The sequence below is a fragment of the Sphingomonas yabuuchiae genome, from assembly GCF_014199595.1.
Classification (GTDB): domain Bacteria; phylum Pseudomonadota; class Alphaproteobacteria; order Sphingomonadales; family Sphingomonadaceae; genus Sphingomonas; species Sphingomonas yabuuchiae.
The window spans coordinates 173015-265887 of record NZ_JACHNX010000004.1; the positions used below are offsets into that span (position 1 = coordinate 173015).

Sequence of the window (92873 nt, forward strand, 5' to 3'; positions counted from 1 at the left end):
TCGCGGTGTTCGGCGGCTATGGCCGGTCGTACGACCGCAACCAGTTCGACTTCCTGCAGCAGGAACTGGCCAATGGCCGTTTCCAGCGCCGCGAGTTCCTGTTCCAGGGTGCCGACACGATCAATCCGTGCACGCCCGGACCGAACTGCATCCCCTGGAACCCGATCTATCTGACCGACGCCGGTCGCCAGCAGCTGATCGGCAATGGCAGCCCGGGCGGGCGCGAGTTCCGCTTCATCAACAACGATCTGAAGGTCCCCTATTCGGACCAGTTCAGCCTGGGCGTTCGCGGGCGATTCAACCCGGTCGAACTGGAGGTCGGATATACCCGGATCGTCAGCAAGGACGGCTTCGTCTATCTGCTCGGCACGCGCCGTCCCGACGGGTCGTTCTTCGCGCCGTCGCCGACCACGGGCGCGCCGCAGGGACCGAACACCAGCTTCGCGCCCAGCGGTTACGGCGCGATCATCCTGGGCGACAATGGGCTCGAGACGCGCGCGGACTCGGCCTATGCCAAGCTGACCAAGGCCTATTCGGCGGCCTCGCCGTGGAGCATCGACGCCACATATACCTTCACCGCGGCGGTGGATAACCGGCCGAACAACGACCAGTCGTCCTACTTCCTGCTCGATTTCCCCAAGGCGTCGGATTACCCGATGCTGCGCTCGGGCGTGGTGCCGCGTCACCGCTTCGTGGTGGCGGGCAGTGTCGACACGCCGCTGGGCGTGACGATGTCGGCGAAGTTCCAGATCGAGAGCCCGACCTTCCAGCGCGCGCTGCTCGACACGGCGACGCCTTATCAGCGGACGCTGGTCGGATCGGAAGTGTTCGGACTGGGCGATCGCTGGGGCCGTCGCCAGCTCGACCTGGCGTTCACCAAATATGTGCCGTTGAAGTTCATCAGCGATGCGACGCGCATCCGCTTCCGCGTCGACATCATCAACGCGATGAACGACCGCAACTATGTCGACTATAACAACGACCCGAGCGACACGACGCGCACGCCCGGCTCGCCGAGCCTCTATCGCGAGGTGTCGACCTACAGCATCGGCGGCAATCCGCCGCGCACGGTGAAGCTGTCGGCCGGCTTCAACTTCTGATGCGTCCTCCACCGTCGCCCCGGCCAGCGTCGGGGTGACGGTATAATTTCGAGAATCATCGCATGACGTTCGATCGACGCGATATCCTGCGCGCCACCGCGCTGGGCGGGGCGGGGTGGCTGGCGGGGTGCACCGCCGGGCCGCTCGCGCCGAAGCGGGCGCCGCTGCTGGCCTTCCCCGGCGCGCTGCCCAGGGTCGGCACCACCCCGGCGAGCGCCAGCGATCCGCTGATGGACGATATCCAGCGTCGGACCGTCAGCTATTTCTGGAACACCACCGATCAGGCGACCGGGCTGGCTCCCGATCGCTGGCCGACCCCCAGTTTCGCCTCGATCGCGGCGGTCGGCTTCGCGCTGACCACCTATCCGATCGCGGCGACGCGCGGCTGGATTACCCGAGCCGCCGCCGCGCAGCGCACGCTGGCCACGCTGCGCTTCTTCGCGAACGCCCCGCAAGGGCCGGACAAGGAGGGGATGACCGGCTATAAGGGGTTCTTCTATCATTTCCTCGGCGTCACCAAGGGGCATCGCTTCGCCCGGACCGAGCTGTCGACGATCGACACCGCGCTGTTGCTGGGCGGCGTCCTCTTCGCCCAGACCTGGTTCGACGACGAGGCCGACCCGGCCGAGCGGGAAATCCGCGCGCTCGCCGACCAGCTGTACCGCGCGGTCGAATGGGACTGGATCACGCCGCGCCAGCCCTTCGTCTCGATGGGCTGGCATCCCGAGAGCGGGTTCATCGGATCCGACTGGAACATCTATAACGAAAGCCTGATCCTGTACGTCCTGGCGCTGGGCTCGCCGACCCATGCGCTGCCGGCCACGACCTGGGACGCATGGACGGCCAAGTTCGACCCGTCCTGGGACGAGAAATACGACAATCCGTTCACCGCCTTCCCGCCACTCTTCGGGCATCAGTACAGTCAGGTCTGGATCGACTTTCGCGGGCTGATGGATACCTATTCCAAGCGGCGCGGCTTCGATTATTTCGAGAATAGCCGCCGCGCGACCTATGCGCAGCGCCGCTATGCGATCAACAACCCGGCGGGCTGGCGCGGCTATGGCGAGAATGTCTGGGGGCTGACCGCGTGCGATGGGCCGGGGGATTTCGTGCGCGAGATCAACGGGCGCAAGCGTGAGTTCTTTTCCTATTCGGCGCGCGGCCCCGGCGACCGCGACGACGGCACGATCGCACCCACCGCCGCACTGGGCTCGGTGGCCTTCGCACCCGAGATCGTGTTGCCCGCAGCGCGGGCCATGTACTCGACCTATGGCACCGCCATCTATGACCGCTACGGCTTTCGCGACAGCTTCAACCCGACGCTGACGCTGACCGACGTCAAGCTGCAGCATGGCAAGGTGGTGCCCTATATCGGCTGGGTCGCGGACGATTTCCTCGGCATCGACCAGGGGCCGATCGCGTGCATGATCGAAAACTGGCGCAGCGGCCTGATCTGGAAGACGATGCAGAAGAACCCCTATATCCGCGCCGGGCTGGAACGTGCCGGGTTCAAGGGCGGCTGGCTGTCCCCGGCATAGCCGATGTCTTTTTAGCGACCCCGGGCCCCCGTGGAGGCATCGGCGTGCCTGGCGGGTCGGTCGGGTTGCTTTATCTCTGGCCTGGGTTGGGTTAGTCCGTTCCCCCATAGGGTGGCAGCAAGCGCATGACGGCTTTCTGATCAACAGCCGGGGGCGGACGACATATGGATTTTGGCAAGGACGAAGGCAGACCGCCCGAGCATGGCCCGATGATGACGGAGCGGGTGCGCGCCCATGACTGGGCCGCCTCGTCGGTCGGTGCCATGGCGGACTGGCCGCAGAGCCTGTGCACCGCTGTCGACATCATGCTCCATGCCGGTCAGGCGATGTGTCTGATCTGGGGGGCGGATCGGATCCAGATCTATAATGATGAATATACACGGATTTTGGGCGACCGCCATCCTGCCGCCCTGGGGCGGCCCGCCAGCGAGACATGGCCCGAGCGATGGGACGTCCTCCACCCGTTGATCGACCGCGCCCTTTCCGGCGAGCGTGTCGCCGTCCGCGATCAGCCGGTCACCATGACCCGACACGGCGTCGACGAGCAAAGCTGGTGGGATTTCGCCTATTCGCCGGTTCACGATGAAAGCGGGCGAATCGCGGGGCTGTTGAATATCTGTTCGGACGTCACCGAGCGGGTTCGCGCCTTGCGCGACCGAGATATGGCGTTCGAGAATCTGCGGGAACGCGAATCTTTCACCGGCAGCGTCCTTGCCAGCTCGACCGATTGCATCAAGGTCCTCGATCTGGAGGGCAGGCTGGCCTTCATGAGCGATGGCGGGCAGCGGGTGATGGAGGTCAGCGACTTCAACGCCATCGTCGGCTGTCCGTGGCCCGATTTCTGGACGGGTAACGGCAATCGGGATGCCAAGGCTGCCCTGGAGGCTGCGCGCGCGGGCCAGTCCTCCAGCTTCATCGGTCGCGCCAGCACCATGAAAGGCAACTGGAAATGGTGGCATGTTGCGGTCAGCCCCATTTTCGACGCCGATGGGCGTTGGGACCGTATCCTGTCGGTCTCGCGCGACATCACCGAATTGCGCGAGAGCGAGGAAGAGCGCGACCGCTTCGTCCGGCTGGTGGAGAACAGCACCGATTTCGTGGCGATGGCCCATCTCGACGGGCGCATATTCTACATGAACGACGCCGCCCGCGGCATCGTCGGGCTGGAGGACGTGGACTATACCACGCTCTCGATCGCCGATTTCTTCCTGCCTGACGCCCTCGAAATCGTGATGCACGAAGCGCTCCCGGCCGTGGCCGAGCGGGGAAGCTGGTCGGGCGACGTGCTCTTCCGGCATTTCGGAACCGGCGAGCTGATCCCGATGCTCTATTCGGTTTTCCCCATCACCGATGCGAGCGGCGAAATGGTCGGATACGGGACGGTCACCCGCGACATTCGCGAGCGTAAGCAGGCCGAAGAGGATATGCGGTACCTCAACGGCGAACTGGCCCATCGCCTGAAGAACGTGCTCACCGTCATCCAGTCGATCGCGCAGCAGACGTTACGCAATTCGCCCGATACCCAAACCGCCGGAAAGGCCCTGTCGGCGCGCCTCGTCGCGCTGGGCGGCGCGACGGACATCCTGACCGGCAAGTCGTGGCGCTCCGCCGACCTTCGCGAACTGGCGGAGCGCACGCTGGCCCCGCATGGCGGCATCGGCGAGCGGATCATCATCGACGGTCCGCCGATCGTCCTGCAACCGGAAGCCAGCATGGCCTTTGCCCTGGCGCTGCACGAGCTGGCGACGAACGCCGCCAAATATGGGGCCTTGTCGAACCATACGGGTATCGCCACGCTGCATTGGTCGGTGGAAGGCGTTGGCGGCGACGCGCGGCTGTCCGTGCAGTGGTCGGAGCGCGGCGGTCCGCCCGTCATTCCGCCACGATGCAAAGGCTTTGGTTCGGTCCTGATCGAACGATCGCTCCGTTCCTATTTCAGGGAATTGTCCGCGACGGATTACCGTCCAGAGGGATTGATGCTGAAGCTGAGGGGGCGCCTGGCGGACGCCGCCCTCTGAATCAAGTCGCAACCTGGGGCCGGTCGCGCGAATGCCGATCCGCCCCCCAGCGCGCGGGCCAGGGCGACGGTGGCGGTCAGGCGTTGGGTTTCCAGGGACAGCGCGCTTTGCTGGTCGCGAAGCAGGTTCTCCTGGGCGGTGGCGACGTCCAGATAGGTCGCAGCGCCCTTGATATAGCGGTCCAGCGCGATCGCACTGGTGCTGGCGGCGGATCGTACCGCCTGATCCTGCGCGGCCTGGGCCTCGTCGAGGTGATGCAGCGTGGCGAGGGCGTCCTCGACATCCTGAAATGCCCCCAGGGCCCGCGCCCGATAGTCGGCAGCGGCGGCGTCCCAGTCCGCTCGCGCGGCGGCGACATCGGCGCGACGCTTGCCGCCATCGAACAGGTTCAGGATCGCGCCCGGTCCGATCGCCCAGAAGATGTTGGGGGCCGCGACCAGTCCCGCCAGCGCCGTGCTCTGAAATCCCCCCGTGCCGCCCAGCGTGATCTGGGGAAAGAAGGCCGCCTCGGCGACGCCGATCCGCGCATTGGCCGCCGCCATGCGCCGCTCCGCCGCCGCGACATCGGGACGCTTGGCGAGCAGCGCCGAGGGAACGCCGACCGGAACGCTCGGCAGATGGAGCGGGATATCGCGACGCGGGATGGAGAAGATCGAGGCGGGCTGGCCGACCAGGCTGGCGATCGCATGTTCGGTCACGGCGCGATCCGCCTGCAACGCGGCATATTGGGCGCGCGCTTCGCCGAGCAGTGCACCGGCCCGGCCGACATCCATGCCCGTCGCGATGCCGCCGCGAAAGCGGTCGCGGGTCAGCGCATCGGCCCTGGCAAAGGCATCGATCGTCTGGCTGAGCAGCGCCAGTTGCTGGTCCTGCCCCCGCAAACGCACGAAGTCGGCCGCCAATTGCCCCTGAAGGGCGAGCTTGACCGCCGCCAGATCGTCGCGGCTGGCCTCGGCGAGCGCACGACCGGAGGCGACCGAGTTGCGCACACGCCCCCACAGATCGGCCTCATAGGATATGTCGCCCCCCAGCGTCGCGGCGGTATAGAAATCCGGCTGGGAGCCGCCACGCAGCGGACGCTCGTCCGACTGTCTGTTGCGCAAGAGGCTGGGCGTCAGTTCGACACGGGGAAACAGCCCCGAACGCGCGCCTGCGAGCGTGGCTCTCGCCATGTCATAGCGGGCCAGCGCCCCCGCCAGCGTCGGGTTGTCGCTGTCGATCCGCGCCTCCAGCCGGTCGAGCAGCGGATCGCCGAAGCCGGTCCACCAGTCGGCGGTCAGGGCGGCGGTCAGGGCGGTGGTCGCGGTATCGACCGGCTTCCATATCGCGTCCCCGGCGGTCGGCATCTCCTTATACGCGACGGGTGTGGGCAGGACCGGCGGGCGATAGGCCGGGGCCATCGAACACCCGCCCATCAGCGCGAGTGTCGCGCCTGCGACCCAGCGGCGGAGCGGTTTAGCCATGACGCGTCTGCCCCACCCTGACCAGCTCGCCCTGCGCCAGCGAGTCCGGCGGGTTGTCGACAATCTGTTCGCCGGGGGTGATGCCCGACAGGATCTGCACGGTCGGGCCATCGTCCTGCCCGATATGGACCTGATGCATCACGACATGGCCGCGCGGGTCGACCGTGGCGACCTGTGGCCCGCCGGCACCGAACAGGATCGCGCTGGACGGCACCTGCGCCGCGCCCGGCTGTCCGGGTAGGGCGAAACGGGCCTGGGCATAGCCGCCGGGCTTCAACAGCCCATCGGGATTGTCGGCGAACAGCTGGACACGGAAGGCGCCCGATTGCGGATCGACCGCGCTCGACAGGCCTGCGACCGTTGCGGTGAATGGGCGGCCCGGAAAGGCGGGGACGGTCAGCGTCGCGGTCATGCCAGGCCTGATCGTGGCCGACAGCGATTGCGGTACGCTGACATAGACGCGGATGCGGTGCGTGTCGGCGACGCCGAACATCGGCGCCTGCGTGGCGGCACCGGGACCGACGAGATCGCCGACCTCGGCATTGCGCGCGGTGACGACCCCGGCAAAGGGCGCGCGGACCACGGCATAGCGCTTCATCGCCTCCAGCCGCGACAGGGCGGCGCGCGCCTCGGCGACACCCGCAGCCTTGACCGCGAGATCGCCGTTCTTCTCGTCGACTTCCTGCCTGGACACCGACGAAGTGGTCAGCAGGTCGCTCCAGCGGGCGGCCGTACTGCGCGCCAGCTTCTCATGCGCGACGGCACTGGCCAGCGCGGCACGCGCCTGGCCGATCTGCTGGTCGAGTTCGGGGGTATCGATCACGCCCAGGGCCTGACCGGCCGCGACATGGGCGCCGATATCCTGCGACCAGCTGCGCACATAGCCGCCGACACGGGGCAACAGCCGTGCGGCTTCCCAGGCCTCCAGCGTGGCGGGCAGGTCGAGCGTGTCGGTCGCCGCGCCGCCCTTGACGGGGATCAGGTGGACGGTCGGAATGGCATTGGTCGTGGACCAGCTGGCCGCCGCCGCGACGTCATGGCTTCGGGCCAGGATTCCCACACCCACGGTGCCGATCGCCAGGACGGCGGCGGCAAGACCTGCGATCTTCAGGCCCTTGGGGCTGGGGGTGTCGGCCGACACAGCGAGGGCCGGGGCGGCGTCATGCATGGATGGCTTCTCCGATGGGCATCAGGGGGGAGGGCACGGTCGCCTTCCGGCGGCGGTGCGCGATGGCGAAGACGACGGGAACGAAGACCAGGGTGGCGAGCGTGGCGCACAGCAGGCCGCCGATGACGGCCCGGCCGAGCGGCGCATTCTGCTCGCCGCCTTCGCCCAGACCCAGCGCCATCGGGGCCATGCCGATCATCATCGACAAGGCGGTCATCAGCACCGGGCGGAAGCGGGTGGCGCCGGCCTCCATCGCCGCCTGGATCGCATCGCCGCAGTCCGCCAGCCGTTCACGGGCGAAGCTGACCACCAGCACGCTGTTCGCGGTCGCCACGCCCATACACATGATGGCGCCGGTCAGGGCGGGCACGCTGAGCGGCGTGTGCGTCGCGAACAGCATCCACACGATCCCGGCGAGCGCGGCGGGCAGGGCCGAGACGATCACCAGCGGATCGACCCAGCTCTGGAAGTTCACGACGATCAGCAGATAGATCAGGATGACCGCGCCCGCGAGGCCGAGGATCAGGCCGGTGAAGGCGGTGTTCATCGTCTCCACCTGTCCGCGCATGGCGACCGTGGCGCCCTTGGGCAGCTGGCCTTTGGTCTGGGCCAGGACCCGGTTGATGTCGGCGGCGACCGCGCCCAGATCGCGACCCTGCGGCGTCGCATAGACGTCGAACACCGGCTGCACCGCGTAATGCGAGACGAGTGCGGGGCTGGGTTCGCGGTGCAGCGTGCCCAGCGCCTGAAGCGTCTGGAAGCTGCCCGGCGCACTGCCGGTGATCGGCAGATTGTCGAGCTGTTCGATGGTGCTGGCGCGATATTGCGGCGACTGCACCACGATCGGATAGGACACACCGTTCTTCGGGTTGAGCCAGAAGGTCGGCGCGACCTGCGCGCTGCCCGCCAGATTGACCGACAGGCTGCGGGTCACGTCGTTTTCGGTGATCCCCAGGCGGCTGGCCTGCGCGCGGTCCACGTCGACCGCATATTCGGGATAGTTGGACGCCTGTTGCAGGCGGACATCGGCCAGCCCCGGCACCTTCGACAGCCGGGCGACGAGCATCCGGGCATAGGCTTCGTTGCCCTTGGTATCGGGCCCGGCGACCTGCACGTCGATCGGGGCGGGCGAGCCGAAGTTCAGGATCTGGCTGACGATGTCGGCGGGCAGGAAGGCGAAGGACGAGCCGGGGAAATCCCGGGGCAGCTGTTCGCGCAGCGCCTTGACGAAATCGGCGGTCGGGCGGTGGTCTTCCTTCAGCGTGACCAGGATGTCGCCGTCCTGCGGACCCACGCCCCCGGTATTGGAATAGGCGCGGTTGATGCCGCTGACCGGCAGGCCGATATTGTCGACGATGGTGTCGAGCTGGTCGGCGGGAATGACCTGGCGGATGCGGTTCTCGATATGGTCGAACAGCGCCGCCGTCTCCTCGATCCGGGTGCCGACGGGGGCGCGAACGTGGAGGCTGATCTGGCCCGCATCGACCGCGGGAAAGAAGTTGCGGCCCAGCATCGGCACCAGCGCGAACGACATCAGCACCACGATCATGAAGCCGATGACGAAGGGCCGCCGCCGGGCGAGCGCGAAGGCGAGCAGGCCGGTATAATAGCCTCGCACCGCCTCGAACCGGCGTTCGAAGCCGTGCTGGAACCGGCGCAGCGGGTTGCGGCTTTGCGGGCGTCCGGCCTGTGCGTCGTGGCTGACCATCACCTGGGCGGTGTGCGCCCCGCCATGATCGCGCAGCAGGTAGTTGCCTATGGTCGGCACCAGCGTGCGCGATAGGATGAACGAGGCGATCATCGCGAACACCACCGCCATCGCCATCGGCGCGAACAGGAAACCCGCCACGCCCGGCAGGAAGAACATCGGCACGAAGGCGATACAGATGCACAGCAGCGAGACGAAGGCGGGGCCGACGATCTGCCTGGCACCGTCCAGTATCGCGTCGCGCACCGACTTGCCTTGTTCGAGATGCCAGTTGATATTCTCGATCGTGACGGTCGCATCGTCGACCAGGATGCCGACTGCCAGCGCCAGCCCGCCCAGCGTCATGATGTTCAGCGTCTGCCCGGCCAGCGCCAGTCCGGCGATGGCGGCCAGGATGGCGAGCGGGATCGAGGCGGCGATGATGACGGTCGACCGCCACGAGCCGAGGAACAGCAGGATCATCAGGCTGGTCAGCGCGGCGGCGATCACGCCTTCGCGCATCACGCCCGATACCGCCGCCTTCACGAACACCGACTGGTCGGAGAGCGGTTTGACGCTCAATCCCGGCGGCAGCGTCGCCGCCAGCCTGGGCATCAGCGCCTTGACCTGATCGACGATGGCGATGGTCGAGGCCGACCCGCTCTTCAGCACGGTCATCAGGACCGAGCGCGCGCCATCGACGCGCACTTCATTCCGCTGCGGCGGCGAACCGTCGCGGACATGCGCCACGTCGCGCATCATGACGGTGGTCCCGTCGATCGTCTTGATCGGCAGGTCGTTGAGCGCGTCGATCGCTTCGGGACTGTTGTTCAGGCGGAGATTATATTCGTACTGGCCGATCCTGGCGGTCCCGGCGGGCACGATCTGGTTCTGCTGCGCCAGCGCGTTCGCAACGTCGGTCGCCGACAGCCGATGCGCCTGGAGCGCGGCGGGATCGAGGTCGATCTGGATCTGGCGTTCCTTGCCGCCATAGGGGGAGGGGATCGCCGCCCCCTGCACCGAGGCCAGTGCCGGGCGGATCATGTTCTGGCCCAGGTCATAGATTTTCTGCTCGGACAGCCCCTTGCCCGACAAAGCGAGTTGCAGGATCGGCACGGTCGAGGCGTTGTAGTTCAGGATCAGCGGCGGGGTGATGCCCGGCGGCATCTGCTTCAGCACGGTCTGCGAGGCGGAGGTCACCTGTGCGGTGGCGGTGCGGATGTCGACGCCGGGGCGGAAGAAGATCTTGACGATGCCGACGCCGGACAGCGACTGGCTCTCGATATGGTCGATGTCGCCGACCGTCGAGGACAGGGAGCGCTCGTAATAATAGATGACGCGCCCCGACATGTCGCGCGGCGGCAGGCCGCGATAGCTCCACACCGCCGCGATCACGGGAATGCGGATGTCGGGAAAGATGTCGGTCGGTGTCTCGACCGCCGCGATCCCGCCCCCCAGCACGATCAGGATCGCGAGGACGACGAAGGTATAGGGCTTGCTGAGGGCGAGCTTGACGAGCTGAAGCATGGGCGTCCCGGTGACCGTCAGGGATGGGCGGTGTCGGCGACGGCGCGGGGATCGAGGGGGTGGGGAACCCGCTGTCCGTCGTCGACGGGGGCTCCATCGCGCCAATCGCGGGCGCAGGCGACTTAAATGAATTTCACGCCGACGCCGGGGGCAGCGAGATGCGCACGCACAGGCCCGGCGCCGCATCGGACAGGCTGAGGCGGAAGCCGTGCAGGTGCAGGATCGCCACGACCAGGCTGAGGCCCAGGCCACTGCCGGGAATGTCCTGCATATCCTGCCCCCGGTGGAACCGGCGCAGCACCGCATCGCGTTCGCCGGTCGCAATGCCGGGGCCGTCGTCCCGAACCTCGATCGCGCGTCCTTGCGCGTCCTCGACCAGGGCGATCGCGACACGACCGCCGGGGCGACCGAACTTGATGCCATTGTCGAGCAGGTTGCTCAGCGCCTCGAACAACAGCTTGTCGTCGCCATCCACCGCCCATGGCCGGGTCGCGACCGACAGGGTGATGCCGCGATCCTCGGCCAGCGGTTCGTAGAGCTCGGCCACCTGTGCGACGAGGATGCCCAGATCGATCGTGCGGAACCCGGCACGGCGTCGCCCCGCCTCCAGCTCGGAAATGCGCAGCAAGGCGGCGAACCGCTCCAGCACCAGATCGAGATCGGCGGTCGCCTGTCGGATGCCCGCCGTCACCTCCACGGCATCATGCGGCCGGTGATGCAGCGCGTTTAGGGTGGCGCGGACGCGGGTGAGGGGGGTGCGCAGATCATGGGCGATGGCGTCGGTCGCGCCCTTGACCTGGGCGACGACGCGGCCGACCTCCTCGACCGTCGCATTCACCGTCGTCGCGAACTGGTCCAGCTCGTCATGCCGCCCCGCGATCGGCATGCGGACCGAGAAGTCGCCTGCCGCGATCTCCCGGCTGGCGCGTTGCAGGGCCCGGACCCGGCGGAGCGGCGCCCGGCTGAACCAGATGGCGGCGGTGGTGACGCATAACAGGGTCAGCAGGCCGCTGACGATCAATGTCTCCAGGATCGTCCGGCGCAGGTCGCGCAGCAGGCTGATGTCGCGCCCGACCAGCAGCGTTTCTCCCTCGCGGGTGTGTAGCGCGACCAATCGCAAGGGGCCGCGCGATCCGCCCTCGACATCGACGGGCAGGCCGGGGGGCAGGGGGCGCAGCAGGCGGATATTGCCGACGACCGGCGTGCCGTCGGCGGCGATCAGCGACAGATAGTTGAAACCGGCACGGTCGCGGCGCAGCTCGTATCGGATACGGTCGGGCAACTGGTCGGCCGGGACCTGCAACAGGCGCTGCGCGGCGGCATGAAGGATCCGATCGCTGCGCGCGGTCAGGTCGCGGGCGGTCGCGGCATAGACGACGCCCAGCATCGCGATCAGCCCGATGACGAACACCGCCCCCAGCATGGCCGAAAGCCGGAATGTGCTGATCCGGATGATATCGCGCCAGCGCAGCGGAGCGTCAGCCTTCGAAGAGATATCCCTCTCCCTTCACCGTCAGGATCGGGGACGGTCGGCCCGGCCGGTCGATCTTCTTGCGCAGCCGGGCGATATGGACGCTGATGAGATTGGCCCCCGGATCGAAATAATAGCCCCAGACGCGTTCGAAGATGATCCGCCGGGTCATGACCTCCCCGCGATTGCGCATCAGGAATTCGAGCAGGCGGAACTCCATGTGGAGCAGCCGGACCGGCTCGCCATCCACCTTGACCGTGCGGCGGACCAGGTCGCATTCGATCCCGCCCCCGCGCAGCACCACCGCCTCGGCCTGTTCGCGCCGCCGGAGCAGCACCTCGACCCGCATCGCCATTTCGGCGAAATCGAACGGCTTGGTCAGATAGTCGTCGCCGCCCGCGCGAAGCCCCGCAATCCGTTCGTCGACATCGCTCAGGGCGCTGAGCATCAGGACGGGAATGGTGACGTGCCGTTCGCGAAGCCGGGCGACCAGGGTCAGGCCGTCCAGTCCGGGCAGCATCCGGTCCAGCGTGATCGCGTCGAACGCTTCACGGGTGGCCAGGTCCAGCCCGCTATCGCCATCGGCGGCCCGGCTGGCGTCGTGCCCGTGCCGATCCAGTTCCGCCATGATCGCCGCAGCGGTGGCGTCGTCGTCTTCGATGACCAATATGGCTGCCATGGCGCATGGCATAACGCCACAGCCGTGGCGTGGCCAAGGCGCATCGGCGCAGGTGAAATTCATTTAAGTCGGCAGTCGCGACCTTCGGGACGACAGAGGCGCTCTCACGGACTCGGTTCAAAAGGGTTTCGCATGCGCCGCTCCCGCACATGGATGATCGTTATCCCGCTCGGCCTGATCGCCTCTCCTGCCATGGCCTTGCGGAACGAGAGGGACATGAGCAACGACTGTTTCGACGTGGCGGCCCCCATGGCCGAGGCGACACCCTGTTTTGAACCCGGCCGTCGCCCCCGCCCCCATCGCCTCCACCATGATCGAAACGTGATCGGCTCGGCTTCGAAAAGACGCGATACGGCAAGCGACGGCGTGCGGCGGAACCCGGCCGAATAGCCGTCGAGCGGGCACATGCCCCCGGCGGACGGCCGCCCGTCGAAAGCGAAATAGGCCAGTCGATAGAGGGGCTTACCGCCCCTTTTCATAAACCTGCCCTTTACGTTATGCCGATAGGGCGAACGGATGGATTGTCGGTTCCCCTGTCATGGAATGTCTCGACCACGGCGTCGCCCGTCCCGTTTTCCGGCATCCGGCCTTCTCGCCAGGATTGCCGCCGATCGGCGCGGAAATGTCATGCTGTTATGGGCGTTTTTCCTGATCCCGCTCGTGGCCCTCGTCGGATCGGCGATCGACCTCGGCACCGAATATGTGGCGCGCAAGCAGATGCAGATCGCATGCGATGCGGCGGTGCTGGCCGGTCGGCGCGCGATGACCAACGGGACCGTCGATGACGGCGTGCGGGCCGAGGCGGCCAAGTTCTTCAACTTCAATTTCCAGCAGGGCATGTTCGGATCGAAGCCGTTCACGCCCTCCATCTCCAGTGCCTCGACGGCGAAGACGACCGTCGTCATCAATGCCGCCACCACGATCCCGACGTCGCTGATGCGGATATTCGGCTTCGCCGAATTGCCGGTAAGCGTCAGTTGCAACGCCTCCCAGGATTTCGTGAACACCGACATCGTCTTCGTGCTGGATACGACCGGCTCGATGCGGGACAAGGCGACGTCCAGCGACTCCCAGACCAAGATCGAGGCGCTGCGTTCGGCCGTGCTGGCGCTGTACGATCAGCTTGCACCGGTGCAGAAGCAGTTGACGGCTTCCGGCATGCGTCTTCGCTACGGCGTCGTTCCCTATGCCAGTGCCGTGAATATCGGAAAGGCGATCCGCGCGGCCAATCCCAATTACATGTTGTCCGGCCCGTGGACCTATCAATCCCGGCAGGTCGTGACCGAGGCTATGGGCTCAACCGATTGCTCGAACCGGAATGGCAGTTACAGTTCCTGGACCGGTCGTTGCACCTATTTCCGGTATCTGCCTCGGATTTTCGACACTTCGCAATACGTGTCGGGAGCAACTGTCGATGTAGCGCAGCTCATCGGCACCGCCGATTACAGCGGCGATACGCCGGTCAAAACTACGCCCAAAAACGTCACTTGGGCAGGATGCGTCGAGGAGCGGCAGACGGTGCGTATGGGATCAAGCGCCGGGGCGATTCCGTCGGACGCCACGGATCTGAACATCGATCTGATACCGAACAGCGATGCGACGAAATGGAAACCCTATTGGCCGGAGGTCGAATATACCAGCTATCGGTTATCGGGAATCTACGAGAACGACCCTTATAAGCCGCAATTTGCCTGCCCGTCTCCAGCCGCTTCTATGCAGGGATGGACGCGGGATGACCTGAACAATTATCTCAACACTCTCGTCCCTGATGGTGGCACCTATCACGACAATGGGATGATGTGGGGGGTGCGCTGGGCCTCGTCCGGAGGCATTTTTGGCAGCAATAACCCCGAAAAGTACAACATGATGCCGGTCAAGAAGTACATCATCTTCATGACGGACGGGCTTTTTGAGACGGGCTATAGCAATCTATATTCGTCCTACGGCGTGGAATCGCTTGATGGTCGCGTCACGCCCGGTGGCAATTATTCCAACAAAGCCGATCAGCTCGCCCGCCACAAGCAGCGCTTCAACCTGCTGTGCTCGCAGGCCAAGTCCATGGGATATTCCATCTGGGTGATCGGCTTCGCCACGTCGCTTGACGCGTCGCTGACCAATTGTGCGAGCACGCCCAGCCAAGCGTCCACCTCGTCAGATCAGGCGGCGTTGATGACGCGTTTCGTCGAAATTGGCAAGAATATCGGCGCATTGAGGCTGACCCAATGAGGGCGGGATGTGGGGGTGCGCTGCGCCGTATCGGCCGCGATCGTCGGGGCGCCTCGGTCGTCGAGTTCGCCCTGATCTCATTGCCCGCCATCGTGATCATGTGTGGCCTGTTCGACCTGGGCTACCGCCAATATGTCGCCACGCAGGTGCAGGATGCGCTGGACCGCGCGGCCCGGCGGGTCACGATCGGGACCAGCACGACGTCCGCGCAGTTGACCGCGATGGTCTCCGACAGCGTCAAGGCGATTTCGCGAGACGCCGATGTCGTCGTCGTTCCCACCAGCTACGGCAAGTTCCAGCAGGTGGCCAAGCCCGAGCCGATCACCACCGACACGCCGCCGCTGGGGCAGTATAATGCCGGGGACTGTTTCCTCGACATCAATGGCAACGGCGTCTGGGACGCAGACGGCGCACGCGCGGGCACCGGTGGTTCGGACGATGTGGTGCTGTACACCGCGACGGTGACCTATCCCGAGATCGTGCCGATGAGCCGGTTGATCGGCTGGAGCGGGATGACCAGGCTGACTGCCACGACCATGTTGAAAAACCAGCCCTATGCCTCGCAAGCCGAGCCGGTGACCCTGTGCCGATAACCTGTCCTGCCAGGCGGCTCGTCCATGTGACCGGCAATCGGCGCGGCGTCGCGATGATCGAGTTTGCGCTTGCCGCGCCGGTTATCCTGTTCGTTGGCCTCGGCGGGATCGAGGTCGGCAATTACGTCATTGCGAACCTGCGGGTTTCGCAAATCGCGATGGCGGTCGCGGACAATGCCGGTCGGGTCCGCACCACGATCGACGAAGCCGATGTGACGGAGATCATGATCGGCGCGATGAAGATGGGGGAACCGCTCTCCCTGGCGTCCAAGGGGCGGATCATCCTGTCCGATCTCGAACAGCGGACATCGACCACCGGAACGGGCGGCAAGGGACCGGTGTCGGCCACCAACCCCAACGGATACCGTCAATGGTTCCGGTGGCAGCGTTGCGCCGGTGCGCTGGCGGCCCCGTCATCGATCGGCGGTCCGATGAACGATGCCGGGGCCCCGATCATCAATCTGGACGACAAGACGAATGACGATCATGGCGCGGTGGAAACCGCGTCGACCATCGACGGCGTCGGCAAGGCGGGGAGCCAGATCGCCGCGGCGGGCGGCACGGCCGTGATGGTGGCCGAGGTCGTCTATGATTACCAGCCCATCGCGCCGGTCAGCCTGATCACCACGGCGTTCGGCAAGCTGAGAATCAAGCGCGTCGTCGCCTTCAACGTCCGCGAGAGAACCAGCTATTCCCTGCGCAATGACGGCAATCTGACCGGAGCCAAACGCGCGGACTGCCAGATATACGGCGCGGCGGCTCCGACGGTGTAAGCGCCGCGTCGCAACCGCCCCAGGCGTCCGGTGGGATGAACCCGATCCGCCGGACGCCCAGGCCGAACCCCTAGGCGGCGTGTTTGCTGGATCCCGGCTCGCCTACGTCTTCCTCCGGCTTCATCAGACCGGGGCGGCCCAGCAGATAACCCTGCGCTTCGTTGCATCCCTCCGCGCGAAGGAATTCGAGCTGCGAACTGGTCTCCACACCCTCGGCGAGAATGGGAATCGCCAGGCTTTCCCCCAGCGCCAGCACCGCCCGGATGATCGCGGCCGATTGCGGTGCGATATCCAGTTCGGTCATGAACGAGCGGTCGAGCTTGATCTTGTCGAAGGGGAAGGAGCGCAGCGTCGATAGCGACGAATAGCCGGTGCCGAAATCGTCCATCGCGATCGACACCCCCAATGCCTTCAACTGGCGCAATACATGCGTCGTGCGCTCGGGGTCCGTGATCATCGCGGACTCGGTGATTTCCAGTTCCAGTCGGGTGGGTGCCAGGCCGGTCTCGATCAGTATCTGATGGACGAGCCGGGGCAGATCGACGTGACCGAGCTGGACGGGGGACAGGTTCACCGCGATTTTCCAGGGAAGGGGCCAGGCCGCCGCTTCCTGGCAGGCCCGTCGCAGGACCCATTCGCCGATCGGCAGGATCAGACCCGTCTGTTCGGCAATGGTGATGAACTCGAACGGCGAAACATTCGTGCCGTCGGGTTTCGTCCAGCGCAGCAGCGCCTCGTAACCGGTGATCTCGCCCGTCTCGACCGATGCCTGCACCTGCCAGTGGATGGCGAACTGGTCATGGTCCAGCGCGTCGCGCAGTTCGGTGGCGATACGACGACGGGCGCGGACCGTCTGGTCCATTTCCTCCTCGTAAAAGCAAAAGTCCGTCGCAATGCTCGATTTCGCCCGGTACATGGCGAGATCGGCATTGTTGATCAGCGCCGAAATCTCGTCGGCGTCCTGCGGCCACAGCGCGACACCCACACTCATGCCGCAGCTCAGCGTCGAGCGGTCATATTCGACGGGCATGGTGATCGCGGTCCGCAGGCGATCGATCAGGTCGATCGCATCCTCGTGACTGTCGATGCCGATCAAGGCGACGAATTCGTCGCCGCCCAGGCGGGCCAGGAACTCGCCGGGCCGCGCCAGCGCCTTCATCCGCATGCCGATCGTCGCCAGCAGATGGTCGCCCGCGGCATGGCCATGCGTGTCGTTGACTTCCTTAAAGCGGTCGAGATCGATCGACAGCAAGGCCAGCGGACGCCCCGGTCCGTCTGGGGCCGCTTGGCGATGCGACCATTCCAGAAAGGATGCGCGATTGGGCAAGCCGGTCAGCCCGTCATTGCGCGCCAAATGCGCGATGCGCCGCTCCTGCGCCAATCGCTGACGCACGTCGCGAAGGGCGTAGATCATGAAGGATTTCGTCTCGCTCGTATCGACGCGAAGGGCGATCTCGACGGGGATGGGGGAGCCGTCTGCGGCTTGCAGGGTCCGCTGCGCCAGGGAACCGGGCTCGACCGAGCCGATGTCCGAAACCCAGCGGTGCAGCGATTGGCCCAGGACATCGTCGTTGGTGCCCAGAAGCTCGGTGAAGGCACCGTTCGCGGCGACGATCACGCCGCCGCTTTCCACGATCATCGCATCGACGCTGCCCTCCATCACCTGGGCCAGGCGACGCTGCCAGGCGATATGGGCCGACGTATCGAGGACAGAGGTGGCAAAACCCGTGCCGAGAACCAACAGCCCGACCGCCGCGACCGCAAACGCCATGACCATCGTGGCGCTCTGGCTGTCCACCTGGCCCGGCTCCGGGGCGACGGGGATAACCGTCAGGGCCGCCATGCCCGTGAAATGGAGCAGGACAATGCTCGTCACCATGAGGGCGGTGGCAGGCCAGGGATTGCCCCGCTTGCCGCGCGACAAGGCGCGGCGGAACGCCATCGCCCCGAAGACAACGGAGAACAGGATCGACGCGGTCACATAGGCGGGCGACCATTCCACCAGCCCCCTGGCCGCGAAAGCCATCATGCCGGTATAGTGCATCGCGGTGACCGCCAGGCCGAACAGCAGGCCTCCCGCCGCCGAGGCAAATGACTGGCGACGGGCCGCGACGGCCAGTGCGATCGAACTGCCGAAGATGGCGATAACCAGCGAAAGGGCGGTGAGCAGCGGGTCATAGGCGACCGCCACACCCGGCTGGTATGCCATCATCGCGATGAAATGCGTGCACCAGATGGTCGCGCCGGTCGATACGCCGCCCATGAACACCCAGGCCAGAAGGGTGCCGGGATCGGCGGAGCGCAGCCGCTGGAGCAGTCTGATCGTGATCGCGGACCCCGTCAGGCAGAATATCGCCGCGAGCAATACCAGACGCAGATCATGGTCATAGGCGAGGCAGGTTAGAAAGCGCATCGGTCCTCCAGACCGGCGGCGATAGAAACATAAGTTAAATCAGTGGCTAAAATGGACAGTTAAGGGAAATGGTTAATTTCGCCCGATGGGCGGCGACCGGCACATTCCGAACCGACGGCAAGGGCGATTTCCGGTGGAATGTCATGATGAACGGGAGGGGCATGTCGAGCCCTCCCGTGCCCCTGATCGTTAACTTGAAATATGAAGCGAGGCCGCATCGACTTGGACGACCGCGCGCGACGACTCTGTCAGGTCCCGCTCCAAAGCCCATCCGGTGTCGGACCTCACACCTCCCGGATGTCGGGAAAGCTGTAGAGGGAGGGTTCGTCCTCTGCCGTTCCCGTTGCAAACACCGCCATGTCGTCGGGCTGTATCTCCAATTTCGCCCACCGGTCCCAACCGATATGGATGAAGTCCGGCTGGCCGAAGACCCGCACCGCGCGGGCATATTCGTCGCCGCGAAAGCCCACGAAGTGCAGGGCCATGCCGGTGGCTCAGGCGCCTTCGCGCCGCGCGCCGGTGATCATGCGCTGGGCGATCTCGCGAACCGCCGCGTCGTCCTTGTCCGGCCCGTCCGAAGGATCGCCCAGGTGATCGAGGCTGGCCTCGAGAAAATCGAGCAGGCCGGGATGCCGGGCCTCGACATATTCCATCGTCTTGAACAGCAGGTGCTCGGTCGCGATCTCGCGTCGGCGGGTCTGGGCGGCTGAATCCATTATCCTGTCCTTCTTCGGCGTTTCGGAGCGGGTTGAACGCACGACCTTCGCGATCGGGCAAACGCATCGATATCGGCCATGACTGCGCCGTCGTCCGCCTCCAACGGATCGCACGCATTCAGAAGATGGGACGGGGGCGACGAGAGGGTCAGAAGAGAATGGCGCCGCCCGTGACGAGACGCAGATGGGGCGCGGCCGCGTTGAGGCCCGTTGCCGCCAAGATGTCGAACTGAAGCACTTTGGTCGGCCGCCACGCCGCCGACAGGGCGGCCAGGGCCATCGTCTCATGCTGATCGGGTTCGTCGTCGCGCTCCAGCGACATTTCGGCCGTGGCCGTAACCGCGTCGGTGAATTTGTAGCGCAGGCCGGTGATCTCGTTATAGGCCAGATGGCGCCCATGGCCGGATTGGTTCGCCGCCGCATCGGCTTCCCCCGTCACGGCGATCGCCAGCTTTTCCGTCAGCTCATATTGGACCGGGATGATGATCCCCGTCGACCAGCTTCCCGCACCGATCGGATAGCGCCCCGTCGGCGCGGTGACGAAGGCCTGTACGCCCGCCGAGAAAGGCTTTCCCTTTTGCCCGGCCAAATGCTGGCGGATGGCGAAGGTCACATCGCCGGTGCCCGTCGCGGTGTCGACCAGCGCTGTCGCCTTGTCGCGCGTCCGGTCCCGGCCATAGCCGACCCAGTCGAGTTGAAGCTCGGTGTTCTTGCCGATACCCACGCGGGTCAGGATGTCGGCGGTGACGATACGGTCTTCGCGCTGATCGGGCTGGTCGTCCCGCTGCCAATCCAGCGCGGATATCTCGAAATGCACCCGTCCCGGCTCGGTCGTGCAACTCGATCCGCCGAGGTTCGGGCGGGTGGGGCAGAAACGGGGTTCGTCTTCGGCCAGGGCAGGAACCCCGATCGACATCATCGCGGCACCCAGCAGCCAACCCCAAGCCTTTACCATCGCCGCCCCCTGTAACTATCTGATCCATAAGCCTTGCATCGGTTTGTCGACGCGATGCAACGATAAAGCCGTCGCCGGTTTCAAGAGGAACGCGTCGGGCGTGACCGGGGAAAAACCGCCGATCGAACGAAGGCCGGTGAGTCGAACATCCGCGCCTTGCGTATTAGCTGCCGGATACCCGACGGTTCGCTGTCGGCCTTTGATCGCGTCCGCCGCTGCGGGAACCCATGGCGGGGGGATGGCGATCATCGTCAACCAGGATCGCACCGGCGGCGAAAGGAAGTGAAGGACCCCGATGATCTCCAAGGCCCGTATCGCATGGCTGCTCCGTCGTATCGCCCGGAAAATATGGTTTCGAGCGGCCCTTATCAGCTTGGCTAGCGTGGTGGTGGCCGCGTTCGCAGGCATTGTCGCACGAGCGCTGCCTTATCATTTTACCGGCGATATCGGTCAAAACGCCGTCGGTACGGTCCTGCAGATCATCGCCTCGTCGATGCTGGCCGTGACCACCTTTTCGCTGACGGCGATGGTCAGCGCCTATTCGTCCGCGACGCAGCTGGCGACGCCGCGCGCGACGCAATTGCTGATCTCGGATCGCATGTCGCAAAATGCGCTGTCGACATTCCTGGGCGCCTTCATCTTTTCCGTCGTCGGTATCATCGGCCTGCAAACGCGGCTTTATGGCGGGCAGGGGCGTGTGCTGCTCCTGATCTCCACGGTCCTGCTCGTGGCGCTGGTGGTCGTGACCCTCTTGCGCTGGATCGCCCATCTCGCCGCCTTCGGGAGGATGTCGGACGTGATCGACCGGGTCGAGGATGCGGCGCGATCCGCGATCGTGACGTTTGCGAAAGACCCCCATCAAGGCGGGCGACCGCCTGTCCCGATCCCCGCGAATGCGCGATCAGTGACCTCGCCGAGCATCGGCTATGTGACGCATGTCGATATCGGGCACCTCGCCGACCTGGCACGGGATCACGACATCATCGTGCATGTGGAAGCGATTCCCGGCACGCTGGTACACAAGGGGCGTCCGCTGCTTCGGGCGATCGGGGGGCACACCGAACTCGATGACGAATTGTCACGCGCCTTCGTGATCGAGCGGCATCGCGATTTCGATCATGATCCTCGACTGGGGCAGATCGCATTGGGCGAGATCGCCGGACGGGCGCTGGCACCCGCCACCAATGATCCGGGTACCGTCATCGAGGTGTTGAATGCGCTGCTCAGAACCCTGAGCGAACTTCCGGCGCAGGCGTCGCCATCGGACGAAGAGTTACCGCCGGTCCATGTGCCGCGTCCCTCTGTGGACGAACTGATCCGGGCCGGTTTCGCGCCGATCATACGCGAGGGCGCCGGGGAAGAGGAAGTGGCCATTCGCGCCTTCAAGGTGCTCCACGCCTTGGGGGAAACCCTGCCTCACGCCCTCCCGACCACGCAGGCGCTTGGGAACGAACTGAAGCAGAATGTCGAGCGCGTGATGCGCGACCAGGCCGCGCTGGCCAGAACGCTGGCCGTCTATCAGGACGATATGCGGGAGCGGTAGTTTCCGGTCGTCCGCCACGGGCGGCTGGCCGATCCGGCAATAGTATTCGTGATTAGTGCAATTGCGACGAGTGTCGAACCTGTCCTATCGCGTCGAGCAGCGGAGTAATTTTGAAAAACGGCCGATAATGCATGACGTCGCGGATGGTTCCTTAAAAACAACTATCCGTCGAAAATCTTAGCTGTTTGAATTTTCCATATATTTGAAGGCTGTATACCGGTTTTTAAGGGGCGCTTCCTATCAGGCCGCCTGTCGTGACTGCGGAAATGCCATATATGATCGCCATGGCGTCATCGGTGTTAAAGATCCGGAGTTGCGTCCTTTAGTCGGCTCATCGCCAAATGCCCGCGTATGGCAAGAGGCGAATATCATCGGAACATGATCTTATGCGCTTTTTTGATAACCTTACAATGGTAAGAAAGCTTGCCCTGTGTTTGGGAATTATTCTGGCGCTAAGCTTGACGACGAATTTCGTCATATACACCAAAAAGAATCAGGTTCGCGAAACGACGAATATCAATGAGCATACGTACAAGGTCATCATGGCCTCCAACAAGCTCGTCGAGGCGATGATCAATCAGGAAACGGGGCTTCGCGGCTATCTATTGACGGCCAACCGGGATTTTCTGGCGCCCTATGACCAGGGCGCGTTGGATTTCGACCGCGCCATGAAGGATGCCCGTCAATTGACCGGCGACAATCCGGGGCAGCAGCTTCGCCTGACCGATGTCGGTGCGCTGGCCAAGCGCTGGCGTGATGAGGTGGCGCGGCCCAATATCGCATTGATGGCCGTGCCCGCGACACAGGCGGAAGCGCGCGTCAGCGCGGCGAAGGGACTGGGCAAGGCGCTGATGGACCGGCTGCGTGCACAGACGGGGGCCGTGATCGCCACAGAAAACCGTTTGCTGGCCGAAAGGCAGGCGTCGCAAGAGGCGGCCTTCGTCATGATTTCCCGCGCCATCTTCGGGGGAATGCTGATCAGCCTGCTGCTGGCCGTCGCCATCCTCATCCTGCTGGTCCGGCAGATCGCCCGGCCGGTGAACGCCGTCACCGATGGCCTGACGGCATTGGCGAGCGGGAACATGGCCGTGACGTCGATCGATGCCGATGCCGACCGACGCGACGAGGTCGGGCAACTGGCGGCCGCGCTCGGCAATCTGCGCGGGCGCTTGCTCGCGGCGGACGAGGCCAAGAACGCGCAGGCCCGCCTCATCGTCGACAGCGTGGGGGCGGCCCTGTCCAAATTGGCGGAGGGCGATCTGCTGTCCCGGCTGGATAGCGATCTCGACGGCCCCTTCGCCGCGATCAAGCGCGACTTCAATCGGGCGGCGGACGCGCTTCAAGCCGCCATGGCCCAGGTTTCCGCCTCGACCGGGGGCATCATCGACGGCACCTCGGACATCCGGCAGGCCTCGGACGACCTGTCGCAACGGACCGAGCAGCAGGCGGCCAGCCTGGAAGAAACCGCCGCCGCGATGGCCGAGATCACGACCACCGTACGCAAGACGGCCGAGCAGGCAGGGCTGGCTCGCCAGATGGTCGGCCAGGCCAAGGACGAGGTCCAGCATTCCGGCCGGATCATGGAGGATGCGGTGGCGGCGATGAACGGGATCGAGCGCGCCTCGACCGAAATCTCCGACATCATCTCGGTCATCGACGGCATCGCGTTCCAGACCAATTTGCTGGCGCTCAACGCCGGGGTCGAGGCGGCGCGGGCGGGCGACGCCGGAAAGGGCTTTGCCGTCGTCGCCTCGGAAGTTCGCGCGCTGGCGCAAAGGTCGGCCGATGCGGCCAAGGACGTGAAGGCGCGCATCTCGGTGTCCGCCGAACAGGTCGATGCGGGTGTCGGGCTGGTCAACGAAACGGGTCAGGCGCTGGCGCGCATCGTGACGCGCATCACGGAGATCAACCATCTGGTCAACGACATTGCCGTCTCTGCGGAAAACCAGAGCAGCGGGCTTCAACAGGTCAACATCGCGGTCGGCCAGATGGACATGGTGACGCAGCAAAATGCCGCCATGGTCGAACAGGCGACGGCAGCGGTCCGCAGCCTGGCGGGGGAGGCCGACGAACTCTCCCGGCAAATGGCGCGCTTCTCGATCGCCCATCACGGAGGACGAACCGCGACGAACATCGCCAGCCTGGACGACCACCGTTGTCGGCGCGCCGCCATCGGATAGGACGTTCCTCCGGCGGGCAAGAGACGGACGGCCAGCGGATTCCTGCACTTGAGCGCGCCTCGACCGGACGGCGATCTCCACCCGGCCCGCCCGTTCCCCGCAGCGAGGGCGATCCCATCGCTGCGGGGGGCTGGCAACGGCACTGCCCGAAATGCAGGATTGATTTCTGAAGTGCTCGATCGCTGAACATGCCGAATGTCCTCGCGCCTAGAAATTGCGAGGGCATGGAGCGAGAGCCCGTTCCTGCAATCCGAGCGGCAGCTTTTGTCGAAACTCGACGTTGGTCGCCGTAAGCATGACCGCACAACCCTGGTCGGCACCGGCCGTCCCGATTGTGAACGGCCCGCAAGACGGCCAAGCCATTCTCCGTTAGAATCAAATATCGGGAACTGGAAAGGGTTTTCAGAACCCAATGCTGCTGAGGACGAAGCCTTCAGCTTAACTATAGCGGCGTGAAAAGAGCGGCACGGGCCATCACAGGCCCGCAGCGGCTATGCGCCGCGAGAACCGCTGGAGAGGCTGCTCATGAACATCGTTCGGTCTTTGCTCCACGCCGCGGCGGTGGTGACGGCAGCGTCGCATCCAACCCGAGCCTCTGCATCCGTCGGCTCGGACGCGTTGACTGCGGACAGGGTTCCGGTGACGCCGGGGTAAACCGCCGCCGCGGTAGAGCACTGACGCAGCCTTTCGGCAGATGCACGACAAGTACGCAAGCGATTGCATTAAGGGAGACCTATTGATAACGGATATCAGTATCAAATAGCACCCCGTAGGGGGTAACCTCAGGGAGCACCTCATGATCCGCTGGCTCGCCGGCGTGGCATCGCCATGTCTGCTTGTTTCCTCGCCCGTGCTGGCCAGCGCGGTCGAACCCGAACAGGAGCGAAGGGACATCGTCGTCACCGGCGAACGATCGGCCTACACCGATGACGAGACCGATGCGGCGACGCGCACCGCCACGCCGGTCAGGGACATACCGCAATCGATCCAGATCGTGACGCGCAGCGTGATCGAGGATCAGAACAGCATCCGCCTCACCGACGTATTGAGCAACGTCTCCAGCGTGCAGCCGACCACCACGGCGGGCAACCGCGGTGAGATCTTCCAGGTGCGGGGCTTTGCGACGCCGCGATACGCGATCGACGGCGTTCTGCTCAACCGCGTGTCGGATCGGTCGGAAGTGTTTCTCGATCTCGCCAATGTGCAGTCGGTCGAGGTCCTGAAAGGCCCCGCCTCGGTCATGTACGGCCAAGGCGATCCCGGCGGCGTCATCAACATCTCGACCCGGCGACCGACCGATCGCCCTACCGCCGAAATGGAGATCCAGGGCGGCAGCTTCGACTTCGCACGGGTATCGGCGACGGCGAGCGGGCCGGTTGCCGACACGCTGGCGGTGCGGTTCACCGGCGCGGCGCAGACGCTGGAAGGATTTCGCGGGGCCGAAACGGTGGACTCGACCCGCCAGTTCGTCGCGGCCTCCGCTCGTTGGTCGCCAGCCACGGCGACCGTCATCAACCTCGACCTCGACCATGCCAGCCAGCGCGGGCCGTTCGAGCGTGGCCTGGTCGTGGGTGCGGACAATCGCATCACGTTGCCGAGAGACCGGTTCTTGGCCGAACCCTGGTCGCGCACGGCGGCGCATCGTTCGCGCGCGTCGCTCGACATTGCGCATGACGCGGCCGAGTGGCTGACGCTACGGCTCAATGCGCGTTACGTCGAGGCGACCGTCGACGACGATTACGCGATCGACAATCGCGCGCTCGCCAGCAACGGGCGCACGCTGACCCGGCGCGCGACGGTGCGTACCGAGCAACTGGATACCACCGATATCCGCGGCGAGGCACTGGCGCGCTTCGCCACCGCCGGCATCGGCCACACGGTGCTGGCCGGGGTCAACTATAGCCGCGCTACGCTCGACTTCGTCAATGACCGGACGAATATCGCTGCGATCGACATCCTCGCGCCTCTCTATACGGCCACGCCGCCCCGCGTATCGCCCAATGCCAGCTTCTTGCGCCGCTCCGATCTCTACGGTGCCTATGTGCAGGATCAGGTGACCGTGACGAACTGGCTCAAGCTGCTCGGCAGCGTCCGCCACGACGAGGTTCGCGATCGCCAAACCGACCGGCGCGCATCGGCGCGCGCCGATCGCGACAGCGGCGCGACGACGTTCCGCACCGGCATCGTGCTTCAGCCTGTCGCCGCAGTGTCGCTGTTCGGCGGGTTCGGGCAGAGCTTCCAGCCGCAGACCGGTCAGCGGGTGGACGGCAGCTACCTCGATCCCGAACGGGGTCGGCAATGGGAGGCCGGGGTCAAGTTCGATCCCGCCCGCGACCGGCTAACCGCCACCGTCAGTGTCTTCGACATTCGCAAGCGCAATGTCGCGACCGCCGACCCCGGCAATCCCGGCTTTTCCATCCAGACCGGTGAGCAGCATGTCCGGGGGGGCGAACTCGACATTGCAGGCCATTTAACGCGGCGGTGGCAGGTGATCGCCAACGCCAGCCACCTCGACGCGACGATCAGCAAGGATGAGACCTTCGCGGTGGGCAATCGACTCACCAACGTTCCACGCTGGTCGGCGCGGCTATGGAGCAGCTACGTCCTTGGCGGAGCCGTCGAAGGACTGACGATGGCGGGTGGCGTGACGCGCGTCGGACGGCGCAGCGGTGATCTCGACAACAGCTTCTTCGTCGACGGCTACACGACGTTCGACGCGACGGTCAGCTATACGATCCCGCGCACCGGGCTGGAACTGTCGGTCACCGGCCGCAACCTGACCGACCGTTACTTCATCGAGTCCGCGGTGCAACGCCTCGAAAACTATCCCGGCGCGCCGCGAACAGTGATCGGCTCCGTGCGCGCTCGCTTCTGACGCCCCGCGCACGAGCGTGTCTAGGCGGTCGGATATGGGACTGGACGCAGCCTTCCGAAAAATCTCTACGGTGTCGGTCGCTCGGCTTCGTCATCGTCGTGCTCGCACCGTCATGTGGTGACCGGGCCATGCAAGGCGGCGGGCATATTTGGAGCCTGATGACATCCGCTGACGCGTATCCGGCATCGCCGATATAGTTGCGCCACTCATCGGGGGAGAAGCTATCGAGGAGCGATCCGTCGCGGCGCCATGTTGTCTCATGGGATCGTTCTGCGGCGTTTCGCATCAGCTGCTCCAGCTTAGCGAAGGCCTGTCCGACCGGGCTCAGGTCGGGCGATTATGGCGGCAGGAGGCAGTGCTCGACATAGTTGCTGAAGCCCTGGGCGTTGATCCGTTGGTCGAGCACGCAGGGCGGGTCGATCCGGTCGCAACGCAGCTCGCCGACGCCCAGCCCGCCATACACCTTCTTCCAGCGATAGAAGGTCCGCTCCGATACGCCGATAGGGCGGATGACCTCCGCCACCGGCGTGCCCGTCTCCGCCTGCTTCAGCGCAAAGGCGATCTGCTCTTCCGTGTACCTCGACTTCTTCATGTCCCAGCGCCTTGCCCGCAGGCTTCAAAGGGCCGGAAAACTTTCATTCAGCGTGGATGAAAAACAGGGAAGACGTCAGGTCATCGAGGTAAATGCTGTCGACTCGCAATAGCATGTTCTGTATGGGCATCGCTGTGATGGGGCAGGAGATCGATCAGGCTGCGGCGATTATGGTTGAGCGGACTGCGAAGAACGATCGGGGCGTCTCATGCCGTTCTCAGCCCACCCTTCGGAGGTGTGCAGCGCCATACGCCGAAGCAGATGGATTTCCGTCCTTGAAGCTGGATGTGCTGATCGCAGATCGTGACATCAGCGCGGTTCGTGCCGCACCGATGATCCATATGCGGCGCCAATGATGGACCGAACCGGGCGTATTCTGGCGCTGTTCACCGGTCAGCGTCGTCGACTGATCGCTGAGGCGGTGCGGCTGACCGGCGATACGGCATCGGCGGAAGATATCGTGCAGGAGGCCTGGATTCGCTTGTCGCAGGGAGCCGCAGGAACGAGCATCGACGCCCCGGTCGGCTATGTCAGTCGGGTTGTACGTAACCTGGCGTTGGACGAATATCGACAAAGGCGGCGGCGCGAGCAAGTGACAACGCCGGCCCACGACGACGACCCCGATATGCCGGACGGCGAGGCCGTGGGTGTCGAGCGGGTGCTGATAGCGCGGCAGGAACTGGCGCTGGTGACGGCCGCATTGGCGCAGATGCCATCCCGCATGCGTCGCGCGGTCGAGCTTCATCGGGTATCCGGCGCTCCGCTGCGGGAGATTGCCGCCGAGTTGGGCGTGTCGGTCACCACCGCCCATGGTCTGGTGACACAAGGTGTGGAGCGGTGCCGCAAATGCCTGGAGCCGAAGCGGCATTGACCGACGAACCGAAAAAGGGGTCGCGCCGTTCGTCATGTCTCCATGAGCGCCGAGGTGGGGACGGGATGATCGCGGACGAGCATTGTCGGCGCGAGGCGTTGGACTGGATGATTCTGTTGCAGGATCGTCCCGACGATGCCGACGTGCGCGCACGCTTCTGGCGGTGGCGGCAGGCGGCGACGTGCGACGCGGCCTGGCGCGATCTGGATCATGTCGCCGATGTGCTTCGTCAGGCATATGAGGCCGCCCCCGCGTCATCCCCCGATGCGGCGTGCCGGTGGAGAAGGACACTAACGGTCGCGATGGCGGCCTGCGTGGCGGTGATCTTCGCGGGGCAGGTCATGCTGCCGATCGTGCAGGCCGATCTCTCGACGGGGACCGGCGAGGTACGGAGCATCCGTCTGGCCGATGGCAGTCGCATGACGCTGGCCCCCGACAGTGCGATCGTGCTCGATGGCGCGCGGCAGGTCAGGGTTTTGCGTGGCACCGGCTTTTTCCAAGTCCGGCACGATGCCGCCCATCCGTTCCAGGTTCAGGTGGGCGATGCAGTGGTGACCGACCTGGGCACTGCCTTCGAGGTTCGACGCGATGACGATGGCGCGCGCATTGCGGTGCGGGAAGGACGAGTGCGGGCGTCTTGCGAGCATGGTTCGATCGACCCGATCGACATGCAACCGGGCGACGTCGCGGATCTGGACTGCACGACCGACCGTGTCTGGAAATCGTCCGCTTCACCATCTGCAATAGCGAGTTGGACCCAAGGCCAACTCGTCGTGGCGAAGCGCCCCTTGGGCGAGGTGGTGGCGGCGCTGCGTCCGTGGCATTGCGGGTTGCTCCTGGCGCGGGGGAGCGGCATGGCGCGCCGTGTCACGGGCGTTTACGACCTCCGTCGGCCCGACCGGGCTTTGGCGGCCATCCGCCGGGCGCATGGCGCGACGGTAAGACAGATCACGCCCTGGATCACCATCGTCACCGCCGATTGAGCGGCCTTTCCCCCATTCGAGAAAAAAGCCGAAAAATCCTGTGGAACATTCGTCTACTCACTGAATGAGAATGATGCGCAATAGCGATTATCATGTTCTTACCAATGGGGGACGACGTGACGAACGGGTATCCGAAATTTCGGGGGCACAAAAATCGGTTCAAACGCATGGGGTTGGCGATATCGCTGGCGGCTTCGTCACTGGCGGCGCTGATGGCGCCGCTAGCGGCACAGGCCCAGCAGGCAAGTGTCAGCGTCAGCATCGCGGCGCAGCCGCTGGGCGACGCGCTGGTGCAATTCGCGCAGCAGGCCCATCTCCAACTGGGCGTCGACGCGACGCTGTTGGCGGGAAAGCGCTCACCCGGGGTGACGGGGCGGATGGACCGGGCGCGGGCACTCGACCGGTTGCTGGCGGGGAGCGGCCTCGACTGGCGCATTGCGGACGGCGTACTGACGGTACAGCAGGCGCCCGTGCACGCGGCAGGCGGAGCACGGCAGGAACCGCTTGTCACCGACGCCTTGCAGGTGGAAGGCGATGCCGCCCCGCGCAACGTGGCCGAAACACGCGCCCAGCGCGGCCATGACACGGTCTTCGACGCTGATTATTCCAGCGGATACAAGGACCGTGCGGAGATCGAACGCTACAAGGGCGTCACGACGTCGGACCTGTTGACCGGCATGGTCAACGTCCTGAGCGGCGATGCGCGCAACAGCGGTGCGCTTGATCCCAGCATTCGCGGCATTCAGGGACCGGGGCGCGTGCCCGTGGTGATCGACGGCACCGAACAGGCGCTGACCGTCTGGCGCGGATATAATGGCGCCAGCAACCGGGCCTATGTCGACCCCAATCTGATCTCGGGCCTCCAGGTGCTGCGCGGGCCGACCGACAAGGGCAATATCCGCAGTTCGACCGGCGGCACGGTCGTCATCAACACGCTGGACGCCGACGACGTGCTGCAGCCCGGGCGCATCTTCGGCCTCGACCTGAAGCTGGAGGGTGGCAACAACTCGACCGATCCGCGCCTGCCAACGCTGCTGACGGGGCGCGACTATCGCACCGTGCCCGGCTTTCCCCGGACGTCGCCCAGCTTCGCGCTGAACGATCCCTATCTGCGGGTCGTGCCGCGGACCGGATCGGATAATCATTTCCTGTCGTTCGGCGACCGCGCCGTGCGCGTGGCCGGCGCGGTGCGGATCGAGGGGCTGGACCTCTTCGCGGCCTATGCCTTTCGCGAGCGGGGCAATTATTTCTCCGGCACGACCGGGGCGGACTATTACGAGCAGTCGAGCCTGCCGTCCCGGAACCTCAACCGTATCCGCCGGATGGCGCTGGGCTTCGTGCCCGGCAATGAAGTGCCCAACACCTCCAGTGATCTGGAATCGGTGCTGCTGAAAGCCACCTGGCACATCGCCGACGACCAGTATCTGCTGGTCAGTCTGCGCGACAGCGTCACCCGCTATGGCGAGATCATGCCGTCGCGCATCCCGATCGACACGGGCAATGTCCAATGGCCGCTCAGCAAGGTCCATGCCCGCGCCTATAATGCCGAATATAAGTGGCAGCCGGACAGCCGCTGGATCGACCTGAAGGCCAATCTCTGGGCCACCGACACAAGGAGCGATACCTATAATTCCGGCGGGATGCCCAATTTCGCGACTTTCGCCGATCCGATCATCATCGACAATGCTCGCGCCAATGCGATGAACGATCGCTATGGCTTCAACGCCAGCAACACCCTGCGTCTCGGCACGAAGCTCGACCTGACGCTGAGCGGCAACTGGCAGCATGAAAAGCTGGCGTCGCAGGACATCTACGACCCCGCGAAGTTCCAGGGCTGGCGGCAATTCCCGCGCGCCGGGCGGCGTGAGGAGTTCCTGATCCGGCTGGACGGCGAGTGGCGGCCCGCCAGCTTCCTGAAGCTGAACGCCGGCCTGAGCTATGCCGGATATTGGGCGGTGGATGATTTCACCCGCAGCCAGATCGCCAAGGGCAATACGAACCTGAAGACGACCCTTTACAAAGGCTATACGTCCTCATTCCAGGTCAGGGGCATTGGGGAGGCGTTCTTCAGGCGATTCTACACGCAGAGCTTGTTCGCAGACTTGCCCACTGCGGACGTCGAGGAATTTATCGCAATGGATTTGTCGGACTATCTGGCAAATCCTTACTCGATCTCGTTCGATCAAGCTGGCCCGGCCTGGGTCCCTGATGCCCAGGGGCGTTACCGGCGGGCGGACAATCCCTGCGTGAACGGGACGATCAATACGATTCCGGGCAATACCGGCTCCTGCGTCCTGCAGAGTATCACGGATACCGTACCCGTGACCGCGCCGCGTCGCCCCGCCCATCACTGGGCCCCGAGCCTGTCGGCCACCGTCTATGCCGACGAACATACTCGCGCCTATGCCCGCTATATCGAGACGTGGCGCTTCCCAAGCATGTTCGAAAGCACGCTGGGTTTTTCGGCGTCGTTCAACCCAGCGGCGCCATTGCGGCCCGAACATGCCAAGCTCTACGATGTCGGGCTGGTCCGCGATTTGCGCAGTCTGTTGCGGCTGAACCGGGAGGACCAGCGTGCCGACGTCAAGCTGACCTTTTATCGCAGCCACATCACCGATGTGGTCGAGCGGTCCACCCAACTGCAATTCAGCAATATCCAGGAACAGACGATCGCCGGGATCGAGGCGGAGGCGCGGATCGATACCGGCGGATTCTATACCCAGCTTGGTGCGGCCTTCATGACGACAAACCGGGTCTGTGACGAAAGCGCCGCCGCGCTGGCCGACCGCAAGAACGGCAGCATTCCCGAATGCGTCAAATATGGCTTCCCGGACGGCTTCCTGCTGACCCAGGCCACGCCCGAAGAGACGGTCAACTGGACGATCGGCGGGCGCTTCTTCGACAAGCGGCTCGAGATTGGCGGACGGCTGACCTATTACAGCCGCTACGACAATCCGCTGTTCCAGAAGATCGCAGACCTTCCGCGCGAGCAGCAGCTCGACGTCTATTCGCTCAACGTGCCGTTCAGTTGGGGCGAGATCATCACGGCCGACGCCTATGTCCGATACCGGCTGAACGACCGCTTTTCGGCTGAGCTGGTCGGGACCAACCTCAACGATCGTTATTATGCGGACCCGCTGACCCGTTCGATGATGCCCGCCCCGGGGCGCACCGTCCGGCTGAGCCTGACAGGCCGCTTCTGACGATCCCGCTATTCGACCCCGCCGCGCATGTCCTTCCTGAAAACCGGACAGTCACGGCGGGGCCGGATCGATGCGCCCGACGCGATCGGGCGCACAACCGCAGGAGTAATATCATGACCTCCACTATAATGAAGACCATTGTCCTCGCCGGCCTCGCCACGGTCCTGACCGCCGGTACGGCGCAGGCCCAGTTCGCCGGTGGTTCCAGCGACACCGGCAAGGTGACCGTGGGCGAGAGTGACGTGCAGGGCGGCCCCCATGTGGCGGGGCGTGCCGGGATCGGTGTGCCGGGGACCAACGGACGCCGCGTCGATTTCCAAGGGCTCAGCCTTTACGCCGCGCCCGACCTGAATGGGGTGCGCCATCTGAACATGGCGACCAGCGATACCGCTGATCACAGCAGCTATGGTGACTTCCGCTTCGCCCGCGTCGGCTCTGCCGATCTGTGGTTCGGCGAATGGTCGCAGACGGGCAACGCCACGGCGGGCGATCACACCGTCTATTATGTCGGAAACACCAGCGGCACGACGGTTCCGACCAGCGGCACCGCGACCTATTCGGTCAAGGGCATCAGCGACTATGCCAACAAGGGCGTATTGACCGGCACACTGACCGCCAATTTTGCGTCCGGATCGACGGGGACGCTGCGTGGCAGCCTGTCCAACGCCTCGACCGGGGCGGGCGTCAATATCGGCACGGCGCGGATCAACGGGGCCGCATTCGCGGGCGGTAATGCCGTCGCCACCCAGTCGGGTGCCACCGTCGCGTCGGGCGGCGCGGTGAGCGGTCGCTTCTTCGGCGCCAGTGCCGCAGCGCTGGCCGGGACCGTCAAGTTCGACGGTGCGCGTCGGCACGACACCGCCTTCGGCGGCACGAAGAACTGACGCGAAGGGCTGGGGCTCCCGTCTCTCCCTTGCGGGAGCCCCGGCTTCTTGCCGATCCGATGCGCCACGCCGTCTCCACCTGTCTCCTGACGCTAGCCATGCTGTGGGTGGCCGCGCCCGCTTCCGGCCAGAGTGCGCGTAGCGAGGATAACCGCCTGCGCCTCGACCCCGGTATCGATCGCCGGACCACGCTTTCGGAACGCGAGGCGATCGAGGGACCTGAGCCGCCGGATCGTATCATTATCGACGGACAGGTCTATTCAGTCGGCCATAACCCGGACGATCTGGGCCGGGCGCTGTACCTTTCGGTGGCGCGCAAGAACTGGGCGGATGTCCGTCGCTTCCTGCCACCATATCTGGCGCTGGCTCGCCATGATCTGATGCTGGTCGCCTGGGCACGCGGCGGCCTCGCGCGCAGCGATGGGCGGCTGGCCGAGGCTGAACGGCAGTACCGCGCCCTGCTGGCGATCCAGCCCGACTTCCTGCCGGGGCAGCTGGAACTCGGCCGCGTGCTGTTCGAGAATCGCAAGGACCGGGAGGCCCGCCACCTGTTCCGCGCGATCCGCGACCAATTGGCGGGGCAGGGCGAGCAGGCCGCCGGGGTCCGCCGGACGGTCGACACCTTCCTCGACGCGCTCGACAGGCGGGGTGGCTGGCAAGGCATGATCGCGGCGGGGCCGGGATATAGCAGTAACCTCAACCAGACCTCCGCCAGCCAGACCTGCCTGCTGGTCGGCGTGGATGGCACCTGCCTGATCGACCGCACCTTGCCCCCGGCGATCGCCTCCGTCGGCCTCAATGTCGAGGGGAGCATCAGCCGCCGGATCGCGCTGAAGGGGCAGGGCGGGCTGTTGGCCCGGGCCTTCGTCTATGGCGACACCTGGCCGGCGCATGGCGATTACAACCAAGCCACACTCAGCGCGCAGATCGGTTACGACCATCAAACCGCGCGGCGCAGCCTGACCCTGTCGCCGACCTTCGATCTGTCCAGCTTCGGCAACCGGGTGCTGTTCACCGCACCGGGCTTGCGTGCCGAGGCAATGCTGACCCCGTCACCCAGCACCGCGTTGCGTCTGGACGTAGTGCGCCGGGTCTTCAATTATCGGCGGAGCTTCGACGATCTCGACGGTGCGCTGACCGAGGCGTCCCTGACCGGCTGGTGGTCACGCCCACGCGGCTGGACACTGTTCGCCGGTGTCGAGGCGGGCGACAAGCAGGCTGAGAAACGCGCCAATGCCTATCGCCATGTCGGGGCGCGACTGGGGGTGGTGCACGGCTTTGCCGACTGGGCCGAACTGACGCTGATCGGGTCGGTGCGGCAGCGCGATTACGCGGCCTATAGCGAATTGCTGGACGCCGTCCGCCACGACCGCGAGGCGAACCTGACCGCCGTCCTCCGCCTGCCGACGCTGCGTCTCGCCGGGCTGACGCCCAACATCCTTCTCCAGCACAATCGGGTGAAGAGCAATGTCGACTGGCTCTATTCCTTTCATCGCACCGCAGCGAGCATCAGGTTGGAACATGCCTTCTGAGGTCGGGCCCACCGGCTATCGCCAGCCGGTGCAGGCGCGGGCGTTCGGAACCGGGGCGATGGTGGCGACCGGACTGCTGGGGATCATGTTGCTCAGCATCCGGGTGATCGCGCCGCCGACCCAAGTAGCCGACGCCGGGCCGATGGCGGTGTTCGTCGCGGAGGCGATCCCGCTCGATCAGCCTGCGCTCGATCGAGCGGCGCCTCCGCCTGCACCGACGCCTGCGCCGCCGCTTCCCGCTCACAGGCCATCCCTTCCGACGGCGGCACCGACATCCCCCACGGTTCCCACGGTGCCCGTGATCGCCGACCCGTCATCGGTCGGACAGTCCTCCGCCGCGCCGCTGGCTCAGCCGGCGGATGCGGTTGCGTTCCCTCCCTTGCCGCAATCCGGCACGAAGCCGATCGAAAGCCCTGGGACGACCGCCCCGGCCGCTTCGGCGGCGGCCGCAGCAGCGGCGGACTGGCGTGCACGGCTGCTCGGCCATCTCAAACGCTATCGTCGCTATCCGCGCCAGGCAGAAGCCGCGCGGCAACAGGGCGTCGTTCGCATCGCCATCACCCTGCACCGCTCGGGCGAGGTGATCGCCGTCGAACTGGTCCATGGCAGCGGCTACCCGCTGCTCGACATGGAGGCGCGGACCACGGTGCGCCGTGCCGCGCCCTTGCCCGCGGTCGAGGACGCCGTTCCCGGCGATCCGGTCACCGTCGAGGTACCGATCGAATTCGCCCTGCACCGCTGACCCTTTCCCGTTCTTCCAGGAGTATCGACATGGCCCCGATCGCATCCCAATCCCAGCCGAGCGCCCCGATGGCCGCGCTCGCCCGGCCGATATCCCGTTCACAGCGGCTGATGCAGGCCACGCGGAGCGCGCATGACGGGCTGGACAACCGCATCATCTCGGCCGAGCCCTTTCAGGACCGCGATCATTATGTGCGCCTTTTGGAGATGCAGTATCGCTTTCATCGGGCCATCGAGGGGCTCTACTCACGGTCACTGCCGCTCCCGGCGACGCTGGACCTGCCCGCTCGGCGGCGTCTGGACCGCGTGCGGCAGGATCTGGAGGATCTGGGTCGATCGCCACCGGAGGACAATGGGTCCCGGCCGTTCCACACGACCCGGGTCGACGCCGTCATGGCGATCGGCTGGCTGTGGGTTGCAGAGGGATCGACGCTCGGTGCGGCGTCGCTGTTGAAGCGCGCGGCAGCCCTGGGGCTCGACGAGACGTTCGGAGCGCGTCACCTGGCCGGGCACCCGGACGGACGCGCCAGATCGTGGAAACAGTTCACGGCGGCGGTCGATGCGCTCGACCTGGACCAGGTGGGTGACGCGCTGATGCTCAACGGGGCGCGCGACGCCTTCCTCTATGTACGGAGACTGGCCGATGACAGCTTTGCATGATGGGGGCCGGGTGAGTCGGGCAATCCGGTTCGGCTGGCTGGCGCTGGGGGTATTCTGCGTCGGACTGGGCATCGTCGGCGCGTTGCTGCCGCTGATGCCGACCACGATCTTCCTGATCCTGGCGGCGGGATGTTTTGCCCGTTCCTCGCCCCGGCTGGAGGCGTGGCTGCTGGACCATCCGCGTTTCGGCCCGACCTTGCGCGCGTGGCGGCGGGACGGCGCCATGAGCCGTCGAGCCAAGGCGATGGCTGTCGGCGGTATGGTGACGGGCTATGCAATCTTTCTCGCGGTCGCGGATCCCCCCGTCAGCGTGCTTTGCGTCGTAGCGCTAATCATGTCGGGCTGCGCCGCTTACATTTGTACCCGGCCGGCCATGTCGTCTTGATAAAGCGGACCATATCTTCGCGCCTCTGGGCGCGATCAGGAGGTGATAAAATACGCCAGCCGGCTGTAGCGCGAAACCGAGACACTGGCCCGGCGCGCTGTGCTTGGCGGGTATCGTCTTGGCGTTCATTGGATCAGCCCCCTTGGGAGCGATGCTGTTCAAGTTGCAGCACGAGTTCAAGCCATTATGGCCGTGAGTTGAAAGCCCGGTCACCATCGATACGATGATGACGATGAAGCGTCCGCCTGAAGGAATCTGTGAGATCAGATCAATATTCCTCGTGCCGACATGCTCGCACGGTGCCGTTTAGCCGATCGCACAAATGTCAGGTCTTGTCAGAAGTCGATACTCTGGCGATACGACGGGAATGATGACTTCGTCTCAACCCAAGCCGTTCCAATTGCCACTGCTGAGATATGAACGGACAGCGGAAGTCGGGGAGCGATAGCTGCGGCGTAAACATCCACTTATGGGTCGGGGCGTTCTGCGTAGCGCATACAACGTCAGTATCGCCACGATCAGTTTTTGCGAGGGTCGAGACCCAATCAGAGCCAGAAGGCCAACGCGGTGGCGAGGGCGACGCCTGAGAGAAAGTTGGCGGCGAGCTTGTCATAGCGGGTGGCGACGCGACGGAAATCCTTGAGGCGGCAGAAGGCGTTCTCGATGAGGTGCCGGCCGCGGTATCGGTCGTTATCATAGCGCGAACCGGGTCAGAGTCGGTTAGGCCGTGGGCGTGCTGGAAAGCACCAAATTCGAGCGACGCCATCCTCCGGGCCATGCCCTGCAATTGTCGTTCGTCTACGCCGTCAAAATAGGCGTCGACCATGGATCGCGCCGATCAAAGCTGCTGACTGGCAAGTCTGCGCCGCGCTGCCGCAAGCTTCTGGTCGTAAACGATGGCGTGCGGATGGTAGCGCTGGCGAGCTTCGTCGGTCTCGAGGGTGCGCTTATACTCGCTCGACGCGCCATCGAAGAACGGTCACAGCGCGGCGGGGACGGCACGTTGGAAGAAAAAAAAGCCGGTGCGACGATTTTTGGAAAGGAGCGGCGATGCGGATAACTTCGAACGCATCCTTCGCGCACAAGGATGGGTAAAGCATCCGTGAAGACCGCATACACCGCGCAAATCCGCCATTTTGGCGGGTGCTGGTGACCCCTACGGGAATCGAACCCGTGTTTCAGCCGTGAAAGGGCCGCGTCCTAACCGCTAGACGAAGGGGCCGCCGGGTGGCGTGGAGGGGCCTCTAAGGGAGGGTGCGGAAACCGTCAAGCGCTTTTTTCAGTCGGCCCATGCGGCGTCCTCGACATGGAGTTCGGCGACGTCGCGGCCGGACCAGTCATCGACCTTGGCACGGCCGACCAGCCACAGGCGGCGGGTGCTGCCCGCACCGAGCAGCGCCTGGCCCAGCGCGGTGTCGGCCTGGCGGAAAGCCATGGCCTTCAGGCTGCGCCCATCGGCGCCCGCGACGATGGCGCGGACGTGATTCGTGCCGACCAGATCGGCGCGGATCACGCGGAACGGTCCGGCGGCGATGCGCGGGGCGGGCCAGCCCATGCCATAGGGGCCACCGGCCTCCATCGCGCCCACCAGGCCGGGATTGACGCCGCCGGGCGCCAGTACGGCATCGACGAGCAGCGCGCGGCCTGCGCTGGCCCGCACGACGGCGTCGGCAAGGCGTTCTTCCAGAAACTCGGCGAGTTCGGCGATCCGGTGCGCCTCGACCGTCAGGCCCGCCGCCATGGCGTGGCCGCCGCCCGCGATCAGCAGGCCATGCTCCTTGGCCGCCAGAATCGCCGCCCCCAGGTCGACGCCCGAGATCGAGCGCCCCGAGCCCTTGCCCATCCCATGCTCGTCCACCGCGATGACGATGGCCGGGCGGTCGAGCTTCTCCTTCAGCCGTCCCGCGACGATGCCGATGACGCCGGGATGCCAGCCTTCGCCCGAAACGAGCGCGACATGCCGGTTGCGGTCGACGGTGGTTTCGGCGGTGGCCTGTACACCCGCCTCGATCGCGCGGCGTTCGTCGTTGAAATGGTTGAGCTCCTCGGCGATCGCGCGCGCTTCGGCGGGATCGTCGGTGGTCAGCAGCCGTACGCCCAGATCGGCGCGACCGACGCGACCGCCCGCATTGATGCGCGGCCCCAGCGCAAAGCCCAGATCGGAGCAGGTCGGCGCGCGGGTCAGCCGGGCCGCGTCTGTCAATGCGGCCAGACCGATATTGCGCCGCTGCGCCATGACCTTCAGGCCCTGCGCCACGAACGCCCGATTCAGTCCCCGGAGCGGTGCGACATCGGCAACCGTGCCCAGCGCCACCATATCGAGCAGGTCGAGCAGGCGCGGCTCGGTCCGGTCGGCGAAAAAGCCACGGGCACGCAAGGTACGGATCAGCGCGGCGCCCAGCAGGAAGCATACGCCGACCGCCGCCAGATGGCCGTGCGCGGCCCCCTCGGTCTCGTCCAGGCGGTTGGGGTTCACCACCGCATGGGCGCGGGGCAGTTCGGTCGCGCATTTGTGGTGGTCGACGACCAGTATCTCGATCCCGGCGTCTTGCGCGGCGGCCAACGGCTCGAACGCCTGCGCGCCGCAATCGACCGTGACGATCAGGTTCGCGCCCTCTGCCTGGAGGCGCAGCAGCGCCGCTTCGGTCGGGCCATAGCCCTCGGTCATCCGGTCGGGAATATAGGCGCGCGGGGACAGGCCCAGGTCACGGAGCAGGCGGACCAATACGGCGGCTGAGGTCGCGCCGTCGACATCGTAATCGCCGAAGATCGCGATCGGTTCGCGCGCGACCACCGCATCGGCAAGGCGGGCGGCGGCGCGGTCCATGTCGCGAAAGATCGACGGATCGGGCATGAAGCCCCGGATCGAGGGGGTGCGATGCGCCTCGATCTCGTCGGGCGGGCACCCTCGGGCGAGCAGCAGCTGGGAAACCAGATCGTCATGGCCCAGGCCGTCGCGGGCATCGGCGGCCAGCGCACGCCAGCGCCAGGGCTGGCCCAGGATCGACTGGGCGATGCCGAGAACGTCGGTCATCGGCGGAACTTGAAATCAGGGAAATTCACGCGGAGGCCATGCCACGGAGCGCAGCGTCGCGACAAGAGCGGCGGGAAGGGCGGCGGGGGTCAGCTGACCCAGTTGCCCTCGCGAAACCATTTGGTGATGACATATTTGGTGCCCTCGACCACGGGCATCCCCTCGTGCAGCGTCATCTCGTTGGGGCTGCCGTCCGGCTTCATGTTGTTCCACGCCAAGAGCAGGCCCTGGCGCGGTGCGACGCGGATGCCCGCCTGCGGAAACCAGGTCGCGCCGCCTTCCGCCACGTCGTTGAGGTAGATCATCGCGGTCCAGGTCCGCTGCCCGCCATGGACGCGCACCTTTTCCCAATAGCTTTCGCTTTCGTGGAAATAGTCGTGATGGGCACGGAACTGCTGGCCGGGGGCGTAGCGCTGTCCCTGCATCGTCTCGCCCTGTTCGGGCGCGATGCCGAGCAGGGCGGCAATCGATTCGTCGATCGGCTGAACATCCGGCGACCAGCGCGCCATGTCGCAGCTTTCCGACGTGCGGAACCCGTAATCGGGGCGGTCGGACAAGAGGGTGGAGGGCCGCCGATTGGCGTCGATCATCGCCATCAGCGTGGCGCACTGGGCGGGCGTCAGGAAGTCGGGATAATAATAGATTTGCGCCGTGTCGGTCGCCACGCGCGTCACCGCCGGGTTCGCATCGAGATGCTCGGCGACCGTCACCGCGAAACGGGCGCGCAAGGGCGAGGCGGCGGGGTGGCCCTTCGGCTTCCTCTGGAAGAACGACATGGTCGCGGATGTGCGACGATGCTTGCCGAAAGACAAGAGGGGAGGGACGCTTCGCACGTCCCTCCCGCCCCGATCACCAGAAGATGTCGTACACCACGTCGACGACCATCCCGCTGCGCAGGTCGACCAGCACCGCGTCATTGTAATAGCGCACCCAGCGATAGGAGCCATAGGCGGGCGGCAGGCGATAGGCATAGGGATCGTCCAGCCAGTAATTCTCGCCGAAGAACATCGGCTCCAGGATCACCCCGCTGGAGAAACGTTGATAGCCATAGCCGCCATTCGGCCCGTAATAACGCGGCAGGTGATAGGCGCCCCGGTTCATCGAGCGCCAGCCCATCCAGTCGTAACGCCGGTCGCCGCGCCAGCCGCGATTCCACTGGTTCGCCCAGGCACGACGTTCGCCGAAGCCATAGGCTTGGTCGTTCTGGTCGCGCCAGTCGCCGAAGCTGCGCCGCCAGCGGTCGCGGTCGTCACGCTGGCGCCGCTCGTCGTCGCGCCAGCGCCGATCCTGTTCACGCGCCCGATCTTGCGCCCAGTCTTGCCGCCGATCTTGCCCCCGATCTTGCCAGCGCCGCTGGTCCTGCCACTGGCCCCGGCGGTCGTCACGCCATGAGCCGGGACCGCGATCCTGCCGGTCGACCCGTATGCCGCTGGGGCCCGGATCGGGTTGCGGCCTCGGATCGGGCCGCGACTGATCGCGCCAGTTGCCACGATTGCCGCCCCAGGAGCGCTCTTCACCCGGCACCGGCGCGGGCGAGGGCTCGGGCCGCCAGCGGTCGCCACGTCCGCCGCCATCGCGCTGCTCGAACCGGGGAGCGGGCTGGGGCGCGCGGGGTGCCTCGGGATGGTCCGGGCGGAAGGCCGGGCGGTTTTCGGGGAAGGCTTCGCGATTGTTAAAGATGGGGCGTCCTTCGCTCCGCTCGACTCGACCGGCAGGGCCACCACCGGGGCCACCGGGGCCACCACGCGGCGGGCCGCCTTCGGGGCGACCTTGCGGGCCGCGATCCATCATTATCGCTTGCGCGCTCGCCATGCTCGGCATCGCCCCCGCCACCATCGCGGTCGCCGCCAGCAGAGCCGCCATCCAATGCCTGTTCATGTCCCTACGTCCCATGCGTCGGCGCACGAGCCGACCCTGATCATGAAGGGTTTATGGCATGACGGCGTTGAGCGATTGCTGAACTGGCCTGTCAGCAACGGGAAAGAATCGGCCCGATGCGGCTTCACTCGTCCCGCATCGCGCCGGGCACCAGCGCAGGTACGGCGCGGGCGGCATCGCCGGGATCGGTGCCGGGCATGGGGGCGGCCGGGATGGTCTCCTCACCCCGTGCCGCGCGGGCGGCGCGCTGGATCGCCTCGACCAGACGCGGATAAACGCCGCAGCGGCAGAGATTGGTGATCTGCGCGCGGATCAGTTCTTCGGATGGATCCGGATTTTTACGGATCAGCGCGGCGGCGGCCATCACCATGCCGGGAATGCAATATCCGCACTGGCTGACATTGGCGGCCAGGAACGCCTGTTGAACGGGGTGCGAGCGGTCGCGCGACAGCCCCTCGATGGTGGTGACGACGCTGCCCTCGATCCGGCCGATCGGCACCTGACAGCTGCGCACCGCGCGGCCGTCTATGTCCACCGTGCACGCGCCGCAATCGCCTGTGCCGCAACCATATTTGGTGCCGGTCAGGTTCGACGCATCGCGCAGCGCCCAGAGCAGCGGCGTGTCGGGCGGCAGGCGATAGCGGACGGGCTGGTTGTTGACGGTGAAGCTGGACATCGCGGAAGCGGGCTTAGCCGATGCCGGGGCAGGGGGCTACCGATCCAGCATCGGCGCGGCGCGGTTGAGGGCGAGGTCCGCGTCGGAAAAGCGGATCGGGGTGCGTATGCCCGGCACGGTCGAACCGTCGGGCCGTTCGGGCTGGATGGCCAGACCGCGCGCCACGACCTGCGGGTCGGCAAAGGCCTGTTCGACCGTGTTGATCGGCCCCGCCGGCACGCCTGCCGCCTCCAAGGCCGCAAGAAGTGCGTCACGCGGCCAGCGGGCGGTGGCGGCCTCGATGATCGGCGTCAGCGTGGCGCGATGTTCGCAGCGCAGGGCATTTGTCGCATAAAGTGGATCGTCGCCGTCGATCCCGACGACGTTCGCGAAACGGCGGAACTGCGCGTCGTTGCCGACCGCCAGGATGAACCAGCCGTCGCTCGCTGGGAACGCTGCATAGGGCACGATGTTGGGATGGGCATTGCCCAGCCGGGTCGGCGTCTTCCCCGAGGCAAGATAGTTCATCGCCTGGTTCGCCAGCACGCCGGTCATCGTGTCGAGCAGCGCCATGTCGATCTGCTGACCGCGCCCCGTCCGTGTCCGCATGTGCAGAGCCGCCTGGATCGCGATGACGGCATAAAGCCCGGTCATGATATCGGCGAGCGCCACGCCGATCTTCTGGGGTGCGCCGCCGGGCTCGCCGGTCAGGTCCATGATGCCGCTCATGCCCTGCACGATGAAGTCGTATCCGGCGCGCGACGCATAGGGGCCGTCCTGGCCGAAGCCGGTGATCGAGCAATAAATCAGGCGCGGATTGACCGCCGACAGGCTATCATAGTCCAGGCCGTAGCGGGCGAGGCCGCCGAGCTTGAAATTCTCGATGACAATATCGGCGTCGGCGATCAGCGCGCGGACCTTGGCCTGTCCCTCGGGCGTGGCGAAGTCGGCGACGACCGAGGTCTTGCCGCGATTGGCGGCGTGGAAATAGGCGGCGTCCTGCGTTCCGTCGGGATTGGGGATGAAGGGTGGCCCCCAGCGGCGCGTATCGTCCCCCTCGGGGCTTTCGACCTTGACCACCTCCGCGCCGAGATCGGCCAGCACCTGCCCCGCCCACGGACCGGCGAGGATGCGGGCCAGCTCGACGACCCTCAGGCCAGCGAGGGGGGCGGGTTTCGACACTCAATCCTCCCCATCGCGAGATGGGGAGGGGAACCGCGCCCGCAGGGCGTGGTGGAGGGGCAGGGGCATAAGCCCCTCCACCATCCTTCGGATGGTCCCCCTCCCCAAGCACAGCTTGGGGAGGAATGGGGTGGCGATCAAAACGCCGCGATCCCGGTGATGGCGCGGCCCAGGATCAGCGCGTGGACGTCGTGCGCGCCTTCATAGGTGTTGACCGTCTCCAGGTTCATCAGGTGGCGCATCACCTGATATTCGCCCGAAATGCCGTTGCCGCCATGCATGTCGCGGGCGACGCGGGCGATATCCAGCGCCTTGCCGACATTGTTGCGCTTGACGATCGAGATCATCTCCGGCGCGAACCGGCCTTCGTCCATCAGCCGCCCGACGCGAAGCGACGCCTGCAAGCCCAGCGCGATCTCGGTTTCCATATCGGCCAGCTTCTTCTGGTAAAGCTGCGTCGCGGCCAGCGGCCGTCCGAACTGCTTGCGGTCCAGCCCATATTGGCGCGCGGCATGGAAACAGAATTCCGCCGCCCCCAGCGCCCCCCAGCTGATCCCATAGCGCGCGCGGTTGAGGCAGCCGAACGGCCCCTTCAGCCCCTCGACATGCGGCAGCAGCGCGTCCTCGTCGACCACCACCTCGTCCATCATCACCATGCCGGTGATCGAGGCGCGCAGGGACAGCTTGTTCTCGATCTTCGGCGCGGACAGGCCCTTCATGCCCTTTTCCAGCACGAAGCCCCGGATCGCGCCGCCATGCGCCTCCGACTTGGCCCAGATGACGAAGACATCGGCGATGGGCGAGTTGGAGATCCAGGTCTTGGCGCCCGACAGGACATAGCCGCCCTCGACTTGTCTGGCGGTGGTGCGCATGCCCCCGGGGTCGGAACCGGCATCGGGTTCGGTCAGGCCGAAACAGCCGATCCACTCGCCGCTCGCCAGCTTGGGCAGATAACGGCTCTTCTGTTCGTCCGAGCCGTAGGCATGGATCGGATACATGACGAGGCTGGACTGCACGCTCATCATCGAGCGGTAGCCGCTGTCGATCCGCTCCACCTCGCGCGCGATCAGGCCATAGGCGACATAGGAGGCGCCGACGCCGCCGAACTCCTCCGGGATGGTGGGGCCGAGCAGGCCCAGCTCGCCCATCTCGCGGAAGATGTCGGGATCGGTATGTTCGTTGGCAAAGGCGTCGATGATGCGCGGGGCCAGCCGGTCGTCGGCATAGGCGCGCGCGGTGTCGCGGATCATCCGCTCGTCATCGGTCAGCTGGTCGTCGAGCAGGAACGGGTCCGCCCAGTCGAACTTGCCCATCGGGGACATTGTTTTCTCTCCTTATGTCCGCCGCTTCTCGGGAAGGCCGGGAGTTTTGTCCACCCCCGGCCGTGACTTGCGACCATCCGTGCGAATACAAAAAGCCCCTCCCGCCATGAGCGGGAAGGGCCAGTCTTTCCAACGCGTAGGGGGTTTGCGTCAGAGCTTGAAGCTGAGCGTCGCGCGCAGGTCGCGTCCGGCGAGGGGGGCGAAGTCCTTCAGCACGCTGGCGTGGCGACGCGCATCGACGTCGAAGATGTTGTTGGCCGACAGGGTCAGCGTCGTCGGATTGACCGCGCCCCACGGCTTTAATTGGACCGAGGCGTTGACCAGGGTGAAGCCGTCGGTCGGCGTTTCCAGACCCAGCACACGGGTCTGCTTGAAGCTGCGCTCCACCTCGACGCGCGCGTTCACGCTGTCGGAATGCGCTTCCAGCCCGCCGAGCAGGCGCAGCGGCGGGATGCGCGGGGCAGGGCCGGTGCCGATGATCTGGGCATGGACATAATCGCCCAGCAGGTCGGCATTGATCGCATAGCCGCCGATCGTGGCCAGCCGCAGCGAGCCCTCCGCCTCGATGCCGTAATAGCGGGCATCGGCCTGGGCATAGGTGAAGCAGGGCAGGTCGACCTCGCGGCCCGAGGGCGCAGCGGCGGCTTCGCACGGACCCTGCTGGACCAGCGCGTCATAGATATAGTTGGAGAAGCGGTTGTAATAGGCCGAGGCGTCGAAGCTGTAGCCTTCGCCATGCCCGTGAACGGTGGCTTCGATGCCCCAGCTCGACTCCTTCTTGAAGTCCGGATTGCCCAGTTCATAGGCTTCGGTCCCGGCGTGCGGGCCGTTGGCGAACAGCTCCTCGGCAGAGGGCGCGCGTTCGGTGCGCGACAGGTTCAGGCCCGCCCGCCAGTCGGGCGCGAAGCCGTAGCTGGCACCGATCGAGCCCGAAAAGGCATCGAAGCTGCGCTGGCCCCGGAAGAACCGGTTGTCGCTGACCGCCGTGCGTGCGGTCAGCGAGGTATGCTCATAGCGCGCCCCGGCCTCCATCTTGAAGGCGCCGCGATCCAGCTGTTGCAGCGTGAACAGGCCCACCTGCGCGGTGTTGTTGCGCGGCAGGAACGCCTCCTCGCCGCGCACGTCGAAGTCGCGGTTGAAGAACTGCACGCCGGACGCGCCCTGCCAGCCATTGCGCTTGGTCTGGACCAGTTCCAGGCGGCTTTCGATGCCCTTGTTGTAAAAGGCGGTGCCGACCTCGCCGCTCTCCTCCAGTTCGAAATGGCGATATTCGGCGGCACCGGCGCGCAGGCGAATGCGGTCGAGGAAGCCGCCGCCCGTCTCGATCTCGCCGCGCAGGTCGAGGCGGTTCTGGACCAGGCTGAGACGCGGGGCTTCGGGTTCCTCGCTGCCCGGCGTCAGGGCGTAGCGGACCGGCACGCCGTACAGGCTGTCATAATGGCTGTACGCGATGCCCAGCGAGCCGGTGTCGGTGATCAGCGACCCGCCGACTCCCGCCGTCCAGGTTTCGCTGGCGGTGTTGGGCAGGCGTCCGCGCAGGTTGGCGACACCCGCAAAGTTGAGCGGGTCCTTGGGGGCCTTCGCCGCCGAGGCCTGCGCCTCGGCACGGGCACGCGGCGACAGGACGTAGCCGCCGATCTTCAGATCGTCGGTCTTCAGATACGAGCCATCGGCGTGCAGCACGAATTGCTTGCCGACCGCGACATCCGCTGCGCTCGCGACCGAGCGTTCGGTCGCGGCCGAGCCATAGGTCGCCATGCCCGACAGGCGATAGCCCTTTTCCGGCACGACACGCGGAATGCGCGTGTCGATGACGTTGACCACGCCGCCCACCGCCGAGGATCCGAACAGCAGCGCGGAGGGACCGCGCAGCACCTCGACCCGCTCGGCGAGCAGCGGGTTGATGACGACGGCATGGTCGACGCTGGTGTTCGATACGTCGATCGAGCCGATCCCGTCGGTCAGCACGCGGATACGCTCGCCCTGAAAACCGCGCAGTACGGGGCGGGAGGCATTGGGGCCGAACGACGTCGCCGACACGCCCGGCTGCCGCGCCAGCGTCTCGCCGATGGTCGGACGGATCGAGCGTTCCAGCTCCGCGCCGGTGACGATCGAGGTGCCCGACAGCACATCGGCCTCCGACTGCTGGACCGGCGCGGTCACGACGATCTCGCGGCCGCGATTGGTAGTCGTGGCAGTGGTAGTCTGCGCGGTGGCGGGAGCGGCCAGCAGGCTGGCAAGCGCGGTGGCGGACAGGCCGGACAGGAGGACGGGCTTGAACAAGGGACGGCTCCGATTTGTGATGCCATGCCGACTACAGTCTTGTTACAACATATCAAGGAAAAATTCATGCGCCTGTCATCCGTTCGCCGCGTCCTGGCAGAGCAGGACGCGCAACCGGCATGGCTCCGCCTCCACCGCGATGTCGGCGATCAGGTCGCGGCCGAGCGGAATGTCCGCCTCGGGCAGGGCGGCCAGCCAGCGGGTCAAGGCGGGGCCGGGCATGGCGTCGAGTGTCAGGGCGATCACCGATCCGCTGAACGTCGCAGAGCACCAGGGTTCGACCATGGCGACGGTCAACCGCACCACGCATCCGGCGCGCCCCGCATGGGCGACCAGCGTGCGCGCCAGCCGTTCGCCACGATCGGCGGGGCGGCGGCAGGGGGTGGTGCGCGGCGGCATGGCGCGCTCGATCCGGGCATGGACGGTCATGCGGTCTGTCCCTTGATGAAGGCGGTGACACGCGCGATCATCTCAGGCCCCGGCTCGCGTCCCTTGCGCAGGTCGCTGACCAGCCGGGGATCGTTGACCGCCAGCCGCCCGAACTTCGTCTCGGGCATGAGGCTGGCTTTCAGATAGCGGTCGATCATGCGCAGCAATTCCATGGACATTCTCCCAAAGTCCGATTCCTGTTCCGTTGTTCATGATCTGTTCCGATTTCCAACTTGTCTAGGAAAAATCCTATGCCTATATTCGATCCCATGGCGGAGGCGGATATCAGGGCGACATTACAGGCGCTTGCGGCAGACGCCCGGGTGAGCCTGGCGGCATTGTCGCGGATGATTGGGCGCAACGACGCCTATCTCCAGCAGTTCGTGCAGCGCGGCACGCCGCGCGTGCTGGCGGAAGGTGACCGGCGGCAGCTGGCGGAGTTTTTCGGCGTGGCCGAAACGCGGCTAGGGGCGCTGCCCGCCACTGGGCCGATGCTGGTGCCCCGGCTGGCCGTCGCGGCGTCGGCGGGGCCGGGGGCGACGGTCGATGACGAGGTGATGATCGGTGTCGAGGCGATCGATCGCGGGCTGGCCCGGCGGCTGGGCCTGAGCGACGGGGCGGCCTCGGTGATCCGCGTACGGGGGGATTCGATGGCGCCGGGGCTGCTCGACGGCGATCATCTGGTGGTCGATCAGCGCGACGTCCGGCCCAATGCGCGCGGTGGGCTTTACGTGATCCGGGTCGGCGATGTGCTGATGGTCAAGCGGGTAAGGTTGGGAGCAGGGGGACTGGTCGCCACCAGCGACAACCCCGCCGCGCCGCCGGTACCGGACGGTCCGATCGCGGTGATCGGGCGCGTCGTCTGGCAGATGCGCATGCCTTCCTGATCCTCCCCGCCCGCGGGGAGGGGGACCGTCGCGTCAGCGACGGTGGAGGGGGATTGCGACGAGGGACGACCTTTGTGGAAGCCCGCCTCCGTCAGGCCTTCGGCCTGCCACCTCCCCGAACCGAGGAGGATTATGATTTACCTACCCCGCCACCAGACCAGCAGCGCCACGACGATCCCGAGCGCCAGTCCGATCAAAACCCCCATGGTGACTTCGCCGGTCGCCAGCCCCGCGACGATCCCGCCGACCACGCCCAGCGCGATGAAGATGCCCCCGGCATGAGCGGAAGACTGGGGAGGGCGCGGTATTTGCGGGTCGGTCATGGCGCCATTCCTGCCATGCGCGGGGGCGCGAAACCAGCCATCCATGGTCGAAATCGGGTTAACCATTTCAGGGGGTGGTTTAATTCATAGCCCGCGCTTAGGGGTGCCCTTCGAAGTTTCACAGCGCGGTTCCGGGGGGAGATTCCATGCGCGATTTTCGCGACGCCTATGTCGCGCCATTCCTGACCGATCGAGACGTGGCGGACGCCGCCGAGATGATGGAAACCTTTGGCCTGGCGGCAAGCGGCGAAGCCGCCGCGCGCGCCGATCGCAGCCGCGATCAGGGCAATCACATCCATTTCTGCCGCTGGCGCCAGATCGAGCGGCTGATCGACCTGTTGTCGAGCGAAGAGGCCATCGGCACCGTTCACTAGGTGGACTGTCCGGCGGACCCGAAGCGCTTCGCGACGACCGGATCGGCAAATCTGTCCAGATGATGGTGCTTTGGGGTGTCGCTGTCGCATCCGCGCGGCTAGGGATTGGCGCATGATGGTCCGCGTCCGGCGGCCGCGCCGCTCGGCCGCCATCATATGCTTGGCAATGGGTCTTGGCGGCGCGGGCTGGCCCGCCGTTGCGGCTGCGCAGGTCGCAAGCCCCGTCACCTCGCCGGCGGCACAGACGATACCGGGCAGCGACCTGCCCGACGATCCGACCATGCTCGACCCCTCGGCTCCGCTGGCGCCCCTGCCGGAGATCGGCGTCGCCTGGCCCGACCTGGCGACCGCGCCGGGCGATCCGATGGCGACCATGGCCGCCACCGTCGATGCCGCGGCCGAGCGGCGCTATCGCTGGCGGGTCGACGGGATCGACGGCGCGGGCGAGCTGGTCCGCCAGCGTTTCGAGCAGCTTTCCACCCTCGATGCCAATGACGGCGAGCCCGCCAATGCCGCGCAGCTCGACCGGCGCGCGCGTGAGGATGCCCAGCTGCTGACCAATTTGCTGCGCGGGGCGGGCTATTACGACGCGCAGGTGACGACCCGGATCGAGCCGGGCAACGAGCCGACCGTGTTGCTGGAGGCGGTGCCGGGCAATCTCTATCGCTTTGCAGGCGTCACGCTGGATGGGGTGACGGCGGCGGGCGACAAGGCCGCGCCGCTGGAAAAGGCGTTCGGGATCAAGCCGGGCGATCCGGTGAATGCCGATACCATCGTCGCGGGCGAGGCGCGGCTGAAGACCGTGGTGGGCGAGGAGGGCTTTCCCTTCGCCAAGCTCGGCGATCCGCAGATCGTGGTCGACCGCGCCGCGCGCACCGCGACGCTGGACCTGACGGTCGGTCCGGGTTCGCCCCGCCGCTATGGCCGGATCGTCATGGCGAACGACAAGCTGTTCGACGCCAGACATGTCCAGGAGATCGCCCGCTTCTCCCCCGGCCAGCCCTATGATTCCGCCGGACTGGACGATCTGCGCCGCGCGCTGGTGCAGACGGGCCTCGTGTCGTCGGTCGAGGTGAAGCCCGTGCCCGGCGACACGCCCGAGACGGTGAACATCGCCGTCACGCTGGAACCCGCGCCGCCGCACACCATCGCGGGCGAGCTGGGGTATGGTACCGGCGAAGGCGCGAGCGCGACAGTGAACTGGACCGACCGCAACCTCTTCCCGCCCGAAGGCGCACTGACCCTGCGCAGCGTGCTCGGCACGCGCGAACAGCTGGGCGCGATCGTGTTCCGCCGCAACAATTTCCAGGGCCGCGACCGGGTACTGACCGCGCAATTCTCGGCCGCGCACATCCTGCGCGACGCTTATGAGGCCAAGACGCTGTCGCTGTCGGCGGGACTGGAGCGCCAGACGAACATCTTCTTCCAGAAGACCTGGACCTGGTCGCTGGGGGGCGAGTTGCTGACCTCGGACGAGCGCGACGTGATCGAGAGCACGGGGCAGCCGCGCAGGCGAACCTTCTTCATCGGTGCACTGCCGACCAGCCTCAATTACGACGGCTCGGACGACCTGCTGAACCCGACGCGCGGCTTCCGGCTGGGCGGGCGGATCAGCCCGGAGGTGTCGCTGCAGGGCAGCGTGTTCGGCTATACCCGGACCCAGATCGATGCGAGCCTCTACCACCCGTTCGGCGACCGGGTGGTGCTGGCCGCGCGAACCCGGCTGGGGACGATATTGGGCGCACCTCGCGACCAGATCGCGCCGTCGCGGCGTTTCTATGCGGGCGGCGGGGCCTCGGTGCGCGGCTATGGTTTCCAGGCGATCGGGCCGCGCGACGCGAACAACGACCCGATTGGCGGGCGCAGCCTGGCGGAATTCTCGATCGAGGCGCGGGTCCGCACCTTCGGGAATTTCGGCGTCGTACCCTTTCTGGATGCGGGCAACATCTCCACCTCGCCGTTGCCGCGTCTGACGGGCCTGCGCTTCGGCACCGGGCTGGGCGTGCGATATTATTCCAATTTCGGGCCGATCCGGCTCGACGTCGGCACCCCGCTCAATCCGCAAAAGGGTGATAGCCGGGTCGCGGTCTATGTCTCGCTGGGACAGGCGTTTTGACCGAGGATGTGGAGCCCGCACCCGACGCGCGGCGGGGCTTACGCTGGGGGCGTGCTGTCGCGATCGCGGTGGCCGCGCTGGTCGGTATCGTGCTGGCGGCGCTGGGCATCGTCGATACCTCGATCGGGCATCGCTGGGTTGCGGACCGGATTGCGACCATCCGCACGCCGACGGGGCTTCGTTTCTCCGTGGGGCGGATCGACGGGTCGCTCTATGCCGACATGCGGCTGGTCAACCTGCGTATCTATGATCTGGACGGGCTGCTGGTACAGGTCCCGCAGGCGCGTCTCGACTGGCGGCCCCTGAACTGGGCGCGGGGCACGCTCGACATCCGCCGGGTCGAGGCCGCGACGGCGACGCTGTTCCATGTGCCGCATACCCGGAGCACGGGGCGGCAGACCCCGATCCTGCCCGATTTCGACATCCGCATCGACCGGCTGCAGCTCGACCGGCTGGTCCTCGCGCCGCGCGTGCTGGGCAGCGAGCGGGTGGCGAAGGTCGAGGGGCGGGCGGACATTCGCGACGGTCGTGCGGTCGTCACGCTGAACGGCGTGGTGGCGGGCAGCGACCGGCTTCGCCTGCACCTCGACGCGCGGCCCGATTACAACCGCTTCGATCTGGCGGTCGAGGCGCGGGGCGCGAAGGACGGCGTGCTGGCCAAGGCGGCGGGCGTCCGCGCCCCCGTCTCGCTCGACGTCGCCGGGGCGGGACGCTGGACGCGCTGGGACGGCGTGGCGAAAGGCCGGATCGGCGGACAGCGCGCGGTCGACCTGCGTCTGTCGGCCCAGGCGGGCCGATACGCCCTGTCGGGACAGATCGCGCCGTCGCTGGTGCTGCATGGGCGTCTCCAGCGACTGACCGCGCCGCGCGTTATTGTCGCCGGACAGGCCGATTTTGCCGACCGCCAGCTGAACGGCGCACTGGTCCTGCGCTCGCCCGCATTGCGTGTGAAGGCGCGGGGCGTGGTCGATCTGGGCGCGAACCGGTTCGAGGGGCTGCGCGTCGACGCCAGGCTGGTCCGGCCCGAGGCGCTGTTCCGCAACATGAGCGGACAGGCAATCGCCATGACCCTGCGGCTCGACGGGGCGTTCGAGCGGGCGGCATTCGACTATCGGCTGGCGGCGGCGCGCTTCGCCTTCGACCAGACCGGGTTCGAGCAGGCCGTCGCGACGGGCAAGGGCCGGTTGCAGGGCCGCTGGCCCTTGACCCTGCCGGTGCGCTTCACCGCGACGCGGGTGACCGGCGTGGGCGAGGCGGCGGGGGGCATCCTGCACCGGCTGTCGGCGGCGGGCGACCTGCGTATCACCCCGCGCGCGATCATGGGGCAGGGGCTGGCGCTCCGCTCGGACAAGTTGGCGGGGCGGCTGAACCTGCGCATCGACCTGACCAACGGGCATTATGACGTCGGGCTGGACGGCGCGCTTCAGCGTTACCTCATCCCCGGCCTCGGCATCGTCGATGTGAAGTCGCGGCTGTCCGCCGTGCCCGGCCCGGACGGCCATGGCACGCGTGTCGTCGGGCGCGGTGAAGCCCAGGTCCGGCGGCTCGACAACGCCTTTCTCCGATCGCTGGCAGGCGGGCTGCCGCACCTGACCACCGATCTGGAGCGCGGCACCGACGGCGTCTTCCATTTCCGCCGCCTGGTGCTGACCGGCCCCGACATCCGCCTGACCGGCGAGGCGATCCGGCGGCGCGACGGTACCTTCCACTTTGTCGGCGGCGGACGGCAGCGCAGCTATGGCCCGGTCCAGATGGTGCTGGACGGGCGGATCGATCGGCCGACACTCGACCTGCTGCTCGCCTCGCCCAATGCGGCGATGGGCCTGCGGGATGTGCGGCTACATCTCGACCCCAATGATCAGGGTTTTGCCTTCCGCGCCGCAGGCGGCTCACGGCTGGGGCCGTTCCAGGCGGGCGGGGCGATACTGCTGCCGCGCGGGCAGAATGCGGTGATCCAGATTCAGCCTCTGCTGGTCGCGGGGGCGCGGGCGACCGGCGCGCTCACCGTCGTGCCGGGCGGTTTCGCGGGGCGTATGGACGTGGGCAGCGGCGGCCTGTCGGGCGAGCTGCTGTTCCGCCCGGTCGGCGAGGTTCAGCGGATCGAGGCGCATCTGGCCGCACGTCAGGCGCAGATTTCGGGGGTGACCATCCGACAGGGGCGCGTCGACCTGATCGCGCTGCTCGATCCCGCCGGAGCCTCGGTCGAGGGCACGGCCAATGCCCAAGGTCTGCGACGCGGCGCGTTCAACATCGCGCAACTGACCGGCACCGCCCGGATGCGCGGCGGCAGCGGCGAAGTGCGGGTCGGCATTTCGGGATCGCGCGGCCGTGCCTTTTCGATCCAGACCGTGACGCAGGTTGCGCCCGACCGTTTCTCGACCACGGCGCAGGGGACGCTCGACCGGCGGCCGTTGCAACTGCTGTCGCCTGCCGTCGTCACCCGTGACGGCGACGGCTGGGCGCTTGCGCCGACGCGGTTGAGCTTTGCGGGCGGCGAAGCGACGCTGGCGGGCCGGTTCGATCGGGACTCGACCGCAATCCAGGCCAGCCTGACCCGGATGCCGCTTGCCGTGCTCGATATCGGCTATCCGGGACTGGGTCTGGGCGGCACTGCGACCGGCACGCTGACCGTCCGTCAGGCGACGGGCGCGCCGACTGGCAAGGCGGACCTCACCATCCGTGGGCTGACCCGGGCGGGCCTCGTCCTGACCTCTCGCCCGATCGATATGGGTGTGGCGGGGGTGCTGTCCGCCGACCGATTGGGCGTGCGTGCGGTCATGGCCTCGGGCGGCAGGATCATCGGGCGCGGCCAAGCGCTGATTATGCCCGGCGGCGCAGGCGACTGGGCCAGCCGGATGCAGGCGGGACGGCTGATCGCGCAGCTTCGTTATGCCGGACCCGCCGATACGCTGTGGCGGCTGACCGGGGTCGAGATGTTCGACCTGTCCGGCCCGGTCGCGATCGGCGCGGACGTGACGGGATCGCTGAGCCAGCCGGTCATCCGCGGCGCGGTGAAGGCGGTCGGCGCGCGGATCGAAAGTGCGACCACCGGCACCGTGCTGACCGACGTGCAGGCCAGCGGCCGGTTCGGCGGATCGCGCCTCGTCATCGATCGCTTCGCCGCGCAGGCGGGCAAGGACGGGCGGGTCAGCGGCACCGGCCAGTTCGACTTCGCCGCTGCCAAGGGGGTCGGCCTCGACCTGTCGCTCAACGCCGCCAATGCGACGATGATCGCGCGCGACGATATCGGTGCGACCGTGACCGGGCCGCTGACCTTCCACTCCGATGGCGCGGGCGGCACGATCGCGGGCGATGTGGTGCTGAACCGCAGCCGCTATCGGCTGGGCCGCGCGACGGCGGCGACCGCCGTGCCGCAGCTCAACATCCGCGAGATCAATATCCCGGGCGGCGGCGAGGAGGACGATGTCCCGCGCAAGCCCTGGACGCTGGCCGTGAAGGCGCGCGCGCCCGGCGGGCTGATCGTGTCGGGCCTGGGGCTGAACAGCGAATGGTCGGCGGACCTGAAGATCGGCGGTACGCCCGACAATCCCGCGATCACCGGCCAGGCGACGCTGATCCGCGGCGATTATGAATTTGCAGGCCGCGAGTTCGATCTGGCGCGCGGCATCATCCGCTTCGGCGGCGAGGTGCCTGCCAACCCCGCGCTCGACATCGCGGCCAATGCCAATGTCCAGGGGCTGAGCGCGACGATCCGCGTGACCGGCACCGCGCTGAAGCCCGAGATCGGCTTCTCCAGCACGCCCGCGCTGCCCAATGACGAGCTGCTCTCGCGCCTGCTCTTCGGCACCTCGATCGCCAGCCTGTCCGCGCCGGAAGCGTTGCAGCTCGCCGCCGCCGTCGCCGCGCTGCAGGATGGCGGCAACGGGCTGAACCCTATCAACGCGGTGCGGCGCGCGGCGGGGCTGGACCGGCTTCGCGTGCTGCCCGCCGACGTTCAGATCGGCCGTGCTACCTCGGTCGCGGCGGGCAAGTACATCACCCGGCGTTTCTATGCCGAGATCATCACCGACGGGCAGGGCTATTCGGCGACGCAGATCGAGTTCCAGGTGACGCGCTGGCTGTCGCTGCTCTCCAGCATCTCGACGCTGGGGCGGCAGAATGTGAATGTGCGGATATCCAGGGACTATTGAGACGTTGGCCCGCGCGAATACGAACAGGAGTTTGGCCCATGGAAAAGACCGCCTTCATCGACAAGACTGGCGGGCCCGAGGTCATCCAATGGCGTGACGAGCAACTGCCCCCGCCCGCGTCGGGCGAGGTGCGGATGCGGCACCATGCGGTCGGGCTGAACTATATCGACACCTATCACCGCAGCGGGCTGTACCCGATCGACCTGCCGGGCAAGCTCGGCTCCGAGGCGGGGGGCGTGGTCGAGGCGGTGGGCGAGGGCGTGACCGATTTCGCGGTCGGCGACCGGGTGGGCGTGTTCGGACCGGCGCGCGGGGCCTATGCCACGGCGCGCAACGTCGCGGCCGATCTGCTGGTGCCGCTGCCCGATCATGTCGACGACCGGACGGCGGCCGCGATCCTGCTGAAGGGCGCGACGACCGCTTTCCTGATCGAGGATTGCGCGAAGGTGCAACCCGGCTGGACCGTGCTGGTCCATGCGGCGGCGGGCGGGGTCGGGCATCTCGCGGTCGGTTGGTTGAAGGCGATCGGCGCGACCGTGATCGCGACCGTCGGGTCCGAGGCCAAGGCGGAGAAAGCCCGCGCAGCGGGGGCCGATCATGTCATCCTCAACCGGCAGGAAGACGTCGCGGCCCGCGTGCGCGAGATCACCGGCGGCGCGGGCGTGCCCGTGGTGCTGGACGGCGTGGGCAAGGCGACCTGGGAAGCCTCGCTGAACAGCACGGCAAGGCGCGGGCTGGTGGTCAGCTTCGGCAATGCCTCAGGCGCGGTGGACGGCGTCAATCTGGGCATCCTGGCCGCGAAGGGCTCACTGTTCGTCACCCGGCCGACCCTGTTCGACTATGCGGTGACGCCGGACGAGAAGCGCAGCCTGATCGCGCGGGTCTTCGCGATGCTGGAGAAGGGCGCGATCACGCCGGAGATCGGCCAGTCCTTCGCGCTGACCGATGCGGCCGAGGCGCACCGGGCGATCGAAGCGGGGGAGACGGTGGGAAGTACGGTTCTCATTCCGTAAGGGAGGCGTAGGCTTCGACTTCGGGTATTTTGGTGTGATCTGCCCAAACCCCGTTCAGGCTGAGCGAAGTCGAAGCCCAAGGGATACACCCCGCCCCAAATCCCCGCTAACCTGACGCCAGTTCCGTACCCGGAGACCCCGATGATCGCGCTCCTGCCCCTCGCATTGCTTGCCGCCCAGACCACCCCCGCGACCCCGCCCGCCCCCGCCACCGCCGAGGCCCCCAAGCCCGTCATGGTCCGCATCGCGATGCAGACCAGCCTCGGCCCCGTGGTGATCGACCTCGACCGCACCCATGCGCCGATCACCACCGCCAATTTCCTGCGCTATGTCGACCAGCACCGGCTCGACGGCGTGACCTTCTATCGCACGGTCCGCGTCGCGCCTGATTTCGGCTTCGTCCAGTTCGGAATCCAGAACGAGCCCAAGCGCATCCTGCCCCCGATCGCGCATGAGCCGACGACCAAGACCGGCATCAAGCACACGGACGGCACCATCTCGATCGCGCGCCTCGCCCCCGGATCGGCGCGCGGCGACTTCACGATCATGGTCGGCGACCAGCCCTCGCTCGATGCCGACCCGTCGAAGCCCGGCGACAATCTGGGCTATGCCGCCTTCGGCCATGTGGTCGAGGGGATGGACGTGATCCACAAGATCCTCGACCAGCCCGCCGACCCCGCCAAGGGACCGTTCAAGGGCGAGATGCTGGCCGCGCCGGTGAAGATCCTGTCGGCCAAGCGGGTGGCGGCGGCGAAGTGACATGCTGCCGATCGTCGGCACCGTGCGCTTGCCCGCGGACAAGCTCGACGCGGCCCGCCCGGTCATGCGGCGCATGGTCGAGGCCAGCCGTGCCGAGCCGGGATGCCTGGACTATGGCTATGCCGAGGATGTGCTCGATCCCGGCCTCATCCATGTGAAGGAGTTGTGGACCGATCAGGGGGCGCTTGATCGACACTTTACCTCGCTGCACATCGCCGAATGGCGGGCGGCGTGGCCTTTACTGGGGATCGGTGAGCGGCGGCTGGTCGTTTACGAGGTGGGCGAACCGCGCATAACCTGAATTATGGTTTTAGGCTGTTCGTTCAACGCGTCCCCCGCGCGATGCGTGCTTGCCGCTGCGTGACCTTGATCGGTACGGCCATGGCGACGAACGGAGCCATGGCACCGAAGAGCAGAGCTGCGTCGAACTGTCGTTGCAGCAGGGCGATGGCAACGGCGCAGGGGATCGCGACGATGGGCGTCAGCTTGGTGACCCACCATAATATCGGTCCCCATCCGGGCCGATCCCTGGCATCTCTATCCACCAGAAGCAGCACCAGCGTGGCGATCAGCTTGGCACTGAGCATGAGAGCGACGACTCAGCTCAACAGGTCGATCGGGGCGGAAAAACCGAAGCTGAAAAGCACCTTTCCACTCCTCCCAAAAAGAAAGGGGCCTTGCGGCCCCTTTCCCCGTAGTGACATCGTGCAGGGGCTGAATCAGCCGCTGTAATACATGTCGTATTCGACCGGGCTGGGGGTCATTTCCCAGCGCATCACTTCGTGCATCTTCAGCTCGATATAGCTCTCGATCTGGTCCTTGGTGAACACGTCGCCCTTCAGCAGGAAGTCGTGGTCGGCGGCCAGCGAGTCGAGTGCTTCGCGGAGCGAACCGGCGACGGTCGGGACCTGGGCCAACTCGGCGGGCGGCAGGTCGTACAGGTTCTTGTCCATCGCCTCGCCCGGATGGATCTTGTCCTGGATACCATCCAGACCCGCCATCAGCAGCGCCGCATAGGCAAGATACGGGTTCGCCAGCGCGTCGGGGAAGCGCACTTCGACGCGCTTCGACTTCGGGCCGGTGCCGTACGGGATGCGGCACGAGGCCGAGCGGTTGCGCGCCGAATAGGCGAGCAGCACCGGCGCTTCATAGCCCGGCACCAGACGCTTGTAGCTGTTGGTGGTCGGGTTGGTGAAGGCGTTCAGCGCCTTGGCATGCTTGATGACGCCGCCGATGAAGTACAGGCAGGTTTCCGAGAGCCCTGCATAGCCGTTGCCGGCGAACAGCGGGGTCTTGCCTTCCCAGATCGAGAAGTGGGTGTGCATGCCCGAGCCGTTATCTTCCTTGATCGGCTTCGGCATGAAGGTCGCGGTCTTGCCATAAGCCTGCGCGACCTGATGCACGACATATTTGTAGATTTGCATGCGGTCGGCGGTCTGGGTCAGCGTGCCGAAGGTCATGCCCAGTTCGTGCTGCGCGGCGGCGACTTCGTGGTGGTGCTTGTCGCAGGGCAGGCCCATTTCGAGCATGGTCGAAACCATCTCGCCACGGATGTCGACGGCCGAGTCGACCGGCGCGACGGGGAAATAGCCGCCCTTGGCGCGCGGACGGTGGCCGAGATTGCCGCCCTCATATTCGCGGCCGGTGTTGGTCGGCAGCTCGATATCGTCGATCTTGAAGTAGGACGACGCATAGTTCGTGTCGAACTGCACATTGTCGAACATGAAGAATTCGGCTTCCGGGCCGACATAGACGGTGTCGCCGATGCCGGTGGTCTTCACGAACGCCTCGGCGCGCTTGGCGGTCGAGCGCGGATCGCGGGCGTACAGCTCGCCGGTCGACGGCTCGACGATGTCGCAGAACACGATCAGCATCGGGGTGGCCGAGAAGGGATCGGTGTACACGGCGTCGAGGTCGGGCTTCAAAACCATGTCCGACTCGTTGATCGCCTTCCAGCCCTCGATCGACGAACCGTCGAACATCAGGCCGTCGGTCAGCTCATCCTCACCCAGGATCGAGGCGACCATGGTCAGGTGCTGCCACTTGCCCTTGGGATCGGTGAAGCGCAGGTCGACCCACTCGATCTCTTCGTCCTTGATCTGCTTCAGGATATCGCTGGCCGTATTCGCCATGTTCCGTTCTCTCTCTGCTTGGCCGCCCTCCGGCGAAAGGCCGGGGCCGGTGATACGTGTTTAGTGGGACCGAATGTCAGCCCGGTGACGGATGAGTATGGGGTGCGTCAGATCGCCGCGTCGTCGCGTTCGCCCGTCCGGATGCGCAGTGCGGTCTCGACGGGGATCACGAAGATCTTGCCATCGCCGATCCGGCCGGTCTGCGCGGCGGCGGCGATCGCCTCCACCACGCGTTCGGCCAGGCCGTCCTCGACCACCACTTCCAGCTTCACCTTCGGCAGGAAGTCGACGACATATTCGGCACCCCGATAGAGCTCGGTATGGCCCTTCTGGCGGCCGAAGCCCTTCGCCTCGGTGACGGTGATGCCGGACACGCCGATTTCGTGCAGCGCCTCCTTCACCTCATCGAGCTTGAACGGCTTGATGATCGCCTCAATCTTTTTCACGAGCCTGACTGCCCCCGATGTTGTTCGAACCCTCGCCCGACCCTGCGCGTAGCAGGGATCGTGCCAACTGCCTTTCCCTCGTAAGAGGGTAAGAAATCGATCAGAATTGCGCCCGAAAAGCGGGCATGGTGCCAAGTGCTGCTCAAATTATGGGCAGCGGTCACAGGATGCTCCGCACCGCTTCGGGAGGCCGTCCGATAACGACACCGTTGGGCGTCTCGACCAGTGGCCGCTCGATCAGGATCGGATGGGCGGCCATCGCGGCCAGCACGGTCGCGTCATCCGCGTCGGCCAGCACCTTGGCCTCGGCCTCCGCCTTGCGCAACCCGTCGCGCGGCGACAGCCCGCCCTTGGCATAGAGCCGCGCCAGTTCCTCGGCGCTCGGTGGTGTCTTCAGATATTCGATCACCGTCACATCCGCGCCGGCCTCGTTCAGCAGGGCCAGCGCCTCGCGCGACTTGGAGCAGCGCGGGTTGTGGAGGATCGTCGCCTTCATCGCCGACGCTTTTGGCATGGGTGGCGGGGAATGTGGAGAGGTAATCCCCGCTTCCGGGCATGAAAAAGCCCCCTCCCGACCGGGGAGGGGGCCAAGTTTTCATCCCCTGCAGGGGGAGGAGTAGGAGGTTACGCGCCCTGCTTGGCCAGCCATTCCTCCAGCCACTTGATCGTATAGTCGCCCTTCTGGAACTCGGGGTCGTCGAGCAGCGACTGGTGGAGCGGGATGGTGGTCTTCATCCCCTCGATCACGAACTCCTCCAGCGCGCGGCGCAGACGGCGCAGGGCGCCTTCGCGGGTCGTGCCGTAGACGATCAGCTTGGCGATCATGCTGTCATAATAAGGCGGGACCTTATAGCCCTGGTAGAGGCCGCTATCGACGCGGACATGCATGCCGCCCGGCGCATGATACATCTTCACCGTGCCCGGCGAGGGGGCGAAGGTGCGCGGGTCTTCCGCGTTGATGCGGCACTCGATCGCATGGCCGCGGAACTGCACGTCCTGCTGGCGCAGGGTCAGCGGATGGCCTTCGGCGATGCGGATCTGCTCGCGCACCAGGTCCAGCCCGGTGATCATCTCGGTGACGGGATGCTCGACCTGAAGGCGGGTGTTCATTTCGATGAAATAGAACTCGCCGTCTTCCCACAGGAACTCGATCGTGCCCGCCCCGCGATAGCCCATATCGGCCATCGCCTTGGCGACGACGCCGCCCATGCGGGCACGCTCCTCGGCCGTGATGATCGGCGAGGGAGCTTCCTCCAGCACCTTCTGGTGGCGGCGCTGGAGCGAGCAGTCGCGCTCGCCCAGATGGATCGCCTGGCCGTTGCCGTCGCCGAACACCTGGAATTCGATATGCCGGGGATTGCCCAGATATTTTTCCATGTAGACGGTCGAGTCGCCGAACGCGGCCTTCGCCTCGGAGCCCGCCTGCTGCATGAGCGTTTCGAGCTGGTCCTCGGAGGACACGACCTTCATGCCGCGTCCGCCGCCGCCCGAGGCCGCCTTGATGATCACCGGATAGCCGATCTTGGTGGCCAGCGCCTTGGCCTCATCGAGATCCGAGATCGCGCCGTCCGAACCGGGGACGAGCGGCAGGCCGAGCGCACCGGCGGTACGCTTGGCCTCCACCTTGTCGCCCATGATGCGGATATGCTCGGGCTTCGGGCCGACGAAGATCAGGCCGTGCGCCTCGACGATCTCGGCGAACTTGGCGTTCTCCGAGAGGAAGCCGTAACCCGGATGGATCGCGTCCGCGCCCGAAATCTCGGCGGCCGAGATGATGTTCGGGATGTTGAGATAGCTGTCGGCGGCCGCGGGCGGGCCGATGCACACCGCCTGGTCGGCGAGGCGCACATGCATGGCATCGGCGTCGGCCGTGGAGTGCACGGCGACGGTCTCGATCCCCATCTCGTGACAGGCGCGGTGGATGCGAAGCGCAATCTCACCGCGATTGGCGATCAGGAGTTTCTTGATCTGCGCCAAGGCGGCTTACTCGACGACGACCAGGGGCTGGTCGAACTCGACCGGCTGGCCGTTCTCGACCAGGACGGCGGTGACGGTGCCCGCCTGGGTCGCGGTGATCGGGTTCATGACCTTCATGGCTTCCACGATCAGCAGCGTGTCACCGGCGGCGACCTTCTGGCCGACGACGGCAAAGGGCTTGGCGCCCGGTTCGGCCGACAGATAGACGGTGCCGACCATCGGCGACTTCACGGCGTTGGCCGACGCGGCCGGAGCCGAGGCACCGACTTCCGCTGCGGCGGGTGCGGCAGCGACGGGCGCGGCCACCGGGGCGGCCACGGGCGCAGGGGCCGGCGCATAGCCCATCTGAGCGACGGCTGCGGCCTTGCGCGCGACGCGGATCTTGCGGTCGCCATGCTCGACCTCGATTTCGGTCAGGGCGGTGGCGTCGAGCAGCTCGGCGAGCTGACGGACGAGGTCGACATCGACCTTCATCGCTTGTTCGGTCTTTTCGGTCATGGGACGCGCTCCTGTCAGAACCGGGCCGCGGCTTCAAGCGCGAGCAGATAGGAATGCGCGCCAAAACCCGCGATTGTGCCTTTTGCGGCACGCCCGATGAAGCTCTCATGGCGGAATGGCTCCCGCGCATGAGGGTTGGATAGGTGAACCTCGATCACCGGGGTCGTCACCGACTTGATCGCGTCATGGATCGCGATCGACGTATGGGTGAAGCCCCCGGCATTGAGCAGCACGGCTTTCGCTTCATAAGCCTGGGCCTCGTGCAGCCAGTCGATCAGATGGCCTTCATGGTTGGACTGGCGCATGTCGATCGCCAGGTCCAGCTCGCGCGCCCGATCCTCCAGCAGCCCCGCAATATCGTCCAGCGTGTCATGGCCATAGATATGCGGCTCGCGCAGGCCGAGCAGGTTCAGGTTCGGCCCGTTGAGGACATAAACGGTCGCGGGCATCGGCACTCCCATGGTTGCGGCTCGGGATGGCCGGGCCTAGATCGAGGGCCTTCCTTAACCGCATGCCCTATCCCACGTCGAGCGGGCAGCGACTTGCATGGTAAGTGACACATATGCCCCATACCGATGGAACCGTGACGATCACCGTGAATGGCGAGCATAAGCGGGTGGCGGCGGGCCTGTCGCTGGCCGATCTGGCGAACCAGCTGGGCCTGGTGCCCGAAAAGGTGGCGGTGGAGCGCAATTTGGAGGTGGTGCCGCGCTCGACGCTGGCGCAGGTCGAGGTCGAGGATGGCGACGAGATCGAGATCGTGCACTTCGTCGGCGGTGGCGACCATGCGGTGACGGTCGCGGACGATGATTCGTGGGAAGTCGCGGGCCAGCGTTTCCGCTCGCGCCTGATCGTCGGGACCGGCAAGTACAAGGACTTCGCACAGAACGCGGCGGCGGTCGAGGCGGCGGGGGCGGAGATCGTCACGGTCGCGGTGCGCCGGGTGAACGTGTCGGATCGCAATGCGCCGATGCTGACTAACTATATCGACCCCAAGAAGATCACCTATCTGCCCAACACGGCGGGCTGCTTCACCGCCGAGGATGCGATCCGCACCCTGCGGCTGGCGCGCGAGGCGGGCGGCTGGGACCTGGTCAAGCTGGAGGTGCTGGGCGAGGCCAAGACGCTCTACCCCGATATGTACGAGACGCTGCGCGCGACCGAAATCCTGGCCAAGGAAGGCTTCAAGCCGATGGTCTATTGCGTCGACGATCCCATCGCCGCCAAGCGGCTTGAGGATGTCGGGGCGGTCGCGATCATGCCGCTGGGCGCGCCGATCGGTTCGGGGCTGGGCATCCAGAACAAGGTGACGATCCGCCTGATCGTCGAGGGGGCGAAGGTGCCGGTGCTGGTCGATGCGGGCGTCGGCACCGCCTCGGAGGCCGCCGTCGCGATGGAGCTGGGCTGCGACGGCGTGCTGATGAACACCGCGATCGCCGAGGCCAAGGACCCGGTGCTGATGGCCCGCGCGATGAAGGCGGGGGTCGAGGCGGGGCGCATGGCGTACCGTGCCGGGCGCATGGGCATGCGGCGCTACGCCGACCCTTCCAGCCCGCTTGCGGGCCTGATCTAACTTTAATTTCACGGAACTTGCCGCGTAACGAACCGTTGTGTTTCCGAGTGTTCAACGGGATTTGTCAATCCCCAGTAAATGGAGGCCGCAATGGGTGAGCTGACCGACAAGATCAAGGGCAACGTCAACGAGCTGGTTGGCAAGGCCAAGGAAGCCATTGGCGAGCACAACAACAACGACAAGCTCGTGGCCGAGGGCGAAGCCCAGCAGGTCAAGGGCAAGGGCGAACAGATGAAGGGTTCGGTCAAGGGCGCTCTTGGCGACAACATCTGAACCTGCTAGTCGTTTTCTGACTAAAGCAATCAGCAACGAACTCACCGCCCCGGTTTACGCCGGGGCGGTTTTGTTTTGTCTGGACTCTTCGAAGTTACGCAATCGATTTTATGGTAGCGTTATTTCAGGCGCAAGATGAGGTCTTTGTTGGTTGAATCCCTTGCAAGCAGGGCGAATGTCTCAACTTAGCTTCATTCGTGGCCTTCCACCCCGAGGTCGAAGGCCCATGCGCAAACTGGCACCTGCAACGATGCCTCCCGCCAGGATGGGCCTATCGCTGGGCGATTCGTGACAGCGTGGTGGCGGGAGTGATGACCTCGATATCCGTCTTCAGGTGCAACAGGCGCACGCCCGTCTGCGCCATGGCGCGGGACAGGGCAGGGTCGAAGTCCTCGGTCCGCGTCACCGTCTCGCTCCAACAGCCATAAGCACGCGCCAGCGCCGCGAAGTCTGGATTGGCGAGCGCGGTCGCCGCCACGCGGCCGGGATATTCGCGCTCCTGATGCATGCGGATCGTGCCATATCCGCCATTGTCGACGACGATCACCAGCATCGAAGCACCATGCTGCACGGCGGTCGCCAGTTCCTGTCCGTTCATCAGGAAGCAGCCATCGCCCGCCAGCGCCACCACCATCCGCTCCGGATGACGCAGCGCGGCGGCGGTGGCGGCGGGCAAGCCATAGCCCATCGCGCCGCAGGTGGGGGCCAGCTGACACCCCGGCTCATAGCGCCAATAGCGATGCCACCAGCCCGAATAATTGCCCGCGCCGTTGCAGAGGATCGAATCGGCGGGCAGGACCTCCCGCATCGCCGCGACACATTGGCCGAGATCGAGCGTCACGCCGTCGCGCGGGGTCGGGTCGGTCCATGCGCGATAGGCGGCATGGGCTTCCGCACCGGAGGGATGCGGCGCGGCGGCTTCCGTCGCCAGCAGTTCCAGCATCCCCAGCGCCCGGTCCACATCGCAACACAGGGCCAGATCGGTGCGATAGGTGCTGTGCAACTCCTCCGGGTCGGGATGGATATGGATCAGCATCTGGCCCGGATGGTCGGGCGTGATCAGGCTATAGCCGTCGGTCGTCGCTTCCCCCAGGCGCGCGCCCAGCACGATCAGCAGGTCGGCCTGCTTCATCCGAGCGACCAGCGCGGGATTGGGGCCATAGCCCAGATTGCCGGCATAGACCGCGCAGTCGGCCGACACGGCGTCCTGCCGCCGGAATGCCGCGACCAGCGGGATGCCCGCCGCTTCGCCCCATTGCTCGGCCAGTGCCACCGCATCGTCATTCCAGTGCGCGCCGCCGATGATCGCGACCGGGCGCTCGGCCTTGGCGATCAGATCCTGCACGGCCATGACGTCTTCGATCCGCACATCCTGCGACGGGCGCTCGATCCGGGGGCGGGGCGTGCCCTCGACCATGTCGCACAGCATGTCCTCGGGCAGGGCTAGGACGACCGGCCCCGGCCGCCCGCTCATCGCGGTGGCATAGGCGCGGGCGACATATTCCGGGATGCGCGCGGCATCGTCGATTCGCGCCGCCCATTTGGCGAGTGGGGCGAACATCGCCTGGAAATCGACCTCCTGAAAGGCTTCGCGGTCGCGGGTGCCCCGATCGACATCGCCGATGAACAGGATCATCGGTTGTGAGTCCTGCCGCGCGACATGGACCCCGATCGCCGCATTGGTCGCGCCCGGCCCGCGCGTGACGAAGGCCACGCCCGGCCGCCCTGTCAGCTTGCCATCGGCGCACGCCATGAAGGTCACGCCGCCCTCCTGCCGACAGGTCACCAGATCGATGGCGGGCGTGTCGTGCAGCGCGTCGAGGACCGCCAGGAAACTCTCGCCCGGCACGGTGAAGATTCGGTCGCACCCCTGTTCGAGAAGCGCATCGACAAGCAGGCGTCCGCCGGTTTTCAAGGTCATGGACGGCAGCCTAACGCCGCTTCATTGCAAAGCGCAAACGCTGGCCCGCGCAAAGCGCAAACGCTGGCCCGCGCAAAGCGCAAACGCTGGCTTGACCCGGCTCCGTGGCTCCGCCTAACGCTTCCTCCATCACAGGGAGGACGCCCATGCAGAAGCTCTATTCCGACGCGGCCGCCGCGCTCGACGGCCTGCTCCATGACGGCATGACGATCTGCGCCGGGGGCTTCGGCCTGTGCGGCATCCCGGAGCGGCTGATCGACGCGATCGAGGCCGCCGGGGTCAAGGACCTGACCATCGCCAGCAACAATGCCGGGATCGACGGCGTGGGGCTGGGCAAGCTGCTCCGCTCGCATCAGGTCAGGAAGATGATCTCGTCCTATGTCGGCGAGAACAAGGAATTCGAGCGGCAATATCTCAGCGGCGAGCTGGAGGTCGAGTTCTGTCCGCAGGGCACGCTCGCCGAGCGTTGCCGGGCAGGGGGCGCTGGCATCCCTGGCTTCTACACCAAGACTGGCGTCGGCACGAAAGTCGCCGAGGGCAAGGAAGTGAAGAGCTTCGACGGCGAGGACTATATCCTCGAGCGCGGCATCCGTGCCGACCTGTCGATCATCAAGGGGTGGAAGGCCGACGAGGCCGGCAACCTGATCTTCCGCAAGACCGCGCGCAACTTCAACCAGCCGATGGCGACGGCGGGGCGCATCTGCGTCGCCGAGGTGGAGGAAGTGGTGCCGGTCGGTTCGCTCGATCCCGACCAGATCCATCTGCCGGGCATCTATGTGAAGCGGATGATCGTCGGCGCGCCGTATGAGAAGAAGATCGAATTCCGCACGGTGCGCGAGCGGGTTTGATTTTCCGGGGGCGGGGGATGCGGAGTGCGCCAGCCCTCCCCCCGACCCCCTCCCGCCTGCGGGAGGGGGAGCGCTTTTGGCGGAGGTGTGGTTCATGAAACGCATGATGATTGAGCAAGACAGTCGCCAAATCACCTCTCCCCTCCCGCAAGCGGGAGGGGTTGGGGGAGGGCTACCCGGTCTGAGGCTAGGCGCCGCACTCGCCGCCGCCCTTGCCCTATCCGGCTGCGTCGTCGCCGTCGGCAACAACAGCGCCGCACCCCCACCACTCGCAACCAACCCCAAACTCGCAGGGATGCAATATCTCTACGGCTCGGCCGAAGCCGATGCGATCTCGCGTCAGGCGTGGAACGCGCTCGTCACCTATGCCGCCGACCGCATCCGCCGCCCGCAAGCCGACAGCGTCGTGCTGGCGCAGGGCGCGAGCCTCGAAAATCCCCGCTTCGTGCCATGCGCGGGCAAGCGGCCCGCCGCCGTCTTCGATGTGGACGAGACGGTCCTTCAAAATCTCGGTTTCGAATATGACGATTTGAACGGCCGACCGGGACGCGACTTCAATACGCGGTGGCGTGCCTGGGAGCAAAGCGACGGCCATGCCGTCCTGCCCACGCCCGGCGCAGCGGCGGCGATCGCCGATCTGCGGACCATGGGCGTGACCGTGATCTTCAACACCAACCGCGACGATCCGGCAGGTGCGGCGCGCGTGATCGACGCGGCGGGGCTTGGCCCGGCGGTGCATGGCGACACGCTGTTCGTGCGCTCCGACACGGGGAGCGGGGACAATAAGGACCCGCGTCGCTGGCAGATTGCGCAGCGTTACTGCGTGATCGCCATGGGCGGCGATCAGCTGGGCGATTTCAGCGAGTTGTTCAACGCATCTGCCCCGGTGGCGGAGCGGCGTGTCCGGGCCGATGGCTCGCGCGTCGCGGCCCTTTGGGGGCGCGGCTGGTTCGTCTTCCCGAACCCCGTTTACGGCAAGGCGCTGAAGGGCAGCGCGGACGACATCTTCCCCGCCGACCGGCGGTGGCACCCGACAGGAGAGCAGTGATGGCCTGGACCCGCGACGAAATGGCCGCCCGTGCGGCCAAGGAACTGAAGGACGGTTTCTACGTCAATCTCGGCATCGGCATCCCGACGCTGGTGGCCAACCATATCCCGCAAGGGGTCGAGGTCACGCTGCAATCCGAAAACGGGATGCTGGGCATCGGGCCGTTCCCTTATGACGACGAGGTCGATCCCGACCTGATCAATGCGGGCAAGCAGACGATCAGCGAACTGCCGCACTCGGTCTATTTCTCGTCGGCGGACAGCTTCGCGATGATCCGGGGCGGGCATATCGACTTGACCGTGCTGGGCGCGATGGAAGTGTCCCAGGGCGGCGACATCGCCAACTGGATGATCCCCGGCAAGATGATCAAGGGCATGGGCGGTGCGATGGATCTGGTCGCGGGGGTCAAGAAGATCATCGTCGTCATGGAGCATAACGCCAAGGACGGCAGCCCCAAGTTCATCCCCGAATGCACCCTGCCGCTGACCGGGCGCAACGTCGTCGACATGATCGTCACCGACCTGGCGGTGTTCCAGCGCCCCGATCACGACAGCGCCTTCCGCCTGATCGAATGCGCGCCGGGTGTCACCGCCGATGAGGTGGCGGCAAAGACCACGGCGAAGTTCGACCGCTGATGGCCTATACCCTCGTCACCGCGAACCGGAATTATTCCAGCTGGTCGCTGCGCCCCTGGTTGCTGATGAAGGCGTTCGGGATCGGCTTTGCCGACCGGATCGAGCCGTTCGCGGCGGCGGAGAATTACGAGGCGTTCCGCGCCTTTTCGCCGACGGGGCAGGTGCCGGTGCTGATCGATGGCGAGCGGACCGTTTGGGACTCGCTGGGCATCACGCTGTATCTGGCCGAACGGCATCCGGGAGTCTGGCCCGAGGACGAGGCGGCGCGGGCCTGGGCGATGTGCGCGGTGGCGGAAATGCATGGCGGCTTCGGCGCGCTGCGGGCCGAGCGAACGATGAATATCGGGGTGCGGGTGGACGCCAAGCCAGCGTCACCCCGGCTGGAGCGCGATATCGCATGGCTGGCGGAATTGTGGGGCGAGGGGCTGTCGCAATTTGGCGGGCCCTGGCTGGCGGGTGATCGGTTCTCGGCGGTCGATGCCTTCTACGCGCCGGTCGCGTTCCGGGTGCGGACCTACGGCATCGATGTCGGCCCGGTGGGGGCAGCATGGGTCGAGACGGTTCTGGCGCATCCAGCGATGCGGGATTGGGAAGCGCAGGCGCTGGCGGAGACGTGGCGCGACCCGGATCATGAAATCGAACTGGCGGAGTGCGGCGGCGTGACGGCGGACTATCGCGCCAAGGGGTAAGGCCACAGGAATCCCCGCCGAAATCGAAATAACATTGCGCGAACCCTTTGCGTTGCGCGCCTTTTCGGATAACAGCGCCCGCATCATGGCCCAACGACCCCAGACTCTGTACGAGAAGATCTGGGCCGCGCACGTTGTCGAACGGCGGCCCGATGGCACCTGCCTCATCTATATCGACCGCCACCTTGTTCACGAGGTGACGAGCCCGCAGGCGTTCGAGGGGCTACGCGCCGCCGGGCGCAAGGTGCGCCGTCCCGAGCTGACGCTGGCGGTGCCCGATCACAACCTGCCGACGACGCCGCGCAAGGACGCGAACGGCAACCTCCTGCCCATCGCCGACCCGGAAAGCGCGCAGCAGCTGGACGCGCTTCGCCGCAACACCGCCGAGTTCGGCGTCGACTATATCGACGCGACGGCGGCGGCGCAGGGCATCGTGCATGTCGTCGGGCCGGAACAGGGCTTTACGCTGCCGGGCACGACTCTGGTGTGCGGCGACAGCCATACCTCGGCGCATGGTGCGCTGGGCGCGCTGGCCTTCGGCATCGGCACGTCGGAGGTCGAGCATGTGCTGGCGACCCAGACGTTGCTCCTGTCGCCGTCCAAGACCATGGAAGTGCGCGTCGACGGCGTGCTGGGTCACGGCGTGTCGGCCAAGGACGTCGTGCTGGCCATCATCGGCAAGATCGGCGCGGCGGGCGGGACCGGCCATGTCATCGAATTCACCGGCAGTGTGATCCGCAACCTGTCGATCGAAGGTCGCCTGACCATCGCCAACATGTCGATCGAGGGCGGCGCGCGTGCCGGCCTGATCGCGCCGGACGAGACGACCTTCGCCTATCTGAAGGGGCGTCCGATGGTCCCCAAGGGCGCGGATTGGGACAAGGCGGTTGCCTGGTGGCGGACGCTGCCGACCGATCCGGGCGCGGTCTACGACAAGGTCGTGACTCTCGACGCCGCCGACATCGCACCGAATCTGACCTGGGGCACCAGCCCCGAGGACGTGGTGCCGATCACCGGCGTCGTGCCCGATCCCGACAGCTTCGCCGATCCGTCCAAGCGCGAAGCGGCGCGCAAGTCGCTGGACTATATGGGTCTGACCCCCGGCACCGCGATGCAGGACGTGCCCATCCAGCATGTCTTTATCGGCAGCTGCACCAACAGCCGTATCGAGGACCTGCGCGCCGCCGCCGCCGTGGCGCGCGACCGCAAGGTGGCGGACGGCGTCCGTGCGCTGGTCGTTCCCGGCTCGGGGCTGGTCAAGCGTCAGGCCGAAGAAGAGGGGCTGGACCGCATCTTCGTGCAGGCGGGTTTTGAATGGCGCGAGCCGGGCTGTTCGATGTGCCTGGCGATGAACCCGGACAAGGTGCCCGCGGGCGAACGCTGTGCCTCGACCTCGAACCGCAATTTCGTCGGTCGCCAGGGTCCCGGTGCGCGCACCCATCTGCTGTCCCCCGCTATGGCCGCCGCCGCTGCGGTGACCGGGCGCCTTTTCGATGTTAGAGAGTTGAAGAGCCACGATTTCGATCGTTAAGGCATCTGACAGGGACGATAGGGGATACGCATCATGAAGCACGTATTGGTCATGCTCGTCACCGGCGCGGTTCTGTGCGGCGCGGCGGCCTATGCCGCAGGCATCGCGTCACGCCCCGCCGTGGCCGAGCAGCGTCCGCAGCGCGCGGGATGAACGCGCGGGTTTCGAATACAGGGATGATGGAATGAACCCGGTTACGACCGTCTCCGGCACTGCCTATCCATGGGGCGCCAAGAATATCGATACGGATGTCATCATCCCGGCACACTGGCTGAAGACGATCACCCGCGCCGGGCTGGGGCGCGGCGCGTTCGAGACGGTGCGCGCGCAACCGGACAATATCTTCGATGATCCGCGCTATGCGGGCGCGCCGATCCTGATCGCTGGCGACAATTTCGGTTGTGGGTCCAGCCGCGAGCATGCGGCCTGGGCCTTGGCGGACATGGGCATCCAGGCGGTGATCGCGCCGAGCTTTTCCGATATCTTCTCGGGCAACGCCTTCAAGAACGGGATCGTCCCGGTCGTCCTGCCGCAGGACGCCGTGGACCGGTTGGTCGAGGTGGCGAAGGACCAGCCGATTACGGTCGATCTGGAGACGATGACCGTCACCACCCCGTTCCAGGACCGCTTTGCGTTCGAACTCGATCCGTTTCGCCGTGAATGCCTGATGAAGGGGCTCGACGAAGTCGGCCTGACGCTGGCCCGCGACGAAGCGATCGGCAGTTTCGAAGGGCAGATGGCCGAGGGGCGGCCTTGGATCGCGGGTCGTCAGCGCCTGGACGCCCCCACGGCAGGAACCGCCTGACGAAGCCTGGTGCCGGCGTCCCGGCGAAACGGTCAGGACGCGGCGACGATGACCCCGGCGATCAGCGCCCATAGGGCAAGCGAACCGATCAAGCCGTTCATGATGCCCAGCATCGGACTGTCGCGGCGGTCGGGTGGCATGACGTGGGAATGGGTCACGATGCTCTCCTAAGTTACCGGTGATATCCCCGTTTTCCGGGGGTTTATCCCGTCTTCGTTATAGTTACACTACGCATCGACCAAGACCTGGTTCCCATTGTTTCCCCTGCGCAACGATCCTTCGGCGCGCCGTGCAACACCTGATCGGCGCATCGGTTGCACGCGGGCGCGACGCCCCCTATCTCGGACGTTATGTTTGGATGGCCCATAGGGCTGGGGGATGGCGAACCGATGGACAGTTTCGACGATCGCAGGAAGGGCTTCGAGGCCAAGTTCGTGGCCGATCAGGACATGATGTTCCGCATCACGGCGCGGCGCAACCGGCTGGTCGCGCAATGGGCGGCCGAGCGGATGAAGCTGACTCCCGCCGAAACCGATGCCTATGCCAAGGCGGTCGTACAGGCCGATTTCGAGGAAGCGGGCGATGAGGACGTCATCCGCAAGCTGCTGGGCGACCTGACCGCCGCCGGGATCGACGTCGACGAGGTGGAGGTCCGCCGCGCGCTGGACGAGCAACTGGTCGAGGCGCGTCGCCAGTTGATGGAGAGCCGCTGACCATGCCGATGGCCGCCGATGACATCGCCACGATGATCCGTACCGCCATTCCCGATGCCGAGGTCCAGATCACCGACCTTGCCGGGGACGGCGACCATTATGCCGCGCATGTCGTGGCCGCCAGCTTTGCGGGTATGAGCCGGGTCGCACGCACTCGCGCCGTCTATGCGGCGCTGGGTGGACGCATGGGGGGCGAACTCCATGCGTTGCAACTGACCACCGCGGTTCCGGCCGCCTGATCCCATTCCCTCAAGGATGAATGATATGACCGACGATACGAATGCGCGGATCGATGCGCTGGTGAAGGACAATGCCGTCCTGCTGTTCATGAAGGGCACGCCGCTCTTTCCGCAATGCGGCTTTTCCAGCCGTGCGGTGGCGATCTTGAACCATCTGGACGTGCCGTTCGAGAGCGTCGACGTGCTCCAGGACCAGGGCATCCGCCAGGGCATCAAGGCCTATTCGGATTGGCCCACCATTCCGCAGCTCTATGTGAAGGGCGAATTCGTCGGCGGTTCGGACATCATGATGGAGATGTACGAAAGCGGCGAACTGGCCGAGCTGGTCCAGGACGTGAAGACCGCGTGATAGGTCGGCGATCGTAAGATTGGAAAGGGGGCTGGACTACGATCCGGCCCCCTTTTTTATTCCTCCCCTGCAAGGGGAGGAATGGATCGACTCTATTGACTACGCCTGTAATCGCGATAAGATTACGCTTGTAGTCAATAAGAGGGCGAGTCGATGGCCGAGCGTATCAGCGATGCCGAACATGCCGTGATGGAGGTCCTGTGGGAGGAGGCTCCGCTGACCGCGCAGGATGTCGCGGAGCGGGTCGATCCCGAACGCGGCTGGAGCACCAATACCGTCAAGACGCTGCTCGGCCGTCTGCTCGCCAAGGAGGCCATTGCGCATGAGGAGCAGGGGCGGCGCTATCTGTATCGTCCGCTGGTCGCGCGCGACGATTATGTCGTTGGCGAATCCCGCCGCCTGATCGACCGGCTGTTCGGCGGTCGCCTGACCCCGCTGGTCGCGCATCTGGCCGAGCGGGACGAGCTGACCGCGCAGGACATTTCCGAGATCGAGGCACTGCTCAAGGACCTGAAGGCATGAGCGGCGCGCAACTCGGCTGGGGGGTGGAGGCGATGATCGCCTCCACCCTCCTGATGGCGCTGGTCCTGCTGGCCCGCCGCCATGTCCGTCAGGCCTTCGGGCCGCAGATCGCCTATGCACTCTGGGCCTTGCCGCTGCTCCGGCTGATTCTGCCGCCGCTGCCGCGCGGCCTGTCCGAGCAGGCGACCCCGCCGCTGGCCGCCGCGAGCGAGCGTTTCGCGACCTATGTCGTGCTGCCCATGACCGCGCAGATCCCCGCCACGGTGGATGCGCCCGGCATCTGGCAGAGGGTGGAGCAGGGTGTTGCGCTGTTCTGGATCATCGGGGCGGCGGGTTTCCTGGGCTTCCAGCTCTTTCGCCACTGGCGCTTCCGCACGCGGTTGCTCGCCGATGCCGAGCCGCTGGAGGCGGTGGAGGGCGTGCGTGTGGTCGCCAGCGACGGCGCGCCGGGGCCGCTCGCCTTCGGCATCTGGCATCGCTACGTCGCTTTCCCGCGCGATTTCGCCGAGCGGTACGACGCCGATGAGCGCGACCTGGCGCTGGCGCACGAGCTGGGCCACCATGCCCGCGGCGACCTGATCGCCAACTGGGTCGCGCTCGCCGTGCTGGCGCTCCACTGGTTCAACCCGCTGGCGTGGCGGGCCTTCCACGCTTTCCGTGCCGATCAGGAGCTGGCCAACGACGCCCGTGTCCTGAAGGGGCGCAGCCGTGCCGACCGGCATGTCTATGCCTGCGCCATCGTGAAGGCCGCGCATGGCCGCGCACTGTCGGGCGCCTGTCACCTGCACACCATCGATGATCTGAAAGGGAGGCTGAAGATGTTGACGACTTCTCCGAAATCGCGTCGCCAGCTGGCGATGGGCGGGGCCACCGTGTCGCTGCTGGTCCTGGCCGGGCTGGGGGCGACCGCCTCGGGCACGCCGGCGGCGGCGGCGCTGACCAAGAAGGTCGAGCGGACGCTGGGCGTCGACCTGACCAGCCCGGTCGCGGTCCTGCCCGCCGTCGTCCAGACCACGCCGGAGGCGCCCGAAGCGCCTGCCGCGCCGTCCGTACCTGTGGCTCCGGCTGTCCCTGCAAAACCCGTGGTCGCGATCGCTGCGACGGTTCCGGAGGTGCCCGCCGTTCCCGCTGCACCTGCGACTCCCCAGGCCGCCGCGGTTCCCGCCGCGCCGCAGGCACCCGCCGCGCCCCGTGTTCGCGTCGTGACGCTGCGCAACGGGCATAAGGTCAAGTTCGTCGGCGACAATGGCATGGTCCCGATGGTGCCCATGCCCCCGATCCCGATGGTCCAGGCGCGTGCCTGTGGTACCGGCAACAGCGATACCCGCACCAGCTATATGACGGTCGACGGCAAGACCCGGCGGCAGGTGACGATCATCTGCACCGACCGGATCGAGCGGGATGCTCGTCAGGCCTCGCTCGCCGCCGTCCATGCCCAGCGCACGGCGCAGGTGAACATGCAGATCGCGCTCGCCAGCATCGAGAGTGCCCGCGCCTCGATCATCCGCGACCGCAACCTGTCCGAGGACGCCCGGCGTGACGCACTGAACGGCCTGAACGAGGCGACCGCCGAGTTGAAGGCCGACATGGCGAACCGCGATCGCGACTGACCGGACCACGACTTTACCCCAACTCGACCTCTGTGCCCGTCCGACGGGGACAGGGGTTGCCCTTTGTCCGCCGCTTGCCCACATGGTCGGGAATGGCTGAGCACCCGACCGGCATTCCGATCCTGCTTGAGCCGCTGGTCACCCGCGTGCTCGCCCCCAATCCGTCGCCCTTCACCTATACGGGCACGCAAAGTCATGTCGTGGGCGACCGCGACGTGGCGGTCATCGATCCGGGGCCGGACGATCCCGCGCATCTGGACGCACTGACCCGCGCGATCGCCGGGCGGCCGGTGGTGGCGATCCTGATCACCCATCATCACCGTGACCACAGCCCGGCCAGCCGCCCGCTCGCCCGCCTGACCGGCGCCCCGATCGTCGGGGCGGCTCCGTTCGCCGCCGACTATCAGGGTGGCCAGTCCGACGCCGCCTTCGACCGCGACTATGCGCCGGACCGGGGCCTGGCGGAGGGCGAGGGGGTAAGCGGCGACGGCTGGACGCTGAACGCCATCGCGACGCCGGGCCATACCTCCAACCATCTCGCCTTTGCGCTGCCCGAGACCAGGGCGCTGTTTTCGGGCGATCACGTCATGGGCTGGTCGACTAGCATCGTGTCGCCGCCCGATGGCGACATGAGCGCCTATATGGCCAGCCTGGAAAAATTGATGGAGCGCGACGACCGGGTCTATTACCCGGGGCATGGCGAGGCGGTCGAGAATCCGCAGCGGCTGGTGCGCGGGATGCTGGGCCATCGCAAGCAGCGGGAGAGGCAAATCCTGCGCCTGCTGGCGGCGGAAGAGAGGTTGCCGATCGCGGCGATGACCGCCCGCATGTATGTCGGCCTGAACCCTAAACTGATTCCGGCGGCGGAACGATCGGTTCTGGCGCATCTTTATGACCTGCGAAACCGCGGGCTGGTTCGCGAGGAAGGAGCATCATGGATCAGCGCGTGACGCCGCCTGCCGACACGCCGCCGCCACCGTCACGACCGCGCGGCGGGGTCGGCCTGTTCCTGACCAAGGTGGCGGGGGTACTGCTCCTGCTGGTGCTGGCCGGACTGATCATGGTGTGGGGCGTGCAGCGCTATGTCGAGGATCGGCTGACCCCCGACCCGACCACCATCGCGCGCGCCAGCCTGGACGGCCTGCGCGAACAGAACCGGCTGTCGGCCTTCGCGGCGCGGTACGTCGCGGTCGTCAGCTCGCGCCAGTCGCAGCTCGGCTTTTCGACCGAGCGGACGCTAATCATGCCGGGCATGGTCCGTTACGAGGTCGATCTGGGCAAGCTGCGCCAGCAGGATGTGCGCTGGGATGCGAATGCCCATGTCCTGTCGGTGACGCTGCCCCCCGTTGAGATCGACGGGCCGCAGGTCGATCTGTCGGCGATCCGCGAATATGGATCGGGCGGCCTGCTGACCACCTTCACCGACGCCGAGCAGCGGCTCGACGCCGCCAATCGCACGGCGGGGCAGGTCGAGCTGATGCGACAGGCGCGTGCGCCCGCGCCGATGAAGCTGGCCCGCGATGCGACCCGGCGTGCGGTCGAGCGCAGCTTCGCCATGCCGCTGCGCGCGGCGGGGGTGGAGGGCAGCGTCAAGGTCCGCTTCTCCGACGAAGCGGCGGGCGACGAACGCTGGGACACGACGCGCAACCTGCAAGAGGTTCTTGGCAATAGCGGCTGACGTGGCCAATTGTCGGCGCGAGCCCATGCGCCTAGGGGGAATGCCATGACCATCCAGACGAATCTGACGGGCCTCGACCTGCGCGCCGAGATCGACCGGCTCCGCAAGGAGCGCAACGCCGTCATCCTCGCCCATTATTATCAGAAGCCCGAGATTCAGGACCTGGCCGATTTCGTCGGCGACAGCCTGGACCTCAGCCGCAAGGCGCAGGCGACCGACGCCGACGTCATCGCCTTTTGCGGCGTGCGCTTCATGGCGGAGACGGCCAAGATCCTGTCGCCCAACAAGATCGTCGTGCTGCCCGACATGGCCGCCGGGTGCAGTCTGGAGGATAGCTGCCCGCCCGAACAGTTCGCCGAGTTCCGGGCGCAGCACCCGGATCACATCGCGCTGACCTATATCAACTGCTCGACCGAGGTGAAGGCACTGTCCGACATCATCGTGACGTCGTCCTCGGCCGAACAGATCCTGGCGCAGATCGACCCCGCGCAGAAGATCATCTTCGGCCCAGACCGTAACCTGGGCGGCTATCTGGCGCGCAAGACCGGCCGCGACATGTTGCTGTGGCCGGGCGTGTGTATCGTGCACGAGGCGTTCAGCGAGACCGAGTTGCTGAAGCTGCGGGCCCAGCACCCGGACGCGCCGATCGCGGCGCATCCCGAATGCCCCGCCGTGATCCTGGACCATGCCGATTATGTCGGTTCGACGCGCGGCATCCTGGAGTTCGCACAGACCGTGACCAGCGACACGCTGATCGTCGCGACCGAGCCGCACATCATCCACCAGATGCAAAAGGCGATGCCGGGCAAGACCTTCATCGGCGCGCCGGGCGCGGACGGCAACTGCAACTGCAATATCTGCCCCTACATGGCGCTCAACACCATGGAGAAGCTGTACCTCGCGCTGCGCGACCTGACCCCGCGCGTCGAGATCGAGGAAGGCCTGCGGCTTCAGGCCAAGAAGAGCCTCGACGCGATGCTGACGCTGGCCAGCGGCACGGTCGGCAAGGGCGATCTGGGCCCGCGCCCGTGACGGAAAAAGTGATCGACGGGTTCGACCTCGGCGCCTTCGTCACCGCGACGCTGGCCGAGGATCTGGGGCCCGGCGGCGACATCACCTCGGCGGCGGTGATCCCGGCGGAGGCGCGGTTCATCGGCACCATGGCCAGCCGCGATGCGATCACCGTCGCCGGGCTGCCCATCGCCGAGGCGTTCTTCCGCCACCTCGACGCCGATGTCGTCATCGAGCGGCTGGTCGAGGACGGGACGAGCGTTCCGGCGGGCACCGATCTGCTCCGCCTGTCCGGCAAGGCCCGCGCGATGCTGACCGCCGAACGGTCCGCGCTGAACACCGTCCAGCATCTGTCGGGCATCGCGACGATGACGGCGGCTTATGTGGCGGCGATCCAGGGTACCGGGGCGACGCTGCTCGACACGCGCAAGACCATTCCGGGCCTTCGCCTCCTGGAGAAATACGCCACCCGCATGGGCGGCGCGCAGAATCATCGCATGGGTCTGTGGGATGCGGCGATGATCAAGGACAATCACGTCGCGGTCGCGGGCGGCATCGGCCCGGCGGTCACGGCGGCGCGAGAGGCGGGAATCGCGCGGATCATCGTCGAGGTCGACGCGCTCGACCAGATCGAACCGGCGCTGGCGGCGGGAGCGACCCATTTGCTGCTCGACAATATGAACCCGGCGCAGCTCGCCGAGGGTGTCGCGCTGGTCGCGGGCCGGGTGCCGACCGAGGCGTCGGGCGGCGTGCGTCTCGACACCATCCGCGCCATGGCGAAATCGGGCGTTACCTATGTCAGCGTGGGTCGCTTGACCCAATCGGCCCCGGCAGCCGATATCGGACTGGATTTCGCCGCCGCCTGAGGCGGGCTTGGAAGGGGAAGATCGTGCGACCGAAGTCGGTGATATTGGGCGAGCGGCTTTCGTTGTTTGCCATCCTGTTGCTGGTGGTACTGGCGGTCATCGGCTGGGCCGACACGGTCGCCCAGGCCGGGGTGGCGATAGCGATCATCGCCAATGGCCTGCTGATCGGGCTGTTCCTGCTCGGCACGCTGCTGACCACTCGCATGGCCAGCCGGGTCGGGCTGGGGCTGCTGGTCGTGCTGACGATCCTGAACCTGCTCGGTTTTCTCTATCAGGTGTCGGTCGGTGCGCTGGCCGAGGGTGCGTTCGGCGTGCTGACGGCAGTGCAGGCGGCGACGTCGCTGGTCGCGGTCGTGATGCTGATGCGGCCCAATGCCCTGGCCTGGTATCGCGCGATGGCGGAGGTAAGCGAAGCATGAAACACGTAATCATCGGTATGGCGTTCTTGGCCGCGCCGCAGCTGCTGTCGGCGCAGACCCTGCAATGCACCGCACCGCGCGGGGTCCAGTCCATCCGCCCCGACCTGCCCAGCCAGAGCCAGCCGACCCGCGTGCTGCCGATCGGCGGTTACACGCTGGCCATCACCTGGAGTCCGCAATTCTGCCGCGACCCCAAGGGGAATAGCAGCTTCCAGTGCGGCGGCACCAACCGCTTCGGCTTCACCCTGCACGGGCTGTGGCCCGATGGCGTGGACAAGGATTGGCCGCAATATTGCCGCCCGACCGCGATCATCCCGCAGGCGGTGGTCCGCCGCCATATCTGCGCCACCCCCTCGGCGCAGCTGATGCAGCATGAATGGGCCAAGCATGGCACCTGCATGAGCGGATACAGCCCGGCGCGCTATTTCCAGCGGTCGAACGCGCTATATTACGGGCTGCGCTTCCCGGATATGGACGGGCTGTCGCGTCGGAACGGCCTGACCGCAGGTGATCTGGCGACCGCCTTTGCCGCCGCCAATCGGGGGATGACGGCCGACATGATGCGCGTGACCGCCACGCGCGAAGGCTGGCTGGACGAAATCTGGATCTGCCTGAACAAGGCATTCCGCCCCGCCCGCTGTCCGGCGCATCAGGGCGGATTGTCGCCCAACGCACCGCTGAAGATCTGGCGGGGCAGCCGCTGACCGCGCTTACCCCTCCAGCACCACGCTGGAGGGGTGATGCTTGTCCAGATGCTTGCGGATGATCCGCAGGTTGCGCGTGTTCGACCGGAACAGCACATCGGCGGCGTCGCCGATCAGCGGCACGAAGCCCAACAGCGCGTCGAAGCCGACATTGCCCATCATCCGTGCGATCTGGAATTTGGACAGCCCCAGATTGCGCGCTTCCCAGATGATGTAGCTGCCCAGTGCCGCGGCGGCGATGTCGCCGACGATCGGGACCAGACCCAGTATCACGTCCAGCCCGATCGGGCGGTTGAGGCCGGGCAGCACGACGACACGCTCCAACAGGCGTTCCATCGCCTCGATCCGCTGGCGGCTGGCGGCGATGCTCTTGTCGAGCGGCAGAGCGTCGAATGCCATGGGGTCGATGCGGGTCGTGTTGGCCATGCCGTTCAATTGGTGATGGCGCGCAACCGGTTCAATGGATGCCACGCGCGGCTGTTGGTCTGGAATTGCCGCAGCCGGGGCGTGGTGAGCGACCAGCGCAGCGGGCGGGCCAAGGGAATGAAGGGCGTGTCGGCATTGATCGCCGCATCCGCCGTCGCGATCGCCGATCCGCGTTCCGCCAGCGTCGGGGCCAGCCGTGCCTGCTCGATCGCGGCCATCGCTGCCTCTCCACAGGGCGCGCAGGCGGTCGCGAGATACCAGCGCGCGCTGTCATAGGGGGCGACCGCATCGATCAGGCGGAGGTCGGCAGGGTCATCGAGCGCCACCCGTTCGGGCGTGATGCCGATCGCCAGCAATGTCGCACCGATCTGGCCATAGAGCAGGTTCGCGCCCGGCCCCCGCGGCAAGGCAATGCGCAGCCGCACCGGCTGACCCCAGGCGGCGACCCGAGCCCGCGCCCCGCTGCGCCGCTCGTCCAGATTGAGGAGCGCCCAGCCGGGAATTTGCGGCGGGGCGTCGGAGTCGAGCGTGTCGGGCAGCAGGCGGTCGGCGGCTTCCCAATTGGGGGCGACCGCCGCCAACATGGCCGCCCGGTCGAATGCGGCCGACAGCGCCTGGCGATTGGCCGGGTCCGTCAGGAAGCCGTCGCGACGGACGATGCTCAGTCCGAAAAGACCGGCCGCCGGATCGACCTGGATGGCGGCCTGGTTGATCCGGACGGCGTCGAGCAGCGGCCACGTCTCGAATTGACCACCGAGCAACAGGTCGGACCGGCCGCCAGCAAAACGCAGGATGGCGCGTGCCGGTGTCTCGGCGATCAGGCGGACATCCTCCTCCGGCGCGGGCGTGGCATCGTCCTCGGGCTCGACACGACGGGGATCGGGGATGGGGCGTAGCAGCGGGGGCGGCCCCGCCCGGATGATGCGGAAGGGCCCGGTGCCCCGACGCCCCCGGTCGACGATCGCCATTTCGGGCTGGGCGAACAGTTTTAACAGGTCGGGGCGGGGGCGCGACAGGCGGATTTCGATGACCTGCGGCGTCATCACTACGATCTCGTCGATCGCCGTCAGGAAGGGGGCCAGCGGGTTGCCTGATTGGGGCGAGACCAGGCGCCGCAGGATCGGCACGACCTGCTCGGCGGTGACGGGTGAGCCGTCATTCCACTTGGCCTCGCGCAGGCGGAAGATGAAGCTGCCGCCCTCGTCGATGACGATCCAGCGTTCGGCCAGCCCCGGCTCGATCTGGCCATTGGCGTCGAAACGCACCAACCCCTGCGCCAGCGCATCGCGCAGCACGCGGCGCGACGTGTCGTCATCGGCGGGGGGCAGTCCTCCGCCGGACCGGGCGGAAGGGTTGGTGGATTGGACGGTGCTGACGACCACCGCCCCATGATCGGCATGGCGCTCGCAGGCGGTCGTCGCCATCAGCGCGGCCGCCAACCCGATGGTGCGGACGGCGGGACTCGAACCCGCACTCCATAGGAAGCCGATTTTAAGTCGGCAGCGTCTACCGGTTTCGCCACGTCCGCGCACAGGCCAACGAAGATACCAGGATGCCGCGAAGGTCAAGGGCGCAGCTGTCGTAAAGTCGGAATAGCCGCGCCCCCGTTACCTCAAGACCGGAATGCGATCACTCCGCGTCGACGTTCAGACGCGCGCGCATTTCCTTGCCGGGTTTGAAATAAGGAACGCGCTTGGCGCAGACATCGACGGTTTCGCCGGTACGGGGATTGCGGCCGGTACGAGCACCGCGCGCTCGGGTCGAAAAGGCGCCAAAGCCGCGCAGTTCGACGCGACCGTCATCCGACAGCCGCTTGGTAATCTCATCAAAGAAAATCGTGACGATCAGTTCAACTTCACGCGGGTTCAGTCCCGGATTACGCTGACCGATTTTTTGCACCAGTTCCGAACGGATCATCGTCTAGTCCCAAGCTTAAGACGGATCGTTCTTAACCTGTGTTTCTCGCTGCTGAAAGTAGTTTTATTATACGATTAAAAGACACGCCAGTGTCTTTTGGCCGAAGCCGGGACATGTTTCCGAAAAAACATGCCCCGGTCCAGTGACTTACTTCTGGGTGCGCGCCTTCAGCGCTTCGCCCAGAATGTCGCCCAGCGATGCGCCCGAGTCGGACGAACCATACTGAGCCACCGCCTGCTTCTCTTCGGCGATCTGCATCGCCTTGACCGAGAAGGTCGGCTTCTTCGAACGATCGAAGCCGGTGACCATCGCGTCGAACTTCTGGCCGACCTGGAAGCGCTCGGGGCGCTGCTCGTCACGGTCGCGACCCAGATCGGTGCGCTTGATGAAGCCGGTCGCACCATCGTCGCCCGCCTGGACTTCGAGGCCCGCGTCGCGGACTTCGAGGACGGTCACGGTGACGACCTGGTTCTTGTTCAGGCGATCGCCAGCCGCAGCCACGCCGCCGGCGACGGGGCCGCCGCGCTCGAGCTGCTTCATGCCGAGCGAGATACGCTCCTTCTCGGGGTCGATGTCCAGAACCACGGCCTGAACGACTTCGCCCTTGCGGTGCAGGTTGAGGGCATCCTCACCCGACACGCCCCAGGCGATGTCCGACATGTGGACCATGCCGTCGACATCGTTGTCCAGGCCGATGAACAGGCCGAACTCGGTCGCGTTCTTGACTTCGCCCTCGACGGTCGAGCCGATCGGATGGGCAGCGGCGAACGCTTCCCACGGATTGGCCTGAGCCTGCTTGAGGCCGAGCGAGATGCGGCGCTTTTCCTGATCGACTTCGAGGACGACCACATCGACTTCCTGCGAGGTCGACACGATCTTGCCCGGATGGACGTTCTTCTTGGTCCAGGACATTTCCGACACGTGGACCAGGCCTTCGATGCCCGGCTCCAGCTCGACGAACGCACCATATTCGGTGATGTTCGTGACGCGGCCCGACAGCTTCGCGCCGACCGGGTACTTGGCGCCGGCGCCATCCCACGGATCGCTCTCGAGCTGCTTCATGCCGAGCGAGATGCGCTGCGTGTCCTTGTTGATGCGGATGATCTGCACCTTCACGGTGTCGCCGATCGCGATCATCTCCGACGGATGATTGACGCGCTTGTACGACAGGTCGGTGACGTGCAGCAGGCCGTCGATGCCACCCAGGTCGACGAACGCACCATAATCGGTGATGTTCTTGACGACGCCGTCGATGATCTGACCCTCGGCCAGGCTCTGGATCAGGCCCGAACGCTGCTCGGCGCGGGTCTCTTCCAGGACCGCGCGACGCGACACGACGATGTTGCCGCGCTTGCGGTCCATCTTCAGGATCTGGAACGGCTGCGGGATGTCCATCAGCGGGGTGACGTCGCGGACGGGGCGGATGTCGACCTGGCTACCGGGCAGGAACGCCACGGCGCCGTTCAGGTCGACGGTGAAGCCACCCTTCACGCGGCCGAAGATCACGCCTTCGACGCGGGCCGACTTCGAGAATTCGAGCTCCAGCTTGTCCCAGGCGGCCTCGCGGCGCGCGCGGTCGCGGCTGAGCATCGCTTCGCCGTGCATGTTCTCGACGCGGTCGACATAGACCTCGACTTCGTCACCGACCTTCAGGTCGGCCTTCTGGCCGGGGGCAGCGAATTCGCGGAGGGGCACACGGCCTTCCGACTTCAGACCGACGTCGATGACGGCCATGTCGTTTTCGATCGCGGTGACGGTGCCATGCACGACGCGACCCTCGAAGCTGTCGGCACCGCCGAACATGTCATCGAGCATCGCCGCGAAATCGTCGCGCGTGGGCTGGGGGTTGGTTGCCATAAAAGGGTTAGGTTCCTGAGAGTTTTTCGTCTCCGGCTCGGGGCGATTCCCAAGACCTTCGACGATGGCCGCGCCGACCCCATGTCGACGCCACCAGGCCCGAAGATGATGCTGAAACACGGAAAAGCGGCGGTCCGCGACAAATGCGGAAAGGACGCTGGGGCAAGGCCCCGCGTCAGCCTCTCCGCGGAACAGGGTCCGCGAGCGGGGGCGCCTTAGCGGAAAATGGAGTTTTGCGCAAGGTGGAGGGGGCGTGCCGCTAGGGGCGTCCAATGGGGCTGGCCCCCTCCGTCAGTGCTGGCGCGCTGCCACCTGGGCGTCGACGAACTGGATCGCGCGCGCCACTGCCGCCTCGATCGTCAGGCTGGAGGTGTCCAGCGCCGCGGCGTCCGCCGCCTGGGTGAGGGGGGCGGTCGCCCGGCCGCTGTCGCGTTCGTCGCGGGCGCGGATATCGGCCAGTACCTGCTCGAACGACACGTCCGAGCCGTTCGCCGCCAATTCATTATGCCGCCGCCGTGCCCGGACCTGGGGACTGGCCTTGACGAACAGCTTGGCGTCCGCATCGGGCGCGATGACCGTGCCGATGTCGCGCCCGTCGAGGATCGCGCCGCCGGGCTGGTTGGCGAAGCGCTTCTGCCGCTGGAGCAGCGCCGCGCGGACCAGGGGATGCACCGACACGACCGAGGCGAGCTTGCCCGTCTCGTCATCACGCAGGACGGGATCGGCGAGCAGGCTGTCGTCGAAGCTGCACGCCGCGACGGCATCGGCCTCGCGGGTCGGGTCGAGGTGCATCGCGCGCACCGTCGCCGCCACCGCGCGGTAGAGCAGGCCGGTGTCGAGATGCGGCAGTCCGTAATGCCTGGCCAATGCGCGGGCGATGGTGCCCTTGCCGCTGGCGGCGGGGCCGTCGACGGCGATGATCATGCCATCGCTCCCAGCTTTTCCAGCGTGTCGAAGAACACGGGGTAGCTGGTCGCGACCGGTGCCGCATCGTCCAGCGTGATGGGATCGCGGGCGTTCAAGGCCGCGATGGTCATGCTCATCGCGATCCGGTGGTCGAGCAAGGTCTCCACGGTCGCGCCGCCGGGGATCGGATCGCCGCCGGTGCCGGTGACGGCCATGCCGTCCTCGAACTCCTCGCAGGTCACGCCGCATGCCCCGAGCGCGTTCGCCATGGCGGAGATGCGGTCCGATTCCTTAACGCGCAGTTCCTCCGCGCCGCGCGCGATGGTCGTGCCGGTCGCGAAGGCGGCCGCGACGAACAGCACCGGATATTCATCGATCATGCTCGGCGTCAGCTCGGGCGGAACCTCGATCGCCGACAGGGCTGCGTGACGGACGCGCAGATCCGCCACCGGCTCGCCGCCGACGATGCGCGCGTCCAGCTCGGTGATGTCGGCGCCCATCATCTTCAGCGCTTCGATGATGCCGGTGCGGGTCGGGTTCATGCCGACATTGGTGATCGTCACGTCCGCACCCGGCACGATCGATCCCGCGACCAGCCAAAAGGCGGCCGAGGACGGGTCGCCCGGCACGACGATATTCTGCGGCTTCAACTCCGCCTGCCCCCGAATCGTAATGACTCGCCCTTCGGGGGAGGGGGTGACGGTCAGCTCGGCGCCGAAGCCCGCCAGCATCCGCTCGCTATGGTCGCGGGTCGCGATCGGCTCGATCACGGTCGTCTCGCCCGGCGTGTTCAGACCCGCCAGCAGGATCGCCGACTTCACCTGCGCCGAGGCGACGGGCAGGGTGTAGCGGATCGGCACGGCCGGGTTGATGCCCCGGACCATCAGGGGCAGGCGGCCGCCCGGCGTATCCTGAAACTGCGCCCCCATCTGCGACAGCGGCTCGATGACGCGGCCCATCGGGCGCTTGGACAGCGAGGCGTCACCGATAAAGGTCGCGGTGATCGGATGGCTGGCCACCAGACCCATCAAAAGCCTTGTCGAGGTGCCCGAATTGCCCATGTCGAGCGCGGTCTCGGGTTCGAGCAGCCCGCCGACGCCGACGCCGTGGATCACCCACACCCCGTCGTCCTGCCGGACGATGTCCGCACCCATCGCACGCATCGCGGCGGCGGTGGCGAGCACGTCCTCGCCCTCCAGCAGGCCCTCGACGCGGCTTTCGCCGACCGCGAGTGCGGAGAGCATCAGCGAGCGGTGGCTGATCGATTTGTCGCCCGGAACGGCGATGGTGCCGCGAAGGGCGGCGGCGGCTCGCACGGTGCGAGGCTGGGGAAGGGGATGCGCCATGATGGCGCGGGCTTTTGACAGGGGCCTTGCGCTGTGGCAAGGCGCGCCCACTTTTCGCTCCGGCGGAAAACCCAATTCCGAAAGGTATGAACGGCATGATCAAGCCGGAATGGGGCACGAAGCGTACGTGCCCGAAATGCGCGACGCGTTTCTACGACCTCGAAAAGGACGACCCCGTCACCTGCATCAATTGCGGGACGCAGTGGGAGCCCGAGCCCATCCTGAAGTCGAAGCAGCCCCTGCCGTTCGAGCAGGTCAAGCCCGAGAACAAGGAAGCCGACAGCGATCTGGCGGGCGGCGACGACGAGGATCTGGACATCACCGGTGAGGACGAAGAGCCCTCGCCCGACGATGAAGTCGATCTGGGCGGCGACGACGATCTGGGCGTGGAAACGTCCAGCGAAGACGACGAACACTGAGTTGTCCGAACGGGCTCGGCGGGTGCTTGAAAAAAGTGCTTGCCGAGCCACGGCGGCCCCGCTAGTGGGCTGCCTCCACAGCGGAACGGGGCCGTAGCTCAGCTGGGAGAGCGCTGCAATGGCATTGCAGAGGTCAGGGGTTCGATCCCCCTCGGCTCCACCATTCCGCCGGAACAGCCGCATGATACCATGCGCTGCCAGGCCAGCCCGCATCCCGCCGGGCGCGCGCCGAAATCGATGGGGCCGTAGCTCAGCTGGGAGAGCGCTGCAATGGCATTGCAGAGGTCAGGGGTTCGATCCCCCTCGGCTCCACCATTTCCTCGAAATCGCTGATTTTTGACCGCCCCTGATCGTCAGTGGGTGGTTTTCGGCGTTTCAGGTGCGTTTGAATATAGCCCGATGTCACGTTCCTTTTTCTCAGCCTCCATTCAGACTGAGCTAAGTCGAGGGCTAGGGGGCAAGTCTCCGCCCAAGCCGTAAACGTTCGCTGTGCGCTTCGACTTCACTCAGCGTGAAGGGGAGTCCTGACGTTCGCAATGACCTCCCCACGCACAGTCGACATCCAGAACGCCTCTTTCCCCTCTCCCCTGGACAGGGGAGAGGGTTAGCGGAGCTTGCCAGCGTGCTGGCTAGCGCAGCTTGGGTGAGGGGTCGGGCGAGCCTCCGGCTCGCGCGCTCGGGGACCGAGCGCTCCACCCCTCACCCAGCTACGACTAAGCCTTTGCTTTCGCAAAGACAAAGTCTGCGCAACCCTCTCCCCTCTGCGAGGGGCGAGGGGAAAGGGCGTGTCTGAATGAGAATCTCCCGAAAAAGCAGAAACGTCCGATTGCGCTCACTGTCGACCAACAAAAAGGCCCCGACTTGCGTCGGAGCCCAGGGGGGCCTCGGGGGGATGAGGATCAGACGGCGGCGAGGCGTCGCTGCATCTGGTGGACCGGGTTGCGGGGGGCGCCGGTGACGTCGGCCAGGCGGAAGCGGGCGACTTCGCGGGCCAGCGTCTCGGCTTCCTGCGCCAGGGTGCGGGCGGCGTCGGTGGCCTGTTCGACCATGGCGGCATTGCGCTGGGTCACGCCGTCCATCTCGGCGACGGCGGTGTTGACCTGTTGCAGGCCGATCGACTGCTGGGTGGCCGAGGCGGCGATCTGCGACACCAGGTCGCTGATCTCGCCGATCCGGCCGATGATCCGTTGCAGCGCCTCACCCGCTTCGTTGACCAGTTCGACGCCCGCGCCGACCTGGTCGGAGGAGGCGAGGATGCGCGTCTTTACATCCTTGGCCGCTTCGGCCGAGCGCTGCGCCAATGCGCGCACTTCGCTGGCGACGACGGCGAAGCCCTTGCCCGCTTCACCCGCCCGGGCAGCCTCGACGCCCGCATTCAGCGCGAGCAGGTTGGTCTGGAACGAGATGCCGTCGATGACGCTGATGATCTCGCTGATTTCGGAAGAGGAGCGTTCGATGCCGCCCATCGCCTCGACCGCGCGGCGGACGATCTGGCCCGATTCCTCGGCCTCGGTCCGGGCCTCGCCGACGATCCGGTTGGCGCGCGAGGCGCCGTCGGCGGTCTGGCGGACGGTCGAGGTGATCTGCTGCATGGCGGCGGCGGTTTCCTCCAGCGAGGCGGCCTGCTGCTTGGTGCGGTCGGACAGGTCGTCCGACGCCTGGCGAATGTCGCCCGAGCCGACGCGGATATGCTCGCCCGACTGGGTGACGACGCCCAGTGTCGCGCACATCTGGGCGCGCATCGCCTCGAAACTGTCGGCCAGCGCCTGATATTCGGACGGCAGCCCGTCGAGCGAGGCGGTCAGGTCGCCCTTGGCCATCCGGTCGAACACCGCGCCGCAGCGTTCGATCACCGCACGACGGCCCGCCTGCTCGGCCTCGAAATAAGAGGCCAGCGCAATGTCCATGTCGATCAGCGAGGCCTTGACCAGCGCGGTCGCCGCCCGCGCCCGCCGCCGTGCGCCGAACGGCCAGAACAGTCGCCCCAGGATCAGCTTGGGCAGGACATATTCCAGCATCCGGGCATAGCCGCTGATATACCAGGTCGGCGCCAGCCCGATCCGCGCATGGACCTGTCCGATATGGGTCGAAGCGGCGGCATAATCACGGTCGAGCGGGCGGGAGAACAGCTTGCGCCAATGCTCCATCTGCTTGTCGCGGGCATGGTCCATCCGCGCCTGCGATGCGAACAGCCCCCGGATCTGCGAGGTATCGGCGATGTGCCGGTAAAGCGCGGTCAGGGCGGCGGGCGCATGCCGTTCGATTGCGCGCTTGATTGTCGGGAAGGTCGCGTAGCTCCGCGCACCATAGTCGAAAGCAGCCAGCCGCTGCTCGAAATCAATATGTTCCGATCCGCTCACAGCACATCCTCCATATCCCTCCTGGATAGGCAAAGAGGGTTAAGAAGCTGTCGAGAAACGAATTTTTCTGTATAATCCAGATTACATTAGGGAATGAAACCGGGGCCGCCGATCGCGGCCCCGGAATGCTGGTCAGGCCGCCAGCCCGTGATGACGCAGCAACGCATCCGGCTCCGGCGCGCGGCCCCGGAAAGCGCGGAAATTCTCGGCCGCCGGGCGGCTCGCGCCGCGCGCCAGCACCTCGCGACGGAACCGGTCGCCTGCCGCCTGGCCTTCCTCGGCAAAGGCGGAAAAGGCATCGGCAGACAGCAGCTCGGCCCAGAGATAGCTATAATAGCCCGCCGCATAACCGCCTGCGAAGATATGGCTGAAGCTGTGCGGGAAGCGATTCCATGCGGGCGGACGAATCACCGACACTTCGTCGCGAACGCCGTTCAGCACCTCCATGACGCGGCCGCCCAGCGCCGGATCGTAATCGCGGTGCAGCCGCAGGTCGAAGGTCGCGAACTCGACCTGACGGAGCAGGAACAGCCCCGCCTGGAAACGCCGCGCCGCCAGCATCTTGGCGAACAGCTCGTCGGGCAGCGGCTCGCCCGTCTCGACATGCGCCGACAGCGCGGTCAGCGTGTCGCGGTCCCACGCGAAATTCTCCATGAACTGGCTGGGCAGTTCAACCGCATCCCACTCGACACCCGAAATCCCGCCGATCGAAGGCAGGTCGACCTCGGTCAGCAAATGGTGCAGCACATGGCCGAACTCATGGAGCAGCGTGACGACATCGCCATGCGCCAGCAGGGCAGGGGTGTCGCCGGTCGCCGGCGGGAAATTGCAGGTCAGATAGGCGATGGGCCGGTGGAAACGGTCGGCGTCGCGGAAGCGCGGACGGCACACGTCCATCCACGCCCCACCGCGCTTGCCCGCCCGTGCATGGAAGTCGCAATAGACGCCTGCGACGATCTCGCCGCTCTGGTCCTGCACATCATAATAGCGGACATCGGCATTCCACACCGACACGTCCCGCCGCTCGACCAGACGGATGCCGTACAGCCGTTCGATCAGCGCGACCGTGCCCTCCATGACGCGGGGCAGGGGGAAATAGGCGCGGATCGCCTCGCGATCGACGCCGAAGCGTTCGCGGCGCATATGCTCGGCGACATATCCCGTATCCCACGGCTCCAGCTTGGCGATCCCGAACTTCTCGGCGGCATAGGCGCTCGCCTCGGCCAGTTCGCGCTCCGCCAGCGGTCGGGCACGGGCCGCGAGATCGGCCAGAAAGGCCAGCGCCTCGTCCGCCGACTGCGCCATCTTGGTCTCGACCGAGCGGGCGGCGGCGTTGTCGAAGCCGAGCAGCCGAGCCGCTTCGTGGCGCAGTTCCAGGATCCGGTCGATGCGGGCGCTATTGTCATGAGTAGGATCGGCCGCCTGGTCCGAGGCGCGGGTGGCATAGGCCTTGGCGACCCGCGCGCGCAGATCGCGATTGTCCGCCTGGGTCAGGATCGCCTGCACGCTGGGTTCGCGCAGCGTGACCAGCCAGCCGTCCAGTTCCTTCTCTGCGGCATAGGAGGCGAGGATCGCCTTGGCATTGTCGGTCAGGCCGGACAGCAGGGCCTCGTCGGTGACATGCTCGCTCCAGGCTTCGGTCGAATCGAGCACGGCATTGCCGAATTCGGTGCTCAGCCGGTTCAGTTCGACGCCGATCTCGCGGAACCGGGCCTTGGCCGCGTCGTCCAGGCCGACGCCCGACAGGGTAAAATCCCGCCGCGCCAACACGACCGCACGCGCCTCGGCCTCGGTCAGCGGCGCCAGGTCAACCCGGTTGAAGGCGGCGAACATGCGCGGGTCCTGGCCCGCTTCCATGCCATATTCGGCCAGCATCGCCTGCGCCTGGGCATAGGCGGCACGCAGCTCGGGCGTGTCGGCGACCGAATGGAGATGCCCGGCAGGCGACCAGCCCCGCGCGATCGCGAAGCCCGCCCGCTCGCTCGCCAGCACGACATCGCGAAAGTCGCTGGCGTTCGATCCGCCGATCCGGTCGGCGGCGGCGCGTGCGTCGGCGATCATCTGCTCGACAGCGGGCACCAGATGCTCGGGACGGATCGCGGCGAAGTCGGGCAGGTCGGTATCGGCGAGCAGGGGATTGGTGGTCATTCGGCATCCTTGCGCTTTATCGTGGGGATCATCTCGGCAGCCGCACGACGTTCGGCAAGACCCTTGCGGTCGATCGGACCGATCCGTGCGGTCGCCATGATGGGCATAGGAGGGGAGCCGGGCAATCCAAGTCACTGTTACCGCTCCAAATTGCATTTCCTGCAATTATCATTGCCGAGGTTGCAATTGCGAACATGGGTGCTGCGGTGCACAAGGATCGGGCCTTTCAGGCATCCTCTCCTAAAAACTTTCCGGCCGGTCGCAAGACCGGCCTTTTTTTTGGCCGCGATTTCCCCTACGGCACGCTCGTATCGTCGGCCAACACACGAACAGAATCATAAATCGGGAGCGGAAGCCGCCGGAAAGACCGGCACCGGCTGGACGATCGGAGTGGGGGTTGAGCGATTCGGGTAGGCTCCCCCCATTTTCCCTTCCCTCCTGAATCCATAAAGGCCCCCTGAATCCGCAAAGGGTAGCATCGCTGTCCTGATCGGCCTATCTGGCGGCTTTAACGGCGTTTCGGTGAAGCCTGACGGGGTGCGGAGCGCGTCCAGCCGGGGAGCGCCCATGATCCAGCGCCTGTTTTCCGTCTTCGAACCCTTTATCCTCAGCCTGCTGGCAACGGTTGCCATCGCCACCATCCTGCCTGCGCGGGGGGCATTCGCGACATTCGCCGGCTATCTGGCCGATGCGGGTATCGTGCTGCTCTTCTTCCTGCACGGCGCGAAGCTGTCGCGCGACGCCATCTGGACGGGTCTGCGCAACTGGCCGCTCCATCTGGCGGTGCTGGCATCGACCTTCCTTCTGTTTCCGCTGCTGGGCCTCGGCATGATCCGGTTGCCGGGTATCGATCCGTCGCTGGCGATGGGTATATTGTTCCTGACCCTGCTGCCCTCGACGGTGCAGTCCTCCATCGCCTTCACTGCAATCGCCCGCGGCAATGTCGCGGCGGCGATTTGCAGTGCGTCCTTCTCCAACCTGCTCGGCATCCTCGTGACCCCGGCCCTGGTCGCCCTCCTGATGAAGGTCGAAGGCGGGGCAGGGGTGTCGCTTGCATCGATAGAGGGGATCCTGTTGCAACTGCTCGCGCCATTCGTGGCGGGGCATCTGCTGCGGCCATGGATCGGCGGCTTTGTCAGTCGGCATAAAAGCCTGCTGACGCTGGTCGATCGCGGTTCGATCCTGCTGGTCGTCTATACGGCATTTGGCGCGGCGGTGGTCGAAGGGCTGTGGACGCGCGTGTCGCCGGGCGATCTGGGGCGGCTGTTCCTGCTCTGCCTGTTGCTGCTCGGGCTGATCCTCGCGGCGACCTATCTGATCGCACGGGTCATGCGCCTGTCGCCGGAGGACGCGATCGTCCTGCAGTTTTGCGGCTCGAAGAAGAGCCTGGCATCGGGTGTGCCCATGGCAGGTGTCCTGTTCCCGGCGGCGCAAGTCGGCGTGATCCTGTTGCCGGTGATGTTGTTCCACCAAATCCAACTCATCGCCTGCGCCATGCTGGCCCGGCACTATGGCGAACAGGCAGAGGCTCGCGGCGAGGGGTAAGAGGGGTAACGACCGGATGTTACGTTGCGGCGCAAGAAAAACGACATTGTTGTGAAAAATGTTGTTGACCGTCGGGAGTGACCGGCCTAGAGGGGTTTCACCGCAGCGGTGGTCGCAACGACTGACCGGTGCAGCTACGACAGATCGGCGCACTTGAGGCCCTGGGAACGGGGTTGAGTGGTGTTGCCGGTATTTGTTGTCGGGCTCTTTGACATTGTAGGTTAGATGAAGGGACATGCGGGCGGCGGCTTGGCGGTTGTTCTGGGCATTCAAGGTGCTC

General features: G+C 66.2%; 83 protein-coding genes, 4 tRNA genes and 2 pseudogenes (1 of these 89 cut by a window edge). 49 read left to right on the forward strand and 40 right to left on the reverse strand.

Annotation, left to right across the window (positions count from 1 at the left end; translation table 11 throughout):
• The 3 genes from GGQ89_RS07450 to GGQ89_RS07460 form a co-directional block, all read left to right on the forward strand.
• On the forward strand, positions 1–1100 hold the end of the coding sequence (locus GGQ89_RS07450) for a TonB-dependent receptor (protein WP_240456445.1). The gene continues 1984 nt to the left of window position 1, outside the view; the window shows 1100 of its 3084 coding nt (coding positions 1985–3084); its start codon lies off the left edge, out of view; it ends in the stop codon at positions 1098–1100.
• Between the two features lie 62 nt (positions 1101–1162).
• Positions 1163–2638, forward strand: a complete 1476-nt coding sequence (locus GGQ89_RS07455; RefSeq protein ID WP_184105281.1) for a glucoamylase family protein — start codon at positions 1163–1165, stop codon at positions 2636–2638.
• A gap of 164 nt (positions 2639–2802) precedes the next feature.
• The gene (locus GGQ89_RS07460) at positions 2803–4656 is read left to right on the forward strand and encodes a PAS domain-containing sensor histidine kinase (protein ID WP_240456444.1); all 1854 of its coding nucleotides are present in this window, start codon (positions 2803–2805) and stop codon (positions 4654–4656) included.
• Here GGQ89_RS07460 and GGQ89_RS07465 read toward each other — a convergent pair.
• The 5 genes from GGQ89_RS07465 to GGQ89_RS07485 form a co-directional block, all read right to left on the reverse strand.
• Complete coding sequence (locus tag GGQ89_RS07465; protein ID WP_184105282.1) at positions 4596–6119, reverse strand: efflux transporter outer membrane subunit; 1524 nt, start codon at positions 6117–6119, stop codon at positions 4596–4598. The genes GGQ89_RS07460 and GGQ89_RS07465 overlap by 61 nt on opposite strands.
• Positions 6112–7287: an efflux RND transporter periplasmic adaptor subunit gene (locus tag GGQ89_RS07470; RefSeq protein WP_184105283.1), complete on the reverse strand. Its 1176-nt coding sequence runs from the start codon at positions 7285–7287 to the stop codon at positions 6112–6114. The genes GGQ89_RS07465 and GGQ89_RS07470 overlap by 8 nt, the downstream gene beginning before the upstream one ends.
• Positions 7280–10501: an efflux RND transporter permease subunit gene (locus GGQ89_RS07475; protein WP_184105284.1), complete on the reverse strand. Its 3222-nt coding sequence runs from the start codon at positions 10499–10501 to the stop codon at positions 7280–7282. Before GGQ89_RS07475 ends, GGQ89_RS07470 begins: the two co-directional genes overlap by 8 nt.
• A 133-nt stretch (positions 10502–10634) precedes the next feature.
• Positions 10635–11924, reverse strand: coding sequence for a HAMP domain-containing sensor histidine kinase (locus tag GGQ89_RS07480; RefSeq protein WP_184105285.1), 1290 nt, complete (start codon positions 11922–11924; stop codon positions 10635–10637).
• Positions 11925–11979: 55 nt separating this feature from the next.
• Positions 11980–12651 carry a response regulator transcription factor gene (locus GGQ89_RS07485; protein WP_184105286.1) on the reverse strand — a complete coding sequence of 224 codons (672 nt, stop codon included), beginning with the start codon at positions 12649–12651 and terminating at the stop codon, positions 11980–11982.
• Between the two features lie 627 nt (positions 12652–13278).
• On the opposite strand from GGQ89_RS07485, the gene GGQ89_RS07490 reads away from it, so the two are divergent.
• The 3 genes from GGQ89_RS07490 to GGQ89_RS07500 are packed head-to-tail and all read left to right on the forward strand — an operon-like array spanning position 13279 to position 16243.
• A complete protein-coding gene (locus GGQ89_RS07490; RefSeq protein WP_240456443.1) occupies positions 13279–14877 on the forward strand; it encodes a Tad domain-containing protein in 1599 nt (532 codons plus the stop codon).
• Positions 14874–15470 (forward strand): TadE/TadG family type IV pilus assembly protein, encoded by a 597-nt coding sequence (locus GGQ89_RS07495; protein WP_184105288.1) that lies wholly within the window; start codon positions 14874–14876, stop codon positions 15468–15470. Before GGQ89_RS07490 ends, GGQ89_RS07495 begins: the two co-directional genes overlap by 4 nt.
• Positions 15471–15496: 26 nt before the next feature.
• Positions 15497–16243 (forward strand): TadE/TadG family type IV pilus assembly protein, encoded by a 747-nt coding sequence (locus tag GGQ89_RS07500; protein ID WP_338112312.1) that lies wholly within the window; start codon positions 15497–15499, stop codon positions 16241–16243.
• A 70-nt stretch (positions 16244–16313) separates the two neighbouring features.
• Here the strand turns inward: GGQ89_RS07500 and GGQ89_RS07505 are convergent, their stop codons facing one another.
• From GGQ89_RS07505 to GGQ89_RS07520, 4 genes are all read right to left on the reverse strand, one after another.
• The gene (locus tag GGQ89_RS07505; protein WP_184105289.1) at positions 16314–18656 is read right to left on the reverse strand and encodes a bifunctional diguanylate cyclase/phosphodiesterase; all 2343 of its coding nucleotides are present in this window, start codon (positions 18654–18656) and stop codon (positions 16314–16316) included.
• A gap of 284 nt (positions 18657–18940) precedes the next feature.
• Positions 18941–19141: a hypothetical protein gene (locus GGQ89_RS07510; protein WP_056439252.1), complete on the reverse strand. Its 201-nt coding sequence runs from the start codon at positions 19139–19141 to the stop codon at positions 18941–18943.
• A gap of 9 nt (positions 19142–19150) precedes the next feature.
• Positions 19151–19372, reverse strand: a complete 222-nt coding sequence (locus GGQ89_RS07515; protein WP_184105290.1) for a hypothetical protein — start codon at positions 19370–19372, stop codon at positions 19151–19153.
• Between the two features lie 148 nt (positions 19373–19520).
• Positions 19521–20327, reverse strand: coding sequence for a transporter (locus GGQ89_RS07520; RefSeq protein WP_184105291.1), 807 nt, complete (start codon positions 20325–20327; stop codon positions 19521–19523).
• 295 nt (positions 20328–20622) lie between these two features.
• Between GGQ89_RS07520 and GGQ89_RS07525 the strand changes: the two genes are divergently transcribed.
• The 3 genes from GGQ89_RS07525 to GGQ89_RS07535 all read left to right on the forward strand — a co-directional run bounded on the left by GGQ89_RS07525 (position 20623) and on the right by GGQ89_RS07535 (position 26925).
• Positions 20623–21870 carry a DUF2254 domain-containing protein gene (locus GGQ89_RS07525; protein ID WP_184105292.1) on the forward strand — a complete coding sequence of 416 codons (1248 nt, stop codon included), beginning with the start codon at positions 20623–20625 and terminating at the stop codon, positions 21868–21870.
• A gap of 410 nt (positions 21871–22280) precedes the next feature.
• Positions 22281–24050: a methyl-accepting chemotaxis protein gene (locus tag GGQ89_RS07530; RefSeq protein ID WP_276208912.1), complete on the forward strand. Its 1770-nt coding sequence runs from the start codon at positions 22281–22283 to the stop codon at positions 24048–24050.
• Positions 24051–24846: 796 nt separating this feature from the next.
• Entirely contained in the window at positions 24847–26925 is a 2079-nt protein-coding gene (locus GGQ89_RS07535) for a TonB-dependent siderophore receptor (RefSeq protein ID WP_184105293.1), read from the forward strand.
• A gap of 430 nt (positions 26926–27355) precedes the next feature.
• Here the strand turns inward: GGQ89_RS07535 and GGQ89_RS07540 are convergent.
• Positions 27356–27517 (reverse strand): annotated as a pseudogene (locus GGQ89_RS07540) (transposase); the annotation flags it as partial.
• 92 nt (positions 27518–27609) lie between these two features.
• On the opposite strand from GGQ89_RS07540, the gene GGQ89_RS07545 reads away from it, so the two are divergent.
• The 9 genes from GGQ89_RS07545 (at position 27610) to GGQ89_RS07585 (ending at position 36776) form a co-directional block, all read left to right on the forward strand.
• A complete protein-coding gene (locus GGQ89_RS07545) occupies positions 27610–27873 on the forward strand; it encodes a hypothetical protein (protein ID WP_184105294.1) in 264 nt (87 codons plus the stop codon).
• Positions 27870–28388, forward strand: coding sequence for a sigma-70 family RNA polymerase sigma factor (locus GGQ89_RS07550; RefSeq protein ID WP_184105295.1), 519 nt, complete (start codon positions 27870–27872; stop codon positions 28386–28388). Before GGQ89_RS07545 ends, GGQ89_RS07550 begins: the two co-directional genes overlap by 4 nt.
• 65 nt (positions 28389–28453) lie before the next feature.
• On the forward strand, positions 28454–29371 hold the full coding sequence (locus GGQ89_RS07555; protein ID WP_240456442.1) for a FecR family protein: 918 nt from the start codon (positions 28454–28456) through the stop codon (positions 29369–29371).
• 167 nt (positions 29372–29538) lie between these two features.
• Complete coding sequence (locus tag GGQ89_RS07560) at positions 29539–32574, forward strand: TonB-dependent receptor (RefSeq protein ID WP_240456441.1); 3036 nt, start codon at positions 29539–29541, stop codon at positions 32572–32574.
• 128 nt (positions 32575–32702) lie between these two features.
• A complete protein-coding gene (locus tag GGQ89_RS07565; protein WP_184105297.1) occupies positions 32703–33458 on the forward strand; it encodes a Slam-dependent surface lipoprotein in 756 nt (251 codons plus the stop codon).
• Positions 33459–33517: 59 nt separating this feature from the next.
• Positions 33518–34990: a surface lipoprotein assembly modifier gene (locus GGQ89_RS07570; protein ID WP_184105298.1), complete on the forward strand. Its 1473-nt coding sequence runs from the start codon at positions 33518–33520 to the stop codon at positions 34988–34990.
• On the forward strand, positions 34980–35732 hold the full coding sequence (locus GGQ89_RS07575) for an energy transducer TonB (protein ID WP_184105299.1): 753 nt from the start codon (positions 34980–34982) through the stop codon (positions 35730–35732). Before GGQ89_RS07570 ends, GGQ89_RS07575 begins: the two co-directional genes overlap by 11 nt.
• Positions 35733–35761: 29 nt before the next feature.
• On the forward strand, positions 35762–36391 hold the full coding sequence (locus GGQ89_RS07580) for a biliverdin-producing heme oxygenase (protein ID WP_240456438.1): 630 nt from the start codon (positions 35762–35764) through the stop codon (positions 36389–36391).
• Positions 36375–36776 (forward strand): YbaN family protein, encoded by a 402-nt coding sequence (locus GGQ89_RS07585; RefSeq protein ID WP_184105300.1) that lies wholly within the window; start codon positions 36375–36377, stop codon positions 36774–36776. The genes GGQ89_RS07580 and GGQ89_RS07585 overlap by 17 nt, the downstream gene beginning before the upstream one ends.
• Positions 36777–37321: 545 nt before the next feature.
• Here the strand turns inward: GGQ89_RS07585 and GGQ89_RS19990 are convergent.
• Positions 37322–37459: pseudogene (locus GGQ89_RS19990) on the reverse strand (IS5/IS1182 family transposase); the annotation flags it as partial.
• 44 nt (positions 37460–37503) lie between these two features.
• Here GGQ89_RS19990 and GGQ89_RS07595 point away from each other — a divergent pair.
• Positions 37504–37836: a hypothetical protein gene (locus GGQ89_RS07595; RefSeq protein WP_184105301.1), complete on the forward strand. Its 333-nt coding sequence runs from the start codon at positions 37504–37506 to the stop codon at positions 37834–37836.
• An 87-nt stretch (positions 37837–37923) separates the two neighbouring features.
• On the opposite strand, the gene GGQ89_RS07600 is transcribed toward GGQ89_RS07595, so the two are convergent.
• The 10 genes from GGQ89_RS07600 to GGQ89_RS07645 form a co-directional block, all read right to left on the reverse strand.
• A tRNA-Glu gene (locus GGQ89_RS07600) sits at positions 37924–37998 on the reverse strand.
• Between the two features lie 57 nt (positions 37999–38055).
• Positions 38056–39810 (reverse strand): single-stranded-DNA-specific exonuclease RecJ, encoded by a 1755-nt coding sequence (gene recJ / locus GGQ89_RS07605; RefSeq protein ID WP_184105302.1) that lies wholly within the window; start codon positions 39808–39810, stop codon positions 38056–38058.
• 89 nt (positions 39811–39899) lie between these two features.
• Positions 39900–40586, reverse strand: a complete 687-nt coding sequence (locus tag GGQ89_RS07610) for a prolyl hydroxylase family protein (RefSeq protein ID WP_056439303.1) — start codon at positions 40584–40586, stop codon at positions 39900–39902.
• A gap of 73 nt (positions 40587–40659) precedes the next feature.
• Positions 40660–41688 (reverse strand): RcnB family protein, encoded by a 1029-nt coding sequence (locus tag GGQ89_RS07615; protein WP_184105303.1) that lies wholly within the window; start codon positions 41686–41688, stop codon positions 40660–40662.
• 124 nt (positions 41689–41812) lie between these two features.
• Positions 41813–42364: a (2Fe-2S)-binding protein gene (locus GGQ89_RS07620; protein ID WP_184105304.1), complete on the reverse strand. Its 552-nt coding sequence runs from the start codon at positions 42362–42364 to the stop codon at positions 41813–41815.
• A 36-nt stretch (positions 42365–42400) separates the two neighbouring features.
• Positions 42401–43525 (reverse strand): CoA transferase, encoded by a 1125-nt coding sequence (locus GGQ89_RS07625; protein ID WP_184105305.1) that lies wholly within the window; start codon positions 43523–43525, stop codon positions 42401–42403.
• 137 nt (positions 43526–43662) lie between these two features.
• Complete coding sequence (locus tag GGQ89_RS07630) at positions 43663–44847, reverse strand: acyl-CoA dehydrogenase (RefSeq protein WP_184105306.1); 1185 nt, start codon at positions 44845–44847, stop codon at positions 43663–43665.
• 150 nt (positions 44848–44997) lie between these two features.
• The gene (locus GGQ89_RS07635) at positions 44998–47130 is read right to left on the reverse strand and encodes a TonB-dependent receptor (RefSeq protein WP_184105307.1); all 2133 of its coding nucleotides are present in this window, start codon (positions 47128–47130) and stop codon (positions 44998–45000) included.
• Positions 47131–47205: 75 nt separating this feature from the next.
• Positions 47206–47559 carry a hypothetical protein gene (locus GGQ89_RS07640; RefSeq protein ID WP_184105308.1) on the reverse strand — a complete coding sequence of 118 codons (354 nt, stop codon included), beginning with the start codon at positions 47557–47559 and terminating at the stop codon, positions 47206–47208.
• A complete protein-coding gene (locus GGQ89_RS07645) occupies positions 47556–47732 on the reverse strand; it encodes a hypothetical protein (protein ID WP_168371576.1) in 177 nt (58 codons plus the stop codon). The genes GGQ89_RS07640 and GGQ89_RS07645 overlap by 4 nt, the downstream gene beginning before the upstream one ends.
• Before the next feature lie 78 nt (positions 47733–47810).
• Between GGQ89_RS07645 and GGQ89_RS07650 the strand changes: the two genes are divergently transcribed.
• The gene (locus GGQ89_RS07650) at positions 47811–48446 is read left to right on the forward strand and encodes a S24 family peptidase (protein WP_237243555.1); all 636 of its coding nucleotides are present in this window, start codon (positions 47811–47813) and stop codon (positions 48444–48446) included.
• A 137-nt stretch (positions 48447–48583) separates the two neighbouring features.
• On the opposite strand, the gene GGQ89_RS07655 is transcribed toward GGQ89_RS07650, so the two are convergent.
• A complete protein-coding gene (locus tag GGQ89_RS07655) occupies positions 48584–48769 on the reverse strand; it encodes a hypothetical protein (RefSeq protein ID WP_184105309.1) in 186 nt (61 codons plus the stop codon).
• 146 nt (positions 48770–48915) lie between these two features.
• On the opposite strand from GGQ89_RS07655, the gene GGQ89_RS07660 reads away from it, so the two are divergent.
• From GGQ89_RS07660 to GGQ89_RS07685, 6 genes are all read left to right on the forward strand, one after another.
• Positions 48916–49143 (forward strand): hypothetical protein, encoded by a 228-nt coding sequence (locus GGQ89_RS07660; RefSeq protein WP_056439331.1) that lies wholly within the window; start codon positions 48916–48918, stop codon positions 49141–49143.
• A gap of 112 nt (positions 49144–49255) precedes the next feature.
• The gene (locus tag GGQ89_RS07665) at positions 49256–51259 is read left to right on the forward strand and encodes an autotransporter assembly complex protein TamA (protein WP_184105310.1); all 2004 of its coding nucleotides are present in this window, start codon (positions 49256–49258) and stop codon (positions 51257–51259) included.
• Positions 51256–55410 carry a translocation/assembly module TamB domain-containing protein gene (locus tag GGQ89_RS07670; RefSeq protein WP_184105311.1) on the forward strand — a complete coding sequence of 1385 codons (4155 nt, stop codon included), beginning with the start codon at positions 51256–51258 and terminating at the stop codon, positions 55408–55410. Before GGQ89_RS07665 ends, GGQ89_RS07670 begins: the two co-directional genes overlap by 4 nt.
• A 38-nt stretch (positions 55411–55448) precedes the next feature.
• A complete protein-coding gene (locus GGQ89_RS07675; RefSeq protein WP_184105312.1) occupies positions 55449–56423 on the forward strand; it encodes a quinone oxidoreductase family protein in 975 nt (324 codons plus the stop codon).
• Positions 56424–56564: 141 nt separating this feature from the next.
• Positions 56565–57182, forward strand: a complete 618-nt coding sequence (locus GGQ89_RS07680; RefSeq protein WP_184105313.1) for a peptidylprolyl isomerase — start codon at positions 56565–56567, stop codon at positions 57180–57182.
• A 1-nt stretch (position 57183) separates the two neighbouring features.
• Positions 57184–57483, forward strand: a complete 300-nt coding sequence (locus GGQ89_RS07685) for a putative quinol monooxygenase (protein ID WP_184105314.1) — start codon at positions 57184–57186, stop codon at positions 57481–57483.
• Between the two features lie 22 nt (positions 57484–57505).
• Here GGQ89_RS07685 and GGQ89_RS07690 read toward each other — a convergent pair whose 3' ends face one another.
• The 7 genes from GGQ89_RS07690 to aroQ all read right to left on the reverse strand — a co-directional run bounded on the left by GGQ89_RS07690 (position 57506) and on the right by aroQ (position 62684).
• A complete protein-coding gene (locus tag GGQ89_RS07690; RefSeq protein ID WP_184105315.1) occupies positions 57506–57769 on the reverse strand; it encodes a hypothetical protein in 264 nt (87 codons plus the stop codon).
• A gap of 132 nt (positions 57770–57901) precedes the next feature.
• The gene (gene glnA, locus GGQ89_RS07695; protein ID WP_184105316.1) at positions 57902–59314 is read right to left on the reverse strand and encodes a type I glutamate--ammonia ligase; all 1413 of its coding nucleotides are present in this window, start codon (positions 59312–59314) and stop codon (positions 57902–57904) included.
• 107 nt (positions 59315–59421) lie between these two features.
• Positions 59422–59760, reverse strand: a complete 339-nt coding sequence (locus GGQ89_RS07700; protein ID WP_007405799.1) for a P-II family nitrogen regulator — start codon at positions 59758–59760, stop codon at positions 59422–59424.
• 160 nt (positions 59761–59920) lie between these two features.
• Positions 59921–60256 (reverse strand): arsenate reductase (glutaredoxin), encoded by a 336-nt coding sequence (gene arsC / locus GGQ89_RS07705; protein WP_184105317.1) that lies wholly within the window; start codon positions 60254–60256, stop codon positions 59921–59923.
• A gap of 128 nt (positions 60257–60384) precedes the next feature.
• A complete protein-coding gene (gene accC / locus GGQ89_RS07710; RefSeq protein WP_184105318.1) occupies positions 60385–61737 on the reverse strand; it encodes an acetyl-CoA carboxylase biotin carboxylase subunit in 1353 nt (450 codons plus the stop codon).
• A gap of 6 nt (positions 61738–61743) precedes the next feature.
• Positions 61744–62235, reverse strand: a complete 492-nt coding sequence (gene accB, locus GGQ89_RS07715) for an acetyl-CoA carboxylase biotin carboxyl carrier protein (protein ID WP_184105319.1) — start codon at positions 62233–62235, stop codon at positions 61744–61746.
• Between the two features lie 14 nt (positions 62236–62249).
• A complete protein-coding gene (gene aroQ / locus GGQ89_RS07720; RefSeq protein WP_056439353.1) occupies positions 62250–62684 on the reverse strand; it encodes a type II 3-dehydroquinate dehydratase in 435 nt (144 codons plus the stop codon).
• Between the two features lie 113 nt (positions 62685–62797).
• On the opposite strand from aroQ, the gene thiS reads away from it, so the two are divergent.
• Together thiS and GGQ89_RS07730 are read left to right on the forward strand one after the other, a co-directional pair.
• Positions 62798–63808, forward strand: a complete 1011-nt coding sequence (thiS, locus tag GGQ89_RS07725; protein WP_184105320.1) for a sulfur carrier protein ThiS — start codon at positions 62798–62800, stop codon at positions 63806–63808.
• 90 nt (positions 63809–63898) lie between these two features.
• Positions 63899–64081 carry a CsbD family protein gene (locus tag GGQ89_RS07730; protein ID WP_056439483.1) on the forward strand — a complete coding sequence of 61 codons (183 nt, stop codon included), beginning with the start codon at positions 63899–63901 and terminating at the stop codon, positions 64079–64081.
• A gap of 271 nt (positions 64082–64352) precedes the next feature.
• Here the strand turns inward: GGQ89_RS07730 and GGQ89_RS07735 are convergent, their stop codons facing one another.
• Positions 64353–66002: a thiamine pyrophosphate-binding protein gene (locus tag GGQ89_RS07735; protein WP_184105321.1), complete on the reverse strand. Its 1650-nt coding sequence runs from the start codon at positions 66000–66002 to the stop codon at positions 64353–64355.
• A 146-nt stretch (positions 66003–66148) separates the two neighbouring features.
• Between GGQ89_RS07735 and GGQ89_RS07740 the strand changes: the two genes are divergently transcribed.
• The 6 genes from GGQ89_RS07740 (at position 66149) to leuD (ending at position 71558) form a co-directional block, all read left to right on the forward strand.
• Complete coding sequence (locus GGQ89_RS07740) at positions 66149–66850, forward strand: CoA transferase subunit A (protein ID WP_184105322.1); 702 nt, start codon at positions 66149–66151, stop codon at positions 66848–66850.
• A gap of 295 nt (positions 66851–67145) precedes the next feature.
• Positions 67146–67898, forward strand: coding sequence for an HAD family acid phosphatase (locus tag GGQ89_RS07745; RefSeq protein ID WP_240456437.1), 753 nt, complete (start codon positions 67146–67148; stop codon positions 67896–67898).
• Positions 67898–68533 (forward strand): CoA transferase subunit B, encoded by a 636-nt coding sequence (locus tag GGQ89_RS07750; protein WP_184105323.1) that lies wholly within the window; start codon positions 67898–67900, stop codon positions 68531–68533. Before GGQ89_RS07745 ends, GGQ89_RS07750 begins: the two co-directional genes overlap by 1 nt.
• Positions 68533–69222, forward strand: coding sequence for a glutathione S-transferase family protein (locus GGQ89_RS07755; RefSeq protein ID WP_184105324.1), 690 nt, complete (start codon positions 68533–68535; stop codon positions 69220–69222). The genes GGQ89_RS07750 and GGQ89_RS07755 overlap by 1 nt, the downstream gene beginning before the upstream one ends.
• An 85-nt stretch (positions 69223–69307) precedes the next feature.
• Positions 69308–70753, forward strand: a complete 1446-nt coding sequence (leuC, locus tag GGQ89_RS07760) for a 3-isopropylmalate dehydratase large subunit (protein ID WP_184105325.1) — start codon at positions 69308–69310, stop codon at positions 70751–70753.
• Positions 70754–70937: 184 nt separating this feature from the next.
• Positions 70938–71558, forward strand: a complete 621-nt coding sequence (leuD, locus tag GGQ89_RS07765) for a 3-isopropylmalate dehydratase small subunit (RefSeq protein WP_184105326.1) — start codon at positions 70938–70940, stop codon at positions 71556–71558.
• Positions 71559–71590: 32 nt separating this feature from the next.
• On the opposite strand, the gene GGQ89_RS20255 is transcribed toward leuD, so the two are convergent.
• Positions 71591–71716, reverse strand: coding sequence for a hypothetical protein (locus GGQ89_RS20255; RefSeq protein ID WP_276208911.1), 126 nt, complete (start codon positions 71714–71716; stop codon positions 71591–71593).
• Between the two features lie 231 nt (positions 71717–71947).
• On the opposite strand from GGQ89_RS20255, the gene GGQ89_RS07770 reads away from it, so the two are divergent.
• From GGQ89_RS07770 to GGQ89_RS07820, 11 genes are all read left to right on the forward strand, one after another.
• Positions 71948–72271 (forward strand): DUF1476 domain-containing protein, encoded by a 324-nt coding sequence (locus tag GGQ89_RS07770; RefSeq protein WP_056439368.1) that lies wholly within the window; start codon positions 71948–71950, stop codon positions 72269–72271.
• Between the two features lie 2 nt (positions 72272–72273).
• On the forward strand, positions 72274–72510 hold the full coding sequence (locus GGQ89_RS07775; protein WP_042490079.1) for a BolA/IbaG family iron-sulfur metabolism protein: 237 nt from the start codon (positions 72274–72276) through the stop codon (positions 72508–72510).
• A 25-nt stretch (positions 72511–72535) separates the two neighbouring features.
• On the forward strand, positions 72536–72859 hold the full coding sequence (grxD, locus tag GGQ89_RS07780; protein ID WP_056439494.1) for a Grx4 family monothiol glutaredoxin: 324 nt from the start codon (positions 72536–72538) through the stop codon (positions 72857–72859).
• A 153-nt stretch (positions 72860–73012) separates the two neighbouring features.
• Entirely contained in the window at positions 73013–73381 is a 369-nt protein-coding gene (locus GGQ89_RS07785) for a BlaI/MecI/CopY family transcriptional regulator (protein WP_184105327.1), read from the forward strand.
• Positions 73378–74991, forward strand: coding sequence for a M56 family metallopeptidase (locus GGQ89_RS07790; RefSeq protein WP_184105328.1), 1614 nt, complete (start codon positions 73378–73380; stop codon positions 74989–74991). The genes GGQ89_RS07785 and GGQ89_RS07790 overlap by 4 nt, the downstream gene beginning before the upstream one ends.
• Positions 74992–75083: 92 nt before the next feature.
• Complete coding sequence (locus tag GGQ89_RS07795; RefSeq protein WP_184105329.1) at positions 75084–75941, forward strand: MBL fold metallo-hydrolase; 858 nt, start codon at positions 75084–75086, stop codon at positions 75939–75941.
• The gene (locus tag GGQ89_RS07800; protein ID WP_184105330.1) at positions 75926–76669 is read left to right on the forward strand and encodes a DUF4230 domain-containing protein; all 744 of its coding nucleotides are present in this window, start codon (positions 75926–75928) and stop codon (positions 76667–76669) included. Before GGQ89_RS07795 ends, GGQ89_RS07800 begins: the two co-directional genes overlap by 16 nt.
• A 45-nt stretch (positions 76670–76714) precedes the next feature.
• Complete coding sequence (nadA, locus tag GGQ89_RS07805; protein WP_184105331.1) at positions 76715–77701, forward strand: quinolinate synthase NadA; 987 nt, start codon at positions 76715–76717, stop codon at positions 77699–77701.
• A complete protein-coding gene (gene nadC, locus GGQ89_RS07810) occupies positions 77698–78546 on the forward strand; it encodes a carboxylating nicotinate-nucleotide diphosphorylase (RefSeq protein ID WP_338112309.1) in 849 nt (282 codons plus the stop codon). Before nadA ends, nadC begins: the two co-directional genes overlap by 4 nt.
• A 23-nt stretch (positions 78547–78569) precedes the next feature.
• On the forward strand, positions 78570–78965 hold the full coding sequence (locus tag GGQ89_RS07815; protein ID WP_156361329.1) for a hypothetical protein: 396 nt from the start codon (positions 78570–78572) through the stop codon (positions 78963–78965).
• The gene (locus GGQ89_RS07820; RefSeq protein ID WP_184105332.1) at positions 78962–79669 is read left to right on the forward strand and encodes a ribonuclease T2 family protein; all 708 of its coding nucleotides are present in this window, start codon (positions 78962–78964) and stop codon (positions 79667–79669) included. The genes GGQ89_RS07815 and GGQ89_RS07820 overlap by 4 nt, the downstream gene beginning before the upstream one ends.
• 6 nt (positions 79670–79675) lie before the next feature.
• Here GGQ89_RS07820 and GGQ89_RS07825 read toward each other — a convergent pair whose 3' ends face one another.
• The 7 genes from GGQ89_RS07825 to aroA all read right to left on the reverse strand — a co-directional run bounded on the left by GGQ89_RS07825 (position 79676) and on the right by aroA (position 86121).
• Positions 79676–80095, reverse strand: coding sequence for a DUF4112 domain-containing protein (locus GGQ89_RS07825; RefSeq protein ID WP_184105333.1), 420 nt, complete (start codon positions 80093–80095; stop codon positions 79676–79678).
• A 5-nt stretch (positions 80096–80100) separates the two neighbouring features.
• Positions 80101–81519: an ABC transporter substrate-binding protein gene (locus tag GGQ89_RS07830; protein WP_184105334.1), complete on the reverse strand. Its 1419-nt coding sequence runs from the start codon at positions 81517–81519 to the stop codon at positions 80101–80103.
• A 20-nt stretch (positions 81520–81539) separates the two neighbouring features.
• Positions 81540–81623, reverse strand: a tRNA-Leu gene (locus GGQ89_RS07835).
• 101 nt (positions 81624–81724) lie between these two features.
• Positions 81725–82012, reverse strand: coding sequence for an integration host factor subunit beta (locus tag GGQ89_RS07840; protein WP_056439404.1), 288 nt, complete (start codon positions 82010–82012; stop codon positions 81725–81727).
• 147 nt (positions 82013–82159) lie between these two features.
• Entirely contained in the window at positions 82160–83869 is a 1710-nt protein-coding gene (gene rpsA / locus GGQ89_RS07845; protein WP_056439406.1) for a 30S ribosomal protein S1, read from the reverse strand.
• Positions 83870–84160: 291 nt separating this feature from the next.
• The gene (gene cmk, locus GGQ89_RS07850) at positions 84161–84793 is read right to left on the reverse strand and encodes a (d)CMP kinase (RefSeq protein ID WP_184105335.1); all 633 of its coding nucleotides are present in this window, start codon (positions 84791–84793) and stop codon (positions 84161–84163) included.
• Positions 84790–86121 (reverse strand): 3-phosphoshikimate 1-carboxyvinyltransferase, encoded by a 1332-nt coding sequence (aroA, locus tag GGQ89_RS07855; protein WP_184105336.1) that lies wholly within the window; start codon positions 86119–86121, stop codon positions 84790–84792. The genes cmk and aroA overlap by 4 nt, the downstream gene beginning before the upstream one ends.
• A 95-nt stretch (positions 86122–86216) precedes the next feature.
• Between aroA and GGQ89_RS07860 the strand changes: the two genes are divergently transcribed.
• The 3 genes from GGQ89_RS07860 to GGQ89_RS07870 all read left to right on the forward strand — a co-directional run bounded on the left by GGQ89_RS07860 (position 86217) and on the right by GGQ89_RS07870 (position 86855).
• A complete protein-coding gene (locus tag GGQ89_RS07860) occupies positions 86217–86540 on the forward strand; it encodes a TIGR02300 family protein (RefSeq protein ID WP_056439502.1) in 324 nt (107 codons plus the stop codon).
• A gap of 87 nt (positions 86541–86627) precedes the next feature.
• Positions 86628–86703, forward strand: a tRNA-Ala gene (locus tag GGQ89_RS07865).
• A gap of 76 nt (positions 86704–86779) precedes the next feature.
• Positions 86780–86855: transfer RNA gene (locus tag GGQ89_RS07870), tRNA-Ala, on the forward strand.
• Positions 86856–87439: 584 nt separating this feature from the next.
• Here the strand turns inward: GGQ89_RS07870 and GGQ89_RS07875 are convergent.
• Positions 87440–88900, reverse strand: a complete 1461-nt coding sequence (locus tag GGQ89_RS07875) for a methyl-accepting chemotaxis protein (RefSeq protein WP_184105337.1) — start codon at positions 88898–88900, stop codon at positions 87440–87442.
• A 132-nt stretch (positions 88901–89032) separates the two neighbouring features.
• Entirely contained in the window at positions 89033–91048 is a 2016-nt protein-coding gene (locus GGQ89_RS07880) for a M3 family metallopeptidase (RefSeq protein WP_184105338.1), read from the reverse strand.
• Positions 91049–91615: 567 nt separating this feature from the next.
• Between GGQ89_RS07880 and GGQ89_RS07885 the strand changes: the two genes are divergently transcribed.
• Complete coding sequence (locus tag GGQ89_RS07885) at positions 91616–92593, forward strand: bile acid:sodium symporter family protein (protein WP_184105339.1); 978 nt, start codon at positions 91616–91618, stop codon at positions 92591–92593.
• Positions 92594–92873: the final 280 nt, after the last annotated feature.

Bases quoted from the DNA above. Each gene is read 5' to 3' on its own strand.
- GGQ89_RS07475 (WP_184105284.1), bottom strand. From the start codon at position 10,501: ATGCTTCAGCTCGTCAAGCTCGCCCTCAGCAAGCCCTATACCTTCGTC.
- GGQ89_RS07840 (WP_056439404.1), bottom strand. From the start codon at position 82,012: ATGATCCGTTCGGAACTGGTGCAAAAAATCGGTCAGCGTAATCCGGGA.
- GGQ89_RS07830 (WP_184105334.1), bottom strand. From the start codon at position 81,519: ATGGCGACGACCGCCTGCGAGCGCCATGCCGATCATGGGGCGGTGGTC.
- GGQ89_RS07860 (WP_056439502.1), top strand. From the start codon at position 86,217: ATGATCAAGCCGGAATGGGGCACGAAGCGTACGTGCCCGAAATGCGCG.
- GGQ89_RS07745 (WP_240456437.1), top strand. From the start codon at position 67,146: ATGCAATATCTCTACGGCTCGGCCGAAGCCGATGCGATCTCGCGTCAG.
- GGQ89_RS07615 (WP_184105303.1), bottom strand. From the start codon at position 41,688: ATGAACAGGCATTGGATGGCGGCTCTGCTGGCGGCGACCGCGATGGTG.
- GGQ89_RS07730 (WP_056439483.1), top strand. From the start codon at position 63,899: ATGGGTGAGCTGACCGACAAGATCAAGGGCAACGTCAACGAGCTGGTT.
- GGQ89_RS07465 (WP_184105282.1), bottom strand. From the start codon at position 6,119: ATGGCTAAACCGCTCCGCCGCTGGGTCGCAGGCGCGACACTCGCGCTG.
- arsC (WP_184105317.1), bottom strand. From the start codon at position 60,256: ATGAAGGCGACGATCCTCCACAACCCGCGCTGCTCCAAGTCGCGCGAG.
- GGQ89_RS07880 (WP_184105338.1), bottom strand. From the start codon at position 91,048: ATGACCACCAATCCCCTGCTCGCCGATACCGACCTGCCCGACTTCGCC.
- GGQ89_RS07770 (WP_056439368.1), top strand. From the start codon at position 71,948: ATGGACAGTTTCGACGATCGCAGGAAGGGCTTCGAGGCCAAGTTCGTG.
- GGQ89_RS07800 (WP_184105330.1), top strand. From the start codon at position 75,926: ATGGATCAGCGCGTGACGCCGCCTGCCGACACGCCGCCGCCACCGTCA.
- GGQ89_RS07820 (WP_184105332.1), top strand. From the start codon at position 78,962: ATGAAACACGTAATCATCGGTATGGCGTTCTTGGCCGCGCCGCAGCTG.
- GGQ89_RS07735 (WP_184105321.1), bottom strand. From the start codon at position 66,002: ATGACCTTGAAAACCGGCGGACGCCTGCTTGTCGATGCGCTTCTCGAA.
- GGQ89_RS07610 (WP_056439303.1), bottom strand. From the start codon at position 40,586: ATGTCGTTCTTCCAGAGGAAGCCGAAGGGCCACCCCGCCGCCTCGCCC.
- GGQ89_RS07545 (WP_184105294.1), top strand. From the start codon at position 27,610: ATGCTGTCGACTCGCAATAGCATGTTCTGTATGGGCATCGCTGTGATG.
- aroQ (WP_056439353.1), bottom strand. From the start codon at position 62,684: ATGCCCGCGACCGTTTATGTCCTCAACGGGCCGAACCTGAACCTGCTC.
- aroA (WP_184105336.1), bottom strand. From the start codon at position 86,121: ATGGCGCATCCCCTTCCCCAGCCTCGCACCGTGCGAGCCGCCGCCGCC.
- GGQ89_RS07825 (WP_184105333.1), bottom strand. From the start codon at position 80,095: ATGGCCAACACGACCCGCATCGACCCCATGGCATTCGACGCTCTGCCG.
- GGQ89_RS07455 (WP_184105281.1), top strand. From the start codon at position 1,163: ATGACGTTCGATCGACGCGATATCCTGCGCGCCACCGCGCTGGGCGGG.
- GGQ89_RS07785 (WP_184105327.1), top strand. From the start codon at position 73,013: ATGGCCGAGCGTATCAGCGATGCCGAACATGCCGTGATGGAGGTCCTG.
- GGQ89_RS07460 (WP_240456444.1), top strand. From the start codon at position 2,803: ATGGATTTTGGCAAGGACGAAGGCAGACCGCCCGAGCATGGCCCGATG.
- GGQ89_RS07585 (WP_184105300.1), top strand. From the start codon at position 36,375: ATGACAGCTTTGCATGATGGGGGCCGGGTGAGTCGGGCAATCCGGTTC.
- leuD (WP_184105326.1), top strand. From the start codon at position 70,938: ATGAACCCGGTTACGACCGTCTCCGGCACTGCCTATCCATGGGGCGCC.
- GGQ89_RS07565 (WP_184105297.1), top strand. From the start codon at position 32,703: ATGAAGACCATTGTCCTCGCCGGCCTCGCCACGGTCCTGACCGCCGGT.
- GGQ89_RS07645 (WP_168371576.1), bottom strand. From the start codon at position 47,732: ATGGAATTGCTGCGCATGATCGACCGCTATCTGAAAGCCAGCCTCATG.
- GGQ89_RS07750 (WP_184105323.1), top strand. From the start codon at position 67,898: ATGGCCTGGACCCGCGACGAAATGGCCGCCCGTGCGGCCAAGGAACTG.
- GGQ89_RS07795 (WP_184105329.1), top strand. From the start codon at position 75,084: ATGGCTGAGCACCCGACCGGCATTCCGATCCTGCTTGAGCCGCTGGTC.
- GGQ89_RS07680 (WP_184105313.1), top strand. From the start codon at position 56,565: ATGATCGCGCTCCTGCCCCTCGCATTGCTTGCCGCCCAGACCACCCCC.
- GGQ89_RS07530 (WP_276208912.1), top strand. From the start codon at position 22,281: ATGGTAAGAAAGCTTGCCCTGTGTTTGGGAATTATTCTGGCGCTAAGC.
- cmk (WP_184105335.1), bottom strand. From the start codon at position 84,793: ATGATCATCGCCGTCGACGGCCCCGCCGCCAGCGGCAAGGGCACCATC.
- GGQ89_RS07550 (WP_184105295.1), top strand. From the start codon at position 27,870: ATGATGGACCGAACCGGGCGTATTCTGGCGCTGTTCACCGGTCAGCGT.
- GGQ89_RS07640 (WP_184105308.1), bottom strand. From the start codon at position 47,559: ATGACCGTCCATGCCCGGATCGAGCGCGCCATGCCGCCGCGCACCACC.
- GGQ89_RS07510 (WP_056439252.1), bottom strand. From the start codon at position 19,141: ATGGCCCTGCACTTCGTGGGCTTTCGCGGCGACGAATATGCCCGCGCG.
- glnA (WP_184105316.1), bottom strand. From the start codon at position 59,314: ATGGCGAATACGGCCAGCGATATCCTGAAGCAGATCAAGGACGAAGAG.
- rpsA (WP_056439406.1), bottom strand. From the start codon at position 83,869: ATGGCAACCAACCCCCAGCCCACGCGCGACGATTTCGCGGCGATGCTC.
- GGQ89_RS07755 (WP_184105324.1), top strand. From the start codon at position 68,533: ATGGCCTATACCCTCGTCACCGCGAACCGGAATTATTCCAGCTGGTCG.
- grxD (WP_056439494.1), top strand. From the start codon at position 72,536: ATGACCGACGATACGAATGCGCGGATCGATGCGCTGGTGAAGGACAAT.
- GGQ89_RS07655 (WP_184105309.1), bottom strand. From the start codon at position 48,769: ATGACCGACCCGCAAATACCGCGCCCTCCCCAGTCTTCCGCTCATGCC.
- GGQ89_RS07525 (WP_184105292.1), top strand. From the start codon at position 20,623: ATGATCTCCAAGGCCCGTATCGCATGGCTGCTCCGTCGTATCGCCCGG.
- GGQ89_RS07575 (WP_184105299.1), top strand. From the start codon at position 34,980: ATGCCTTCTGAGGTCGGGCCCACCGGCTATCGCCAGCCGGTGCAGGCG.
- thiS (WP_184105320.1), top strand. From the start codon at position 62,798: ATGCCCCATACCGATGGAACCGTGACGATCACCGTGAATGGCGAGCAT.
- GGQ89_RS07660 (WP_056439331.1), top strand. From the start codon at position 48,916: ATGCGCGATTTTCGCGACGCCTATGTCGCGCCATTCCTGACCGATCGA.
- GGQ89_RS07485 (WP_184105286.1), bottom strand. From the start codon at position 12,651: ATGGCAGCCATATTGGTCATCGAAGACGACGACGCCACCGCTGCGGCG.
- GGQ89_RS07490 (WP_240456443.1), top strand. From the start codon at position 13,279: ATGCTGTTATGGGCGTTTTTCCTGATCCCGCTCGTGGCCCTCGTCGGA.
- GGQ89_RS07535 (WP_184105293.1), top strand. From the start codon at position 24,847: ATGATCCGCTGGCTCGCCGGCGTGGCATCGCCATGTCTGCTTGTTTCC.
- GGQ89_RS07570 (WP_184105298.1), top strand. From the start codon at position 33,518: ATGCGCCACGCCGTCTCCACCTGTCTCCTGACGCTAGCCATGCTGTGG.
- GGQ89_RS07555 (WP_240456442.1), top strand. From the start codon at position 28,454: ATGATCGCGGACGAGCATTGTCGGCGCGAGGCGTTGGACTGGATGATT.
- leuC (WP_184105325.1), top strand. From the start codon at position 69,308: ATGGCCCAACGACCCCAGACTCTGTACGAGAAGATCTGGGCCGCGCAC.
- nadA (WP_184105331.1), top strand. From the start codon at position 76,715: ATGACCATCCAGACGAATCTGACGGGCCTCGACCTGCGCGCCGAGATC.
- GGQ89_RS07885 (WP_184105339.1), top strand. From the start codon at position 91,616: ATGATCCAGCGCCTGTTTTCCGTCTTCGAACCCTTTATCCTCAGCCTG.
- accB (WP_184105319.1), bottom strand. From the start codon at position 62,235: ATGACCGAAAAGACCGAACAAGCGATGAAGGTCGATGTCGACCTCGTC.
- GGQ89_RS07665 (WP_184105310.1), top strand. From the start codon at position 49,256: ATGATGGTCCGCGTCCGGCGGCCGCGCCGCTCGGCCGCCATCATATGC.
- GGQ89_RS07685 (WP_184105314.1), top strand. From the start codon at position 57,184: ATGCTGCCGATCGTCGGCACCGTGCGCTTGCCCGCGGACAAGCTCGAC.
- GGQ89_RS07520 (WP_184105291.1), bottom strand. From the start codon at position 20,327: ATGGTAAAGGCTTGGGGTTGGCTGCTGGGTGCCGCGATGATGTCGATC.
- GGQ89_RS07580 (WP_240456438.1), top strand. From the start codon at position 35,762: ATGGCCCCGATCGCATCCCAATCCCAGCCGAGCGCCCCGATGGCCGCG.
- GGQ89_RS07630 (WP_184105306.1), bottom strand. From the start codon at position 44,847: ATGTCCCCGATGGGCAAGTTCGACTGGGCGGACCCGTTCCTGCTCGAC.
- recJ (WP_184105302.1), bottom strand. From the start codon at position 39,810: ATGACCGACGTTCTCGGCATCGCCCAGTCGATCCTGGGCCAGCCCTGG.
- GGQ89_RS07790 (WP_184105328.1), top strand. From the start codon at position 73,378: ATGAGCGGCGCGCAACTCGGCTGGGGGGTGGAGGCGATGATCGCCTCC.
- GGQ89_RS07775 (WP_042490079.1), top strand. From the start codon at position 72,274: ATGCCGATGGCCGCCGATGACATCGCCACGATGATCCGTACCGCCATT.
- GGQ89_RS07560 (WP_240456441.1), top strand. From the start codon at position 29,539: ATGGGGTTGGCGATATCGCTGGCGGCTTCGTCACTGGCGGCGCTGATG.
- GGQ89_RS07690 (WP_184105315.1), bottom strand. From the start codon at position 57,769: ATGCTCAGTGCCAAGCTGATCGCCACGCTGGTGCTGCTTCTGGTGGAT.
- GGQ89_RS07650 (WP_237243555.1), top strand. From the start codon at position 47,811: ATGCCTATATTCGATCCCATGGCGGAGGCGGATATCAGGGCGACATTA.
- GGQ89_RS07505 (WP_184105289.1), bottom strand. From the start codon at position 18,656: ATGCGCTTTCTAACCTGCCTCGCCTATGACCATGATCTGCGTCTGGTA.
- GGQ89_RS07470 (WP_184105283.1), bottom strand. From the start codon at position 7,287: ATGCATGACGCCGCCCCGGCCCTCGCTGTGTCGGCCGACACCCCCAGC.
- GGQ89_RS07675 (WP_184105312.1), top strand. From the start codon at position 55,449: ATGGAAAAGACCGCCTTCATCGACAAGACTGGCGGGCCCGAGGTCATC.
- GGQ89_RS07740 (WP_184105322.1), top strand. From the start codon at position 66,149: ATGCAGAAGCTCTATTCCGACGCGGCCGCCGCGCTCGACGGCCTGCTC.
- GGQ89_RS07480 (WP_184105285.1), bottom strand. From the start codon at position 11,924: ATGCTGGGGGCGGTGTTCGTCATCGGGCTGATCGCGATGCTGGGCGTC.
- GGQ89_RS07495 (WP_184105288.1), top strand. From the start codon at position 14,874: ATGAGGGCGGGATGTGGGGGTGCGCTGCGCCGTATCGGCCGCGATCGT.
- GGQ89_RS07515 (WP_184105290.1), bottom strand. From the start codon at position 19,372: ATGGATTCAGCCGCCCAGACCCGCCGACGCGAGATCGCGACCGAGCAC.
- GGQ89_RS07620 (WP_184105304.1), bottom strand. From the start codon at position 42,364: ATGTCCAGCTTCACCGTCAACAACCAGCCCGTCCGCTATCGCCTGCCG.